The sequence below is a fragment of the Candidatus Margulisiibacteriota bacterium genome (genome assembly GCA_041658645.1).
Lineage (GTDB): Bacteria > Margulisbacteria > WOR-1 > O2-12-FULL-45-9 > XYB2-FULL-48-7 > JBAZZV01.
The window spans coordinates 56706-150515 of the sequence record JBAZZV010000006.1; the positions used below are offsets into that span (position 1 = coordinate 56706).

General features: G+C 51.9%; 78 protein-coding genes and 2 tRNA genes (1 of these 80 cut by a window edge). 23 read left to right on the plus strand and 57 right to left on the minus strand.

All coding sequences use genetic code 11. The annotated features are described in order from the left end of the window. The 4 genes from WC903_06105 to WC903_06120 all read right to left on the minus strand — a co-directional run. Positions 1-665, minus strand: partial view of a hypothetical protein gene (locus WC903_06105; protein MFA5893507.1) — the 5' portion only. It extends 826 nt beyond the left edge of the window; 665 of the gene's 1491 nt are visible here — the first part of the coding sequence; the start codon lies at positions 663-665; its stop codon lies beyond the left edge, outside the window. A 125-nt stretch (positions 666-790) separates the two neighbouring features. Continuing rightward, positions 791-1414 (minus strand): hypothetical protein, encoded by a 624-nt coding sequence (locus tag WC903_06110; GenBank protein ID MFA5893508.1) that lies wholly within the window; start codon positions 1412-1414, stop codon positions 791-793. 37 nt (positions 1415-1451) lie between these two features. Beyond that, positions 1452-3077 carry a 2,3-bisphosphoglycerate-independent phosphoglycerate mutase gene (gene gpmI, locus WC903_06115; protein ID MFA5893509.1) on the minus strand — a complete coding sequence of 542 codons (1626 nt, stop codon included), beginning with the start codon at positions 3075-3077 and terminating at the stop codon, positions 1452-1454. A gap of 64 nt (positions 3078-3141) precedes the next feature. Then, positions 3142-3348, minus strand: coding sequence for a Com family DNA-binding transcriptional regulator (locus WC903_06120; GenBank protein MFA5893510.1), 207 nt, complete (start codon positions 3346-3348; stop codon positions 3142-3144). A 159-nt stretch (positions 3349-3507) separates the two neighbouring features. Here WC903_06120 and WC903_06125 point away from each other — a divergent pair, with 159 nt between their 5' ends. The 3 genes from WC903_06125 to eno all read left to right on the plus strand — a co-directional run bounded on the left by WC903_06125 (position 3508) and on the right by eno (position 6975). Beyond that, entirely contained in the window at positions 3508-5502 is a 1995-nt protein-coding gene (locus tag WC903_06125; protein ID MFA5893511.1) for a M13 family metallopeptidase, read from the plus strand. A gap of 41 nt (positions 5503-5543) precedes the next feature. Further along, a tRNA-Gly gene (locus WC903_06130) sits at positions 5544-5616 on the plus strand. A gap of 24 nt (positions 5617-5640) precedes the next feature. After that, positions 5641-6975, plus strand: coding sequence for a phosphopyruvate hydratase (gene eno, locus WC903_06135; protein ID MFA5893512.1), 1335 nt, complete (start codon positions 5641-5643; stop codon positions 6973-6975). A 164-nt stretch (positions 6976-7139) separates the two neighbouring features. On the opposite strand, the gene WC903_06140 is transcribed toward eno, so the two are convergent. The 11 genes from WC903_06140 to metG form a co-directional block, all read right to left on the minus strand. Beyond that, positions 7140-7859, minus strand: a complete 720-nt coding sequence (locus WC903_06140; GenBank protein ID MFA5893513.1) for an ATP-binding cassette domain-containing protein — start codon at positions 7857-7859, stop codon at positions 7140-7142. Positions 7860-7967: 108 nt separating this feature from the next. After that, a complete protein-coding gene (locus WC903_06145; GenBank protein MFA5893514.1) occupies positions 7968-8759 on the minus strand; it encodes an ABC transporter ATP-binding protein in 792 nt (263 codons plus the stop codon). Next, positions 8746-9561: an ABC transporter permease gene (locus WC903_06150; GenBank protein ID MFA5893515.1), complete on the minus strand. Its 816-nt coding sequence runs from the start codon at positions 9559-9561 to the stop codon at positions 8746-8748. The genes WC903_06145 and WC903_06150 overlap by 14 nt, the downstream gene beginning before the upstream one ends. Further along, complete coding sequence (locus tag WC903_06155) at positions 9554-10459, minus strand: ABC transporter permease (protein ID MFA5893516.1); 906 nt, start codon at positions 10457-10459, stop codon at positions 9554-9556. Before WC903_06155 ends, WC903_06150 begins: the two co-directional genes overlap by 8 nt. 53 nt (positions 10460-10512) lie before the next feature. Beyond that, positions 10513-11028: a hypothetical protein gene (locus tag WC903_06160; GenBank protein ID MFA5893517.1), complete on the minus strand. Its 516-nt coding sequence runs from the start codon at positions 11026-11028 to the stop codon at positions 10513-10515. 158 nt (positions 11029-11186) lie between these two features. Beyond that, a complete protein-coding gene (locus WC903_06165) occupies positions 11187-13223 on the minus strand; it encodes a hypothetical protein (GenBank protein ID MFA5893518.1) in 2037 nt (678 codons plus the stop codon). A 211-nt stretch (positions 13224-13434) separates the two neighbouring features. After that, complete coding sequence (locus WC903_06170) at positions 13435-14973, minus strand: peptide-binding protein (GenBank protein MFA5893519.1); 1539 nt, start codon at positions 14971-14973, stop codon at positions 13435-13437. Further along, positions 14936-15343, minus strand: coding sequence for a prepilin-type N-terminal cleavage/methylation domain-containing protein (locus tag WC903_06175; GenBank protein MFA5893520.1), 408 nt, complete (start codon positions 15341-15343; stop codon positions 14936-14938). The genes WC903_06170 and WC903_06175 overlap by 38 nt, the downstream gene beginning before the upstream one ends. 42 nt (positions 15344-15385) lie before the next feature. Then, positions 15386-16396 (minus strand): type II secretion system F family protein, encoded by a 1011-nt coding sequence (locus tag WC903_06180; GenBank protein MFA5893521.1) that lies wholly within the window; start codon positions 16394-16396, stop codon positions 15386-15388. Between the two features lie 5 nt (positions 16397-16401). Beyond that, positions 16402-16785 carry a GxxExxY protein gene (locus WC903_06185; GenBank protein MFA5893522.1) on the minus strand — a complete coding sequence of 128 codons (384 nt, stop codon included), beginning with the start codon at positions 16783-16785 and terminating at the stop codon, positions 16402-16404. 159 nt (positions 16786-16944) lie between these two features. Further along, complete coding sequence (metG, locus tag WC903_06190; protein MFA5893523.1) at positions 16945-18507, minus strand: methionine--tRNA ligase; 1563 nt, start codon at positions 18505-18507, stop codon at positions 16945-16947. Here metG and WC903_06195 point away from each other — a divergent pair. Then, positions 18482-20299, plus strand: coding sequence for a hypothetical protein (locus tag WC903_06195; GenBank protein MFA5893524.1), 1818 nt, complete (start codon positions 18482-18484; stop codon positions 20297-20299). The genes metG and WC903_06195 overlap by 26 nt on opposite strands. A 31-nt stretch (positions 20300-20330) precedes the next feature. On the opposite strand, the gene WC903_06200 is transcribed toward WC903_06195, so the two are convergent. The 9 genes from WC903_06200 to argF all read right to left on the minus strand — a co-directional run bounded on the left by WC903_06200 (position 20331) and on the right by argF (position 29216). Then, on the minus strand, positions 20331-21443 hold the full coding sequence (locus WC903_06200) for a hypothetical protein (protein MFA5893525.1): 1113 nt from the start codon (positions 21441-21443) through the stop codon (positions 20331-20333). A gap of 119 nt (positions 21444-21562) precedes the next feature. Continuing rightward, positions 21563-23050, minus strand: a complete 1488-nt coding sequence (locus WC903_06205) for a leucyl aminopeptidase (protein MFA5893526.1) — start codon at positions 23048-23050, stop codon at positions 21563-21565. Beyond that, entirely contained in the window at positions 23050-23607 is a 558-nt protein-coding gene (locus WC903_06210; protein MFA5893527.1) for a LemA family protein, read from the minus strand. Before WC903_06210 ends, WC903_06205 begins: the two co-directional genes overlap by 1 nt. Positions 23608-23706: 99 nt before the next feature. Then, positions 23707-24516 carry a TPM domain-containing protein gene (locus WC903_06215; GenBank protein MFA5893528.1) on the minus strand — a complete coding sequence of 270 codons (810 nt, stop codon included), beginning with the start codon at positions 24514-24516 and terminating at the stop codon, positions 23707-23709. Then, positions 24513-25235: a TPM domain-containing protein gene (locus WC903_06220; GenBank protein MFA5893529.1), complete on the minus strand. Its 723-nt coding sequence runs from the start codon at positions 25233-25235 to the stop codon at positions 24513-24515. The genes WC903_06215 and WC903_06220 overlap by 4 nt, the downstream gene beginning before the upstream one ends. Continuing rightward, positions 25235-25654 carry a nucleoside-diphosphate kinase gene (locus WC903_06225; protein MFA5893530.1) on the minus strand — a complete coding sequence of 140 codons (420 nt, stop codon included), beginning with the start codon at positions 25652-25654 and terminating at the stop codon, positions 25235-25237. The genes WC903_06220 and WC903_06225 overlap by 1 nt, the downstream gene beginning before the upstream one ends. Further along, positions 25620-27014, minus strand: coding sequence for an argininosuccinate lyase (argH, locus tag WC903_06230; GenBank protein MFA5893531.1), 1395 nt, complete (start codon positions 27012-27014; stop codon positions 25620-25622). Before argH ends, WC903_06225 begins: the two co-directional genes overlap by 35 nt. A gap of 71 nt (positions 27015-27085) precedes the next feature. After that, positions 27086-28285, minus strand: a complete 1200-nt coding sequence (locus WC903_06235) for an argininosuccinate synthase (protein ID MFA5893532.1) — start codon at positions 28283-28285, stop codon at positions 27086-27088. Then, complete coding sequence (argF, locus tag WC903_06240; protein ID MFA5893533.1) at positions 28275-29216, minus strand: ornithine carbamoyltransferase; 942 nt, start codon at positions 29214-29216, stop codon at positions 28275-28277. Before argF ends, WC903_06235 begins: the two co-directional genes overlap by 11 nt. 92 nt (positions 29217-29308) lie before the next feature. Between argF and WC903_06245 the strand changes: the two genes are divergently transcribed. Beyond that, positions 29309-30448, plus strand: coding sequence for a hypothetical protein (locus tag WC903_06245; protein MFA5893534.1), 1140 nt, complete (start codon positions 29309-29311; stop codon positions 30446-30448). Between the two features lie 29 nt (positions 30449-30477). Here the strand turns inward: WC903_06245 and WC903_06250 are convergent, their stop codons facing one another. The 6 genes from WC903_06250 to WC903_06275 all read right to left on the minus strand — a co-directional run bounded on the left by WC903_06250 (position 30478) and on the right by WC903_06275 (position 38752). After that, positions 30478-31305: a hypothetical protein gene (locus WC903_06250; GenBank protein MFA5893535.1), complete on the minus strand. Its 828-nt coding sequence runs from the start codon at positions 31303-31305 to the stop codon at positions 30478-30480. A 136-nt stretch (positions 31306-31441) separates the two neighbouring features. Then, positions 31442-33163, minus strand: coding sequence for a serine/threonine-protein kinase (locus WC903_06255; GenBank protein ID MFA5893536.1), 1722 nt, complete (start codon positions 33161-33163; stop codon positions 31442-31444). Positions 33164-33725: 562 nt separating this feature from the next. Further along, on the minus strand, positions 33726-34643 hold the full coding sequence (locus WC903_06260; GenBank protein ID MFA5893537.1) for a hypothetical protein: 918 nt from the start codon (positions 34641-34643) through the stop codon (positions 33726-33728). A gap of 19 nt (positions 34644-34662) precedes the next feature. Further along, positions 34663-37092, minus strand: a complete 2430-nt coding sequence (gene lon / locus WC903_06265; protein MFA5893538.1) for an endopeptidase La — start codon at positions 37090-37092, stop codon at positions 34663-34665. Further along, the gene (gene clpP, locus WC903_06270) at positions 37092-37712 is read right to left on the minus strand and encodes an ATP-dependent Clp endopeptidase proteolytic subunit ClpP (GenBank protein ID MFA5893539.1); all 621 of its coding nucleotides are present in this window, start codon (positions 37710-37712) and stop codon (positions 37092-37094) included. The genes lon and clpP overlap by 1 nt, the downstream gene beginning before the upstream one ends. Then, positions 37709-38752, minus strand: coding sequence for a trigger factor (locus WC903_06275; protein ID MFA5893540.1), 1044 nt, complete (start codon positions 38750-38752; stop codon positions 37709-37711). Before WC903_06275 ends, clpP begins: the two co-directional genes overlap by 4 nt. Before the next feature lie 58 nt (positions 38753-38810). Here WC903_06275 and WC903_06280 point away from each other — a divergent pair, with 58 nt between their 5' ends. Continuing rightward, a complete protein-coding gene (locus WC903_06280; GenBank protein ID MFA5893541.1) occupies positions 38811-40592 on the plus strand; it encodes a phosphoenolpyruvate carboxykinase (GTP) in 1782 nt (593 codons plus the stop codon). Here WC903_06280 and WC903_06285 read toward each other — a convergent pair. The 5 genes from WC903_06285 to WC903_06305 form a co-directional block, all read right to left on the minus strand. Next, positions 40581-41369: a class I SAM-dependent methyltransferase gene (locus WC903_06285; protein MFA5893542.1), complete on the minus strand. Its 789-nt coding sequence runs from the start codon at positions 41367-41369 to the stop codon at positions 40581-40583. The two genes, WC903_06280 and WC903_06285, sit on opposite strands and share 12 nt — an antisense overlap. Before the next feature lie 134 nt (positions 41370-41503). After that, positions 41504-42085 (minus strand): hypothetical protein, encoded by a 582-nt coding sequence (locus WC903_06290; GenBank protein MFA5893543.1) that lies wholly within the window; start codon positions 42083-42085, stop codon positions 41504-41506. Positions 42086-42109: 24 nt separating this feature from the next. Beyond that, entirely contained in the window at positions 42110-42496 is a 387-nt protein-coding gene (locus tag WC903_06295) for a hypothetical protein (protein MFA5893544.1), read from the minus strand. A gap of 57 nt (positions 42497-42553) precedes the next feature. Beyond that, positions 42554-43114, minus strand: a complete 561-nt coding sequence (locus tag WC903_06300; GenBank protein MFA5893545.1) for a hypothetical protein — start codon at positions 43112-43114, stop codon at positions 42554-42556. A 119-nt stretch (positions 43115-43233) separates the two neighbouring features. Continuing rightward, entirely contained in the window at positions 43234-43656 is a 423-nt protein-coding gene (locus WC903_06305) for a group I intron-associated PD-(D/E)XK endonuclease (GenBank protein MFA5893546.1), read from the minus strand. Positions 43657-44018: 362 nt separating this feature from the next. Between WC903_06305 and rpoN the strand changes: the two genes are divergently transcribed. The 4 genes from rpoN to WC903_06325 all read left to right on the plus strand — a co-directional run bounded on the left by rpoN (position 44019) and on the right by WC903_06325 (position 48402). Beyond that, positions 44019-45365, plus strand: coding sequence for an RNA polymerase factor sigma-54 (gene rpoN / locus WC903_06310; protein ID MFA5893547.1), 1347 nt, complete (start codon positions 44019-44021; stop codon positions 45363-45365). Then, the gene (locus tag WC903_06315; protein ID MFA5893548.1) at positions 45362-46720 is read left to right on the plus strand and encodes a sigma-54 dependent transcriptional regulator; all 1359 of its coding nucleotides are present in this window, start codon (positions 45362-45364) and stop codon (positions 46718-46720) included. The genes rpoN and WC903_06315 overlap by 4 nt, the downstream gene beginning before the upstream one ends. A gap of 124 nt (positions 46721-46844) precedes the next feature. Further along, positions 46845-47180, plus strand: coding sequence for a hypothetical protein (locus tag WC903_06320; GenBank protein ID MFA5893549.1), 336 nt, complete (start codon positions 46845-46847; stop codon positions 47178-47180). After that, on the plus strand, positions 47173-48402 hold the full coding sequence (locus tag WC903_06325; GenBank protein MFA5893550.1) for a sigma-54 dependent transcriptional regulator: 1230 nt from the start codon (positions 47173-47175) through the stop codon (positions 48400-48402). The genes WC903_06320 and WC903_06325 overlap by 8 nt, the downstream gene beginning before the upstream one ends. A gap of 60 nt (positions 48403-48462) precedes the next feature. On the opposite strand, the gene WC903_06330 is transcribed toward WC903_06325, so the two are convergent. From WC903_06330 to WC903_06350, 5 genes are all read right to left on the minus strand, one after another. Beyond that, a tRNA-Leu gene (locus WC903_06330) sits at positions 48463-48547 on the minus strand. Positions 48548-48617: 70 nt separating this feature from the next. After that, positions 48618-48860, minus strand: a complete 243-nt coding sequence (locus WC903_06335) for a GIY-YIG nuclease family protein (GenBank protein MFA5893551.1) — start codon at positions 48858-48860, stop codon at positions 48618-48620. A gap of 130 nt (positions 48861-48990) precedes the next feature. Further along, the gene (locus WC903_06340; protein MFA5893552.1) at positions 48991-49404 is read right to left on the minus strand and encodes a S1 RNA-binding domain-containing protein; all 414 of its coding nucleotides are present in this window, start codon (positions 49402-49404) and stop codon (positions 48991-48993) included. A gap of 116 nt (positions 49405-49520) precedes the next feature. After that, positions 49521-49781, minus strand: coding sequence for a septum formation initiator family protein (locus WC903_06345; protein ID MFA5893553.1), 261 nt, complete (start codon positions 49779-49781; stop codon positions 49521-49523). Then, on the minus strand, positions 49778-50542 hold the full coding sequence (locus WC903_06350; GenBank protein ID MFA5893554.1) for a prepilin peptidase: 765 nt from the start codon (positions 50540-50542) through the stop codon (positions 49778-49780). The genes WC903_06345 and WC903_06350 overlap by 4 nt, the downstream gene beginning before the upstream one ends. A 72-nt stretch (positions 50543-50614) precedes the next feature. Between WC903_06350 and WC903_06355 the strand changes: the two genes are divergently transcribed. The 5 genes from WC903_06355 to rsmA are packed head-to-tail and all read left to right on the plus strand — an operon-like array spanning position 50615 to position 55528. Beyond that, the gene (locus tag WC903_06355) at positions 50615-51673 is read left to right on the plus strand and encodes a PilT/PilU family type 4a pilus ATPase (GenBank protein MFA5893555.1); all 1059 of its coding nucleotides are present in this window, start codon (positions 50615-50617) and stop codon (positions 51671-51673) included. A gap of 5 nt (positions 51674-51678) precedes the next feature. Next, positions 51679-52548, plus strand: a complete 870-nt coding sequence (gene lipA / locus WC903_06360; protein MFA5893556.1) for a lipoyl synthase — start codon at positions 51679-51681, stop codon at positions 52546-52548. Beyond that, entirely contained in the window at positions 52526-53710 is a 1185-nt protein-coding gene (locus WC903_06365; protein ID MFA5893557.1) for an LL-diaminopimelate aminotransferase, read from the plus strand. The genes lipA and WC903_06365 overlap by 23 nt, the downstream gene beginning before the upstream one ends. Continuing rightward, positions 53703-54725, plus strand: a complete 1023-nt coding sequence (pdxA, locus tag WC903_06370) for a 4-hydroxythreonine-4-phosphate dehydrogenase PdxA (GenBank protein MFA5893558.1) — start codon at positions 53703-53705, stop codon at positions 54723-54725. Before WC903_06365 ends, pdxA begins: the two co-directional genes overlap by 8 nt. Further along, a complete protein-coding gene (rsmA, locus tag WC903_06375; protein ID MFA5893559.1) occupies positions 54722-55528 on the plus strand; it encodes a 16S rRNA (adenine(1518)-N(6)/adenine(1519)-N(6))-dimethyltransferase RsmA in 807 nt (268 codons plus the stop codon). Before pdxA ends, rsmA begins: the two co-directional genes overlap by 4 nt. On the opposite strand, the gene WC903_06380 is transcribed toward rsmA, so the two are convergent. Beyond that, positions 55525-57192, minus strand: coding sequence for a metallophosphoesterase (locus WC903_06380; GenBank protein MFA5893560.1), 1668 nt, complete (start codon positions 57190-57192; stop codon positions 55525-55527). The two genes, rsmA and WC903_06380, sit on opposite strands and share 4 nt — an antisense overlap. A 53-nt stretch (positions 57193-57245) precedes the next feature. Between WC903_06380 and mdh the strand changes: the two genes are divergently transcribed. The 6 genes from mdh to WC903_06410 all read left to right on the plus strand — a co-directional run bounded on the left by mdh (position 57246) and on the right by WC903_06410 (position 61298). Further along, a complete protein-coding gene (mdh, locus tag WC903_06385) occupies positions 57246-58175 on the plus strand; it encodes a malate dehydrogenase (GenBank protein ID MFA5893561.1) in 930 nt (309 codons plus the stop codon). A 2-nt stretch (positions 58176-58177) separates the two neighbouring features. Then, positions 58178-59020: a fumarate hydratase gene (locus tag WC903_06390; protein ID MFA5893562.1), complete on the plus strand. Its 843-nt coding sequence runs from the start codon at positions 58178-58180 to the stop codon at positions 59018-59020. Further along, on the plus strand, positions 59017-59598 hold the full coding sequence (locus tag WC903_06395) for a FumA C-terminus/TtdB family hydratase beta subunit (protein MFA5893563.1): 582 nt from the start codon (positions 59017-59019) through the stop codon (positions 59596-59598). The genes WC903_06390 and WC903_06395 overlap by 4 nt, the downstream gene beginning before the upstream one ends. After that, positions 59585-60340: an ABC transporter substrate-binding protein gene (locus tag WC903_06400; GenBank protein ID MFA5893564.1), complete on the plus strand. Its 756-nt coding sequence runs from the start codon at positions 59585-59587 to the stop codon at positions 60338-60340. The genes WC903_06395 and WC903_06400 overlap by 14 nt, the downstream gene beginning before the upstream one ends. A 137-nt stretch (positions 60341-60477) precedes the next feature. Beyond that, entirely contained in the window at positions 60478-60774 is a 297-nt protein-coding gene (locus WC903_06405; GenBank protein ID MFA5893565.1) for a hypothetical protein, read from the plus strand. Then, the gene (locus tag WC903_06410) at positions 60771-61298 is read left to right on the plus strand and encodes a YqeG family HAD IIIA-type phosphatase (GenBank protein ID MFA5893566.1); all 528 of its coding nucleotides are present in this window, start codon (positions 60771-60773) and stop codon (positions 61296-61298) included. Before WC903_06405 ends, WC903_06410 begins: the two co-directional genes overlap by 4 nt. On the opposite strand, the gene ruvA is transcribed toward WC903_06410, so the two are convergent. From ruvA to WC903_06440, 6 genes are all read right to left on the minus strand, one after another. Beyond that, entirely contained in the window at positions 61290-61886 is a 597-nt protein-coding gene (ruvA, locus tag WC903_06415) for a Holliday junction branch migration protein RuvA (protein MFA5893567.1), read from the minus strand. The genes WC903_06410 and ruvA overlap by 9 nt on opposite strands. After that, positions 61883-62380 (minus strand): crossover junction endodeoxyribonuclease RuvC, encoded by a 498-nt coding sequence (gene ruvC, locus WC903_06420; GenBank protein MFA5893568.1) that lies wholly within the window; start codon positions 62378-62380, stop codon positions 61883-61885. The genes ruvA and ruvC overlap by 4 nt, the downstream gene beginning before the upstream one ends. Positions 62381-62394: 14 nt before the next feature. Continuing rightward, on the minus strand, positions 62395-65415 hold the full coding sequence (locus WC903_06425) for a hypothetical protein (protein ID MFA5893569.1): 3021 nt from the start codon (positions 65413-65415) through the stop codon (positions 62395-62397). Beyond that, positions 65415-66359 (minus strand): PorV/PorQ family protein, encoded by a 945-nt coding sequence (locus WC903_06430; protein MFA5893570.1) that lies wholly within the window; start codon positions 66357-66359, stop codon positions 65415-65417. Before WC903_06430 ends, WC903_06425 begins: the two co-directional genes overlap by 1 nt. A gap of 68 nt (positions 66360-66427) precedes the next feature. Next, entirely contained in the window at positions 66428-66853 is a 426-nt protein-coding gene (locus WC903_06435; GenBank protein MFA5893571.1) for a four helix bundle protein, read from the minus strand. After that, the gene (locus tag WC903_06440) at positions 66850-80811 is read right to left on the minus strand and encodes a FlgD immunoglobulin-like domain containing protein (protein MFA5893572.1); all 13962 of its coding nucleotides are present in this window, start codon (positions 80809-80811) and stop codon (positions 66850-66852) included. Before WC903_06440 ends, WC903_06435 begins: the two co-directional genes overlap by 4 nt. Between WC903_06440 and WC903_06445 the strand changes: the two genes are divergently transcribed. Further along, a complete protein-coding gene (locus tag WC903_06445) occupies positions 80783-81010 on the plus strand; it encodes a hypothetical protein (GenBank protein ID MFA5893573.1) in 228 nt (75 codons plus the stop codon). The genes WC903_06440 and WC903_06445 overlap by 29 nt on opposite strands. Before the next feature lie 1625 nt (positions 81011-82635). Here WC903_06445 and WC903_06450 read toward each other — a convergent pair. Further along, positions 82636-83214 carry a hypothetical protein gene (locus WC903_06450; GenBank protein MFA5893574.1) on the minus strand — a complete coding sequence of 193 codons (579 nt, stop codon included), beginning with the start codon at positions 83212-83214 and terminating at the stop codon, positions 82636-82638. Between the two features lie 29 nt (positions 83215-83243). Next, positions 83244-83783 (minus strand): hypothetical protein, encoded by a 540-nt coding sequence (locus tag WC903_06455; GenBank protein ID MFA5893575.1) that lies wholly within the window; start codon positions 83781-83783, stop codon positions 83244-83246. Positions 83784-84012: 229 nt separating this feature from the next. Here WC903_06455 and WC903_06460 point away from each other — a divergent pair, with 229 nt between their 5' ends. Continuing rightward, positions 84013-84588 (plus strand): hypothetical protein, encoded by a 576-nt coding sequence (locus WC903_06460; protein ID MFA5893576.1) that lies wholly within the window; start codon positions 84013-84015, stop codon positions 84586-84588. Here the strand turns inward: WC903_06460 and WC903_06465 are convergent. The 8 genes from WC903_06465 to WC903_06500 form a co-directional block, all read right to left on the minus strand. Beyond that, positions 84585-86597 (minus strand): CsgG/HfaB family protein, encoded by a 2013-nt coding sequence (locus WC903_06465; protein MFA5893577.1) that lies wholly within the window; start codon positions 86595-86597, stop codon positions 84585-84587. The genes WC903_06460 and WC903_06465 overlap by 4 nt on opposite strands. A 54-nt stretch (positions 86598-86651) precedes the next feature. After that, entirely contained in the window at positions 86652-87611 is a 960-nt protein-coding gene (locus WC903_06470; GenBank protein MFA5893578.1) for a PEGA domain-containing protein, read from the minus strand. Positions 87612-87616: 5 nt separating this feature from the next. Then, positions 87617-89221 (minus strand): fibronectin type III domain-containing protein, encoded by a 1605-nt coding sequence (locus WC903_06475; protein MFA5893579.1) that lies wholly within the window; start codon positions 89219-89221, stop codon positions 87617-87619. Between the two features lie 46 nt (positions 89222-89267). Further along, positions 89268-89870 (minus strand): hypothetical protein, encoded by a 603-nt coding sequence (locus WC903_06480; protein MFA5893580.1) that lies wholly within the window; start codon positions 89868-89870, stop codon positions 89268-89270. A gap of 14 nt (positions 89871-89884) precedes the next feature. Continuing rightward, complete coding sequence (locus WC903_06485) at positions 89885-90817, minus strand: hypothetical protein (GenBank protein MFA5893581.1); 933 nt, start codon at positions 90815-90817, stop codon at positions 89885-89887. 30 nt (positions 90818-90847) lie between these two features. Continuing rightward, positions 90848-92431, minus strand: coding sequence for a VWA domain-containing protein (locus tag WC903_06490; protein ID MFA5893582.1), 1584 nt, complete (start codon positions 92429-92431; stop codon positions 90848-90850). Next, on the minus strand, positions 92428-92841 hold the full coding sequence (locus tag WC903_06495; GenBank protein ID MFA5893583.1) for a fibronectin type III domain-containing protein: 414 nt from the start codon (positions 92839-92841) through the stop codon (positions 92428-92430). Before WC903_06495 ends, WC903_06490 begins: the two co-directional genes overlap by 4 nt. 409 nt (positions 92842-93250) lie before the next feature. Further along, positions 93251-93601, minus strand: a complete 351-nt coding sequence (locus WC903_06500; GenBank protein MFA5893584.1) for a hypothetical protein — start codon at positions 93599-93601, stop codon at positions 93251-93253. Positions 93602-93810: the final 209 nt, after the last annotated feature.

A 93810-nucleotide genomic window follows, 5' to 3' on the forward strand; every position in this document is an offset into this window, starting at 1 on the left:
TCACATGAGTCATCAAAGATCGTTCCAATCAGTCTCGATCCTTCGGTATATGTATAGGGGACTGTTCGTAATTGTGGGAATTTACCGTAACCATGCCCCTTAACCTCTTCGCCGGCAGAGCCTAAATAATAAAGCCCGGGACTGGCTATCAGATCCTTTTGACCATGTTGATTAATAACTAAATCAATAAACGGCTGAGCGTGACCAACCACTACCGAATCCGCCAATTTTGAGACCAAAGCGGTTTCAACCGAATCGCGGTAACCCTCAAGTTTCTCTCTTTTAAAATGCGGCCCTCCCGCTACTATTCTTGCTTGCGGAAATTCTTGCCGTATCAATTCAGCTAAAGCTGTAAATTTAAAATACTCTTCCGAAGTGGTCGACAGGCCGAAAACCGCGTCGTTTTCACCCGCCACCGTTCTTTTCAGCTCTTCGATGATTACTGCCCTATCGCGCCAGAGATCCAGACCAACGGCAGGGTCCCCAGGAAAATGAAGCACATTATTGAATCCTGCCTGTCTTAACGAATCCTCAATCGTTTTTAATCCTAGACGCTTTTCTGGGTTAAAATGATGATTGAGCCAATGTGCCCCGATGCGGTAGTAACCAGCGCTTGTTAAAATGACTTTCATAATAGTTTTATCCTGTTTTTCATTGCCTGACATATATCGATATCATTAAAAATATATTTCATTCATTTATAAATCTTTATATAAAGATAAGGCGGAGATCCTACCCCAAAGGCCTGCAGGTAGCGGTCGAAGCGGGCGTAAAGCGGGCGCTGTCTATCTTATAAACACTGTTTTCTTTCGGGTAATTCCAGGATTGGTGATTGAAACACCGCTTCCAGCATTCTAAAACCTCCACTTGATCTATATTGTTCAAAAAATCTTATGATCGAGGGGCTTTCTAAATAATTTCTAATCATGAGACTTTGCGGATGAAGCGCCGTAATGAATATTAATTTGCGTTGGGCCTCTGACAATCTTGAAACGGCCTCCCAAAAATCCATTAACACCTCACCATCGCTCCGATCGTCGCCGTATCCCGCTAATAAGTTCTGATCAAGCAAGCCAATCAGCCCCGGCAAAAAAGAATGGATCTCATCAAGCACATAAATATCAGCGACTGGCGCCCGGCTTAAGTCCGCATCAATCATACATCCGTGATGTGAATTATGATGGTAACAACACAATTCGTTTTTTTTCAAATAGCTCTGCCATGCCGGGTTTTTAAACAGGCTTGTTTTGCCGATCTGTGTATTAGCGTTAAAATTGCTTTGATTTGTCCCGGTAACAACAAGCCGCGGAGAACAACCAACTAAGCGGATCAATGTTTCAATTCTATTGCCATCGGTTTTGGTCGGATAATATTTAGTTATTATTAGTGGACCAACCGGAGCTACTCTTGTCATGCAAGATTGTCATTTAAAACCAGACAAAATTTCAGGGTTATTTAAGCAGGCTTTTCGCCGTCATCGCTTTGGGGATCGGCAGGCCCATCAAATCGAGCACGGTCACACCGACATCAGGGATGATGCCGGACTCATTCAATTTAACCTCTTTGCCGAGGACCCAGAACGGGACCGGATTGAGAGAATGCTGGGTGCTGGCGACTTCCTGGCCCTTATTTTCCAGCTTCATCTCGTCGGCATTCCCATGGTCGGCGGTGATGATAAAGACCCCGCCCTTGGCCGTCCAGGCGGGGACTAATTTTTCTAAACAGGCGGAGATGTCGCCGATCGCTTCGGTCGCGGCCGCCAGGTTGCCGGTATGGCCGACCATATCGCCATTCTGGAAATTATGGACGACCAGCGAATACTCGCCCCGGTCGATCGCCCCCAGCGCGTAGTCGGTCTCCAGAAAGGCGGTCATCTCCGGCACCCAGTCGTAATGCTTCCCCTCTTCGGTCCGCTCCTTCAAGGTCATATCCTGGGCCAGATGGCGGTCTTCTCCCGGGAAAGGGTCCGCCCTCCGGCCGGAGAACCAGCCGGTGACATGAGCGAACTTCTCCGGACCGGCCAGACGCAATTGTTTTAAGCCGGCTTCGGATACGATCTGGCCAACCGTATCCGGGACCTCCTTCTCGGGGAAGGCGGTCAGGGCGTTCAAGCCGTGATAATACTCGGTCATCGCCACGAACAGGAGCCCGGCAACCTTGGCCCGCAACCCCTGAATCTCGTTGTAGCTATTGTCGTCGATCGGCTTCGTCCCTTTTTTGTAATTAAAATATTTCTTGTCCGTTTCGCAGAAGGCGGCCGTCAGCTGGATCGTCCGGTCCTGCCGGTAGTTCCAGTAAATGACCGAATCGTTCGGCCTCATCCCCTGATAATCACCGATAACCGTCGGCCTGATAAATTCATCAGTTTGCCCGCGAGCATAAGAATTATCGATCGCTTCACGGGCAGTGGCGGCTTTAAATTCCCCCGTCCCTAGTACCAAGCACCTCATGCCTATTAGCGTCTTATCCCAGGACGTATCCCGATCCATCGCGATCTCCCGCCCCATCACTGTTGCGACCCTGGTCCCTGGTCCCTGGTCCCTGATCGCTTCTTCCAGCATCGGCAAATATATTTCTCCCGCCGCCTTCGGATTAGTGTCACGGCCGTCAGTAAAGAGATGAATAGCGATGTCGGTCAAACCGTTCTTTTTAGCCAACTCGAGCAAGGCGAAAAGATGGCGAATGCTGGCGTGGACAGTTCCGCCATGTCCTTGCAGGAGCCCCATGAGATGGAGGGTTGAATTATTCTGTTGACAACGGGTGACCGCCGCCGTCAGGGCATCGTTGCGGAAGAAACTCCCGTCATCGATCGCCACATTGATCCGTTCGATCGACTGGTAGACGATCCGCCCCGCTCCCATGTTCAGGTGGTTGACCTCGGAGTTCCCCATCGTCCCGGCCGGCAAGCCGACCGCCAGGCCGGAACATTCCAGTTTGGCGTAAGGGTGATTTTTGAACAAGTCGGCAATGAACGGCGCCTTTCCCTGGTCGATCGCGTCGTAAATGGCGTTCTTCGGCCCCTGCTCTCCGACCGCGAAGCCATCCAGAATGCAAAGATAAACCGGTGTTGTTTTCACTGGTCTATTATACAAAAAAAAGCCCGGCAGTTAAAGCCGGGCTTTTCAGTTTATCGGAAACTACTTAATTCTGCAGGAAATCGTACTTAATGACGCCGCGTTCCAAGATCTTTTTGGTGACGTTGTTCTCGGGCACTTCATAGACAATGACCGTCTCGTCATCATAGAGGTTCATCGTCTTGCACTTGGGACACTTGATCTCGACTTTCGACCCCTCCTCCACCTTGGCCAGCAGCCGGTGGCAGAATTTACAGCGGAATTCTTTCATCATAATATTGTCGTCCTCCTTTATCGTCTTCCTGTTACCATTTGTTTATCGGGCCGACATATGAATAATTTCACTGTTTTTTTAAATTTTCCGCCAAAGGCGGATCCGCCTTCGGCGGACACCTAATTTATGCCGCGCCCGCCGCGTGCTATAATCCCTGGGATGAGACAAGCGCTGATCTGTGCCACCGTGGTCCTGACCGTAGCCTTGCTCAGCGGATGCTCCAACATGAGCCAGAAAAAAGATAACCTGACCGACCTCGATACTACCGTCCGCCCGGGGGACGATTTCTACCGCTATGCCGTTGGCCATTGGCAGAAAAACAATCCAATCCCGGCGGAATACAGCAGTTGGGGGAGTTTCGTCATCCTCGGCGAGGAAAACCTCAAGGTCCTGCGGGAAATAATGGAGCGGGCGGCTAAACGGCCGCGTGATAGCCGCGAAAAAATGGTCGGCGACTTCTATGCCGGCGGGATGGATGAACAGAAGATCGAAGCGGCCGGGCTGCAACCGCTTCAACCCGAACTGGCCAGGATCGAAGCGATCAGAGATCTGACCGGGTTAGCTTTGGAACTCGCCCATATGCAGCAAACAACTTCCGACCCCCTCTTCTCTTTCGGCGTCGCCCCCGATCTCGCTCGGAGCGATCGGCAGATCGTTCACCTAGACCAGGGGGGCTTGAACCTGCCGGACCGTGATTATTACCTGAAAAACGACCTTTACTCCAGGGAGATCCGGACCAAATACCAACTTTTTGTCGCCAGGATATTCAAGCTGATGGGGGAAGACGAGCGAACCTCCGCCGCGTCAGCCCGGACGGTCCTCAAGATCGAGACAGCCCTCGCTAAAATATCGAGGACCAAGGTCGCCTTGCGCGATCCCCGGCAGAACTATCATCCGCAATCCCTGGCCGCGCTGGCCAAACTTGCCCCCAACTTCGCCTGGCCGCTCTATTTCCGGGCGATCGGGCTGACCAAACCGGGGAAAATCAACGTCGGCCAGCCGGAGTTCTTGGCCGGGCTAAATAAACTGCTGGTCAAGATCCCCCTGGCGGAATGGAAAGTTTATCTGGCCTTCACCTTGGTCAATGATAATGCCGAGTATTTAAGCTCGGCTTTTGTCAATGAAGAATTCGCTTTTTACGCCAAGACGATGAACGGCAACCAGGTCCTCCGCCCCCGCTGGAAACGGGTCGTCGGTACGGTCAACGCTTATCTTGACCATCCGGTCGGCCGTCTCTTCGTCCAAAAGCGCTTCTCTCCCCACTCCAAAAAACGCGCCAGCCAGATGATCGAGAGCATCCGCCGAACGTTTGCCCGGCGGATCAAGGGGCTTGATTGGATGAGCCCGCGGACAAAACAGGCCGCCCAGCAGAAGCTGGCAGCGATGACCTTTAAGATCGGCTATCCGGACAAATGGCGCGACTATTCGAAGTTGAAGATAGAACGCAACTCGTATCTGGCCAATATCTTTCGCGGCAATTATTTTGACTTCCACTATGAACTGAATAAGGTTGGTAAACCGGTCGACCGGCAGGAGTGGCAGATGCCGGCCCAGATCGTCAACGCCGGCTATATGCCGCAACGCAACGAAATGATCTTCCCGGCCGGGATCCTCCAACCCCCGTTCTTCGATGCGGCGGCCGATGACGCCATCAATTATGGTTCGATCGGCACCATCATGGCCCACGAGATGACCCATGGTTTCGACGACCAGGGAAGGAAATTTGACGCCAAAGGAAACCTCAAGGATTGGTGGAGTAAAAAAGATGAAGCCAACTTTAAAGCCAAAACCAAAGGAGTGGTCGCCCAGTTTGGCGCCTACACCCCCTTTCCCGGCCTGCCGCTTAACGGCAAACTGACCCTCGGGGAAAATCTTGCCGACCTTGGCGGCTTAAGCCTCGCCTATGAAGCACTCGGCTCTCTCCCGGCCGGGAAAAAGCCTCAACCCCGTTTCTTTCTTTCTTACGCCAGGGTCTGGCGGAACAACACCCGCCCGGAACGGGCCAAGCTCCTGATCAAGGTTGACCCCCACTCCCCCGCTCAATATCGGGTCAACGGCCCGCTTAGCAACCTGCCGGAGTTTTATCAGGCGTTCAACCTCATCTCTGGTGAGGCCATGTATAAACCAGCCGCCCAGCGTGTTAAGGTCTGGTAAATTTTGAATTTTTCTCCCCCCTATGTTAAAATAATTACTATGCGGGAGTAGCTCAGTTGGTAGAGCACGACCTTGCCAAGGTCGGGGTCGCGAGTTCGAACCTCGTCTCCCGCTTTTTTCTTTGAAAGGGGTAATAACATGGTTAGATTGTCTGAGGAATATTTTTTTGTCGGTGAGAGGGCCAAGACCGGAGCGCGGATCGAGCAAGTCCACGCCCGGCAGATCATCGACTCCCGGGGGAACCCGACGGTTGAGGTTGACGTCACCCTGAAAGACGGGACCGTGGGCCGCGCCGCTGTCCCCTCCGGCGCTTCGACCGGCGAACACGAAGCCCTGGAACTGCGCGACAAAGATGACAAGCGCTATGGCGGCAAGGGTGTTTACACCGCGGTCAAGAACGTCAATGAGATCATCGCCCCAAAAGTCGTCGGCCTGCCCGCTCATCAGCAGTTAAAGATCGACAACCTGATGCTCGACCTTGACGGGACAGAGTTCAAGAGCAACCTCGGCGCTAACGCCCTGCTCGGCGTCTCCCTGGCGGTCGCCCGGGCGGCTTCGATCTCCTACGGCCTCTCCTTATTCAAATATATCGGCGGCGAAAAAGCGGTTACCCTCCCCGTCCCCAACATGAACGTGATGAACGGCGGCGCCCACGCCGGCTGGAACTACGAACTCCAGGAATTCATGATCTCCCCAGCCGGGGTCCCCTCCTTCTCCGAAGCATTGCGCGTCGGAGCGGAAGTCTATCAGACCTTGAAAAAAGTCCTTAAAGATAAAGGATATTCCACGGCAGTCGGCGATGAAGGCGGTTTCGCGCCCAAACTGACCAAAAATGAAGAGGCGATCGAGATCATCATGGAAGCGATCACTAAAGCCGGCTATACTCCGGGCAAGGAAGTTTTCCTGGCACTCGACCCTGCCGCCAGCGAGTTCTTCAAAGACGGCAAGTACCAGCTCAAGAGTGAAGGGAAAGCGCTCTCTCCCGAAGAAATGGTCGCCATGTACGAGGAATGGGTCAAAAAATACCCGCTCATTTCCATCGAAGACGGTTTATCGGAAAAGGATTGGGACGGCTGGAAGATATTGACCGAGCGCTTAGGGAAGAAGATCCAACTGGTCGGCGACGACCTCTTCGTCACCAACCCGGACTTCCTGAAAAAAGGGATCAAACAAAAGTGCGGCAACTCGATCCTGATCAAGCTTAACCAGATCGGGACGCTGTCGGAAACTCTCTACACCATGGAAGTCGCTAAGGCGGCCGGTTATACATATATGACCTCACACCGCTCCGGCGAGACCGAGGACTCAACGATCGCCGACCTAGCGGTCGCCACCAACTCTGGCCAGATCAAGACCGGGGCTCCCGCCCGCTCGGAGAGAGTCTGTAAATACAACCAGTTGCTCCGGATCGAAGAGGAATTAGGTAATAAGGCAAAATATATCGGGCTGGCGGGATTTAATCCGAAGAAGTAGAGCTCCCCTCACCCTAGCTTCGTTCAAGCTTAGACCCCTCTCCCTCAGGGAGAGGGGTCTTTGTTTTGGTAAAGCTGAGGTGAGGAAAACCCTTCTCCCACAGGGAGAAGGTCACAAGCCTCAACTAAGTTAGATGAGGGGAACGCCATTAGGTGAGGGCTGCCTCAAACCTTCAAGGTCGAAGCTAAAAGTTTCTGCGTGTAAGGGTCTTGTGGACTGCCTAGTACCTGGTCCCTGGTACCCAGTTCCACCAGTTTTCCTTCTTTCATGACCGCTATCCTGTCGCTCATGTAGCCGATAACATTAAGGTCGTGAGCGATAAAGAGATAAGTCAGGTTCAGCCGAGTTTTAACCTCTTTTAAAAGCTTCAGAATATCAACCTGGATCGAGACATCCAGCGCCGAGACCGGCTCATCGAGGACCAGGAATTTCGGGGCGGAAGCAAGCGCCCGGGCGATCCCCACCCTCTGCCTCTCCCCGCCGGAAAGTTCATGCGGCCAGCGCCTGGCATAGGCGGCCGGCAACCTCACTAATTCGAGCAGTTCAGCCACTCGCCCGTTAATCTTGGCCTTGGGGAGAAGCTGATGGATCAAGATCGGCTCACCGATCGCTTCCCCTATCCTGATCCGGGGATTGAGCGAGGTCTGCGGGTCCTGGAAGACGATCTGGCAATCGCGGCGGACATTCTCAATTCCGTAGTAATTGACCTCGCCGGAACTCGGTTCGATCAGACGGAGCAGTAAACGAGCCAGGGTTGATTTCCCCGATCCGGATTCTCCGACCAAGCCCAAAGTTTCGCTGTACTCGATAGTAAAAGTAACGCCGCCAACCGCCCGGACCGAACCGAAGGCCCTGGTTAGATTGTTCGCTTTGATCAACGCCATCAGCTTAGATCCGGAAAATGATGATGACCAGCAAGATCGTGATCGCCGCTAAAAGAACTAGAGCAAGGCCATTGATCCAGTTCGGCAAACGTTCCGTTAATTTCATTATTATTCACCCCTTCCGTTCAAGACTTTCAAGGCGCCTAACAGCCTGGCAGTATAAGCGGACCGGGGCGCCGCCAGAAGATCGGCCACGCTCCCCGCCTCCACCACCTCCCCCTGATAAACCACTAACGCTTTCTGACAAACCGCTTTAATGATCCCAAAATTATGAGTTATGTAAATTATGGATAGGTTCAAGCTTTTTTGCAACTCTTTTAACAGCTTCAGTATCTCCGCCTGGATGGTAACGTCGAGCGCGGTAGTTGGTTCATCCGCGATCAGCAGTTCCGGCTGGCAAGCCAGCGCCAGCGCGATCATTACGCGCTGCTTCATCCCGCCCGAAAACTGATGGGGATAGTCCCTCGCCCTGGCCGCCGGATCGTTGATCTTCACCAGATCAAGTAAGGCAATCGTCTTGGCCCAGGCTTCTTTCCTTTTTAACCCTTGATGCAATTCGATGGTTTCCGCGATCTGATCACCGACCGTGAAGAGCGGATTAAGCGAAGTGAAGGGATCCTGGAAGATCATCGATATCCCGGCCCCGCGGATCTTGATCATCTCTTTTTCCGGCAGGGTCAAGAGCGCCTGGCCGGCAAAGGTGATCTCCCCGGCGTCGATCCTGGCCGCCGGCGGCAGGAGGCGCATGATCGCCAGCGCGATCGTTGACTTCCCGGAGCCTGATTCGCCGACGATCCCCAGCGCTTCACCCTTGGTGACGGTAAAGCTCATCTCTTTGACCGCTCGAACCGGCTGGTCATTGACCAGATAGCTGACCGACAGCCCTTTAACCTCTAACATTTAACTTCTCCCGCAACCCTTCGCCAACAAAATAAAGTGCTAGGACTGATATTAAAATTAAGACCCCCGGAATGATCGCCATCCACGGAGCATCGCGCATGTACGCCTGCGAATCCATCAACATATTTCCCCAGGAAGACATCGGCGGTTGGACGCCGAGGCCAAGAAAAGAGAGGGCCGATTCGGTCAGGACAGCGCCGGCCATCCCCAGCGTTGCGGCGACGATGATCGGGCTGGAGGCGTTCGGCAAGATATGGCGGAAGATGATCCGGAAGTCAGAACAGCCGATAGCGCGAGCGGCTTCCACATACTGCAACTCCCTGATCCGGAGGAATTCACCCCGCACCAGCCGCGCCACCCCCATCCAGGAAGTCAGCCCGATAACGATCATCACATTATAGATATTGGGAGTCAACATCGCCTGGATCGCCAGGATAAGAAAGATCGAGGGGAACGCCAGCATCACATCCACCCCGCGCATAATGACACTATCCAGCCAACTGCCGTAATAGCCGGAGAGTGCCCCAAGCAAAGTCCCGATCAACACGGAAATTATGACGGCAACCGCGCCAACGGTCAGCGAGATCCGCGCGCCGTAGAGCGCCCGGCTTAACAGATCACGCCCCAGATCATCAGTCCCGAACAGATGCCGGAGTGACGGCCCCTGGATCTCCGATTCAGTGATCTCGGACGGATCAAACGGAGCCAGTGCCGGAGCAAATATCGCGGCAGTTATCATGATTAAGATAATAATAATACCAACATTCGTCATTCGAAATTGGTTATTCGTCATTTTATTCATAACGAATCCTCGGGTCGACCAACGCGTAACATATATCCGCCAACAGATTTCCCAAAACGATCAGCACGGCGGAGAACATGACGATCCCCATAATGACCGGATAATTGCGCTGGAAGATGCACTGGACCCCCAACCGACCCATCCCCGGCCAGGCGAAGATCGTCTCTATAATGAAAGCTCCGCCAAAGAGGTCGGGGAGTGATAAACCAAATATAGTCACGATCGGCAGAAGAGCGTTACGCAAAGCGTGTTTATAGATGACGATCCATTCCGGCAAACCTTTAGCCCGCGCCGTCCGGATAAAATCCTGGTTGAGGACCTCGAGCATCGCCGACCGCTGGTAGCGGGTCAAGCCGGCCAGGCTCCCGATCGTCATCGTGATGAGCGGCAAGACGATATTGCCGACCGCCGGCAGCCAGTGGAGCTGGACCGAGAAGAGGAGCATCAGCATCAGGCCGAGCCAGAAGGTCGGTATCGCCATCCCGGTAAAAGAGAGGAAGGTGACCGTATTATCGAACCAGGAGTTTTTCCTGACCGCCGACATTACCCCGAGCGGGATGCAGATCAGGAAGGTCAGGATATATGAGGGGATCATCAGCATCAGGGTCAGCGGCAGCCGCTCGGCGATCTCGCTGATGACCGGCTGGCCGGTCGTATAGCTCCGGCCAAAGTCGAGGAGAACGGCATTCTTCAGCCAGAGAAAATATTGGATATAGACTGGCTGGTCCAGCCCCCAGTTGGCGCGCACACGCATTAGTTCTTCGGGTTTGACGTTGGGATCGATAAAAAGAGCGGTCGGGTCACCGGGAGCCAGGTGCATGACGAAAAAGGAAATCAGGGAGATGCCGATCAGGAGCGGGATCAGCTGCAGCAGTCTTTTTACAATGTATGCGCGCATCTAGCGTTATTTTAAACTAACGCCGACAAATGCGCAAATATCAGGGCGGCTTACTATTTCAAATAATCGGGCAATTGGTCGGCCAGGATCAGCAGAAAGCTTGCTCCGCCGAAACGATAGACATCTTTGGCTGGAACGGTATAAACAAAAAACCTTTCTGTGGTTTCTGCCCCTCTTGCCGCAGTCAACATGCCGTTCAATTTATCTTCAGCCATTTTTGCGCCCCGGGGAAAATCGAGCGCGGCCAGATCAGGGTTTGAAAACAACCTGGCCAGTTCGGGCTCGCTAAACCGGGCGGCCAGCGCTTCATTAACCGCTACCCTTTGCCCCGTTAAATGATCGATATTCTTGACGCCGGCATCCCCGCCGCTGATTACAATCTGCGAGCTGGCTACTCCGAGTTTTTTAGGATCGATCTCGATCGTTTGCAAATAATGCGTTTGCAAATAATGATATTTTATCGCCTGCCGGTCCTCGACACCTTCGCGTTTGGCCTTTTGTGATAAAGAAAAGAAAAACCGCCGGCGAGCGATCTGAACTGCATTATTTGAAATTGGTTTACCATCCATGGTCAATACCTCCTGAAAAGATTGGGGCCAATTCTTTATCCGCCTGGCCAAGCCAAAATTTCATTGTTTTTTAAAAGGGTTAAAATCCTGGTTATTTCTGTTTGATAAAAATCTTTTCGCGGTGGCGCAGCAGTCAAAATACATTAATGAAAAAGTTTCTACAACCCTTTACTTTTTCTTAGCGCCGCCGCTGGGTCAGCTGGATTATTAACCGCAAAGCGCCAGGCATCAGACGGGGTAACTCCCTGATCTTGGTATTTAGCTGCCAGGTCTGCCGCCACTTTGAGTGCTTTCTTCAGCGCCGCTTCGGTATCTTTATACCCACCCGCAAAGTGCCAGGCATCGGACGGGGTAACTCCCTGATCTTGGTATTTATTCGCCAGGTCTGCCGCAACCTTTAGCGCTTTCTTTAGCGCGGCTTCGGCATCTTTATACTCAACCGCAAAGTACCAGGCATCGGACAGGGTAACTCCCTGATCTTGGAATTTATTCGCCAGGTCCGCCGCAACCTTTAGCGCTTTGGTTAGTGCTGTCTCTGGCTTGTCTGGATTATAAACCGCAAAGTACCAGACATCAGACTTGGTAACTCCCTCAGATTCGTACTTTTTCGCTAGTTCAGTCGCTACCTTGAGCGCTTTCTTTAGCCCTCTTTCTGGATCGGTTGGATTTCTAACCGCAAAGCGCCAGGCATCGAACGGGGTAACTCCCTCAGATTCGTACTTTTTCGCTAGTTCAGTCGCTACCTTGAGTGCTTTCTTCAGCGCCGCTTCGGCATCTTTATACCCAACCGCAAAGTGCCAGGCATCGGACGGGGTAACTCCCTGATCTTGGTATTTATTCGCCAGGTCTGCCGCAACCTTTAGCGCTTTGGTTAATGCTATCTCTGGCTTGTCTGAATTTCCAACTGCAAAGCGCCAGACATCAGCCTGGGTAACTCCCTGATCTTGGTATTTATTCGCCAGGTCTGCCGCAACCTTTAGCGCCTTGGTTAGTGCTGTCTCTGGCTTGTCTGGATTATAAACCGCAAAGTACCTGGCATCGGATGGGGTAACTCCCTGATCTTGGTATTTATTCGCCAGGTCTGCCGCAACCTTTAGCGCTTTGGTTAGTGCTGTCTCTGGCTTGTTTGGATTATAAACCGCAAAGTACCTGGCATCGGATGGGGTAACTCCCTGATCTTGGTATTTATTCGCTAGTTCAGTCGCTACCTTGAGCGCTTTCTTCAGTGCCGCTTCTGGATCGGCTGGATTACTAACCGCAAAGCGCCAGGCATCAGACCGGGGAACCCCCTCAGCCTGATATTTATTCACCAAGTCAGTCGCTGCTTTGAGCGCTTTCTTCAGTGCCGCTTCTGGATCGGCTGGATTACTAACCGCAAAGCGCCAGGCATCAGACCGGGGAACCCCTTGAGCTTGATATTTATTGAAGAGATAATCAATATAACCAGCTGGCATTAGTCTTTTTACCATTGTTGGAATTTGTTTAGGGGAAAATTTAGCAGTTAGATATTCTTCCACGGTTTTCATCAGCATAAGGGTTAGCCTTTCCGCGCCAACTTCCCTGGAACGGATTAAGAGCTGGTCGGCATCACTGGGTAAAAGCATCCCCCAGGCAACCAGGCGGCTTAATTTGGCCTCGTTACTCCTGACCAATGCTTCAGCCGCCAAGGGAATAGTAGTTCCTGATTCGATATCAGGCAGAGAAAAACCGCTGAAATGCCAATGCCTCGTTATCTCCCCGGATAAATATTCAAAATAATTTATTTCTATTTGAGACAATGAACCGCATCTGCCTCGAGGAAGTTCCGTTGGCTGAAAAGAATAATCAGGAGTAGTAAAAGGATATTCTGTCGGCTGAAGCGGCCCCTCTTTTTGAATGATCGGTTGCGAGTATGCCGGCGCCACCTTAGTAATAGGAGAAGCGTCAACGATCTCCAATCCTTTCACTTGAGCAACTACATTTTGCTGGCCGTTGAATTCGCTTATGATCATCTCCCTGATCGGTTTGTGTGGCGAATTCGCGGCAATAAGAAACTCAAGGTTTCTTCCCCCAACCTGGCCGATAGCCAAGACAACAACTGTCGGAGTTTTTTTCAAGCAGTCAATCGCCATTGCGGTTATTGTTCCATTGGTGTTCAAGCCGTTGAAATGATGGCCTGGAAAAGTGAATTGACGGTAAGCCTGGAGCAAGCTCACGGTTTTCGCAGAAACCTTCCCGGCGCATGGGAATACACCTATTTTATTGATCGCAACCATTACTAATATATATCGCCTAAAAAAGAGAGAAATTTCAAAATTTGTGGAAATAGAGCCGATGAAAAAATCGTTTTCTGAAGCCTGAAAATGACATTCTCGGTTCCTCGCCGTTTGGAAACCGCGACGTTTAGTCGCCGGTTTCCAAAATATATCATTTTTTTATAAACACTTTTTCAAGATGGAGGAACATCCCGGCCGGACCGGGCTTGGACAACCCGCCGACCCGGGTGTTAACGCCGGAAACCGACTTCGGATACCAGAGAAAAATATACGGCTGGTCGTCAGCGATCAGTTTCCAGATCCGGGCATAGATCCGCTTCCGCCCACCCCGGTCGATCGTCGTCCTCCCCTCCTCCAAAAGCCGGTCAACCTCGGGGTTCTTATATTTGACGAAGTTAAACCCTTTGGGATACTGGCTCGAATGCCAAATCGAATAAGCGTCGGGATCAAGGCCGAGCGACCACCCCATGATCAGTGCCTCAAAATCTTTCGGGTCTTTCGGCGCGTTAACTATTTTGAGAATAGAGGACCATTCCATCACCCGAACCTTAACTTTGACCCCCACCTTCTTATACTGCTGCTGGAGGATGACGGCCGCCTTTTCCCGCTCTTTGTTCCCCTGGTTGACCAGGATGGTGAATTCGAGGTTCTCCGCTCCCGCCTCTTTCAATAATTGCCGCGCTTTATCTTGGTTGTACGGATATTTAGCTACCTCGCCGGAGTAAGCCCAGGAGATCGGCGCGGAAGGGGCATAAGCTGGTGTCGCTAGACCCCGAAAGATCAGGCCGACGAGTTGTTTCCGGTCTGTAGCGTAAGCCAGCGCCTGCCCGACCCTCCGGTCGGTAAATTTAGGATTGGCCAGGTTCAACCCGAGATAGACATAGAGCAAAACATCGGACTCGTAAACGCCTATCCCTTTGACGCTCTTCATTCTGGTGTAATCTTTTGGCGGGATCCCCGCCTCATCGATCTCCCCCGCCTCCAGGGCGACCAGGGCGGTGTTATCATCCGGGATAATCTTATAAACGATCTGTTTAAGCAAAGGTTTCCCCAGGTAATAATCGGGATTGCGGCGGACGGTAATGTGGTCGCCGGTCTGCCACTCCTGGAAGATAAAGGGTCCGGTCCCGACCGGCCGGCGGTTGAACTTGGCCGTGTTGATATCCTCACCTTGCAGCAGATGTTTAGGGATAACGCTCATCGCCGCGTGGGTCAGGAAAGGGGCGAACGGCTTAGGCAGAACAGCCTGCACGGTATACTTGTTAACCGCCCGGAAAACGATCGGCCGACCGTCAATAATATAATCGCTCCGGCGGACCGAATTCACTTTGGGGTTGAGGATCGAGTTGAAAGTAAAGACCACGTCATCGGCCGTGAACGGGACGCCATCGTGCCAGAGAACATCGCGGCGTAATTTGAAAGTCCAGGTCCGGCCATCGCGGGAAACCTGCCAGCTGGCCGCCAGGTCGGGAACGGGTTCAAGATTCTCGTTGAAGCTGATCAGCCCGGAAAAAATAGCGCTTTCCACCGCGGAGGAGACATTGTCGGTCGAAAGAATCGGATTTAAAAGAGAAACTTCGCCACCTAAACTGAATTTAAGTCCCCCGTCGGGGTCAACCTGCCCGGCCAGGGCGGCCGTCACCAACAGACAACTACATATTAGACAGTTCTTGAAGTTGCGCCATTCCATTCCGTTTGTATCCTGTCAGCGTATATTTGCCGCTCGGATCATCGTAACTGTAAACGATCCGGCCGGCCGTGTCTGAATCGGAGTACTCCTTACCGGTGAACGGGTTTTTCGGAATACCGGCAACATATCCGCCGGCCATCAGATAGTCGCGGCAGAGCGAAGCCAGGGTAATGTTCTTGGCCATGGGATAAACATCATTCTCCATCTGGTAAGCTTCTACCGCCAGCTGGACGGTATGCATGACCCCCCGGACGGCCGCTTCCTTACCCCGGTCGCGCGCTCCCAACAAATTAGGGACCAGGAAAACCGAGAGCAAACCGATTATCCCGATAACGACCAGGACCTCAATTAACGTAAAACCTTTTTTCATACTAACCATCTCCTTATATTATAGGGTTTAGACAATAAAACTTCAATTCAAAGCTGAAATCATGTTCATCAGCGGGAGAAAAATCCCCATGACAACCAAGCCGACAAAGAGGCCGACCGAGAGGGTCATGACCGGCTCGATCAGAGCGGTCAATCTTTTAAGGCTCATCTCCCTCTCCCGCGCCTGGTAATGAGAAACGCTCAAGAACATTTCGGCCAGCCGGCCGGAATTTTCGCCGACCTTAAGCATGTCGGTCATCTCGGGCGGGAAGAATTGGCCGGCCGCCAGAACTGACGATAATTTTTCCCCGTTGATCACCTTATCGCGCGCCGCCAGAATGGTCGAACGGAAAGCTCTCCCGCGGGAGGTCTCGGCCGCCACCTGCAACGCTTTATCGATCGGTGTCCCGGTGTTGAGCAAAGCGCCGATCGTCCCTAACCCCTGGATGATCTCCTCTTGTTTCATAATACTTCCGACGAACGGCAAACGGCTGGCGACATCAGCTTTTCTGCGCCAAACAACCAAGCTCGCCAGCAAACCGCCGATGATCAGGATCGGGAACAATTGCGCGAACAGATCAGCTGAACCAAGAATTATCCGGGTGATCAGAGGCAATTCACCGCCGATATCGGCAAACACGCCGCTCAACCCGGGAAGAACAAAGACGGCCAGGCCGATGAGACAAACGAGGCTTAAACAGAATATAAAAGCGGGATAAACGAGGGCGCTGATCAGTTTTTCTTCGATCTCCGCCCGCTCTTCGTAATATTTGGCGAGCTGGCCGAGGGCATCCTCAAGGCTCCCATTACTCTCTCCCACTTTTATTGAACTGGCGGCCAAAATTGGCAAATAGTTGACGAGCGCTTCACTTAACATCAGCCCGTTGTTTAACTTCTCGATTACCTCCGGCATCATGTTGTAAAACTTTTTTTTACCTGCTTTACTTGCAATTGATAAAGCTGAGAGTAAGGGAACGCCGGAGGAGAGGAGCATCTTAAGTTGCGAACAGAAGTAAGCCGTCTGACGCTTATTAAGCGTCCGCTTAGAAGACATCTTCATCACTTAGGCCTAAATCCCTTTAATATTCGCTTGTAAATTAGTTCTCTTCTAGAGAAATTAACCAATAAGCCTAGCTCAAGGTCAGCTTCTCTCAAATATTTTAATACTTGAATAACATTATTTCGTGAAAACCTTGGCGTGGCTTTTATTTCAAGGACAATCTTGTTGTCTACGAGAAAATCAGCATATTGATTACCAATCAATCCGTTTCTTAATATCTCTATTTTCTGTTGTTCGCGGTAATTAATAGCCTGTCTGGTAAATTCCTTGGCGATCGATCGTTGATAATGCTTTTCAGCTAGGTTAGGCCCAAGTTCATTATGGACCTTAAAAAGAACTCCGATTATCTTATAGCTTAGTTCTGGATAAACAAGATTTGCCACTTGATCAACTCCGCTTGGCTTAGAGCAATCTTATTACCAGGTACAACACGAATGCACTAATGATGGCCCGAATGCTCTAATATTTGCTGTCTTATTAGGATATTAGGACCCATATTCGTGTATTCGGGTTGTATATGTCTATCGACGAAATCTCGCCACCTACTGTTGGATCCGGGGAAAAAGAACGTCACCCTTATTGACCTTGGTTCCGTCGGGGTTAAGCTGAACGATGATCCTGGCAGCGGTCTCGGGCATGAAGGGGGTAATTAACCCGGCCACGGTCTTCAGGACCTCGTAAAGATTGGCCATGACGATGGCCAGCTGTTCCTTCTCCCCTTTCTTCGCCAACGACCAGGGGGCCTGTTTCTCAATATAAACGTTGGCCGCAGTGATCAAAGCCCAGACCACCCCCAGAGCGTCAGAGAAAGCCAATTCATCCATAGCCTGGGTGAAAGCCGCCGGCGTCTTCTTCAGCAGAGCAATTAAATCATCTTCTTGCCCCTGGACCCTAGGGACTATCCCATCAAAGTATTTCTCGATCATAGTCAGGGTCCGGCTTAAAAGGTTCCCCAGATCGTTGGCCAGATCGGTGTTGTAGCGATTAATGAAGAGCTTCTGGGAAAAATCGCCGTCAACCCCGAACGGCACTTCACGTAAGATGAAATAACGGACCACATCAACCCCATACTGTTTAGCTAAAGCTATCGGGTCAACGACATTCCCCTTCGACTTGCTCATCTTCTCCCCCTCGACCGTCCACCAGCCGTGCCCAAAAACCTTCTCCGGCAGGGGGAGCGAAAGAGCCATTAGGATCGCCGGCCAGATGACCGCATGGAAACGGACGATCTCCTTCCCCATCAGGTGGACCTGCGCGGGCCACCATTTGTTGAACTTGGCGTCATCCTGCAAGTAACCGATGGCGGAAATATAGTTGATCAGGGCGTCAAACCAGACATAAACGACATGCTGGGGATCGTCCGGAACACTGACCCCCCAGGGGAAAGCGGTCCGGGTCACCGAAAGGTCTTTCAACCCCTGCTTGATGAACTGGGTGATCTCGTTGCGGCGTGAGGCCGGCTGGATAAAACCGGGGTGGTCCTCAATGTATTTCAGTAAACGGTGCTGGTAGCCCGAGAGCTTAAAGAAATAGGAGTCTTCCTTGAGAAGATCGGTCGGGCGGCCGCAATCGGGGCAAAGCTTGCGCCCTTCCATATCCTCTTTCAATTCCCCTTCAGCCCAATAGGTCTCACAGGTCACGCAATACCACCCCTGGTATTGGCCCTTATAAATATCCCCTTGCTTCCGCAAACGGCTAAAGATCTTCTGGACGCACTCTTCATGCCGCGGTTCGGTGGTGCGGATAAAATCGTCGTATTTGACGTTCAACACTTGCCAGGCGGACTTGAACCGTTCGACGATCTCGTCGACGAAGGCCTGCGGCTGCTTCCCCTGCCCCTCCGCCGCTTTCCAGACCTTCTGCCCGTGCTCGTCTGTCCCGGTCAGGAAGTGGACCTCAAACCCCTTCGATCGCTTATAACGAGCCAAAACATCAGCCGCGATCGTCGTATACGCATGGCCGATGTGAGGGATATCGTTCACGTAGTATAGCGGCGTGGTCAGATAGAACTTTTGCGCCATATGTGAATTATACAGATAATAATTGAAATTTTCAAAAAAGGAGCCCGATAAGCAGTATATGGCCATCGAAAAAGCCGCAACCATAATGGATAGAACACGTAATTTATTGGCGCGTCCGTTAAGTAAAGCGGTCTTAGCCCTCGGCCTTGCCTCTTCAGCCCTGATCCCCTCTCATCAAACAGTCAGGCAAGCCCCGACCGCTAGTTTTTTTGACCCCAGCATAAAATTGCCCGATGCGATCAAAAACATTAAACGGTTAACACAGGAAATTGCTGAAAGCTATCCCAACCAAAACCTGGGACACTTGAGGCCGATTTTTGACAATCTTTCGATTTATGCGGAAAAATATTCGGTTCCCTGGCTGAAACAGCTCTACGATAATAAAAGAGAAATCCTTCGGCTGCTGGATAACGCGAAAAGGATCGCCGATCATGAGCCGGCCGCGCGGCAAGAGCTGAATAAAGAAGAAACAGACGACCTGCGGGCAATTTTATCGGCCAGAACTCTATTTGACCTTTTGGACCATTTTGTCCCCCAGACAAGCAGAACGGTTACGGTTACCCCTCCGGGCAATTTACCTCCGTTCGAAATCCAGCTGACTCCCGACCGGAGCGCCAGGACCATGTATAAAATGATCACCTCATCTCCACGGTTGCAAGCCAACACTCATTCGTCCAGCGGCACCCATGAGGAATTAAACGCAGGCAGCGGAAAAATGGAGCAATGGGTTGCCGGCAAGATCTGCGACAGCTCGCCTGCCTCTTATGACAAAACTTACGCCCAATTTTATATCGATGCGCTCGGAATAAACAGGTCGCTGCCGTTGCCCGAACTGGATCGGCTGATCGCCGAACTGGAAGCAAAATTCAAGGGTCAGGTAGCCAATCCGGCCAGGATCTGGATCAGCGATTTGGAACCGGCAAAAGAAAGCAATACCTGGGCGCTCAACTCCAATTTCGCTTTTAGATATGTTGACTTAAAACTTCATGCCGACGCGTTCCGCCTGATAAAAACACATCAATTCGCCTTCAATGAGGCGGCCCGAAAATTACATGACTCCCATCCAGACATTTCCTCTGAACTATTTAGAAGCTTTTTGATGGCCCATTCACTGATCACGCATACCTGGCTGCGCTGGGACGATGTCTGGCAAGACGCAGGAGCAGCTTCAGCCTTCGGCACGGCGGCACAAGCGTTAAACTTTGGGGGAACATATAGCGCTTATAAAAAACAAGGTTACGCTTTTGGTATCACATTTAAACAAGGGGACACGATGTATGATTGCCCGTGGGGATTGGCTTCTCTAATGAAACTCCCCGTCCCCTTCCAAAGCCTGGGACATAACACCGTCATGGCGGGCGATCTATTGATCGCCGGAGAACGCGACGGCGGCCAGCTCTGGCATAAATATTTTCCCGAGTTCGAAATGACCGAAGAGAACGCAATCAGGATCGCCCTCGATCCGGTCAACTCACTTTACGCCGTGGCTCTTGTCTGCGATGCAAAATTAGATGATTTAAACAAAACCGTTTTCAGCAACCCGAACGTCGGCCTGCCGAGCGACGTTTATCCGTATATAAAAAATCCTGAGGACGCCAGGCGCTATCTGATGATCGAGCTGATGGGCCATTTGCGGGCTTTCCCCGAAGTGGGGATAAACTTTCCGAACGCTTTCCCTTTCAATATAGACTCCTGGAATCTCGGGCTGGGCGCTTCTTATAATTTATTGATCAGCCGAATACTGGGCGAAAACAGCGCCCTGCCCTATTTAAAAGGGAGCTTTGTGGTAGATTCAGGCGAGAAGTTAGACGCTTTTCACCACAGAAAACCAGAAAAATTCCCGGCGATAATGTGGACGTTGACGCGCAATGATTGATCGCGGATTCGGGAAACAGTCAACAGCGAAACTAATCTTTGATCGGGAACAAGATCCTTATCGCCGTGACGTTTGACAGCGCTGTATTCGCCCAGGCGGGAACATCTCCGGTCAGGTCATAGTCGTCAAATTCCTCCGCCGGCATCGGCTGCCAATTATCTTTCCCTTTCAATTTAACCTCGACCAGGAAACGGCCTAACAATTTATTTTCCCAGTCGTCAGCCAGCAGATCGTTCTCACCGTAGACCGGGCGGAGGAAATATTTAAATAATGGGGCTGTTCCTTCGAGCGACGCCCCGCCGACCTCCGCCGGGCCGACGACCAGCCACTGGGTCAGCTCCCGGACCGACTTCATCGTCTGCCCGTGGAGAGAGGGAACGATCTGAAAGCCGCCGATCTTCCCCAGGCGCGAAGTACAAACATCGATCACCCCGGGATGGTTGGCCCGGAGCCGGCCGACCGAGGCGTACTTGGTCCCGTCAAAGCGCCCGACCCCAATGACCGGGCGAAGGACCTCGCCGATCACTTTTTCCCCGCCGGCAAAATAATTCACGGTCACTTTACCGCCGAACTTGTTCTCAAAAATGATCTCTTTGGGTTGATCGGCCGCCCGCTCGACCATAATATAGAGCTTGTCGTTCAGTTGAGGGACATAGCCTACCGGCAGCGGCACGATGGCATAACCGGGACGCGACAACATAACCCGGTTCCCCACGAACGGCGAGTATTCCCCGCCAAAGATCGACTCCCCGGCCGGGATATCGGTATAGAGCGAGGAATCGGAGCTTAAGTAAGAGCGATATCGGGACTGGGTCTTGAGGAATTCCCTGGGGAGGAGGCTGAAGATGACACCAGAACCGGTCGCCGCGCCAAGCGCGGTCTTGATGTGGATAGCATTGACCGCGGTGGCCGCTATCCGCCCATCGCCAACCCAGCGTGAAGCGGCATACCCTTCGGGATTAGTTTTAATTGTCGGATAAACCACTTTACCCAGTTGAACGTAACTTTTCCCGCCGTCGGCGCTGACCTCGACCGTCCCCCCCGCCTGGTTCCAGATCTTAATCCGGTACTGCTCCTTGAAAATAGGGGTATTCTCGTGGTCCAACGGAGAGAGCGCGAAAGCCGGAGCAGTAACATCCAACATCAAACATCCAACCTCAAAACAAATGGCAACGATCAAACAACAAATACCAAAATATTTGGTTATTGGAAATTGATATTTGATATTTGTTTTGAAGTTGGAAGTTGGAAGTTTGAAGTTCTTCAAGACCTTAACAATTCTATGAAGGTCCGCACCGGCACACCGGTCGCCCCTTCCGGTAAGTACCCGCGCCCCTTGTTGAGGAAAGCGGTCCCGGCGATATCGAGATGGGCCCAGGCGGTCTCACCGACAAATTTAGCCAGGAAAGCGGCGCCGCTGGAAGGGGACGCCTTACCGGTCCCGGAAGTGTTCTTCAAGTCGGCGATTTTGCTTTTCAAAGCTTCTTTGTATTCGTCATAGAGCGGCAGCTGCCACATCTTCTGGCCGCAGTTGTTGCCCGCCGCGATCACCCGGTCGATCAGCGCCTGGTCATTGCCGATCACCGCCGTGGCCGCATCCCCCAGGGCGACAATACAGCCGCCGGTCAGGGTCGCCACATCTATTAGTTTGGTCGCGCCCCTTTTTTTGGCGTAAGTGATCGCGTCGGCCAGGATCATCCGCCCTTCGGCGTCGGTGTTGGTCACTTCGATCGTATAGCCCGCCAGGGAGGAGACGACATCGCCCGGCTTGGTCGCGTGGCCGGAAGGCATATTCTCGGTCAGCGGGATAACACCCAGGACGTTCTTCTTCGGCTTCAGGTCGGAGAGCAGGCTCATCACGCCGAGCACGGCGGCCGCCCCGGCCATGTCGGACTTCATCTCGTCCATATTCTTGGATGGCTTAAGCGAAATGCCGCCGGAATCAAAAGTGATCCCCTTGCCGATCAGGGCGATCTTGGCCTTGGAGCGCGGATCGCCGCGGTATTCCAGGGCAACGAGGCGCGGCGGCTGGTTCGAACCCTTGGCCACTGCCCAGAGCGCCTCCATCCCCGCTTTTTTCGGGTCAAGGACGGTGAACTTTAAACCGTTGATCCGGGCGATCTTTCTGGCCAGTTCGGCAAAACGGACCGGGGTCATCCGGTTGGACGGCTCATTGACCAGGTCACGCGCGTGGTTCTCCGCTTCGGCAATGATCAGGCCGAGCTTGGCCCCCCGGCTGATGGCGCCAAGCTTTGTCCGGTCGTGATCGACCAGCACCAGCTCTTTGACCGCGAACTGCGGCTCGTCGTTATCTTTGGCATAGCCGGCGAACTTATACAAGCCAAGGATCGCCCCTTCAACCAGCGCCTTGGCCGCCTCTTCCGGATCAAGGTCGCCGCAGCCGCAACCGTGGACGATCGTCACGACCCGTCCGGCTTTGATCTCTTGGGCTTTTTTGATCAGCGCGGCCGCCGCCCGGCGTCCCGCTTCCAGGTCAAATTTATCCTGCTTACCCAGGCCGAGGACGGCCACCTTGCGTACTTTCAATTTACCCGGGCAATGGATGACGGTGATCTTATCCGCCTTACCGTCGATCTCGCCATCTTTGATCAGGCGGCTGATCATCCCGCCGAGGGCCTGGTCCGCCACCGCGGTCGCGCCAGTCGGCTTCTTGACCCCCGCGAATAAACCGACGACCAACAGGTCGCCGCTGATCCCAGTCAGCGAGCCGCTCTCTACCCTGATCTTCACTAGAACTTCACCTTGGGGGCTTCTTTAGCCTCCTTGGCCGCTTCAAAGAAAGCTTTCTCCCGCTCAAAACCGAACATGCTCACAAAGAAAGCGGTCGGCAAGGTCTTGGCAGTAACATTGTATTCCTGGACGGCGTCGTTATAGCGCATCCGGGCGACCGAGATCCGGTTCTCCGTGCCGGCCAACTCGTCCTGCAGGGCCCGGAAATTCTCGGCAGCCTTTAATTGCGGATAGTTCTCGGCGACCGCCATCAACCGGCCGAGAAAACCTTCCATCTGGTTCGCCGCGGCAACCTTCTCGTTGGTGTTGCTGGCGCCGGCCCAAGCGGTCCGCGCCTTGGCCACGTTCTCAAAAAGTTCTTTTTCATGCGTCGCGTAACCCTTGACCGTTTCGACGAGGTTCGGGACCAGATCGTAGCGCCGCTGGAGCTGCGTTTCGACCTGCGCCCAATTAGTTTTGACGTTCTGGTCCTTACCGACCAAACCGTTATAAAGACCGACCAGCCACATCCCACCCACCAGAACAACGACCAGTATCCCAATTAACCATTTCCACATACTATTTCCTCCTTCGTGATTGGAATCCTGCGACTGAACGTCGCGGCTTCCAATCATATTCAGGAAACCGCGAAGTTTATTCGCCGGTTTCCTGAATGTTTACCAACTTCTCCCCGCACCACCACCACCACTGCCCCCGCCGCCAAACCTCCCCGAACCGCTCGACCAACCACCGCCACCAAAACCGGAAATTCTGGTATATGATAACACAAAACCGAGGCAGGCTCCAACCAACGCCCCAACGCCGCCAAAGAGCATAAAGCCGAAAACCGCCCCCACCCCGGCGCCAAACAGCCCGGCCACGATCCCCGAAGCAAAAGTGGAAAGGATAACTATGATGACAAAAGCAATATTGATCGTGAACTCCGGATCGAACTTACCTGTCCAGGACAAATGGGTAGCCCCTGCGCCGGCTAAGACCTCGCCTTCTTCGCTCGCCCGGCCGGAGATCCGGTCGGCTAAAGCGGTGACCGTGTTCAGCAATCCGGCAGAGTAGTTCCCTTGTTTGAAGTACGGTATGGCATATTCATCGAGGATCCGGCCGGCCCGGGCGTCGGTGATGATCCCTTCCAGGCCATAACCGACTTCTACTTCGACCCGCCGCTCGTCCCGGGCAAAGAGGACCAGCAAGCCGTTATCTTTATTCTTCTTGCCGATCCCCCATTTCTCAAATAACTTGACCGCGTACTCTTTGGAATCGAGCGGCGCGACGGTCGCGACAATGGCCAGGGCGATCTCGGCCGAGGTCTGTTTTTCCAGCTGACGGCAAACCTCTGCTATCTTTTGGCTAGACGACGCGTCCAGCAAGCCGATATAATCGTTGACAAAACCTCGGGAGAGCGGTAGATCGGGCGCCGCGGCCAAGGCGGCGGAGCAAAGCAGGCACCAGCAGAGCAAAACTCGTTTCAATTTGTCCTCTTGCTAAAATTCAGGAAAAAACCAAGGGCCGCCGCCAGGGCCATCCCCGGCACTCCCAGAAACATGTAACCAAATAGCCCGCCGACCGCGATACTGAAGCCCATCAGAAATCCGCCGCCGGTCACCAGGGTCAGAGCGATCGCGACCAACACCAGAAGAAAAAGAGGGAAAGAGGCTTTTTCCCAATTCAGCCCGCCAAACCAAGCCCCCTTGGTCGGCCAGTGAGCCAGGATCTGCTGAATGATAAGCCCGGAGCCGACCTCAACCCCCTGGGAAAACTTACCTTCGGCGAGTTCCGCCATCACGCTCCACTCCATCTGCTCTTTTTCTTCCTGGGTAAAAAGCTTGTCGACCTGCCGGCCCAGAATGATCTTGACCTGGCGGTCGACGATCGAGACCAGCAGCAGGACGCCATGCTCCAGGCCGTCTTTGGCCTGGCCAACATCCCAGCGGTCATACAATTGCTGGCCGTAAGCCTGGGCATCGATCACTTCCATCATCTCCACCGAACGAATGACGACCACCCGGTATTTGACCGAAGTGATCCGCTTCAGTTCGCCGGCCAACTTCTCAACTTTATCCCTGGTATAAGCGTCAACGACCTCGGCGTAATCCGACACGACCCCCTGCTCCTTGATCAGTTCGACTTTCTGGGCGGAAGATATGGAGAGGAGGAGAAGGCAGGTCAAACCGGCCAAGAACAGCCTCATTAGAAGAAGATCGCCAGTTCCCGGGCCGCCGACTCCGGGCTGTCAGAGCCGTGGACCAGATTTTTGATAATGCCCTGCTCATTGATCACTTCGGCTTCACGCAGGTCGCCGCGGATCGTGCCGCGGGCCGCCGCCAGCGGGTCGGTCTCGCCCATCAATTCGCGCAGGCGGGCGATCGCCCCTTCGCCCGCTACCGTGCAGGCAACGACCGGGCCGGAAGTGATGAACTTGACCAGTCCGGGATAGAATTTTTTTCCCAGATGCGGCCGGTAAAGGTCAGCCGCTTCCGCCGGGGTTAATTGGAGAATACGGCTCGTCTCGATCTTCAGGCCGGCCTGGTCAACCCGGGCAAAGATCTCTTTTTCGAGGCCGCGGGCAACACCGTCAGGCTTGATCATGAAGTAGCTCTTTTCGAGCACGCTTGATCGCCTCCTTGACCCGGTGCGGAGCTGTCCCGCCGGTGATATCGCGATTGGCCAGGCTGCTTTCGACCGACAACACGCGGGTCGCGTCGTAGCCGAAAGCGTCCGAAAATTCCTTCAGCTGTTTCAGCGAAAGGTATTCCAGCTCCATGTTCGATTCTTCACAGAAAGCGACGATCTTACCAACGATCGCATGAGCGTCGCGGAATGGCACGTCATGGCCGACCAGATAATAAGCCAGGTCGGTCGCGGTCAGGAAACCTTTTTTCGCCGCCGCTTTCATTACGTCGGCATTGACCTTCATCGTGGCCAGCATCTCGACATAGATCGAGAGGACCGCCTTGACGGTATCGACCGAATCAAAGAGCGCTTCCTTGTCTTCCTGCATATCACGGTTATAAGCGAGCGGCAGCCCTTTCAAGGTTGTCAGCAGGCCAAGCAGGTTGCCAAAAACGCGGCCGGTCTTCCCCCGGCTTAATTCGGCGATGTCCGGGTTTTTTTTCTGGGGCATGATCGACGAGCCAGTAGTGTATTTGTCAGAGAGCTCGATAAAATCAAATTCGTAGCTCGACCAGATGATCAGTTCTTCGGAGAGGCGGGAGAGATGCATCATCAAAACTGCCGCGGCAGAGTTGAAGTCAATGGCAAAGTCACGATCGGAGACCGCGTCCAGGCTGTTGCGCGAGACCTTGGCAAAACCGAGGTCGCGAGCCAGCGCCTCCCGGTCGAGCCCGAAGGCCGCCCCGGCCAGCGCCCCGGAACCGAGGGGCATGACGTCGGCTTCCAAAGCGACCGCCAAAAAACGCTCCTTGTCCCTCTTCAGCATTTCGTAATAGGCGAGAAAATGGTGCGAGAGGAGGACCGGTTGGGCCCGCTGCAGGTGGGTATAGCCAGGCATGACGACCTTAAGATTATTGTCCGCCAGGTCAAGCAAACACCCCTGGAATTTATTCAGGCCGTCGACAATACTGGCTACTTCCGCTTTAACGTACATCCGGAGGTCGGTCGCCACCTGGTCGTTGCGGCTCCGGCCGGAATGGAGCTTCTTGCCGATCTCGCCCACCTTGTTGATCAGGAAGGTTTCGATGTTCATGTGGATATCTTCCAGTTCCGGGGAGAGGGCCAATTTGCCCGAGGCGATCTCGCGTTTGATCGTTTCCAGGGCCGCAGTGATCTTCTTGGCTTCGGTCGCGGTCAGGACTCCGGCCTTGACCAGGGTCTTGGCGTAAGCGATGCTCTGGACAATATCATGTTCATAAAGTCTGACGTCAAAATGGATCGAGCTGGTGAAGGCCTCGGCCGTTTTGGCCAGGCTATCAAAAAAGCGGCCCGACCACGGTTTGATATGTTTTGCCATATTAACTCCTTTGAAATGTAGCGGAGGTCTTTAGACCTCCATTTTTTGGCGACCTAAAGGTCGCCGCTACTTTATCTTTTCCCGCTCAGAAGTGCTTGGATTTTTATCGGCAGGCCGAACAAGTTAATGAACCCAGTCGCATCAGCCTGATCATAAACCTCTTCTTTTTCAAAGCTCGCCATTTTGGCGTGATAAAGCGAGCGCTTTGCCCGGCGCCCGACCACGGTCACATTACCTTTATGGAGTTTCAGGCGGGCCACGCCGGTCACGTTCTCTTGGGTCCGATCGATAAAGGCGTCCAGCGCTTTTTTCAGCGGCGTGAACCACTGGCCATTATAGACCAGCTCGGCGTAACGTTGGGCGACCAACAGTTTGTAATGCAGGGTATCGCGATCGAGGGTCAAAGATTCGATCGCCTGATGGGCGGCATAGAGAATGGTCCCGCCGGGAGTCTCGTAGACGCCGCGCGATTTCATCCCGACCAGCCGGTTCTCCACGATATCGGTCCGGCCGATGCCGTGCCGGCCGCCGAGCCGGTTCAAAGTTTGGACCAATTTGACCGGAGCCATTGGCCGGCCGTTGACTGCGACCGGCTCCCCTTTTAGGAAATCGATCTCGACATATTGCGGCTTGTTCGGCGCTTTTTCCGGTGAAACGGTCAGCAGGAACATCTCTTCTTTAGGCTCGAACCACGGATCTTCCAGTATCCCCCCCTCGTAGCTGATGTGCCAGAGGTTGCGGTCGGAGGAGTATGGTTTTTTCTTGGAGACCGGGATAGGAATACCATGCGCCCGGGCGTAATCGATCTCCTCTTCCCGCCCCTTCAGCTCCCACTCCCGCCACGGAGCGATGATCTTTAAATTGGGCGCCAGCGCCTTGAAGGTCAGCTCAAACCTGACTTGGTCGTTACCCTTACCGGTCGCGCCGTGGGCCACCGCGTCCGCTTTTTCTTTCTTGGCGATCTCGACCTGCTTCTTGGCGATCAGCGGGCGGGCAACGGAGGTACCCAGGAGATATTGGTTCTCATAGATCGCGCCGGCTTTGAGCATGGGAAAGATAAAGTCGCGGGCGAACTCGGCGCGCAGGTCCTCGATGTAGATCTTGGCCGCCCCGGTCCGGAGCGCCTTCTGCCGTAACCCTGTCAGTTCCTCTTCCTGCCCGACGTCGGCGGCAAAACAGATGACCTCGCAGCCGTAATTATCTTTCAGCCACTTGATCATGATCGAGGTATCGAGACCGCCCGAGTAGGCCAGGACGACTTTATTGGACATTATTTCCTCCCAACAATTTGACCAGGATCGCTTTCTGGACGTGCAGGCGGTTCTCCGCCTGGTCGAAGACGACTGAATTCGGGCTTTCGATCACTTCATCCGTCACTTCTTCGCCGCGGTGGGCCGGCAGGCAATGCATGAAGATATAATCGGGCTTGGCCAGTTTGACCAAACTCTCATTAACTTGAAAACTCCGGAAGATCTTGATCCTTTTCTCTTTTTCTTTCTCCTGCCCCATCGAGGTCCAGACATCGGTGTAAATGACGTCGGCACTCCTAGCGGCCACGACCGGATCGTTCAGAATATCAATCTCTAATCCGGCTTTTTTGGCATCCGCAAAAACTTCCCGGACGATCTCGTTGCTCGGCTCATAACCTTTAGGTGAGGCCACGGTCAGGTTAAGCCCGACCTTGACCGCCGCTTGCATGAGCGAATGACAAACATTGTTGTTCCCATCGCCAATGTAGGCCAGCTTCAACTGTTTAAGTTTACCGGCTCCCTTTTTCTCCCTGATCGTAAAAACGTCGGCCAGCGCCTGGCAGGGGTGGTGCAGGTCCGACAGGGCGTTGATGACCGGGACCGAGGCGTATTTGGCCAGCTCGAGGACTTTCTCGTGGGCAAAGGTCCGGATCAGAATAGCATCGGCAAAACGAGAGAGCGTGCGGGCCACGTCGGGGATCGACTCGCGGGTACCGAGGCCGATCGCTTCCTGGTCGAGGTTGATAGCGAGACCGCCCAGCTGCCACATGCCGATCTCAAACGAAACGCGGGTGCGGGTCGACGGTTTCTCGAAGATCATCGCCATCGATTTGGCCCAGAGGTATTCGTGCTTGATCTTGTTCTTCTGTTTGTCTTTCAGGTCGGCGGCCAGCGCTAAGATCTCTTCCACCTGTGAGGCGGACAGGTCATGAATGGAGATAAAATCCTTCATGTTTAAATTATACTATAAAATGGGGGGGGAATGAAAGCGGGAAAGAGAACAAATTTCCACACCAAAGATTTTGGTGCGGGAATAAAGCAAATTTGCTTGAAATTATCGTAAATTTTAATCGACAATACATAGGAATGAGCGGCATTAAAAACATTTTTCAAGCGGGCAGATGCGTAACTCTGCTTCCCTACTCTTTTACCCGTAGAGAATTGTCAGGCAATCCCATAACCAGAGCAAACCTCGAAGCAGCCAGAGAAAGATATCCGGACATTAATCTGCTGAAGGAAGAATATTATGAAGTGGGGAAACGGCTGGTTCTGGCCACTCCGGCCGCCTTGCATGGCCTTGACATAAACCTACTCTTGCTTCAGAAGTTGCAGATTGGCCTGGCAGACAAAGGAAAACTAGACAAAGAAGCTTTGGAAAGCCGCGGCTTTAGAGTGATAACTTTCGGCCGACAGGGATATTTTGGCCTCCATCTTTTGGACTCCGCGCAACCTTCGGATGCCGCAATCTTTGATGCGGCTTATTGGGGACGCCCCGGCAGTTTGGGTCTGGCCGAAAATCCGCGGCTGGTCGAGCATTTTCTCCGGTCTTTTGACATCATAATCGAAAATGCCCACCTGATTGCCACCCGTGAAGAGGCACACACCCTTCACTCTCTTATTCAATTCAGCCTCGAAGACAAAGACTATGCCTCAACTAGAAGAATAATGATAAGTTCTTATCCTTATAATTGCGTTTTTGAATTTGGGCAAGGAGAATATTTTATTTCCAAACACCTTCTCAATCGAGACTTTAGCCGCGGCGGCTGGCCGAAGCTAATTAAATTCCCTACTGTGGGAGCCGCCATTGTCATCGCAAACCTGCCGACATTGTCCGAGGCTACCGGCATCTTCCGCTACCCCGAACTTTTAAAACGATTACTGCTGGCCACTCCGCGCGCTTTTTTTGCTTTGAGCCGCAGTGAAAAATTGCTGAAACATCTAGCCGAACACCTAAGAAAAACCGATAAAATTGATGCCGATGCCCTTCAGAATTGTTATGTCCGGCAGGAGAGCGGCTATTCACCGCTTCGTTTTCTAACTGATAATAGAATGAACAATCGCTTCGTGGGGCTTTTTTTAAACACGCCTGAAGAATTTAGGGATTATCAATCGGCAGTTGAAGAACTTCGATACAGCCGGGATCCGCAATTCAACCCCCTGCTCTTTGTTTATGGGAAAAAATAAATGCGGCCTGACAGGGGAAGCAAAAGAAGTTACGCCCGTTCTAAAACACTCTGCACAAAGCCAAGTTCCTGATACGTTATCTGCTTAAGGAAAAGCCGACGTTGTTTATCCAGTACTGCCAATCTGGAATTCATCTCCTGAAAACCGGGGACATTCGGTTCGGCATCGGCAGACAGCTCGGTCTGGATACGCTGAAAGTTGCGGGCAAAATTCTGGCAAACCATTTGTGAATAGGCGGCCGCGAAGTAATCAGCGACTTCGACAGGTAATGGGAATTTCGCGCTGGCCGCAAGGCTATTAATAACCGCCCGACCAACCAACCGGCTCATTTCCTTAGTTAGCTCAAAACCATCGCCGGCAAAGAATTCCGTACTTTTATAATATGGATTAATAAATAGAATTTTATCGGCGATATCAATCAGGTCGTCAGCCAGGCCGCCGAAGAAGGAATTGACTTCCTGATTGCCGGCACCGGACATGGCCAGATCAAAACCGAAGGCTTCCGTTCCATTCCGGTCCAGTCGCGGCAGTAATACCAGCCAGGGGGAGAATTTTTTCAGATCGTTCAGGAATCGGTCACCCGCCTGCCGCAAAATGTCCCAGGCACTATCTAATATTTGATCCGCATTTAAAAGCACAGCGCCCGCCTCGTCCTTTGGAGGATGGATGACGCTGCTAATTATTCTAGAGTCGAGTTCAATTATTGAATCGGGGGTGACAGAAACATCTTTCATTGTTTTTAAATTCTGCCAGGAAATATATCTGGGGATATCCGGAGATGAATAATAAACGAGCCGCAGCGGCAGGTTTTTACCTTCAGCCGAAGCCAGATTGTACGACCCAAGTTTCGCCGTCATAACTCCGCGGTCGATGAATAAAGGTCTTAATTTGCCGACAAATACCATGAGATCTCCAATTTTAAGACGATCTTGCCCACGGTAAATTGTCGTCAAAGATCGGCGGATATTTCAGTCTATTTTGGAAATGGCCTGATTAGAAGCGGGTCGGCAATGAGGACATCGGCGGTGTGAAACCGGGGATAAATCTGGTGGTCCCAAGCAGTGGATTGGCCGGGGTCTTGGGCGCCTGGGCCTGAGCCTCTTTATGAGCCTGGGCCTTCCGTTCATTCGGCGTTAACCGGTCCGGGGTTGAATAATTTGGATCGTTCACATCAACCTGCGGGGCGGTCGCGTCGGAACCCAGCATGATCAGCCCGTCAAAGATCGGCACAAAGGTCAGGGTCAAGGCAGTCACCGCTACGGCGCTTTGGAACCCGATGCCATTCTCGTAGGTCTTTCTCATTTGCTCCCTGGCCCTGCCGATATCGCTTTGCTTGGCGGCTTGATCTTCGGGAGAGTAATATTGTTTTACCGCTTCGTTGGCAATAGCAAACCCGGCAAACGGTAATGCGACTGTTCCAGCCGCCGTAAAGGCCACACCGCCGCCAACGCCACCTGCGATATTTACCGGTGTCGAGCGCAGCCATGAATCCGCGCCGGCTCCGGCCGAATCTGCGAACGACTTGATACAATCATTAACAAGAAAAGCGCCGCCCAGACCCAGGACCAAACCCTTCGCCTGTGTACCGATGCCCGGCATTTTCCCCGTGGCAAGATAAGTTAAACCGACACCGGTCCCGTGACCGGTACCAATTGCGGCTACAATCTTAACGCCTTCACTCTCTACTCCGGCCTGGCCCAATAAGTAGTGCGTACCAAAGCCGACTCCCAAGCCCAGGGCCGTGCTGCCAACCCCAATTCCCATGCCTCGCAGGCTGGGGTTAAGACGAAAGCCGGGAGGCTTATTGGCCGGGTTTTGACTTGGCGGAGGAGTGACATCAACCGGCGCTCCCTTGGGGGCACCGCGTTCAACCACAGTGACCTCAAAATCAGGCACTCCTTCTGTTTTGACCGGCTGGCCGGCAACCCGCCCAGTCCCACCCATATCATCAACCGCCCTGGCAGTCGGCTCGTCACGAACAACAGTCCCTGCGGTATTGTCCGGCATAGAATTGCGGACTGAAGTTTCAAAGTCAGGCACCGCGTCGGAGTTGCTTTTATAACGATTAACCGCCGTATCGATCTGGGCGGCATTCGGTCTTCTCTGCCGCGATTGACTTAACATATCTGCCATCAGCGGGCGGAGATCCTGCGGCACGGTCTCAACCTGTAATGCAGGATGATTAATGTGTATATTTTCATTCGCTGTCAGCGACTTGACATTGTCATATCCCTGCTCCTCAAACAAATGCCGGCCGGTCAGTAATCGATAAAAAACCTTGCCTAACGAAAAAATATCTGACTTACCAGAAATACCTTCGCCTCTTATTTGTTCGGGTGAGATAAAAGCTGATTTGCCAACACGAAAGGCATTATCTCCCGGCCCACTGTCGGTCGGGGGAGAGGCAACAAAAGGATCGATCAAAGTGACTTTTCCTACTTTACCATTCGGCCTGAGCTCGACCATTATATTATCCGGCGCAACATCCTGGTGGACCAGCCCGGCCCGATGCATGGATTCAAGCGATCTGGCGGTTTTCCTGACGATTTCGGCCGCCAGGTCCGGCGGCATGCCACGCTTATACTCAGTTCTTTTTAAGATCGTTTTTAGCGAGTCGCCCGGCGCCCGCTCCATAACAACATAACCATCCCCGACATCGAGGACTTTGGCCACACCCGGCATCTCCCGGCCGACTAGCGAGCGCGCAATATCCATTTCCAGTTTAAATTCTGGCGATCCCGGTTGTGAAGTTAATTCTCTGACGATACAATCATTGCCGGGATCACCGATTGAAAATACCCGTGACTGTCCTCCTCGGGCGATGAACGGAGGATCAATTTCGTTAGAGGAAATTTGTGGGGAATCAGAGATACTTGCATAATCCGTATAAGAATTACCGACCGGTACGCGCGGAGTATGCAACTTGGCGTTTCCGCCATTGCCGGGTCGATTGGGGTTATTACCCGCGACCGGAAGGTTTAGCTGACCGGTAAAATTACTAGGCCTTTTTGGAGCCTGATGGATTATTGTTTCTGATTTAATTGGTGGCATTTTAGTACTCTTGGTCCTCTATAATATGTATCGTAAAAGGGAGAGAAATTCTTGCATGAATTTAGTTATATTTTTGGCTATATTACAATAAATTATACGAAATTTTTGGCGGATAATGGGAGCGCGGCTTATATCTCTATTTTTTGGCTATATTACACAAAATATTAGGCCTGATTTACATTATATAAACCAGGCCTAAACAAAAAAGGGCAAAATTTGGCTAAAATTACTTGATCTTAGTCTCCGCCTTGACGGCCGCCGTGAGGTCTATCGTGTAGATGCCGCTCTGTTCGCCGCTTTCAATTTTGCTGTAAGTCACTTTGTCGGCCGGCGGGTTTAACCGCGGCAGGTCACCTTTGCAGCCGGCCAAGATCTCGCTGGTCGCCGGAGTGGCCGCGTCCACGTTAACTTTGCAGTAACTCCCGCCGGCCAGCCCAAAAACTTCGCTGGTGTTGGCCGCGGAGATCTGCGATTTATCGACCGAAGCGGCCGCCGCAAGGTCGAGTCGACCGCTCCCGTCGGCGTAGATCAGCGACAAAAGACCGCCGTGAACATAGGCGATCCGGTCGGCATACTTCCAGCTAACAAAGGAGAGGTCGGCAACAGTCACCACCAGGGTATCGCCGCTCCCGTCACGTTTAATAGTGCGCACTTCACCCGTGGTGCAATAGACCAGCCGCTGGCCGTCAGACGACCAGTCAAAGGACTTGATCCCCGGATTGAAAGCCAGTTCCACCTGGTCGAGCCCGCTATGCGCCCCGCTCGCGATATTACGCACGATGATCCGGTGAAAAAGAGTGCTCCGGAGATCATCCATGTAGGCAACATAATCGCCCACCGGGGCGCAACTCATAGAGTAGGCCGGCGCGCCGGTCACGTCAAAGATAAAATTCTCCCCCACCCCGGTCGCCTCGGCGGTCGAGACAGTCTCGGTGTAGCTTGAGCCAAGCTGGGTCCCAATGGCATCCTTGCGGATACTCTGCAAGCCGGCAATAAAAACAACTCCGCCGCTGCGCAGCCAGCTCGGACTATAGTAGTATTTTGTCGTCTCCTGCCGTTCACCGCAACTGGCCAGGATAAAAGCCAAGGTACAGACACCGGCCGTTAACAGCGCGCCGACCAGGAACTTGCGATTTTTGGACATATTAACCATCCTCCTAAGTTCAGGCGTACATGGGGGGCGTTTCCGTCCCCGGCAGATATTTTATCGGCTTGGACTTCGCCTTCCCACCGATCTTCCCGGCCAGGGCGAGCGCCAATACTTCAGGCATCTCTTTCGCCAGGTGGATCGTCAGATCGGCCGGGATCTCCTTGCGGATCTCCTCCAGATCTTTCTTGTTCTCTTTGGGAATTATAACACTTTTCACGCCGGCCCTCTTGGCCGCCAGCAATTTCTCCTTGAGGCCGCCGATCGGCAAGATCTTGCCGCGCAGGGTGATCTCGCCGGTCATGGCAATATCACGCCTGACCGGGATGCCGGTCAAAGCCGAAGTCAGCGCTGTAGCGATCGTGATACCGGCGGAGGGGCCATCTTTGGGGACCGCTCCTTCCGGGACATGAAGATGGATGTCGAGCTTGCGGTAGAAATTTTCGTCGAGGCCTAGCTCCTTGGCCCGGGAGCGGACAAAGCTCATCGCCGCTTTGGCCGATTCCTGCATGACGTCTCCCAGTTGGCCGGTCAGGGTCAGCGCCCCCCGCCCCGGCATGACGGTCACCTCGATCGGAACGGTATCGCCACCGACTTCGGTCCAGACCAGGCCGGTCGCCGTCCCCACCTGGTCGACCTCTTCGGCCAAACCAAAGCGGTAGTGCGGCGCCCCCAGATAACCATCAAGGTCGGCCGCCCGGATGACGGTCTTCTTTTCCTCTTTTTCCCGGACGGTCCGGGTGGCGATCTTGCGCAAGATCGTGGCGATCTCGCGTTCCAGGTTACGTACCCCGGCTTCCCGGGTATATTCGCGTACCAAGGCCTGCAGCGCCCCTTCTTCGAACTCGATCTTCGCTTTCTTCAAACCGTGTTTCTCGATCTCCCGGGGGAGCAGATAGCCTTTAGCGATGCCGATCTTTTCCTCTTCGGTGTAACCCGACATCTCAATGATCTCCATCCGGTCCTGGAGCGGCCGGGGGATCGGCTCGCGCGTATTGGCGGTAGTAATGAAAAAGACGTCGGAGAGGTCGAACGGCACTTCCAGGTAATGGTCGGAAAATTCTTTGTTCATTTCCGGGTCGAGCACTTCCAGCATGGCCGAAGCCGGGTCGCCGCGAAAATCGGTCCCCATCTTGTCGATCTCATCGAGCAGGAAGACCGGGTTATTGACCCCGACCTTGTGGATCGATTGGATGACGCGGCCGGGGAGAGAACCGACATAGGTCCGCCGGTGCCCGCGGACTTCCGCCTCGTCGCGGATACCGCCAAGCGACACCCGGGTGAACTTGCGCCCCATCGCCGTGGCGATCGAACGGGCGACCGAGGTCTTGCCGACGCCGGGCGGGCCGACCAGGCAAAGGATCGTCCCCCCCATCTTGCCGGTCAGCTGAAGAACGGCAAAATATTCGAGGATCCGCTCCTTGACCTTGTCCAGGCCAAAATGTTCGGCGTTCAAGATCTTCTCGACCTCGGTGATATCCAGTTTGCTTTTGCTCTTCTTTTTCCAGGGGAGTTCGACCAGCCAGTCAAGATAGGTGCGGATGACCGACGCTTCCGAGACCATCGGCGGCATCTGGTTGAGCCGTTCCAGCTCTTTCTCGGCCCGGGCCTTGATCTCCGGCGGCAGTTTGGCCGCTTCGATCTTTTTGCGGTACTCGGCCAGCTCCGGTTGGGCCCCCTCGTCCTCTTCGCCCAGCTCTTCCTGGATGGCCCGCATCTTTTCCTTGAGGTAATATTCTTTCTGGACCTTCTCGATCTGTTTGCGGACCTTCCCCTGCAGGGTCTTCTCGACGTTCAAGACCTCGATCTCTTTGGCCAGGATATCGGACAGTTTTTTCAGCCGTTTCTCGACCGCCAGGGCTTCCAATATCTCCTGTTTCTCGTCGACCTTCAGGGTCAGGTAAGAAGAGATCAGGTCGGCCAGCCGGCCGGGGTGGTCGACATTGATGATCGACATCAGCGTTTCAGAGGGGATGCGGCGGTTCAGCTTGACATATTGCTCGAACTGCTTGACCAGCGAGCGGACCAGCGCTTCGGCCTCGGCCGAGAACTCCTCCGGCTCGGGGACACGCGAGATCGCCACGCGGTAATAAGGAGCTTCCTGGGTGAACTTCTCTATGCGGACCCGGCAGAGCCCTTCGACCAACACCTTGGTCGTCCCGTCGGGGAGCGCCAGCATCTGGACGATCTCGGCCAGTGTGCCGATCGTGCAGAGGTCCTTCGGCCCCGGCTCTTCGACCTCTTCGTTCTTCTGGGAGGAAAAGACGACCAGCTTCTCTTTGGCCAGGGTATCTTCCAGCGCCTTGATCGACTTGCTGCGGCCGATGAACAGCGGGACGATCATCTGGGGAAATACGACCATGTTGCGCAGGGGGATCAGCGGCAGCTCTTCCCGCCATTCGCCAAGCTTACCTTGCTTGTTCTTGTCGGGTTTCTGTTCGGGCATTACTTCTTCTTTTCGCCCGGTTTTTCTTTCAGGGAGGTGATGACCAGGTCGATCAGGCCGTATTTGACCGCTTCCTCGGCGCTCATGTAAAAGTCACGGTCGGTATCCTTTTCCACCTTGGCCAGTGTTTGGCCGGTATGCTTGGCCAGGATCTCATTGAGCAATCTTTTCATCCGCAAGATCTCCTGGGTCTGGATCTCGATATCGGTCGCCTGCCCCTGCGCCCCGCCGAGCGGCTGATGGATCATGATCCGGGCGTTCGGCAAGGCAAACCGTTTCCCCTTATCTCCGGCCGCCAGGAGGAGCGCCCCCATGCTGGCCGCCTGGCCGATACAGATCGTCGAGATCGGCGCTTTGATGTATTGCATGGTATCGTAGATCGCCATGCCGGCGGTCACCACCCCGCCCGGAGAATTGATATAGACATTGATATCCTTGGCCGAATCCTCGGCCACCAGGAAAAGAAGCTGGGCAATGATCAGGTTGGCCACGTCATCGTCGACCGGCCCGCCGACAAAGAGGATCCGCTCTTTGAGCAGCCGGGAATAGATATCGTAAGCCCGCTCGCCGCGGGGCGACTGCTCGACCACCATCGGGATAAGCTGTGTTTTTTCGATCATGCCTTGGCCTCCTCTTGCTTGATGTTCGCCTTCTCAATAATGAAGTTGAGGGCTTTTTGCCTTAAAAGATAATCGGTCATGAAACTGCGCCCTTCCGGGCCGACCCGCGCCATAATCTCTTCGCTCTTTTCACCGCTCGTGTCAGCCATGGCTTTGATCTCCGCCTGGTATTCCTCGTCGGAAATTTGCAGCTGCTCCGTCTCCGCGATCGTTTTCAGGACAACTTTCCCCCTGACCCGCGCTTCCGCCGCCGGTTTCATCTCCTGATGGAGGGCGGTCCCGTCTTTCTTGGCCCCTTTGAGGTAATCTTCCAGGGTCAGGCCGCTCTGGGCCAGGGAAGAGCGGAGTTCATCGAGCATGACTTCGACCTCCCGCTCGATCATCGCCCCGGGAAGGTCAATTTCGGCCGCCCCGCCAACGGCCGTGATCGCCTGGTTCTTGAGATCGGCTTCGGCCGACGCTTTCTTCTCCGCCAGCATCGAATTTTGCAGTTCGGCTTTCAGTTCCGCCAGCGTGCCGAACCGGCTGACCTTTTTGGCGAATTCATCGTCTAAGGGGAACAACTCTTTCTCACCCTCGGCCTTGACCGCGGCAAAGCGCTCTTGCAGGTGACCGAGCATATGGACGACCTCATTTTCGGTCACGGTCGTCGGGTGTTTGGTCAACTTGAGCCCTTTATAATTGCCCAGCTTGGCCATGGGATAGACCTCGACCTTCGCTTTAAAAATAAAAGGCTTACCCTCCGCCTGCTGGACGACTTCTATGTTTGGGTAATCGACCGGATCGATCTTAGCCAGGTCGATCAACTGGGGATAGAGCTCGGCGATCAGGTCCTGGGCCGCCAGATGCGAAACATACTCGCGGTTGAGCGCCCGCTCGATCATTTCCTGGGGGGCCTTCCCCGGCCGGAAACCGGGAAGCTTAACCTCTTTACCGGCCTGGAGGAGCGCTCCGGCAAAGCTTTTTTGGAAAAGGGAATACTCCACCTCGACCTCGAGGGTGACCAGGTTCCCTTCACGTTTTTGGGCGAGGAGCTTCATGGCCTATAGATTATACTAAATTGGCAGAAAAGTTGCAATGTGATATAATCGAGTCGTTATGTCGACCAAACACAAGGAACTGACCCGCTGGGTCAAGGAATGCGCCGAATTATGCAAGCCCGACCGGATCGTCTGGTGCGACGGGTCGGAACCGGAAAAGGTCCGCCTGGAAAAAGAGGCCGTCAAGAGCGGCGAACTGATCCGGCTTAACCAGAAAAAGCTCCCCGGCTGCACCTATCATCGGACCGCCCAAAACGATGTCGCCCGGACCGAACATCTGACCTTCATCTGCACCAGCAGTAAACGGGACGCTGGGCCGACCAATAACTGGCTGTCACCGGCGGACGGTTACAAGCGCGCCGGCGAGATATTCAAGAGCTCAATGCGCGGTCGGACCATGTACGTTATCCCTTTCTCGATGGGGCCGGTCGGTTCCCCCTTCAGCAAGATCGGCGTCGAACTGACCGACAGCATCTACGTCGTCCTCAATATGCAGATCATGACCCGGATGGGGAAAGCGGTCCTCCAGCAACTGGAAAAGACCAACGGCAATTTTACCCGCTGCCTCCACAGCAAAGCAGACCTCGACGTTGACCGGCGGCTGATCCTCCACTTTCCGGAGGATAACACTATCTGGAGCGTCGGCTCCGGTTATGGCGGCAACGTACTCCTCGGTAAGAAATGCCTCTCTTTGCGGATCGGCAGTTACCTGGGACAAAAAGAGGGTTGGCTGGCCGAACATATGCTGATCATGGGAGTTGAAGACCCGTCCGGTTTTGTCTCTTACATCGCCGCTGCTTTTCCCTCCGCCTGCGGCAAGACAAATCTAGCGATGCTCCTGCCGCCGGAAGGGTTGAAACGGAAAGGATACCGGATCTGGACAGTGGGCGATGATATCGCCTGGATGCGGATCGATACCGACGGCAAACTATGGGCGGTCAACCCCGAATATGGCCTGTTCGGCGTCGCCCCGGGGACCAACACCAAGACCAATCCGAACATCATGGCCGCCATCCGGAAGAACACGATCTACACCAACGTCCTGTTAAAGAAAGATAAAACTGTCTGGTGGGAAGGGGGCGATCCGCCGGTCCCGACCGACGGGATCAACTGGCAGGGCCTGCCTTGGAAACCGGGTCAGGTAGACGAAATGCGCGCCCCCGTCCTGGCCGCGCATCCCAACGCCCGCTTCACCGTGCCGATCCAGAACGTCCCGTCAATCACCAACCGGCTGGAACATCATCACGGCGTGCCGATCTCGGCGATAATTTTTGGCGGCCGCCGCGCCCGGCTCGCCCCGCTGGTCTATGAGTCATTTGACTGGCAGCATGGTGTTTTTGTCGGCGCCACGATGGCCTCGGAACGGACCGCCGCCCAATTTGGCAAACAAGGTGAAGTGCGCCGCGATCCGATGGCGATGCTCCCCTTCTGCGGTTACAACATGGGAGATTACTTCAAACATTGGCTGGCCATGGGGGAAAAGATGGCCGCGCCGCCGAAGATCTTCAACGTCAACTGGTTCCGCAAAGATGATGAGGGCCATTTCCTCTGGCCCGGTTTTGGCGAGAACCTCCGCGTCCTGGAATGGATCATCAGCCGCTGTAAGCACGAGGTGGAGGCGGTCAAAACGCCGATCGGCTACCTGCCGCACGAGAACGACATCGACCTGACCGGCCTGCGGATCCCGCGGGAGAACATGAACAAACTGCTGGCGATCAGCAAGCAGGACTGGAAAGAAGAAGCCGCCTCGGTCCAGGAATTCTTTGACAGCTTCGGCAAAGACCTGCCGAAAGAGATGTCCACAGAACTGAAAAGTCTAATACGAAGATTAAGCAAATAGCTTGATCGCGGCCAGAGCCAGGAACAGCGGGATCTCTCCCCTAATTTGGTCTTCCGCTTTTTTCATCGGACCAGGGATGCTTTTACGGTGCGAAACCCACTCTTCCAGCTGATCGACGACCAGCCCATTCTCCGCCAGGGTTTTAAAATATCTGGAAAGCGGTCGATGGAAAGTCCAGGTCTCGATGCTTGGATCGTAACCCGGATGCATCTTGATCGGGACTTTCTGGGCGGACATATAACTATCGATCCGCCGGAACTGCGCCTTTTTCTCTAGATCGACCACCCAACTGCTTTGCTTGGGGACCCGGAAACAGGGGTGGTTCAAGACGAGCAACAGCCGCCCCTCTTTTTTCAACACCCGTCCCATCTCTTTGATCGCGGCCTCGAGCGGGTCGATATTCATGATCGCCATGATACAGCTGACCGCGTCAAAGCTCCCGGCCGGGAAGATTTTCAGATCGGTCGCGTCAGCCGTTAAATATTTGATGTCAGACGAACGCTTTTGGGCGGCCTTAATCAATCCTTTGGCCGTATCAATACCTGTAACGTCTGCCCCTTTTTCCCGCAACCTACGGGCGAACACCCCCTGGCCGCAAGCGACATCGAGGATTTTTTCACCTTTTTGGGGATCGAGCATAGCGAGCGCGCCGGGGATGATCACGTTCTGGTGGTAGTCCGACCCTTTCTCTCCCACCAGCCGGTCATACCAGGACGAAACCTTGTTCCAGCTGGTGTCTTTCTTGGGCTTTGGCTTAAAGTGGTGTTGGCGAGGCATAAACCATTATAAAACTTCCAACCTCAAACTTCAAACATCCAAACAAATCAGAAATCCGAAATACCAAACTTCAAATGCTTAAGTTTTTATATCTAAGATTGGCAAAAGGGAAGAAATCGCAATGTGAGAAGCACCTATTTTTTTCTTCTTTTCTTTGAGGTTGTTAATCTGGATACTATTTTACTTAATTTATCTTCGAGCACAGCTACTTTAGCAGCAAGGCTGGCATTCTCATCGAGAATCAGTTTAAGAATAAAAGCTTGATGGTCGTTCACATGTTCTTCAATTAACCGATTTTTCTTGTCAAATTTCCTCACTTCAACATCCCCATCAAATTCATGACGATGCCTATGCATGAACCTCCTATTAACAAAGCCCCAGGCTTGCATTATTTGCCGTATCAAGCCGATTAGACCAGAGACATATAATATATTTACTAATATTTCAGGACCAGTTTCATGTTCAACAAAAACAAGAACATTGTTGTTATTATCGGAGATAACATGAGCATTCCCCAGGAATTGCCCATTAATTCTCGAAACATTTAACCCCGATTCTCTCGTTACATGATTTATGAAATTATTATATTCGGAGCTGTTCACACAATGTTCCCTTATCTTAAGAGAAACGACGTCTTGGATTGTTCCCCTGCCCAAAACAGATAGTGCGCTATTGTATTTATCTATAAAAGATTTTGTCCTATAGTCTTTAATCATAGTAATTCGCTCCCTTATTGACGGCTACTTGACGAAGAAAACGATATAAACACACACGATAGCAACTATAATAAACAATACCGCAAATATTCTGAGCAGCAAAGATAACACTCCAACATCTGGCGCAACTTTAAGCCCTAAGTTATCCCTAATGTCAAAAACTTCTTGTCGTATACACTTCATAAGATGTGCTCCATAAAAAAAGAAACCTGCAAAGGCAAGGCTCATGAACAAAGGAAGCATCAAAGAGTATTGAATATTTGTAATTTTATGGTTGGCAAAGTAAAAAGAAAAAATCGCCCCTGTGACAGCATAGTAAAAGACATTCAATTCAAGCACAAGCTTCATATAAAATTTAAATAGATCAACATTTTGAGAGTATTGCTTCCAAAGTATTTCTGTTTTATCCATGATGGCCCTCCTCCATTGGCTATGCAATTATGAATTAGAGCGATTCCCAATACAAGTTCATCTCAAACTAACAATATAATCCTTCTTGTCTTCAAGATAAATAGCATGAACCTTGCTTGGGTAGTCATTGCCAACCTTATTCAAGAGCTTTATTATTTCGCCTACCCCAACATTATATAGCTTGTTATTTTTACAGAAATCCGATGACAAAATTACACCGCCTAGCCCTCCCGATTCCTCAAACCATAAGATAAACACATAGCTGTGCATAAACAAATTACATACATTTTTGACTTTATAAGTTTCTCGTACAGCATCATCCAAGTTATACAATTCCTCAATTTTATGCCGGTTATAATATGTTACCCCTTTTCCTTTTGAGCGGTAAGTATAAACAATAATTTTACTGTCTGTTGTTGAATCAGCAATCTTTTTAGATTCAATAAGCTTCCTAATCACAAAAAACGAAAAAAACATCTCTTTTTCAATGTTGGCTAGAGACCTTTCAGAAAACCGTTTTTGTTGCCTTCTTTTCTTTAGATTTTTGGCAATTTTAAGTAGATCGTCTTTCCAATACGAAGATTCATGAATCACACGCCCACCTCCTATCTCTGTCATTAATAGTCGTTAGTTTTCTCCTTTTTATTGTGTTGTTCCTTCAAGCATCTCAAATACTAGTGCTTCTTGATTTTTTAGGCTGGAAATTGGGTTCTGGAAATTGTAGCCTTCAAACTACCCTATACAGACAACAAGTCCCAGCGTTCCCGATATTTGCTAGCTTGAGGTTGGCGTTGTCTTTTTTTCGTCTCGACCAGACTGATCGTACTGCCATAACTGTTGAAAACTGCCGCGGGCATAATATAATATACTTCGCCTTCGTCAACATATAAGATCGCAAAGTCAAAATCGTCAGCGGTGTAACGTTCGCGCCGCATTACTCTCCGGTTCGTTTTAGTCCTGCGCACATCGACCGCAAAATAATCCTTGGCACGAACAGGCCACGCGCTTTTAATTTGGATACGGAGAAGTTTGCCATTCAGGTCAATGGCCACATCATAGGGGAGACGATCTCCAACAGGATGTAATACCCTGAAGCCTCGCCGGAGTAGTTCAGTCACCACCGCGGATTCCGCAATATCTGCTTTTAGTTTTGTATCCATGGAATAAAATAGGTTACAACTCTACAAAAAAATAGCGGGGGCAGGATTTGAACCTGCGACCTTCAGGTTATGCTTATCTCTGCGGTTTTCACCGCTCCCGATATTATTCGGGATTTGTGATCTGGACTATGCCTTATCCCTTTTGGGGATCCCGCCGTCTAGTCTCTACACCTTCTCCGATTTTCATCGGAGCTTGGCTCGGCGTTACCATTCCGTTTTGCAACGGCTTAAGGCTTCACCGAATTTGACGGGTAATCTCATCAGCCGTTCCCAGCTGAAGCGCCCAAATTGAGCCTGACGAGCTACCAGACTGCTCCACCCCGCGTTACGCCACTAGGCGCGATGCGTGATATAATTATAGCATGGTCGAACTTCGGCTACAAGCTGAACTGAAACAAACGCTCGAGCTGCTGCTCGCCCCGCGCTTGATCCAGATGCTGAAGGTCCTTAGCCTCCCCTATTTGGAAGCGGTCGAGGCGGTCTCCCGGGAAGCCGAAGAGAACGTCCTGCTCGACGTTGAACGGCAGGATGAATACGTCGAATTTCTCCGTTTTCTCACCTCCGACCGCAAGATCAAGCAGGAGGCCGACTTCAACGATCTCCCCGGTTTGAAAAACATCGGCCAGACCGAAAAGACCCTGGAAGCCCACCTCCTCGACCAACTGGAGATGGCCGACTTGGAAACCAAACAGAAAGAGATCGCCCGCGAGATGATCGGCAACATCGACGACCACGGCTACCTCCTCGCCTATCCCCGGCTGCGCGACAAGATCATGGCTCAATTCGACGTCTCCCGCCCGACAGTCGACAAGGTCTTGAAGATCGTCCAGGGGTTCGAGCCGGAAGGGGTCGGCGCCCGCGACCTGCAAGAATGCCTCCTCCTCCAGATCGAGGCCTATGATTTTGAGAACGAGGAGCTGGAGAAGATCTTGACGGAGGTCGTGACCCACCACCTGGAGGCGGTCGATTCGCAAGACGCCAAAAAGCTCGCCGCCAGCCTGGGGGTCCCGGAAAGCGGCGCGGCAGAGATCATTAACTACATCAAGAACAACCTCAACCCCTACCCGGGCGCTTCGTTCGGCCAGGCGACCTGCCACGTTATCCCCTCTTTCGCGGTCGAGGCGACAGCTAAAGGATTTGCCGTCGTTAATTTGGAAAAACGCTATGGACCGATCGTGAAACTATCCCCCCACTACCTCAAACTACTGGACGACCCAAAGACGGACGCCAAGACCAGGGAGTACCTCCAGGCCAAGCTGAAAAGGGCCCGGGAGCTGATGGAGGATTTCGCAAAAAGAAGTGAAACTCTGGAAAAGATCGCTCGAAAGATAATTGACTCCCAACCGGAGTTTTTGGCCAAAGGGGCGGCTTGGTTGCGGCCTCTCACCCAAAAGTCTCTGGCGGAAGAGTTCGGTCTCCACCCGTCGACGATCTCGCGGACAGTATCCGGGAAATATGTGCAGACGCCGCAAGGGTTGTTCCCCTTAAGGTTCCTCTGCCCGCGGGGGCCAAAAGGGTTGACGGTCGCCCGGCTCAAGGCACTGCTCAGCGAAGTGATCGCCGGGGAGGACAAGGCGCAGCCGCTGTCGGATGAAGCGGTGACGAAAGTATTACTGACCCGAGGGGCCCGGATCGACCGTCGCACCACGGCTTACTACCGCCAAGAGCTAAAGATACCGAACGCGGCGGAAAGAAGCAAACAAAAATGATGATGAATACCCGGCCGAAGATCTTGGTGGTCGACGACGAAAAGAGCATGCGCGATTCCATGCATATGCTGCTGCGGGACCGCTATGAAGTATTGCTGGCCGAGAACGGGCGCGACGCCATCAAGCTGGTCAAACAACACACTATCGATCTGGTACTCCTCGACATCCGCCTCCCCGAGATCGACGGCCTGGAGGTCCTCCGCCTCATCAAAGGGATCGACGACTCGATCGAAGTGATCATGGTCACCGCGGTCATCACCGTCGGCCGGGCGGTGGAAGCGATCCACGCCGGCGCCTACGACTACCTCACCAAGCCGTTCGACATCGGGGCGCTGACCGAACAGGTCGAGAAGATCATCGAGAAACGCGCTCTCTCCAAGGAAAACGTCTCCCTCAAACGGCTGATCGAGTCCGATTACCAGTTCGAGCGGATCGTCGGCAAAAGCCAGGCCATTCGCGAGGTCTTCCGGGTGATCGGCGACGTCGCTAATAGCAACGCCACCGTCCTGATCACCGGGGAATCGGGGACCGGCAAGGAGCTGGTCGCCCGCGCCATCCACAACCGAAGCCCGCGGCAGGCCAAGCTTTTCGTCGCCCTCAACTGCGCGGCCATCCCGGAAAACCTGCTCGAATCGGAACTGTTCGGCCACGAAAAAGGGTCGTTCACCGGGGCAGTCGAACGCCAGATCGGCAAGTTCGAGATCGCGAGCGGCGGAACGATCTTCCTCGATGAGATCGGCAGTCTCCCCCTTCCCATGCAGGCCAAGATACTCCGCGTCATCCAGGAGAAAGAGCTCGAGCGGCTCGGCGGCAGCCGGCCGATACCGGTCGATGTCCGGATCATCGCCGCTTCCAACGCCAACCTGCGCGAAGAGATAAAGCAGCGCCGGTTCCGTGAAGATCTCTTCTACCGCATCAACGTTATCCCGATCGTCCTGCCGCCGCTGCGCGAACGGCGGGAAGATATCGGCCTGCTGGCCGAACATTTCCTGCGCAAGTATAACCGGGAATTCGCCAGGAAACTGCCAGGTTTCCGTAAGGAGACCCTCGCCCTGCTCGCCGCTTATGACTGGCCGGGGAATGTCCGGGAGTTGGAGAACCTGGTCGAGCGCCTGGTCGTCCTGACTAAGAGCGGCCAGATCGGGAGCGAAAAGCTCCCGCCGGAGATCCGGGGTGAGCTCGCCTGCCTCCCGGGGGCGAATGAGGTCCGGCTTAACTCTGCCCTCAAGAAATTTGAATCAGAATTCATCAAACAGGCGCTCGAAAAGGCCGGTGGCAACAAGGGTGACACGGCTAAACAACTCGGCATCCACCGCAACACCCTGCGCAACCTGGAAAAAAAGCTCAAACTGTAACCCCTCCCCTGAACTGCACTTCCGGTAGTGCAGACTCCGGTTGAATTGCCCTCGCACCTGTGCTAAATTAGCCCTTTAGGGCTGGTAATAAGATTGCTTCATTACCAGCGGAGGTGAGCTAACAATGAAGACAGAGATCAGACCAGAAAAATGGACACCGGGCGGGGATATCTTGCCGCTATTGTTCGGCCGGGAAATGGACGAGGCTCCGGACCAGAAAGAGCTGAAAAAACTGGAGTTATTCGAGAAAGGGCTGGCCCGAGAGATCAAGGCCGGCGACACGATCGAAGCCGCGATCACCAAGATGGTCCGGATGGCCCTGGCCGCCGAGTTCGGCGCCTCGTTGGTTACCGCCAAGGGGGCCCGGCCGATGGTCGAAACGATCACCCGGGCGATCATGAGCGATGCCCAGCTGCGCAAACAGGCGCTGGTCATCATCGGACGATTCGCCAATGAATAAGATCCTGATCGTCGATGACGAGCTGTCAATCCGTGAATCTTTTACCCTGATCCTGGAAGGTAAATATCAGCTGGTCACCGCCGCTTCCGGTGAAGTGGCGCTCAAGCAGGTGGCCGACCAGCAGATCGACCTGGTCTTCCTTGATGTCCGGATGCCGGGGATGGACGGGCTGGAGACCCTCCGCCGGATCAAGGCGCTCGACCCCTCGGTCAGCGTGGTCATGGTCACCGCGGTCAACGAAGTCCAAAAAGCGAGCGAAGCGATCAAAGCCGGCGCCCGCGATTACCTCATCAAGCCATTCGACGTCTCTACCATCCTCAAAATGACCGCCGGGGTCTTGCGGCGCAAGGCCCTGCTGGTCGAAGGGGCGGAGATCCAGGCCGAGAACCACGGACGGAAAGCCACCCTGATCGGCCAGAGCGACAACCTGCAGCGGGTCCGCCAACAGATCAAGGAGTTGAGTCGCAAAGAGCTGCGCGTTTTAGTGCTGGGCGAGCCGGGTACGGAAAAAGAGACAGTCGCCACCCTCCTCCATGAAGGGAGCCCCCGGGCCGACCGGCCCTTCTTCCCCCTCGCCCTCCCCGCCGGGCTCTCACCGGCCGCCGCCAAAGCGAAATTTTTCGGCGAGGGACGCGGGACGACCATCATCGACCTGAAAAAAATGGGCGGCTGGCTCGACGGGACCAGAGGCGGCACGCTCTTCCTGGACCACGTTGAGAACCTGCCGGAAAATATCTTTGCCGGACAAGAGGTCGAAGTGAGACTGATCGGTGGCAGCAGCCGGCCCGCTCTGGCCGAAAGCGGGCGGGAGCTCTACGACTACTTTGGCGAAGGGGTCATCACTTTGCCGCCGTTGCGCGAACGGCTCTCCGACCTCCCTTTACTGATCAATCATTACTTGGCCAAATTCAACGACCGCTACGGCAAGGAGATCGAGAAATTAACGCCGGAAGTCGAAGAGCTCTTTTCCAATTATCCCTGGCCGGGGAACCTGGCCGAGCTGGCAGCGACCCTGGAGAGGCTGGTCCTGACCGTCCAGTCCGGACCGATCACCGCGGAAGAGTTGCCGATCGACTTTTTGCTGTCGGGGAGCGTCCCCTACGGAGCCGATTACCTGGCGCTGTTCGAGAAGGCTTACGTGGAAAAAGTGTTGCGCGATACCCGCCAGGACAAGGAAAAAGCCGCGGCCATCCTCCAGGTCAAACCCGCGCTGCTGCCTTAAATATGCCTGGGGCCGGAATCGAACCCGCCTTCGGCGGGCAAGCCGGCATGGTCTAAAGAATGCCGCGGGCCGGAATCGAACCGGCATGGCTTATTCGGCCGAGGGATTTTAAGTCCCTTGCGTCTACCAATTCCGCCACCGCGGCACTAAGGATGGGCTACCAATTCCGCTTTACCCGCCCACCAGCCTAGAGGCTGTTGGCGGGCACCGCGGCGTTACTTATTTAACAATAATACAATTGTCTCGCGGCCAATCCCAGTTTTAAAGAATTTCTCCCTTTTTCTTGCCTCATCCCGTGTTGGAAACATCTCATGATAAAGCAATTTCAAGGGGGCCCGACTTTTAGTCGATTGCACGCCACCAGCATTATGTTTTTTAATTCTTCCCTCCAAATTGGCTGTCATCCCAATATAAAGGTTATTGTCCTTCAAGCTTTGAAGAATATAAACATAATACATCCCAAATCACCCCCAACCCCAACCGAAAAAAAGCTTATGTCCCTTGCGCCCGCCTTCGGCGGGTAAATCTACCAATTCCGCTTTACCCGCCCGTCGGATTAACCGACAGTGGCGGGCACCCAGGCACCAATTAAGCTCGCGGTTTCTTCTTCTTCTTCCCCGTCTGTTTCACTTCGAGGTTTCGCTTGAAATCGACTAATTTCTCTTCACTCTGCTTCAGGAAATTAGTGATCTTGTCCTCAAAACTTCCCGGCGCCGGTTTATTGGAATCGTCCCGGGCAGTGCGTTTCGGCCGGTACTGCCAGACTGGCTTGCCAACCTGTTTAATGGATAAGTCGAACTTCCCGTCCTTCGTTACTCCGATGATCCGGACCTTGACAACCTGGCCAAGCACGAGATGCTTGGTAATATCTGTGACATAACCTTCGGCGATCTGGGAAATATGGACCAGTCCCACCTTGCTCTCCGGCAGCTCGATAAAAGCGCCGAATTTGGTGATGTTGGTCACCTTCCCTTCGATCTCCTGATTTATTTCTATCGGCAAAAAAAATTCACCCCCTATTCGGAAAATGACTAATGTCTAATGACTAATGGTGGTATTTAATTAAAATCCGGATTAAAAAATCCTTCATTAGTCATTAGTAATTCGTCATTAGTCATTTATTTTACGACCTTGTAGGCTGTTTCACCCTGTTTGATCAAGCCGAGACGGGTCCTGGCCAGTTCTTCGATCAAGTCATCACCCTTGAGCCTGGTCAGCCGGTCGGCCAATTCGCCGGCTTTGGCCTCTTCCGCGCTGACCGCCCGAGCCAGGCGCCCCTCTACCTTTTTCAACTCCAGCTGGTCAATTATATCCTGACGGATGAGAAAAATAAAGTAGGCGACCAGTAAACCGAACAGGAGCCAACCAAGCCTTTTCATAATAAAAAACCGAGATACCAGTTGATGATCGCCGGGCCAAAGAAGAGGGCGACCACCCCCCCGGCAGCTAGCGCCGGGCCAAAAGCGACATACTGGCCCATTTTAACTCGCCGCGCCGCCAGCAGGAGAGTGAGGACGACTGCGGCCATAAAATAACCGAGAAAAATAGCCAGCAAACCGCCAACCCAACCAAGCCCGGCACCCAGGGCGGCCGCCAGTAAGGGGTCCCCTTCTCCCAGCACCTCTTTCCGATAGTACAGCTTGCCCAGCCAACCGATCAAAAAAAGGAGTAAGTAACCACCCCCCAGACCAAGCAACGAGGATAAGAATGGCCAGGGGAAACCGAGCCAGAGATGGTACAACAAGCCGGCGGCCGCCGCGGTCAGGATGGCCGAGTCGGGGATCAATTGCGTTTCCAGGTCGATAAAAAAGATCACGATCATGACCGACAGGAAAACGAATTGGAAAAGCAGTTGCGGATAATTCGGCCCGGTCAGGCTAAAAGCAAAGGCGAAACCGGCCGCGGTCAGCCCCTCGACCAGCGGATAGCGCCGGGAGATCGGCGCCCGGCAATAGCGGCAGTTACCTCCCAACCAGAGATAACTGAACAAGGGGACCAGGTCGAACGGCGCCAGCCGGTTTTGGCAGGCCGGGCAATGCGAGGGGGGAAAAGCAAGCGACTCGCCCTGGGGGAGACGATGGATACACACGTTAAGGAAACTGCCGACGACAGCGCCGCAGACGAACCAGAAATAGATCACTAAAGCGTTAACCTTGACATTGGGGTACGGAAATTATATAGTAGCCGTTGGGTAAAGTCAAAAAGGTGAAAAATGGACATTAAAAACCTTCTGCTCGAACTCAACAAAGCCAAAGCCTCTGATCTGCTGCTGGCCGCGGGCAACCCCGCCTGTCTCCGGATCAATAATGCCCTGGTCAAAATAGAAGACCGGCCGCTGACTCCGGCCGAAGTCGAGGCGCTGATCACCCCGATCATCCGGCCGGAAGAAATGGAAGAATTCAAGCAGGTCAAGGAGCTCGATACCTCTTACGAGGACGAGCAGAGCCGCTACAGGATCAATCTTCACTTTCAGCTCGGCTCGATCGGCGCGACTATCCGCCTCGTCCCGAAAAAGATCCCGACGCTCGAAGAACTGCACCTCCCCAAGGCCGCTAATGATTTTACCGAACTGGGCCGCGGACTGGTCCTGATCACCGGCCCGACCGGCTGCGGTAAATCAACCACCCAGGCGGCCATGATCGATCTGATCAACTCGACCCGCGCCTGCCACATCATCACGATCGAGGACCCGATCGAGTTTGTCCACACCCCGAAGCTCTCGATCATTGAACAACGCGAAGTCGGGTTTGACACCGCTTCGTTCGGCGAAGGGCTCAAGCGCGTCCTCCGCCAGATCCCCGACGTCATCCTGGTCGGCGAAATGCGCGACCTGGAATCTATCCAGATGGCGATCACCGCCGCCGAGACCGGCCACTTGGTCATTTCGACCCTGCACACCCAGGACGCTGTCCAGAGCATCGACCGGATGATCGACGTCTTCCCGCCCCACCAGCAGGGCCAGGTCAGGACCCAGCTCTCGATGACCCTCCAGGGTATCCTTTCCCAGCAGTTGATCCCGCGCCAAGACGGCGGCGGGTTGGTCGGCGCCTTTGAGCTGTTGATCGCCACTTCAGCCATCCGCAATATCATTCGCAAGGGAGCGACCCAGGACATCTACACGATGATCGAATTGGGCGGCAAACTCGGCATGGAAACGATGGACAACTCCATCTTCCAGCTCCTCCAAAAAGGGCTCATTTCCAAAGATATGGCGCTGTCCTACGCGGTCAGCCAGGAACGGCTCTTAAAATTGATCAACGCGAAGAGCTAGGCCTGATGTCTCCCCGCCTGCCCGAGTTCCTCGTTAAGAAGACCCCCAAACAGCGTAACATCAGCGCGCTCCGCGCTCTTTTGGGCGACACTTCCGTCCACACCGTCTGCGAAGAGGCCCGCTGTCCCAATATCGGCGAATGCTTTGCCCGCCAAACCTGCACTTTCCTCATCCTCGGCGATACCTGCACCCGGAGCTGCGCTTTCTGCGGCGTTAAAAAGGGGACCCCACTCCCGCCCGATCCAGAAGAGCCGAAGAAAATAGCGGCGGCGATCAACAAGCTTGGTTTAAATTACGCCGTGATCACTTCCGTGACCCGCGATGACCTCCCCGACGGCGGAGCGGGACAGTTTGCCGCAGTAATCAACGAATCACGAACCACGAACCACGATACACTGGTCGAAGTACTCATTCCTGATTTTCAAGGTGATCCTGCCGCTTTAAGAATCGTTTTGGAAGCGCGGCCTTATGTCCTTAACCACAATGTCGAGACGGTCCCCCGGCTCTACCCGGAAATCCGGCCGCAAGCTTCCTACCAGCGTTCCCTCTCTTTGCTAGCCAATGCCAAACAGATCAACGGCCAGATTTACACCAAGAGCGGTTTTATGGTAGGATTAGGAGAGACAAAGGAAGAGGTTGCGGCGGTCCTTGCCGACTTAAAAAACGCCCGCTGTGATATAGTGACGATTGGCCAATATCTTCCCCCGTCCAGAACACACCGGCCACCGGCCCGATATGTGACCCCGCCCGAATTCGCGGAGTATCAGGCGATCGGACAGGCACTCGGCCTGAACCAGGTGGTAGCCGGACCGTTCGTCCGGAGCTCGTATCAAGCGGAGGCTGCAACAAACCATGTTAAAAGTACAGGAAGCTGACAGGTTACTTAAACTCCCGATCTACGTCTTTGCCCAGCTCGACAAGGTCAAGGCCAACATGGCCGCCAAAGGGATGGACTTGATCGACCTCGGCATGGGAAATCCCGATATCCCGCCCCCGCCCGAGATCATCGATTCGCTGGTTGAATCGCTTAAAAACCCGGAGAACCATCGCTACCCATCGTTCGAAGGAGCGCCCGAATTCAAGCAGGCGGTCGTCAGCTGGTGTAAACGGCAATACGGGATCAACATCGATTCGGAACACGAGGTCGTTACCCTGATCGGCTCGAAAGAAGGGATCGTCCACTTCGCTTTTGCCTATATCAACCCTGGTGATATCACCCTCGTCCCGATGCCCGCCTACCCCGCCCACTTCCGCGGCACGATCCTGGCCGGCGGCGACCCTTACATCCTGCCGACGACCGAACATAAAGGGTATATTCCCGACCTCAAGAACATCGACCCGGCGATCGCCGACAAGGCCAAGATCATGATCATCAGCTACCCGAGCAACCCGACCGGCGCGATAGCCACGCGGGAATTTTACGAAGAGTGCGTCGCTTTCTGTAAAAAGCACAACATCATCCTGGTCCACGACTTTGCCTACGCCGAAATCTATTTCGAGGGTAAGAAACCGCTCTCGATGCTCTCCATCCCGGGAGCCAAGGATGTCTGCATCGAATTCCACACCACCTCCAAGACCTTCGGCATGCCCGGCTGGCGCTGCGGGTTTGCCGTCGGCAACCGGCAGTTGATCGAGTCGCTCCGCAAGATCAAGACAAACCTCGACTACGGCCTCTTCACCGCCGTCCAGAAAGCGGCGATCGCCGCCATGACGCTCGACGAATCGGCCTACATCGCCAAGGTCCGCGCCACCTACCAGCGGCGCCGCGACCTCTTTGTGGACGGGATGAACTCGCTCGGCTGGCAGATCAGCAAACCAAAAGCGAGCATGTACGTTTGGTTCCCGGTGCCGCAAGGCTTTGACTCGACCGAGTTCTGCATGAAGATCGTCGAAAAGACCGGCGTCGTTTTCGCGCCCGGCGTCGCGTTCGGCGAACTCGGCGAAGGCTATTTGCGCGCGGCACTCGTGGCCGGCGAACCACGGCTCACCGAAGCTCTCGACCGAATGAAAAAAGCCGGTTTCCGCTATAATGCCTAATAAGTTCCTCGACTCCGCTCGGAACAAGCCTCTGGTCGCTATTACCATGGGCGATCCGGCCGGGATCGGCCCGGAGATTTGCGCCAAGGCGCTCGCTGGAGGCAGCGCGGCCAAGTTCGCCAACTGCCTGCTGATCGGCGACCGCCGCCAGCTCCGCCACGCCCTGAAGATCGCGGGGATCAACGGGATCGAGATCAACTCCATCAAAAAACCGGCCGAGGCCCGCTTTGTCCCCGGAACGATCGACCTGATCGACCTGGGTAACGCCGACCCGGCCCGGATCAAGGCCGGCCAAGTCTCAAAACTCGCCGGCCGGGCCGCGGTCGAATACATCGAGACCGCGATCAAACTGGCCCTGCGCAAAGAGATCGACGCCATCGCCACCGGGCCGATCAACAAGGAAGCGATCCGCCGAGCCGGTTACAAATTCGACGGGCATACCGAACTCCTCGCCGCCCGGACCAAAACCAAGAATTACGCCATGATGTTCGTGACCGACAAGCTCTGGGTAATGCTGGCGACCACTCACCTGCCGCTGGCCCAGGTCAGCCGGCATCTTGACCGGAAAAAGATCGTCCGCCTGATCAAGCTCGGGAACGAAACCCTCTGGCGGGTGCGCGGCCGCAAGCCGCGGATCGGGGTCGCCGGATTGAACCCGCACGCCGGCGAGTCGGGGATCTTCGGCCATGAAGAACAAAAAATCATCGGGCCGGCGGTCGAGGAAGCGAAAAAACTCGGGATCGATGTTAAAGGGCCGATCTCGCCCGACGCCATCTTTTATCTCGCCAACAGCGGGATGTTCGACCTGGTCATCGCCATGTACCACGACCAGGGGTTGATCCCGTTGAAACTATTGTCTTTTAACAAGTCGGTCAATGTCACCGTCGGCCTGCCGATCGTGCGGACCTCGGTCGACCACGGGACCGGTTTTGACATCGCCGGCAAGGGTTGGGCCAACCCGCAAAGCCTGGTCGAGGCGGTCAAAGTGGCAGCCCATTTCGCCCGGAGCCGATGACTCCCACCCTCGCCCAAGTCACCAAAGGGCTCCTCGCCGCCTATAATCGTTTCCCCCGCAAACACTTGGGACAGCATTTCCTGGTCGATCCGCTGGTGGTCCGCCGGATAATCGACGCCGCGGAACTGGGAAAAGACGACCTGGTCATCGAGATCGGTTCGGGGCTCGGCGTGGTGACGGCGGAACTGGCCCGGGAGGTCTACCAGCTGATCGCCGTCGAGATCGACCGCGAACTGCTCGGCATCAGCCAGGAGGTCCTGAAGGAGCAGAAGAACGTCAGTTTTGTCGGCAACGATATCCTAAAAATAGAGCTGGCGGATCTCGCGCTTGGCCGCAAATACAAAGTGGTGGGGAATCTCCCCTACTACATCACCGCCCCGATCGTGGAGAAGCTCCTGACCGCCGCGGAGAAGCCGGAGAGGGCGGTCATTATGGTGCAAAAAGAGGTCGCGCAGAGGATGGTCGCCGCCCCCGGCTCAAAACAGTACGGCTCTTTCGCGATCTTTTGCCAGTTCCACGCGAAGATCAAACTCGAGTCGCTCGTCTCTAAATCGTCTTTCCTCCCCTGGCCCGAGGTCAGCTCCGCGATCGTCTCCCTCACACCCCACAGCTCACCCCTCTTCCCTGGGTTAGATGAACAGAAGTATTTTAAAATCGTCCACACCGCATTTCAGCAGAGAAGGAAAAAATTGAGCACTTCGCTCGACGAATTTAAACTGGGGGTAACGAGCATCGACTTGAACCGCCGGCCGGAAACGTTGAGCATCGAGGAATTCGCCGCGCTAGCCAAGCGATTGGTTTAAGCCGCCGGTGCCGGTTCGCCTAGTCGCTGCCAGATCGCCTTTCTGATCTCGGTTTCCGGCTGATTGTCATTAGCGGCGCCTGGTTCGGTCAAGACAACATAATCACCGACATAACCCGCGCCGCCGTCCCATGAATCGGTAATGATCAATTTGACCGCACCTCTATATTTCTCTTCAACCGCCAATCTAACCTGTTCGCTCAAGAATGAGATCCCCTCATAATGAAGATGGCCAATAATAAAAACCAGCGGCTGGTCGGCGGACAAATCTAGTTTATCAACCTGCCTGGCCCTATTAACCTCGTCGTCAATCCAGTCCAGGATATTAGTAACCTGCCTTTTCGCAATATAATCACCCGGGAGAAAAAGGCGCGGCAGGAGCAAAAAACGGGACGAAATCTGCGGCCCAAATAGATTGCTAAAAAATTTCGCGGTCGATTCAAATTTATTTGCAGTCGCGCGGTTCAGCCAGCCTAGTGAGCTTTTCAGCCATGACATTTCCATCTTCGTGACCAACCGCGTCGCCCAGCGGCCGAGCCAGGAGCCGGGACGGTTAAACTTGTCAAACTGATGTCCGTGCATGATCCTGATCCGCCGGTCGGCCGAGTTATATTCGTTCCTCACCTTAAAGCGCGGGTTGAACAGGATGCCGCCGCGCTCCACCAATTCCGCGATCTGCTCGTCATGGTTGCCGGCAATGAAAACAACTTCCTTCAGCTTGGTCAGTGCGTTGGTAATGCGGGTATTATGCCTGTAGCAGCTCAAAAAATCGCCGGACCGCCAGACATCAAAGAAGTCGCCGTTGATGATCAGGCGTCCGTTAAGCCGCTTGACCATGTAGATAAATCGGAGCAAGTCATGCGTGTTTTCGTGGTGGTATTCGCGCAGATGAACGTCGGAGATGACAAAATCATATTTCGGGAGTTCTCGCCCGTCTGCCGGCACAATGACGGGTATTTCTTCATCCGTGGTAGCTTGCAGGGCGACTTTTATTTCTTCGATGTCTTTGGTTCTTGCTTCGCTCTCGGCCAGGGAACACAAATGATCGGGCAAGTTTTGCGTGGAACTGATCCTGACCTTCGCGTCGTCCGCCTTATGTTGATAAAGGACTCGACCGGCCGCCATATCGATCGACATCCTGTTAAGCAGGATATCGTATAATCCCCAGGTTGAGATAAAGTGACTGATGCCCTGCAACGGGCTGACTTTGTCTTCCACGACCAGCATTGACATGAGCGATCCATTTAACGCCGGCCACGCAGTTTCAGGGTTGAGCTCGCCAAACCCTTTGATCATTTTCAATTTCTCAAAGAGTTTTTCGGCCACCTCTTTGCGCGAAACTTCTCCCTGTAAGCTGGAATGAGCGCTAAAAATTATTTTCCCGTTCTTGACCTCGGTGACCCAGCCCTCGCTGACCATCTCGGCCAATGCGGCGGCAACTTTTTGGGTTTTGATCAGATTTTCACTGATCTTAAAATCGATCTTTTGTCTGTCAGCCGAAAAATATCTGTCTTTGATCAGGCCGATCGATCGGGCCAACTTAAAAGCCACTTCGTATTGATGGTAATGTTGCCAGCGGTCAGGACTGTTGCACGCCTCTCTATAAGAGCCGCGCGGGCCGGTGGCTTTCAAGACAGCTGAATAGTGGTTTAAATGTTCAAGCATTACCATCCTTTTTCGTAATAAATTGGCCTTAATTTCATGCTATAATAATTTCCATGAGCAAAAAAATCAGCGTGGTCGGCGCCGGGAACGTCGGCGCCCAGTGCGCCTACCGGCTGGCCCAGCGCCAGGTCGGGGATGTCGTCCTCGTTGATGTGGTTGACGGCCTGCCGCAGGGCAAGGCGCTCGACATGTCGCAAGCCGGCGCGATCGACGGGTTTTCTGTCAGCGTTACCGGGACAAACAAATACGAAGATACCCGGGATTCTCAAGTTGTGGTCATTACCGCCGGATTAGCCCGGAAGCCAGGTATGTCGCGCGACGACCTGATCATCAAAAACGCCGCGATCATGAAAAGTGTTGTCGAAAATATCGTCAAACATTCCCCGAACGCCGTCTTGATCGTGGTGACCAATCCGCTGGATGTTATGACACGTTACGCGTTACGCGTTTCGCAATTCCCGAAGAATCGGGTGCTTGGCATGGCGCCGCTCCTCGATGCCGCCCGGCTGCAGCATTTCATCGCTCTCGAGCTCAAGGTCCCGGTCCAGGAGGTCTATGCCGAGGTCCTCGGCAGTCACGGCGACCTGATGGTCCCGGTCCCCCGGCGCTCGACGGTCAAAGGGAAGCCGCTGACCGAGCTCCTGACCACCGAGCGGATCAAAGCACTGGTCGACCGGACCGTTAACGGCGGCGCCGAGATCGTTAATTTACTCAAGACCGGCTCGGCCTATTACGCCCCCGGTTCAGCCGCCGCCCGGATGGCCGAAGCGATCGTCAAAGACCAAAAGGTCATCATCAACTCCTGCTGTCTCCTCTCCGGAGAGTACGGGCTAAACGATGTCTGCCTCGGCGTGCCGGCCAAACTGGGGAAGAGCGGGATCGAAGCGATCATTGAGCTCGACCTGACCACCGCGGAAAAGAGCGCTCTGCAAAAAGCGGGCCAGGCAGTCAAGGCGTTAACAGCGGTAATACCCCACACTTAACTATGAGAGAACTCTCGGTAAAAAATATAACGAACGCCCTCCGGAAACTGGTCATCTCGGCCAACACCGACCTGGCCGAAGATGTCATAACAGCACTGAATAAAGCGCTGAAGAACGAAACCTCCCCGACCGGCCGCGAGATCTTGCGCCAGATCATCCAGAACAGCGAGCTCGCCCGCCAAGAGAAAATGCCCCTCTGCCAGGATACCGGCACAGCCGTCGTCTTCCTCGAGATCGGCCAGGAGGTCCAGCTAACCGAAGGGTCCTTAACCGAAGCGGTCAACGCCGGGGTCGCTCGCGGCTACGCGGAAGGTTTCTGCCGCAAATCTATCGCCGGCGACCCGCTGGGGCGGCAAAATACGGGCGACAATACTCCGGCCGTTATCCATACCGAAATAGTCCCCGGCGAACAGGTCAAGATCGGGCTTCTCACCAAAGGTGGTGGCGCAGAAAATAAAAGCGCCGTCCGGATGTTCCGGCCGACCGCGACTATCGCGGAAATAGAAGCCTTCATCATCGAAACGATCAGCAGTGCCGGGCCGGATGCCTGTCCCCCGCTGATCGTTGGCGTGGGGATCGGCGGTAATTTTGATTCGGTCACCACTCTCGCCAAGAAAGCCCTCCTCCGGCCGGTCGGCCAGCACCACAGCGCGGCCGATATCGCTAAAATGGAAAAAGAACTGTTGATTAAAGCCAACCAGCTCGGTATCGGGCCGATGGGGCTCGGCGGCCGGACGACCGCCCTGGCCGTTAACATCGAACGGCAACCTTGCCATATCTCGTCGCTCCCAGTCGCGGTCAACATAGAATGCCATGCGCATAGGTTTAAGCAAATCGTACTATGAAATCCGAAATCCTAAATTCTAAATCCGAAATAAACTCGAAATCAGAAATCATTAAACTACAAACCCCGTTGGCTGGTCCAGTTATTACTAAGTTAAGGGCCGGAGATCGGGTCCTTATTTCCGGCACCATTTATACTGCGCGGGATGCGGCTCATGCTAAATTTGGAAACAAACCTCCTTTTAGCTTAAACGGGGCAATTATTTATTACGCTTCCCCTACTCCAACCCACCCGGGGAAAGTGATCGGTTCGATCGGCCCGACGACCAGTTCCCGGATGGACACCTTTACTCCTGACCTCCTGAAAAAGGGGTTGAAGGGGATGATCGGCAAGGGTGACCGGGGAAAAGAAGTCATCACCGCGATCAAGAAATATAAAGCGGTCTATTTTGTCGTCCCGGGCGGGGTCGCCGCCCTCCTCTCCCAACAGGTTAAAAAAGCCTCGGTCCTCGCCTACCCCGAGCTCGGCGCCGAAGCAGTCCACCAGCTCGAGGTCGCCAACTTTCCCGCCATCGTCGCTATAGATAGCAAAGGCGGCAACATTTTCGAGGCGGGGCGGAAGAAGTATGCGCTTAAGTAGAATTTTCCTGCCCGCATTCGTCATTGTTATGTTGGTCATTGGTCATTGCTCTTTTGCAACAGCAAAAGAGTTTGATGGCATCTGGTTCCTCGGGTTCAACACCCGGGCCGTCCCCTTTAACCAGCTCGCTGTCCGCCAGGCGGTCGCCCACACCCTTGATCGCCAGGTCATTATCAGCGGCCTGGCCAGCGACGAAGGGGTCCCGGCCAGTTATATCCCTCCCGGGCTGACCGGCTTCGATCCGAACCTCCAACCATATAAACACAATCTAGCCTACGCCAAGGCGCTGATGAAAAAAGCCGGCTTCCCGCCGAACAAACCGGAGCTGAAGAACATCTCCCTCCTCCACACCGACGGGGTCAAGACGATCGAGATCGCCAAACAGGTCCAGAAAGAGTTGAAACAGCTCGGACTGAAGATCGAGCGGCAGCAGATCAGGTACTATGACAACGCACTGTGGGAGAGCGAGCTCCGCTCCGGACGGCACCAGCTCTTCCTGATGGGTTACAAGGAGGAATCCGACCAGAGCGACAGCGTTAAACTCCTCGGCCCGCTCTTCAGCTCGACCGGTGAAGCAAACTTTACCGGCTATAGTCAGGCGGACGTCGACGTGCTCCTCGAGCGACTGGCGCTGATCGACCCCTCCCTGGCCGGCGAGCGGACGGCTAAACTGCTCGAGGTCAACCGCCAGATCTACCGGGACCTCCCCGCGCTCATTCTCTTCTACATTGAGAAAATATGAAAGGCTCTCACTCCCAGCCCTCATCCGATACGCTAAAGTTACGCACCTTCTCCCAGAGGGAGAAGGTGTCATGCAAAGCGACATACCCTCTCCCTTTGGGAGAGGGTGAGAATCTTTGGCGCCATGGGTGAGGGAAAATGAAAGATTCAATTAACCTGTTTTTGCGCGTCAGAAAAGAGGATGTTTACGCTCTCTGTCCTTTCTTCGAATCTTTTGAAGGGATGGCGGCGATCCGCACCCCAAAACCGGCCGCCGGCTCCTTCACGACCCTGAAGCTGATGGTCTCGCCCGATTTTCTGGCCGATTACGAAAAGCTGCTGGCGGGGCTGAAAGGAAAATTTTGGTTTGAACGCCTCACCCCCTTAATCCCCCTCTCCATCTCTGATGGAGAGGGGGAAACCCTGAACGAAGTGAAGGGAGGGGGTGAGGATTGAAAGAATTTTGGGAGAAAATTAAGTCATTGTTCCGTCCCGGCCAGATCGTCCGGGACATCCGGGAGATCGATTTTGCCGCGCTAAAAAAGCGCGGGATCAACGCCCTGATCCTCGATATCGACGACACTCTCATCCCGCGGGAAGTAAATGATGTCCTGCCGGCCCTCTTTGAATGGGTCTATGCCCGCAAACAGGAAGGGTTCCGGCTCTGCCTCACTTCCAACAGCCGCCATCCTTTAAGGGTCAAGTATTTCAGCGAGACGCTCAAGATCCCGTCGATCCATCTAAGCTTTAAACCGCTCCCCTTCGCTTTCTGGAAATCTATGAAGATACTTCAGTCTAAGCCGGCCGAAACCGCCATGCTTGGCGACCAGTTGTTCATGGACATTTTGGGGGCGAACTTACTCGGCATCTACTCGATTTTCATCGACCATCGGAAAGAAGAGACCGTCTTGGTCCGGCAGTGGATGCGGCAGGCGGAGCAGTGGGTGCTGGCCCGCATCTCGGCGGGCAGGCTAGACTAAACCCTTCAGCGCGGTTTTGATGACCTCTTCGACTGTTTTCACCTCGGCCAGGTCGAGCCTCATGATCGCTTCGCGCGCTTCTTTGGGGGAATAACCGAGCGAGATGAGGGCGGAGATCGAATCGGCGACCAGCGCTCCGTCCCCTTTGACCCCCAGGGCCATATCCGACGGCTTGATGGCGTAAGCTTTGCTGATCTTCTCCCGCAATTCGAGGACGAGCCGCTCGGCGGTCTTTTTCCCCACCCCGGAGATCGAGGACAACAACACCGTATCCCCTTGGGCGATCGCCGTCACCAGCTGGTCGAGCGGGAAACCGGAAACGAGCGCCATGGCCAGTTTCGGCCCGACGCCGGAAACCGAAAGCAGGGTGGAAAAAAGGGCCTTTTCTTCCTTGGCCAGAAAACCGTAGAGGGAAATATCGTCCTCGCGCACGACCTGGAGGGTAAAGAGCTTGACCGTCTGGCCGAGCGCCGGTAAACGGGAGAGGACCGCGCGCGGGACGTTCACTTTATAGCCGATCTGGTTGACGTCGATAATGACATGGGTCGGCTCAACATGCTCCAGGGTCCCGCGGAGATGGGCGATCATGCGGCGACCAGCCCCAGCCCTTTCAGTTTGTAGGAATGGAGATGGGTAATGGCGACGGCCAAGGCATCGGCCGCGTCGTCTGGCTTCGGAATATCGGCCAACCGGAGCATGACCCGGACCATCTGCTGGACCTGCTTTTTCTCCGCCTTGCCGTAGCCGGTGATCGCCAGCTTCACTTCCAGCGGGGTGTATTCAGCGATCTTGATCCCGCACTCGGACGCGGCCAGGAGAACTATCCCGCGCGCCTGGCCGACCGCCATGGCGGTTTTGGTGTTCTGGCCGAAAAAGAGCCGCTCCACAGCGACAACATCAGGCGAGTACTTAACGATCAGGGCTTTTAACTGCTTGTAGATAATACCGAGGCGGGCCTGGGGCGCTTCATCTGAAGCCGTGAGGATACAGCCATATGAAAGATGTTCGAGCTGCTTACCCGCCTGTCTGACCAGGCCGTAGCCGGTTGTCGCCGTGCCGGGATCGATCCCCAGGGTGAGCATTGCTTAATATTATATCACAAATTGATCTCTAGGTTACCGCTGATATCGGTCAGCTTGTAATCCGGGGCGCTGCCGATCTCCCGCCTGGCGCGCAAAGTAAAGTTAACGAACTCGCTGACGCTATATTTGGCCCGGAGAGAATAACTGGTCACTTCTGCCGCCACTCCGGCGTAAGACTTGGCGTAGGTGCAGTCAAAGTCGACCCGCAAGATATCCCCGTACCGGTAAATGAAACCATAACCCGGGGTGACCGTGTAACTGACCGGGTCGGCGGCCAGGAGATCGGTCGTTTTGGTAAAAGCGCCGGAGAGGTTGAAGCTCCAGGCGTCGGAGAGGTTCCAGGTCCCCTTGAGCGCTCCGGTATGGCTCGTCGTGTTGGCAAGATTATCCGCCGCTTCTCCCGTCCCCTGCGTGCCGCGCAGGTAAGTGTAGCGCGAATCGATGGCGACCTTTTCCGTCAACGACGTCCGGGCCACGGCGTCAAACTTGCGGGCGAAACTTTGCCCCGGGGTGTAAGCCAGCGGCTCGGCCGTGATCAGTTGGGTAGTGCGGGCGTTATCCAGTCCGTAATTGAACTCGAGAGAGAGGAACTGGAGGGGGGCCAGTTTCACGGTATAAAGATTGGAATCGGTATCGGCGGTGTTGTTCTTGAGCGTGTAATCGGGATAGTCCAGTTTGGAAACATCAAAAGCCCGCCCCAGCTTGTAGAGCCAGCCGACGACCGCCTCTCCCTGCGGGACCAGGTTGACCTCGATCTGCTGCTGCTCGTTATTGTAGGTAACGGCGCTGTTGCGGGCGAGCCGGGTAAAATTCGGCTTGTAAAGGTAGCGGAGCCGGAGCTGTTTGGCCGGCTTAAGGTCGAGCGAGAAAGAGCCGCTGTGTTTTCCGACCGCTTCGGTCGTGGCGTAATCCTCGTTGACCGCCTGGATAGTGTATTTGCCATCGGTCCGGAGGTAGTCGTTCGGCTCGAACTTGTACGAGAGGTCGGTCACGTTCGTGATCCCCTGGGCACTGTCCTCGATATACTGGACCGAGGTTGAGAGAAAAATAGGCTTGGCCGGAGAGAGCGACAGGTTCAGGTTATAAGTTTTCCGGTAAGGAGCAGTCCCATCCGGTTCATTCCGGTCTTCCAGTTCAACATTCGAGGTCAGGGTCGCTTTCTGGAGACCGACGGTCGCCAAGCCGAAGTTGACCCGCCGGTATTCGGTCGCCTCGACCGACGGAGAACTGACCAACCACTCCTCCTTCCCCCCTTTAAGCGCCGCGGAGAGGAAACCCCAGCGCCAGATCGTCTCCGCCGTATTTTTGGTAATGCGCCGGCCGATCGTGCTCCCGCTGACCGGATCGTTGCTCTCGTCGTTCTCGGACAACTGGTATTCCAGCGACGGGAAGCGCTCCGGCGTCAAACTGGCCCGGGTATTTTTGTTACTGTTCTCGTAGACCACTCCGTCCCGGGTGTATTTATCATAGCCATAATCACCGATCAGGCCAAAAAGCGACCCGGGGCGAAAACTCAAGCTTCCGCCATATTCGGTGACAGCCTGCTTCGGGTCAGCCGCGGCGATCGGCCGGAAATTGGTGCCGACCCGTTTGCCCCGGGCGGTCAGGCCGAAGGGGCCGAGCTGGCCGCTCAAGTCGAGTTTAGCCGCCAGGCCGGACTCCTCGCTCCCGGCGGCAAGCAGGTTCAGGTTCCGCCGTGACAGGGCAACCTCGCCATTGGCCGCCAGCGCCTCGGAGACAAAGCTCCCGTCGGCTCCGACGACAGAATGGCCCTGGGGAACGACCGCTTCACCGGTCAAAGTCGCCAGGATGTCGGCCGCTCCGGCCGTCAGGTCAGAATCGTCGAGATAGGTCGCCCCAAATTTCAGGTTTGGCGCCGGCTTATAGAAACCGCGCAACCCTTGCGTGGCGTGCCCGTAGAGGGTTTGCCGGTAATCGTAATTGATCGTCAGGACCGACTTGAGATCGATCGTTTTCCGGATAAAATTGACCGTCCCGGCGTTATAGTCGATATTGTAATCATCGCCCCGCTTCTGGAGGAGAAAATCGACATAGACCCGCTCGCTGTCGATGACGACCGGCGCCGCGTCAAGCCGGTACGGTCCCTGCGTCCCATCGCCATAGAGCCGGACGAACTTCGACTCACCCTTGGGCGACGAATAAAGGGCGGCAAAACCGTAGCGGCCATAATCTCCTTTTAAGCGGACCCCGGAGAGCTGTTTGTCCAGCCGGGTGAATTCTGTTTCGTTCAGGTCGGAGGTGAAATCGCCCAGATAAGCCTCGGTACTCCCCTGCCGCAACCGGACCGACACTTTATCGTCGCGCTGGCCGACCTGGCTCAAACCGGCACTGCTGGTGCTGATCAGGTTGGCTTCGATCTCCGTCTCGCCTTTCTTCCCGGCAATATTGAGGCGGAGCGACTCTTCTCTGGTCTGTCCCGGGACAAACCCTTCCTTGCTCCCCTCGATACTTTGCGACGAGAAAGCAAGGGTCTTTGACCCTTTAATGATGACCGGGAGCGACTCGAGCGAGGCAACCGTCACCGTGACCGCCTCACCCGTGACGATCAACACGGCTTCTTCGGACGTAACATCAAACGGCGCTATAAATTCTTGGCTCGACGGCTGAAGACTGTCGACTGTCGACTGTTTAACCGCCTGATACCAAAGCAGGGAATGGCTCCAGACTGGGTTGAAGCGGGTCCACTGAAAACCGAGCCGGCGGGTCCAGACGGTAAAGAAATGCCAACCCTCCTTGTAATCGTCGGGAATGGTGAATTTCCCCCACCAGTACCCTTCACGATAAGTCAGCGGGATCTCCAGCTCACGGTCGGTATAGAGGGTCACTTTTTTCGCCGGGTAAAAAATGCGGATACGGACCGTCATCTCCCGGCCGATCAGCGGCGGGTAAGCTGGATAGAACTTGAACGAATAGTCGTTGGTCAGGCGGTCGTCTTCCGCCGTGGCCGCCCCGGCGAGGAGTAAAACAAAAAAGAGTCCTATGGTCAGCCATTGCCAACCTCTCCGACTCGCCATCACCAAATACCCGAAAGCGAGATCCGGTGAACATTATCCCGGGACAGGGCCCGCTGGGTAACGTAGGCGTAGTCAACCCGCGTGTGGTTGACCTGGAAACCGGCCCCTGCGGTCAACCCACTATCGGCATAGCCCAAGCGCAGGGACAAACCTCCCAGGCTGTATTCGTACCCGCCTGAAAGCTCGGGCGAATAACCCGGTTTGATCGTTTGGGCGAGATCGAGGGCAAACAAGGAACCTGCGAGTGAACCTCGCGGTTCCTTGTACGCCAAGCCAAGCCGTAGCTTCGGTGGGACTCGTTCGATCGTACCTGTTCCCCACTGTTGTTGGTTGATGAGCTCGTCAACCTTGATCCCCAAGGTTAATGTAGGGACAACCCTTGTGGTTGTCCGATCGGTTCGGACGGGGACAAGCCCCGTCCCTACATCTGTTTTACTAATCGTAATCAGCAACCCGGGGGTAACGCTATATCCGCTACCCTGGCCGCCGGCAATATTGGTCATGTCAGAATTCAAATATTTCGCGGTTAAGCCGAGTGAGACCTTATCGCTTAGTTCTTTGCCATAAGCGATCAAGTAAGCATTTGAAAAGTAACTGAAGATGCTGATATTCTGGACCTCATTGTGGAAATCAACCTCGGCCGAGGTTTGGTTGATATTCCCCAGTCCAACCTGGACCCAGGAGATACCGAGCGTGCCGCCGAGTGCCGGCTGGATATAGCTGACATAGTAATGGTCGGTGTCAGACGATAGTCTCGTCTGCATCGTGGTTATCTCGCTCTTGTTGAGCAGTCCGAGCCCGGCGGGGTTCCAGTAGGGAGCGTCGGCATTATCCGCAATGGCCGTGAAAGCCGAGCCCATTCCCAGCGGACGAGCGCCAACGCCGGCATTTAGAATAGCAAGGTCGAGACCAGCCTGGCCCTGGGCAACTGCCGGTAAGGTCATTGCCCAAAACAAATACAAAACACTAAATCCTAAACAAATTCTAAATTTAAATGACCGAAATCTGAAAATCATTTGCATTTCTCCAAAATCGAACCAAAAATCTTCATCAATTCAGTCGCCTCTTGAAGCAGTCCTTGCCTCTCCGCTTCTTCTTGTTCTGCCGGCTCACTTAGATTCAGCCAATAGCGGCTTTCCTTGGCTTCTTTTCGGCATATCCTGATCCTCATTGCAAAATCTTTTTTCCCGAGAGCTTCATTGGCTTCAATATAATTTGCTCCGACAGAGCCGGCCGAGCGAAACATTTGACCGCCAATTTCAATGTTTGTGATCGATCTGGGCAGTTTCTTTATATAATTCCTGACTCTTTCCGCATATTTCAATGTTCTATCTTCCAGATCGTACCGTTTTGTATTTTGCCCGCCTGCCGGACGGGCAGGAGTTTCGGTAATTGGAATTTGTTTAGGATTTAGGATTTCGAATTTTGTTTCTATCATTTTAGTACCGCTATTTTGCCTCTCCCACTCACCGACCTATCCCCCAGCCTGGCTACAACTTCGTAAGGATAAATCCCATTCATAACCAAGTCCCCTCTCCCATTCCTCCCATCCCACTCTATATCGTTATATTTTGACCAAATGCTCGATGCTTCTCCGTTGGTGGTGCCGTCTTTCTCGATAACTAATGAGCCCGTGATGTCATAAATCCTGATCTTGACCTCATCGGCATCGGCACCTAACTTATAGCGGATCTTCGTCGTTTCCCGGTTCGGGCTGAACGGGTTCGGATAGTTGGTAATGCCGGTTAGGGTCAGGTCGGGCTGGATAGTGAACGACCAGACTTCGGAGGTCGCCGCTTCGCTGGTTGAGAGCGCGGTTACTTTCCAGAAATAGGTATCTTTTTCCAGGCCGGGATCGAACTCGTGGATGGAGTAAGTGTAATAGTAGAGCGTTGAGTCGGTCTTGTCGGGAGAGCCAGAGTTGGCGGACTTATTAAAGGATTGTTTGGCAATCGAGAATGCATCGTTTTTCGCGACATCCAACTGGTAACTGGTTACTGTTAACTGGTTACTCCTTTGATGTTTCCATTCAAAAGTCGGTCTGATAGATTGGACGTTGGCCTTCTTGTCCGCCGGGGCGATGAGGGTTGGGGGTAAGAGGGGGGCGGAGAGGGCAACATTTATTTCCCCGGCAATTACAGACATGGGCCCGACATTTGTCCCGTTTACTGGCGCAAAATTGACTGGGATTTTCTGAAATTGTATAGAGGGGATCGCTAGATAAACGCCACCGCCGGGAGGGGAACCGGACATATAGCCTGCCCATGCAATATACGCATTATTATCATTTTTATCAACACAAATCGCTTTACTTCCCACAAATACGCTACAGCTAGCAATCTTAATCTTTTCAGATGATCCTCGCTTGTAATAAAGCGCGCTTCCCTCATTCCAAACCTCATGAGAAACACCATTGACCGTAACTTTAGCTGGGCCGGTCTTATGAGTAGACACTAAGAGAGGACCAGTTACCGGGGTGCCAGTAAAATTCACTGCGTAATCAGCAGGGATTGCTTTTTCATACTGACGATAATTCCCGCTATATATTATCGGTCCATCTTTGTCCCCATTAACAAATCTTAAATATAATTTCCCATCATAGGCAAGATAAGGATTAACCGTGCCAAAAAGGGGTGCCCCACCATACTGATCATCCCTCAAATAAATCGTCGAGGTTTTAGTGATGGAGTTCCCGGCGTTATCTGTTATCGTAATTTCAAGCGTATAGTCCCCTTCATTCTCATAATCACCGCTATTATTCTTCCCGTCCCAGGTAACAGAGCGGATGTCTCCGGAGCCGTCGATCGTCAAATCTTTGACCGTATTGGAGCCGTATTTTATTCTTGCCGTTCTCGAGGCAAGGTCAGAACTGCCCAAGTCATAATGGTTAAAGCTGACCGTTACGCTCCCGTCAACATAAGGATTGAAAGTCGGCGAAGGGCCGCTAATGCTCAAATACGGCGCCAGATTGTCTATCATATACGTGTAAGCCGTATCCGACGTGTTTCCGGCGATGTCATGAATTCGCAAAACCAGAGGGTGAGTGCCGTTGCTCATATCGGGCCGCCAGGGAGTAGTAATAGTCCCCTGGCTGGCGCCGTCAATTATTCCCTCAACCCGGTCCACATCTGAAGTCGCGTCAGCCGCGGTAAAAGTAATGTAGGCGGAGGTGTCACTGCTCCAGACATTCGGCGACGCCCAGCCATTGTTCGGATTGATCGCGGAAAAATATGGGGCGACCGTATCAATATAATATGTATAAGCCTGGCTATCAAAATAATTCTTCGCGACATCATGAGCCCTTAAGAATACCGTGCGCGTCCCCTGCGGCAGGGTCGGCCGCCAGGGAGTAGTAACGGTCCCCTTACTGACACCGTCAACAAAGCCTTCAACGCTGGCCAATCCTGAAGTCGCGTCAGCCGCGGCAAAAGTGATATAGGCCTGGTCGGTATCCCGCGACCAGCTGCCCGGCGTTGCCCAACCATTGTCAACTTTGATCTGCGTAAAATAGGGCTTTATCGTATCAATCAAATAGGTGAAAGGCCCGGAATCGATGTAAACTCCGGCCTTGTCATAGGTCTTCAAATACATCGTATATGTTCCTTCCGGAAAAGTCGGACGCCAGGGAGAAGTGATCGTTCCCTGGTTCGCCCCGTCGATAAAGCCCGCGGTCCGGTCAACGCCGGATACCTCGTCGGTGGCGGAAAAGATAATATACGCCTGCTGGGTATCGTTTGACCAAGAGCCGGGTGTCGCCCAGCCGTTGTCTGTTTTTATCTGGCTGTAAGACGGCCCTACTGTGTCAACGATGACATCAATATTCCCGGACGCGCTGTTGCCCGCCTGGTCAACCGCTGAAATTTTAAATGTGTATGTCCCATCGGTAAATCCGCCGGCGTTACCCGTTCCAACCGGCCCGGTTTGTCCGTTACCGTTCCATATCCTGGTATAAATTCCATTACTCTGCCAGGCCTCTTCAGTTAAAGCAACGACCGGCAAGCCCGCTTTATTAACTTTGATTTCGATCTTTGCCTGGCTGTTATTATCGGACACTTCATAGGTCAGCGTCGTTAAATTGATAACCGAATTCGTTCCCGGAAGCGGCGAGAAGCTATACGGTACGGCAGAAAGGCTCGGGAGCGTCGGCTTCTCGTTATCCACCGTCACCCACTTATCGCCCAGAGTATTTTCGTAAACCGGCTGGCCGCGGAAATCTTTGATTTCAGCCACCATCCGGTATTTGCCGTCGGGGACTTTGACTCCGGCCTCATCGCTTCCGCCCCAATCCAGCCACTCATTTTTGGCCGAATATGCTTCTTTTGCCGGCGAGGTCCAGACCAAAGTTCCAGCCTCGTTGTAAACTTTTACCCGATAGGTACCCACCTTCTTCATCAAGCTTAAATATTTACTCCAATCAATATCTACCGCCATCGCCTTTAGCCACTGCGCAGGCCAGACCGTGGCCGGCGTTATGCCTAAATTGATGCGGAAGTAAAGCCGCGCGCGCTTCTGAACAGGATTATCGCTATTGCCAAAAGGCGAAATAAATAACGGATCAGGATTGCTCGTCAGCAGTTGGTCCGGCGGAATCAATTTCAAAACATTGTCCTGTATCCAGAACGTGCCGCCATATTTTATCTCCGTGATATTCCCTGCCGCGTCCCTGGCCTTAACGATAAAGGCGTATTTACCCGGCTCGGCATACTGATCGCTCCCAAGATACCCATTCCACATTTTGGTCTGCTCTACCCCGCCCGTCTGCCACCCCATATCAAAGCTAACTATTTTATTCGCGTCATTAAAATCTTCTTTCTTGTAAACGGTCGTATTATCGGTATTGGCAATCCTGTGAATGCTTAAAGTTACTTTAGAATCTTCGGAAACCTTGTAATGCAGGGTGGTTGACCTGGGAATCCCGCCATTTATTTCGTAGATATCATTCGGGTCCGAATTGGTCGCGAAATGAGCGGGAGTAGCTATCATATCGGCGTTGTCTCCCGGATTGACCACTTTCGTCACTTCGGGAGTGACCAAGTCAATGACAAAACTCTCCAGGGCGCTCGCGGTGTCTTCCCCATAGTTGCCGGCCAGGTCATAGCCATACATTAGGAGCGTCGCCGGACCGTTATCGTCGGTCGGCAAAATTGTATATTCGTAAGTATAGTAATTGCCGGCTTGATCGATCGGCGCGGCGAAGTTCGAATTAATCTTGACTTGCGGAGCGGGATTCGCCCTTAACGTCTCCGACGCCTCAAAACTGATAACTATCGTTGCTCCGGCTTTGGCCTGTTTCTGATAATCATTATTGCTCGAAACTATTGAAGAGACCTGGCCAAATGTCGGATCTTTCGTGTCGACTTCAAAAGTCCGGGAAGCAGAACTATAATTCAATGCTTTGTCGGTCGTTTTAACCACAATAGAGGCTGTGCCATCATAACTGCTGTCGGCAGGAATAGTATAGGTCGTTCGATATGTGCCGCCGGAAATTAGTGAAGCAAGATATTTGAAAGTAGTGTAATTATTTTGCGTCACTTCAATGGTTGGATTGTTAATCAAACCGCCGGGGCTGTCGGTAACCGAGAAAGTAATATCGACGGAACCCTCGTTCGCCGGATCGCGTGAAACAGCAATAGCTTCAATCGTCGGCGACCCTTTGTCGACCATTAGGGTCAAGGGGCAAGGTGCAAGGGTCAAGTTGCCGGCCAAATCTGTTACCTCGATTGAAACCGGTGTTGTGCCGTCGGCGTCGGAAGAGGCAATCGTGTAGGAATATGAATAGTCGACGCGGCTGGATGAATAAATGGTCTTGCTCTCCTGGACAGGGATAAACCCTGTCCCTACATGGACAACGGGATCAGCCAGTAGCGGCTCGGAAACGCTGAAGTCAACTTTAACCTTGCTCCCTAGTTTGGCATAGGTGGTTGGGCTGGAACCTCTGGGATTGCCTTCGACATCCAGATCAATATTACTAACGGTTGTCTGGATCGTATCGATCGTTAAGAGGTTGTTAGCTTGATGGGTGGTTAGGTTGTTGGCAAGATCGGTCGCCGCAATAGTAATCGCTGCCGCCCCCTGCTGGTCGGATGAGGTGACGTTGTATATGTACTCATAATTCAAATCGGTTGAAGCGGGAAACCGGCGACTAAACGTCGCGGTTTCCGTATTTATCTTGACGATCGGATCGGATTCAAGTGTTTCTGAAACTGTGAAGGTTAAGGTGAGTGTCCCGGCTTTGGCCGGATTGGGAGAAACAGATAGGCTGGAAATAATCGGCGCGTCGGTTTCATAGATAACTGCCTGACTGGTGGAAGCTGCCGACGTGTTTCCCGCCGCGTCGGTGGCATCGAGTTTGAGAGTGTTGACACCCACGACTAAAGTCGTGGGAATGGAGAAATTCCCCTCGACAGAAGCCGTTCCAGAGCTGACTAAATTATCATTAATATATACTTTAACCTGTGAGTTCGACTCTGCGGTACCGGCAACAATCGACATCGTCTCATTCGTATTGGCAGGCAAAAGGCCAACAACCGGGACTGCCGGTACAGTGTTATCAACCCCAACTTCCTGACTGACCAGATGCGAATTGCCCGCCGGATCAAGCGCCGAGATCTCAATCGAGTAGTTTCCGTCAGCCACAAAGCTGTTGGTTTCATCTTTCCCATCCCAGGTCAGCGTCGGAATTGCAAAAGTCCTGATATTCTTGGAAACCTGCGACTGAACGTCGCGGTTTCCAAATGCCAAATATGCTTCCGTCCATTGATTGTTCCGCAAAGTTCTGACCACCGTATCGCCCTGCTTTACCTTTATGGTTATGTAAGCCGACTTGGCCAGCGTATAACTGATGACCGTCTGGTCCTTAACGCCATTCACATAAGGCGAGAAAGGATTCGGACTAATCGGCTGGATTGAAACTATCGGTTTGGCATAATCAACCTGCAAATTTACCGTCTTGGGTATCGCCGTCGTCCCCAGCGCGTCTTCACCCGAGATTTTGACATAATAATTGCCGGCAGGCAGGCCCGCCCCATCATATTCGTATACATAACTTCCGGCGGTGTGATTGAATGTCTTGCTCCAGACCGCTTCACCGGTTGAATTGAGAACTTCAAGTTTAACTAACGCTTCGCCGGTGATATAGAAGGTCGGATAGTTGATCGAATAATTAAATGTGACTTTGTCCTTCGAGTTATCGCCGTTGGGCGAGAAGATTGGCAGGCTGGTCGACAGGTCGACCGTGGGACGGGTGGAAACGACGAGGATCGTGGATCGTGATTCGTGGATCGTGTTTAGTTTATCCTTCGCGGTTATAACACACTCATAATTGCCGTCTGCTGTTAATTGCCCACCGTCGGTTTTGCCGTCCCAGTAGAACGACCATGTCCCCGCGGATTGGCTTTCATTCTCAACCAGCCGCTTAACCGTCGCTCCCACCCCATTCACGATATTGATCGAAACAGTGTACGGCCCCACTCCGCCGGAAATGTTGTATGAGACGCGCGTTTGGTCGTTGAGAGAATCGCCGTTCGGCGTGAACGTCGCGGGAATTACCTGACTTGTTACCCCGAACTGGTTGGGCGCGACGGAAAATGTCTCCGAGGTCCTCTCCGCTTCATTGCGCGCCCGATCCCGAGCGACGATCTTAAAGTAACGGAATGGGGCCTGGGCCAGAGGGTCAAGAGCATAGGCCAGAGAATAATCGCCCGGTGTTTTGGCTTCACCGGTTACCAGCCTCTCAATTAAATTCCCCTCCGCGTCATAGACGCCGGCTTCGACGCTGGCGTTTTCGGGCAGATTATAGTTTAACTTTGCCGTCTTCTTCGCGTAATCAACCTCCACCGGCTTGATGGAAATATAGGGCGGAATATTGTCGACCAGCACCGTGTTGGTGACATCGGCCGGCTGGCCGCCGTCGGGATCAGCCGCATAGACTCTAAATTCATAGGAGCCGTCCCCTACCCGGTATTTATTAGCCGAAGCGGTCGAACCGGCATAATCACCGTCAAAGTCGCCGTACCAGCGCGCCGTATGCTCCCCCTTGCCCTGGACCTCATTATTAACCAGGGTTTTGATCGCCTTATTTTCGCCGCCCAGCACGGAGACGGAAAGCTTTAGGTTATCCCGCGCTAAATAATACTTGATCTCCGTATAGCTGTTGTTCGGACTGACCGGCGCGAACGGATCGGGTTCGGCAAAAGCATAGGGGATCAAGGTTGGCACACGGTCAACAACGACCGCTTTAATTTCAGAAGTTGTCGAATTCCCGACCCAGTCCTCGGCATAGACTTCCCAGCTATAGGTGCCGCCCAGGAGTTCGTTACGCGAGCCCCTACCATCCCACTCCCACTGACCGGAAGACGGAACCTGCGACTGAAGTCGCGGTTCCTTATTTGTGGTTGGATAAGAAAAGTTTTCTGTTGCCCCTTCGTGGTTTCTAAATTGTTTGCCATCGTCACGATAAATATTTAAAGTTGTATAGGCCGGCTCGGAGAATTTGTACCAAAACTTCGTCGTATCTTTTACACCATCGTCGTTGGGGGTGAAGGGATTGGGATCGGCGTTGAGACCTAAGACGGCAGGAGGAGTGGTGTCGACAATGGTCTGGCTGATGACGTTATTCGCAATGTTCCCGGCTTCGTCGATCGCGTAAACTGTCGTGTTGTACTCACCATCGGCCAGCCGCTCGCTGATCGGGATTTCAGAAAACAAAATCCACTGGCCGGTCATGTTGTCCCGTCGGTAAATTAGGAACGACTCCTTTGTCCAGGTCAGCTTAACCTCTTTGTTGGCTTCCGCCGATATTTCTTGATTCAACAATGTACGCGTTACGCCATTCGCGTTACTCATTACGGAGAGGTAAATTTTCCCGTTTTCGTTTGTTTTCAGCGCATAGTCCACGCTATCGTACTTCCCATCCCCGTTCGGCGAGAAAGCATAGAGGTTCTGCGACGCTTCGACGGAAGGCGGGACGGTGTCTTTAACAACCGTCACATCGCTGAAAGTGCGGACGTTCTTGTCGCTTTCCTGATGGGAAGTGACGTAGATATAATTATTCCCTTCTTGCGGGAGCGAAACATTTTCAAACCTGAAATTGCCGGTCCCCTTCTCGGCCGTCATCCTCGCCTGATAAGACTCACCTTTTTCCGCATCCGGCACAATGTTTTCTGTTTTCACATACAGGGTAACAATTGATTCCGGCTCGGCGGTGCCGTAAACGGTGACCGTATCTTTGTTGGTTATGTATCTGTCGGCAAAGATCATCGGGGCGGAGAGGGAAAACTTGCCGTTGAGCAGAGCATAGGTTGAAAAGTGATCGAGTGCCGCCCAAAAGACATATTGTTTTTCACCGTTGTTTTCCTGAATTTCCTGGTAATTATCAGAAACTATCTGCAGATCACCCGCCGCGGTAACCTGATGGATATTCCAGGGAAGCATCAAATCTTTTTGCACTTTACCCGTGCCTGTCGCGATCTTTGAGACATCAACACCCAGTTCAACCAGGTCATCGAATGTATACACAAATTTTAGGGATGGCCGCCGATCAATTCCCTCCAGCGTACTGACCGCGAACTTCCAGGGAGACGGCTTGATCTCCACGATCGGCCCATGGGTTAGAAGTATCGGCCGGTTACGTATTTTCAGCTCGGTCATCGTCACCGGCGTAATGGTTACCAGTTGATCCTGAACAAGCTTAGAGCCGTTAACGAAAGCGCCTGATGGGAAATGGAGCTCGGCGCGCTTATACGCGCTCCAGGCTGACTTCGTTTCATCTTTCCTGACCAGAGTGCCAATATTTATGTCGGTTGTCGCCACCAGACCGCCAGACTTCAATAACACGGTGTATTTGCCGTTTAGCCTGGAGACGTTCCACCAGGCCAGGCGGCCGGATACCGGCTTGTTATCAAGTGATTCCTGTATCCTGGCCCAGCTTTTACCGTCAAAATACATCAGCTCGTATGCGCCAGGGGCCGCTCCTGTTATCTCGATATAGCGCGCTTCCGCAGCGTTAAGCTTAAGCTTTAAAGCAAAGGTGTCATCCAGGCGCCGACTATTGGAAGTGATCTGTTTGACTGTGATATCCTGATTATTGGTGTTTGCTCTGTCTTTGACGCTAACCTGCCAGTTGGAGATCACTAGATTAGGGTTATCAACCGGGCTAATGCCGTCATCGATATAAGGATTTCTTTTTAGAAAAGTGTATTTAAGCGCGGCGGCAGACCTATAATCGTTTTGATTGATCGCGTAATGATCAGCGATCTTATGAGTGCGGGTCCCTAGAAATTCTTTGTCGTTGAAAGCCAGTAAACTGCTGCGGACCAGGCCATCCTGCCCGATCAGATTGAGGTCGTCGCCGGTCGTCCAGGCGAGTCCCTGCTTGTCATTGTCTTCCGCTTCAACTGCCCCCAAAGGGGAATCCGCCGTTAGCCGGACGGATATCCCGGAGGTATTACCAATTATTGAGTATTTCGGGTTCAGGACAGTGAAATCACCGGGGAGACTTAACAACTGTCCGGCGTTACTTGTCCCGGATTTCCAAACGCTGGCTCGCTCTCCCTGGTCATATCTAACCTGTGCCGCCAGGGTCTTGGTATTAACGTTATTGAGGCTTAATCTTCTCTGCGCGAGTTCAGCCGGGTCCAGCTCCCACCAAGTGCCGTCCGCGGATGTCCCAGTGTATTTTTGCGGATCACCACCCTGTTCCTTATCCAATATTTTTCTTCGGTTTGTTTGTTCAGTGTTGAAAGTTGATATTTCAGACTCGCTTAACGGCCAGCTGAAAGCAAAGGGAGAGGGATGATCGCTCGTATTAGCGGCGTAGATCAACTCTGTTTTCGCCATAAAGGGATATGAACTCTGCTGGGTCAAGGATAAAACCCCCGAGACCGCATTACCGTTATACTCATATTGGCCATTAAGCGGCGCTGTAATCGGTATAAACTCAAGATATTCATCGGAAAGGTAAGAAGTGTAATCCGTCGCGTTTCCGCTCATTTTCGAATTAGCTTTATTATTGATCTCGGCAACTTTTGGCTCACTAATATCCATTCCGTCTACTTTACCCGTTACGGAAGCAAGCGCCCCCGTGTTCCCGGGGAACAGAGTCGTGTCATAACTCCCCAGGTGCGGGGCGGTTTTAGTCACAGCAGTCGGCCCGACAAAATAATCCCTGCCGGGGAAGCCTAATTTATCAAGTTTATCCAGATAGCCGCTAAAGTTTACGGGCTCATTCGCAGGGTGTAACTTATCAACAAAGCCAATCCAGGGGACGAAGCGGTTGGTGAGGCGGGAATAAGCGATAGGTGCTTCCAGCTGAAGCGTCAGATTTACGCGATAAGCGCCGTAAGACTTGGGGAGTTCATTATACAAATGGGATGTCGAATAAGGAGTTCCAACATTCTCCGCCTTAAATACACCTTTAATTGTCCTTGCCACGCCCGTATTCGGCAAAAGATCGCTAAAAGTATTATCCAAAACAAACGAACCATCTTTTGCGTATACCTCAATATATGTATCAATTGCATCAATACCGGAGCCGGGATTGGGTTTGCTCCAATTATAATCATCCCAATTCCACGGCCACCAGGCATTGGTATCAAATTCGAATTGATAGCCCTTTGCTTCATCTCCTTGTTTGAAAACAACCCCCTTGCCGCCGACAACAGGCAGATTGTCCTTTTCCAGCCAAACTGTTTCAACCCGTTCCTCACGTTCCCTTCTCCACTTGAACGGGTTCCACCAGGTTCCAACTTTGTAACCAAACATTACTACATCATCTTCAGCACCCAAATAATGATTCCAGGCATGAATTTTAAATGTAACTTTAACTTTCGTATCCACTGCCCTAAAGCCCCGATGCATCAAAGCGGCGAACGGGACATATGGATAGGTGGTAATCTTTTGCCCCCCCGTTGCGGTCAGCGTATAGTTAAAATCCTTAGGTGGAAAATAACGCCCGATCCCTTTGATATCAACATAATAAGGCGATTCCCCTTCGGCTAACCTGATCTTTTGGCTCGTGACCCCGTTGTTAAAATCGACTTCCTCACCAAGCGGCGCTAAACTAGCCTTAGTCAGATCAGAAGTAAACGAAGTGATTTTAAGATTATTAACCTCATATTGTTTACTGTCACTCCCATCTTTGGCTATGACATTCAGTATCAGCTTATAATCCCCTGGCCCGGCCATTAAACCGCTCTCCGGATCAGGATAATTACCACGCCAGCTAAGAGCATGGGGGTTATTAGGTTGAACACCTAACACTTCTTCGCCGTTGGCCAAAGTCGCCAGAAGTTCGCCGTTCGATTTCTGGACGAGCGCGTTAACGATCGAGTCCTTGGAAACACTATATTGGATCGTCACCCTATCGGGGAGACCGATCGTAGTAAATTCGCGGTTATTGGGCGTGATCTCTTTGACGGCAAATTCATAAGGGGTTTTAACCTGGATGATCGCCTCATCGGTCGCTACCCCAAGCCCATCAGTCCCCTCCGCCCGGAGGCGGATAATATATGTCCCGTTATCGACATAGCCGCCGGTGTCGAACTTGCCGTCCCAGAGAACCGTTTGCGTTGCCCGCTCAAGGTTAGCCGGTTTAGCTTCAGCCGGTTGTCCTCCCAGGTTGGTCATATCGACCAATCGCTGTCCGGCCACATCGATCATTATCGGGAGATAGGTCTGGGCGTATTTTGATATACCGAGAAAGACGTTATCAGCATAGATCGAAGGGTTAGCCGGATCATCGTCAGTTTTGGCCGTGATCATTAACTGCCCTGATCCGATCTTGAAATCTATGCCGCCCTCCCCGCCGGAAATCGAGGTATCCCAGCTTATAAGCGGCGATTGAACTTTTATCCCGCCGCCATATTGTTTTATATCTGTATAGCTCCCTGAACCGACAAGAACAATACTGCCGGTAAACTTATGATTGTTTCCGTCAGCCGACCAGCGGAGATGATAACCGTCATCATCGCTCCAGATAAAATAGCCAAGGTCTGTTCCGGCTTTATAATCGGGTTTGCCGATGAAAGGAGCGCCGAGAATATTAGGATAATATTTGAAGAAGGCAACGCTAGAGCCCTCACCCACCGTCGCCGTAGGCGACGGTCCCCCCTCTCCCAAAGGGAGAGGGTTCAATGCTTTTATGATTTCAACATAAACATTAGCCGGTTTGACACTATTGATAAAGCCGATGGGGAGCTTGACGGAATCATCCGACTTGAAAGCAACATCGGAAGGGAATGATTTTAGTTTGGCATAGGGCATTTTGAGAGAAGCAAGGGTCATTTCATCGTTGTTGATCTTTATTGCCCGAGTTACAGCTAACGACTCCCCACCCTCCTCGTCCACCACAACCATAACCGTATATTCCTGACCGTTTTCCAGCAGGGCGGTATTAAGGTAAGCGAGAGTAGCCTCGTTCTGCAAAGGGCGCAGAGAAACATTATTGGCCGTTGAGCTGTTCCCCCGATTTATGAGCGGGACTTCGATCGCGGATGTTTCCCAGCCCTCACCCGCTAAGGCCGAGGCTGACATACCATCTCCCACAGGGAGAGGGGTATTACCCTTACGATAGTAAACGCTATACTTTTTAAATGGTCTATCGTTCGTCCAATCCGGATCGATGGCAGTGCCGCGGAGCGAGATCATTCCCGATACTTCCGACCCGTCTTCTGCCGGGTTGGAAATGACCGGAGCGATCCCATCTTTGACACAGGAGGCATAGGCTAGGCCGATATTGCCGACATCATCTTCGGCGATCAACTGAAAACGATAAGCACCTTTAGGGTAAATGCTTTGATCGGCGGCGTTAAAGACGAGACTTCTTTCGGTCGTCAACTCCCACGGGGAACCAACCTGTTGGCCGGAGTTAGAGTTATACAGTTTCACCTTGACCCTTGGCCCTATCCCCTTACCCCTGTTATCAGCCACATCATTATCTTCTGACAGATTAAATGATATGGTGCTTTTATAAGCATTCGCTCCGCTATTGGCCAAGACATAGGGACTGGCCAGCTGGCCATAGATGACCGGCGGAGTCCGATCGATCCTGATCGCTTCGAGGGTCCGGGGGACGCTTTCGTTCCCAGCGTCGTCTCTGGCCACAACCTCTACCCGGTAAAGACCATCTTCCGGCCCGGCCATGAATCCGCCAAAGGCGGAATCGTATTTCCAAGTGTAGGAAGCTAGATAGTTCGGAGTTGAGAGTTCGGAGTTGGGAGTGGCTTGGGCCAGGTAGGCAGTCGTGGTGTTTTTGGAGGTATTGACTAGTTTAATGATAACCTGTGCCTTTTCGCTGGTTCGCGCGGTCAGGCCCATTTCCGTCGTCTTTGAGGTCATCGGATTGGGAGTAACATCAACTCCGGCAACAATTGGCGGGGTCGAATCAATTGTGATAGGCGTTTTGGCTACGGCTTGGTTCCCGGCCAGGTCGGAGGCAGTGATCTTTATTAGATAATCGCCGTCAGGCACCTTGTTAGGATTTAGGATTTCGGATTTCGGATTTATACCACCATCCCAGCTGAAGAAATTATCGCCTTTGGAGAGCGCGTCGGAAGTAGCGATCGTAGTGACGAGGTTATTGTTCAGATCGAACAGTTCGCAGCGGATGGAAGCGAGGTTAGGAGAAGCTTCATCTGATGAGGTGAATTTGATCGTGGCTGGCGCGCGGGGGGAATATGGCTGTATGGGGACCATGGCAATAGTTGGGGCCCGCGTATCGATAGTGATGTCCATGACCGCCTGGGAGACCCCGACATTACTGTTCGCAACGACCATTAAAGAGTACTGGCCATCTGGAAGCGTCTCGGTCGGGGTATATTCAAACAACATATGCTTGTCGTAGGTCCCGCCGCCGACCGTGGTTTTGACCTGCCCGGTAACATCTACCTCTTCAGTCCCGACCATTAATTTGGCAGTTGTTAAACTGACATTTTCCAGCGGATCTTCACTATAGGATGATTTGGCAAATTTCCCTTTAAAGGTCGGCTGATTGTTCTTGGTAAAAGTCCCAGGCAAGGGAGAGAGTTCGGAGGGGACCATGGGGATGGTGTTAAGGATGATCTTCAGCAATTGGCTGGACTTGATACCGACGGCATTTTCGGCGCGAATGGCAATGACATTTTGCCCTTCGGCAAAAGGCATATTTTCCAAAACAAATTCCCCTGTTTCGGGATTGACCCCTTCGATCGACTTCCAGGCGGCGAAATTAAAAGAATATTCAAATTTCTTCATCAATTTCGGGACCAGATAGTTCAGCTTTCCGGCGATCCGCGAAGGCGGCTTGGTCAGGGTCATGGATGTGATATATTTTCTTTCCCCTTCCCCTGAAGCAGACAGCACTTTAAGCGTCATCGGGACAGGCAGATTGACAGTGCCGCTGGCGGCCCTGTTTTCGGTCACGCTTTTGACTTTGACCGATTCAAAACCAGGGGGAACCGAAGAGGCGGAAAAATGCAAGCTTGAAGTTTCAAGCGAAGCCCCAGATTCTGATGTTGCAGCCGGTTCCCAAGTCGCCTGTAAACTCAATATAGTAGTAATAGCAGGGCTGTCCAGCAAAGCTTGCGATAAAAGCGTATTTTCTTTTAAAATATTTCCATGAGCACCAACAGAATAATTAATTTCATTTTTATAAAAATTTACTTTATCAATAAGGCTGAGGGCTGGAATAAATCTCATCCACCAAAAACTCTGCCATGCAACCGGGTAAGGGACTCCTCCTAATGCGACAACGGCAGCCGCAGCGGCAATGGCTGCTTCAGTGACTGCTACTTCCGCGACAAACTGCTCATTTAAATATTTCTCAAATCCTTCAGATTTAAAGATTTTATTATATCTTGGGGCATCCTTTAAAAAAGATAACCCTTCCCCCTTTTGGCTTGCAGCATCAATTACCATATCTCCATCGTTAGTGTAAAATCCCCCCATAAATCTTGCGAATTGCAAACTTAAAAATTTAGATTGAGACGTCGACAGCCCGTAAAATGAAGGGTGAAATATTGTCATTTTCTGATAATTCAAATCCATAAATTTACCAAATAGATCTTTTTCTAAACGGTTTCTAATGTCGTATGAGTCGCTACCGATCATAAGACTTTCCCACCCATCTCCGTGGGTGGCATTATATGTGTCACTATCTTTGTCATACTTCAAGTTTGAAAATAGTTGCCCTATTTCTTTAAATGCTGTGCCATAAGGCTCAAAAACTGGTATTCCGGTACCATAAATAATGCTATACGATGGTTCCAGTGACGGATCAAGGGGAATAACATTCCCCAATATCTTTACGGTATTGCCGGTTGGAATTATATCGGGTAACCCACCCCACGCAGAGCTAGGGGCTCTTAAACCAAACAAGGCATCATATGCTTTAGGCAATAAAATAAATGCGCCAGATAAATCCGCTCCAAGCTGGTATGGGCCAAATATATCCCCACCAAGTAATTGATCCTGGATATATTTCCCGATATTCCCGTTGACTGCCTCTGACGCATTTTCAACCAAATTACTTGGGCTGCCCTTCATAAAATCATTCAATTTATCAGAAACGGAGGAGGCAATGCCATAGCTAGTTAAGACTGAAACATAAGCGCTAGTAGAACCCTTCAAAGCTGCGTCAACAAATACAACCTTATCTACATCATTCTTATAAAATCCAGTGGGATAGAGCTGCTTTAGTTGATCGGAATAAACATATCCTCTGGGAGCAAAATTACCAAATGAATGCGCCACAAGTATGTATTTTTCTGGGACTTCTCCGAGACCCAGTTCTCGGCCATGTAGTTTTTTAAAATTATTTTTATAATCTATTTTCGCTTTTTCTAACCAGCAAAGACCATTCATTTCAGGATCTGGGTTATGATAACTCCTATCGCCCAATTCCCTAGCATTATTTATTGCGGACCCGACCGGAACCGAAAAAGTGTAAGCATAAACGTAACCTTTTAGCCCCAGCCCTCCTTCAGTAACGGGCTTCTCAAGATATTTCTTAAAACCCCCATATCTATTATAATTGTCCACATCATTGATATCGTAGTTTACATCTGTATAATAATTATCGACACCAATCCATCCTCCGGCATTGCCATTTATCCCATGGATTAACACTATTAAATATCCAGGATAGGTGATAGTACCTTGGATTATCGAGGCGGAGGCCCCCACCCTCCAGCCAATCATAAAGAATATTAAAATTAACAGTAAGTTTTTCTTCATCGCACGATCACATTATAACCTTCCCACTCCTAATTTCAAAAGAAGGATAAGTCCGTCTCTCCCAATAATTGGCTGCAACTCAATAAAATAATCCAACACTTTTCCCCAAGAAGTATCTACCCAATATATTGCACCTAAATATCCGGAAATATACAGGTAATCATACTTTGTATGACTAACATATGTGCCCGTAAAACTTCCATAATTTGGGTTTTGCACATTTGCATAGCCCAAGCCAATGCCGCGATAAATATTAAACTTATTATATTCAACTTGATTATTGTAAATTTTGTATGCAACATCTGACGCTATAATATAATCATCCGGAGAATCTCCTTTCCTATAATATATTGATCCATAGTAAATGGATCCGTGAGGTGCCCAATTATCCAATCCAGACCAGTATAATTCAGTCCAGTAGAAACTTAATCCGAACATATTATTCGTTCCCAGAAACGCCCCTATTCGGGCCGCCTTCCCTCTCTCTGAATTCAAAACCTCATTCGAATATTTTTCGGCCCCGTAGGAAGGGAAAATCAACATTAAAATTGAAACAGCAACAAATAATAAAACTATTTTACTTTTTATCATAGATTTCCTTTCTATATTTTTTCATTAAACTAATACTTTTCTTCAAGGTATTTTTCTTCCGCCTTTTCAATTTTTTCTGAATAAGATCTTCCTTGTTTTTCAACTGGAATCTTAATTTTATACCAGAGGTTTCCGATCTTCGGCTTTTCTTCCCAATTCAAGCTATAAGATGAAAAACCGAGCGGAATCCAATGTTCTTTATCATTAACCCCATATATGGAAGCATTATATCCCGCAGGTAAAGTAAATATAGGCTTTGCTTCTGTTGATGGTTCTGAGTAAAGAACACATTCCGTTATTATTGTCATAGTCCCAGATTCGTAAAGTTTATCGTTTTTGTCTGTATTTTTACTATCAACCCATCCTTCCACATAATCATATTTTGACACCCTTTCTCCGAAAACCTTTGACACATAAACAATTGCAACAACAACAACAGCTGTTAATAATATTTCCCCCCAATATGAAGGCCGATCAGATGTGCCAATCCCACCACTCCATGAAGGAACAGCCAACAAGCAGGCAGAAAAAAATACAATTATTAAAGTTATTGATATCAAGTGTCGCATTTTTTCTATATTTTAAACTCTGAATCAGCAAATGAGGGCAAAATAAAAGTTGAAGATAAAAGAAAACCAAAAATGAAAACGTGAATCATTTTTTTATTCATCACAGCCCTCCGATTTTCTGAAAATTCAAGCGACTGATTTCCACTATGATATTATCGTCGGATTTTGATTGGTATTTCATCATTTTTTCTCTCTTTCAAGGCCTTTTATACTTTGCTATAATCTCCTCATGCCCATCCAGGAACCGATCACCGTTCTAACCAATCTCCCCATCCTCATCTTTAGCCTTTATTGCTTCAACTCTCTCCGCCAGAAGCCGTCCCCCGCCTCGCTTTTTGCCGCTTCATTCCTCTTTTTGGCGCTCATGACGCTCTGCGGCACGCTCTACCACATCAACAATTATACCTTCTTTACACTGCAAAAATACGGCACAATGATCTTTGGCGGGCTCTTTAGCGCCTCTTTAGGGCTGGCCGCTCTCTTCGATAACTTTAAACCCAAAACCGCCCGCGTGTTAGCCGGTCTGCCCATCGCCTCTTTCATTTTTTACCTGCTTGCGATCAGGAACAATTCATTTTTACCCTTCATCTTGCTTCAGCTTTTCAATATTCTGATAATCTTTTTCGCCTACTTACAGGGCTGGCCAGGCCGGAAAACCCTTTTTATCTATGGCGCTTGCCTGGCTTTTATTCTGGCCGGGCTCGTCCAGACACAACCCGTTAAATTTCTCGCTTTCAACAACAATGATCTGTTTCATATTGTTGCGCTGGCCTCAATCGCGCTGCTGTATTTGGGACTTCCCTAAAATTTCGCCCCGATCCCAAATTTAACACTCAATTCCTTAAATGCATCTAAAGTCGTCCTTTTTGTTGAGCCTGGGGTTATATCGGGATAAACTAATACCCCAGATTCCTTGAGGAAAGATGCCTCAATAGCCAGATCCGCATAAAATTTATCTTCGGTATAACCCACCCCGGCAGTATAAACAGCCTGTTTAATATCATAGTTCCTGGGGTAATTGGGGTCATCGGCAAAATTTGGCACCCTATCCAGACGATTATAATTCCCAACGCGCAAAGCCAAATTCTGGCTGAGCGAATATTCAACGCCCATACGGGTGTCATACCAGCCATAATTAAAATGGTCGATCACATCCAGATTCAATAATAGCTTGTCCGTTGGCTTATAGGACAAGCCAAGCCCGCCCTCGGAACCCCCGGCAATTGAAAAACTCTTTGTGGTACCATCATCAACTTTTAGTGAGCCGGAATAGCTGGTGGTCAGCGCCAGGATTCCCCCAATACTGATCTGTGGATTGGGCGAATAGAGCACCCCGCTCTTCATCCCCAATCCCAGGCCGCGGAATTTATAGCTGTATTCGGTTCCGCCAACATTTCGAATAACAATGTTCTGCTTATCCATTAAGACCAATCCGGTGCCGGTCATGAAATTTGAAGCAAACGGGGCGCCGCCGAATAGGCCAAGATTGACCGTCGAATCATCCAGGTAAAACCCGGGAGTTGCCGTGCCGTTTATAAAGAGATTGTCAGTGCTGACGTGCAAGCCATAAGTTGCCCCTTGGATTTGCAAAAGCCCGTTAAATTCATTCGGATAGAACATGCTTTCGCGATAGCCGCCGTAGAAAGATTTGACATTACCTAAACTGGTGCCCGCCGAGTTATAGCGATACCGCCAGCCGAGGCTGATCTCCGTATCAGCGATTTGCGCCAGCCCGGCCGGATTATATTTGGCCAGATCCGGGCCTGTCGCCTGCCCGATAAAGGCCTCACCCATGCCGGTCGCGCGGGAATTGAGTTTTGACTTGCGCCGGACGATCTCAGTCAAGCTCATGGTTTCGAGCGGGATCATGCGCGCAATGTATCCCGGTTTCACTTCTTTGAATGTTAGATAGGGGATAATTTTTGCAATGCTGGCATCTTTGGAAACACTGATAATTTCGGCTTCGCCCGCTTTCTCTTCCGGCAATTGCACCATTTCCGAGATCCCCTCCTGGGTAAAGCTCTTGCCCGGCTCAGCCAGTTCAAAAACGTCCCCAACCTTTACGCCGGCCTTATTCCCCGCATCAATGATGGCCAGCGCCTCTTTACCGCCGAGGCTCACGACTTTCGCCTCGATCGGCCTATACTGGATCAACTGCGAATAGAGCCGTGAATTTACCAGATCAATGTTTTCAAGATCGGATTCCAGCAGATCCTCGCTGGCCAATATCTTGGCGGTATCTACGTCAATAACTTTAACGGATACCGACAATTGGGACACAACAGTCGTATACAACTCTTCGCTTTGCGGCAGCATCAACACGGGGGGAAAGATAAAAGCCAGAGGGACAACCATCGAGTTTAGGGTCTTTTTCCTGTAGAGCGAAACCATCCGCTGGCCAGTAAAGACGTTGCCGGTAATGATCGCATCCGCGCTCAAGAGTTTGCCCAGTTTTTTGTAATCGTATTCCCCACCCTTAATAATTTCAGGGAAGTTTTTTTCCTTTAATACTTTCTGGATCTGCGTCCTTTCCAGGACATCGAATCTACCCGTCTTGACCAGGCCGGTAGCTATTCTGTCGGCAATGACACTGCTGTTGAACGAACGCGCGCCAGTATCCCCCGACAGAAAGTCAACGACCGCTAGGCGCATTTTCCTTGTTTTTCCAGCTTCGGGCGCTGCTGCTTCCGGAGCCGCGATTGATATTGCATCCGCTTTCTCATTAACTTTTTCTTTCGTTGCGGCCTGCGCGATCGCCCCAAGAAACAAAGCCGATAACACCAGCACAATCACAGACACGTAAATCTTTTTCATTGTAAGTAAATCCTCCCGTAAATAAGACGTTATGAAATAAAAACAAGACGAATTTTAGTTTTTTCTTACCGCCCCCTTTTTATTTTCAATTGCTTTCAAGTAAGCGTCGTAAGCAATTTCCGCCTCACTCTTATTATTATATACATGCCAGGCATAATATATTAGCGGGATCCCAATAATTGGAGCGTCTATCAGATAGAATATTCCAAGCAATGGTCCAACGACAACGCTCATATTTCTGGCGTTCTTTGCGTCAGCGCTGCTTTCTTTTAAGGTCTCCGAAGCCAATTTTTCTCTCCTATCTTTTCCTTCACTATTAGAATCATCAATGGCTAAAACCTTATCATATTTATTCTCATACTCCGGTTTGAAGAATTTCATCATTAATCCAGCATACATGTAAATCGCCCCATTTCTAATCGACCCCTTATTTGCTTCCGGGTTGCCTGAAAGAGTATTCCCATAATACAAAGATAGCGCACCAAGTCCGATAACCGCATTGACTAAAGAATTATTAATCTCCCTTTGCTTCTCTACATAGGATTTAAGATAAGGTTCAGCAGGTATAATGACCTCATTCTCCGCGGTCGCAATCTGATTAGCGTTCGCTTCGATTGATATTCCAGCAATATGATGGCTCAAATTAACAGCTTCCGATGAACTCATTTTGCTTGAAAATATTGTTTCCATATCACCGCCAAATCCTTGTGACTCATACAATTTGATTTTTTCCGAGGGGCTCTCCGGTTCGATCTTAACAAGAATTCTAGTGACAGAGGCCTTCACTTCAATTTCCTTATCGAATATTGATTTATTGTTAATTAGTACTTCCAGACGATGGGTTCCGACGCCTATTTTTTCTAGTTTTAGCGGCGTCGATCCCACCGCAATATTGTCAAGATAAACGGCGCTTTCGGTGGTTGGAATGGTAAATATCTCGAGGTTGCCATAATCGGCATTGGCCGACAAGACAACAGAGACTGAAAACAAAACAATAAGTAAGAATTTTTTCATTTTAATTACCTTTCAATTGTAATGTCATCTAAATAAAATCCATCTGAATATGTCCAATCTGTAATATATTTAAATCTTAAATAAAGTGTTTTCCCCGAATAAGAGCCGAGTTCAATGTTTTCCTGCGACCAGTAGGGATGTCCACCGGTATAGGATTTTATGCTTATCCAATTATTTCCATCTTCTGATATCTCAACTTTCAAATAATCATGCCCGGTAACAGCACTATACCAAACCCAAAAATGCAAGATATCAGTTCCACTTATTAATATCGGCATCTTAAACTTAAATAAATTATTCAAATTGCTTCCCTCGCCCGAATAAAAACTTTTATCCCCATTATGAGCTTTTGTTCCCGAGACTGAAAATCCCGACACCTCCCAACTGCTTGCTCCATTTTCTGCCCCATCACTAAAAATGGCCTCAGGGGAAGGCGTTTTGACCATAATTTCCGAAGAGTAGCCACTCTCATTATAGGCAGAATCAATTCCTTTCACCTTATAATGATATGTTATACCGGCCTGTAAACCTGTGTCGACACAGGTTGTAGTCTTTCCAACTGAACTTATTTTAGAAAAGTCCTTATTATTTGTAATACTTCGATATACCTGATATCCAAGAATATCTGTTTCATTTACAGCCTCCCAACTTAGAATGACTTCAGTGGAGCTTTTTGCCGTGGCAATTAAGCCTGTTGGGGCTGCTGGAGGATTGGTTGCTAATACGCTGGGCGCATAATCATAAAATCTTTTCTCGCCCGGAGTTTTTTGAAAAACCCAATCAAAAACGATTTTTTCATCATCAAAACTAATTATTTTAAATTTACCATAAAAATTGTTTTCATATTTAAGCAAAAAACAATATACTGAACCAACTTTGAGTTTGGAATCAGCATCACTTATACGTTCATCTCCAAACTTATAATAGAGCCCTGCCCAACTCTCAGGCACTTGATTTAAATCCTTTATGTTTTCGTTGCTTGCCGTTAGGCTGATTAAACCTCCATCAAAAAATGAATCTGAATAATCATAATTACCATTTCTATCACCCCCAAAAGTCAAAAAATTATTATTCCCATAATAATACGCATAATCCATATCTCCATAACACTGGTCTACCACTGTCCCCGAAAAGAAATCAAAACTTTTTCCAAATGACAGAGTGGCTCTTCCATATCGAATGGTACTTGCCGGAAGAGTATCATCCACACGAATTTTTATTTTATTAAAGATATCCTGCCTGCCGTTAGTAACAATGAGATCGATCTCGGCAGTTCCGATATCTCCCGGAGCTTGGATTACAATGTTCTTATTTTGATCCAGGGCAAGGGTCTCTCCGGTTCCTAAGCGATAAAACATTTTATTCCCTTCGGTATCAAAAGCGTCAAGAGAAAGCGAAATAAAGCTATTCGGCGCCACGGCCTCTGGTGAAATTGTTAGAGATTGTATGATCGAAGTTGCCGAATTTGTTACAACCGGCGAGGTGGAACACCCATTTGCAAAAAAAACAATTAAAATCGAAGCCGTTATCAACAAAGGCAAATAACCGCCGTTTTTATGTTTTTTCTGCTGAAGCCATATTTTTGTCTTATTTACTATTGCCTTTTCCATTTCAACTTTTCCACTATCTTCTATGCTCTATTTCCTATGCTCTGTTTCAAAAATTCTTCCACGCCAGCACCGATTCTACCGTCGACGTGCTTGATGTTACCTTCACTATTCCGGCATTATTCCCCAGCCAAATGTTTGAGTTCCCGGCCTCCACCGTCCCATACATGGTAACGGCGGCAATTTTGTAACAATCAAAAGTTCCGGCGGGAACCGTCACATTTTCTTTGGCCGTCACTGACATGGTCGTTGAATATGAGCCGGAAATCGACTCCCATGATTTCCCGACTTCGAGCGGGAAAGCAAGAATTTTGACGCCGGTTGAAGTTGGGTAGCTGGGCGAGCCGTGCGAGTAAACGCCGGAACTATCAATTCTGTAATATGCTTCACTTGTTGATTTTGCATTTGAAGAAGATATATAAAGCGAGGAGAAACATTGAACGGTTGTCGAGCCGATACTGGCCGTTCCTTCAACCGTCATAATTTGAGAACTCCCATCCGAACCGGTTATGCGCCAGGTATTCCCCTGCGCGTGAGGGAAATAGCTTTCCCCTCCGCCGCCACCGCTCGGTTGCAATATTGAACAACCCGAAACAAACAAACCAGCCATCGCCACCAAAACAACCGCTAAACTAAACGCTCTATTCGCCATAACCAGCCCTCCCCTTAAAAATTCTTTGAATCCAATACTATAGTATCATTATTTGCGTTGTCCAGGGTCGACTTCACTAACCCCACTCCATTACCAAACCAATAATTCACTCTGCTTGATTCAACTGTTCCATTATAACTGACATAAGCCACCTTATAACAATCGAAGGATCCAGCGGGAACAGTGATGGTTTCTTGCCCCATTACCGTTATTATCGTTTTATAAATCCCAGAAGAAGAATATGTCCAAGATTTTCCAGTTTCAAGCGGGAATAACAAGAGAGGCGATCCTTCAACAGTAGAATATGAGGGGTATCCATGGAAATAAACCCCCGAATCGTTTACTACATGATAAGATTCGATTGTAGACAAATAAACGTTTCCATTGGAATCCAAATATGTTGATTCATATTTCTGCACATTCAGTGAGCCATTAATGACGGTTGTCCCATTAAACGTACTAATCATTTTTGCGCCAGATTGATTCAAGTTATATTGCCACGAATAGCCGTCAGTATTTGGGAAATAATTTCGTCCTGCCGCCGGCGCCAAAACAATATTCACCGGAGTATTTGTCCCCAAACTCACTGTCACTCCCGCCACTTCACCTGACGCAACTATTGCGCCAGAGCTGGTTTTGGCCGTCGCTGAAATAGTCCGATTCGCCCCAACCTTTACCTCAAGGGTCCCAACCGTTTGCGGATAGGTTACTTCGGCGCTCACCGGCGTCATGTCATCCGCTGAAGCTGCAATGATGATGGTCGAGGCACTGGTCGGGATAGAAGATGCCTTTACTCCTTTCCCAGCCGGCCAGTTGATCAAAACCCGCACACTTCCCATTTCAGCCACGCCAACCACAGGCCCCGGCTTTGATTGGCCGCAGCCGTTCATCAATATCGCAGCCATAACCATCAGAGATAGAATCACCAAAGATAGTTTAATTTTCATGATCGCACACCCCTTATATTTCCCTGCCAGTTAAAGATTCAGCCAAAATTTAGTCGAGCCGGAAAGCGAACCGTAATTAACAACCTGCAAGGTGATCTTATAATGCTTGCCGCTTTCAAAGGTCATGCCCGAAGGCAGAGAATAGTTTAGGACATAATAACTGGCCAAGGCCGAAGAAATGTTGCTATAGACGCCGGCTAATTCCGAATCGCTCGGGACATAATAATATATCCCGCCCGTTCCGGAAGCGATCGCCTTCAGCGCGCTGTCTTCGACTCCGCCTGGCTGCAGGCCCAGTCCGACACAGTAAATCGGAATACTCTTTGCATTGGCATGATTAATAACCTCCGTCGTTGAAGTGTAAATAAGGCTGGAGTTCTCCCCACCATCGGTCATGGCTATGACCGCTTTGCGTTTATTGTTCCCTGCCTCTACAGTTGACACCGAAACACCCATAGAATCATATAAAGCCGTCATGCCTCCGCTTTCAGACTCATTGGTGATCGCCCAACTCAATAGGCCTTTATTCGTGGTCAATACTTGATCGACCATAACATTGCTGGAAAAATTTATTACCGCCCCCTGGTCAGAAGCCCCCATACTATTTACAAACGACAAATTCGCGGTTTCCATTTCAGCCAAAGCTGAAGTAGTCATGCTGCCGCTGCGGTCCAGGGTCAAGGCAAAGGTGAGCGGTTCCCCGGACTGCCCTTGCATATTTTGCATATTACTGATCGAACATTGGGCAGATGCTCCGCCGATAGTCAAAATGTCGATCTGTATGTTTCCGGCGCTCAAGTTCACAAGAGGAGATGCTGCATTAGCGTCTATTACCATGAAGTAGAGGCTGCCGGACGACTGTCCTGCCACAACCGGAGCCCCGCCGACAGAGCCAACTGCAATGGCGCTCACCCAGGCAGGAGGACTGTTTGAAAACGTCGCCAACTTTTCGGCCGAGAAAGCACTCTCATTATCCGTGGTATCAACCGCCGAAATCTTGTAATAATATTGGGTCCCGATTGACACGCCAGAGTCAGCATATTCGGTCGTGGCGACAAGCGTTGAATTTAGTTTAGAGAGCCCGGAACCGGAAGTAGTGCTGCGGTAAACATTATAACCGGCCAGATCCGATTCAGAGTTATTATTCCAAGAAAGATTAATGGCTGTTCCGGAATAAGCCGTCGATAAGCCCGTTGGAGCGGCCGGCGATTCAATATCAGTTAAAACCAGGCTTATTGGATTATTGGCCCCGGCCGTGATTGTTACCGATGACACCTGGCCTCTGGCGACAACTTGCTTTGAGGCATTTTTCGCTTCCGCCGAAACCGTTCTGTTCGCGCCCACTTTAACTTCCAGCGTGGCGGAAGATTGCGGATAAGTGATTGTTGTCGCCAGAGGAGAAAAATCGTCCCCATAGGCGGTCACGGTAATAGAAACAGAACTGGCCGGCACATTTAAAGCCTTGAGGCATTTATCCTTGTTCGGCCAGTTAATGGAGACCGAGAGATTTCCCGTTAAACCATCACTTTGATCAGGCAGTTTTGCTGATTGGCCGCAGCCAAAAGCCAAGACCGCCAACAACAGTATTAGTGAACCAATAATTATTTTTTTCATTTTTGACCGCCAATATTATTGATCGTGATCGGCAAAGAAGCGGAATACGGCGGCAAATAAACCGCATCAGTCCACGGCCCCTCCTGGCTATCGGTGGTCAGCGTCGAAACCGCGTAATAATACCCATCGGTCGAAGTCAAACCCGTGTCTGTGTATGTTAGGGAGATAAACAATGTCGTTCCCGCTTGCGTAAAAGAAGACGCTTCGGTTGTTAGCCCTCGATAAATGCAATACCCCGCAACATCCGAATCTGCGCTCGCTTCCCACGATAAAACCGCCTTATCGCCTGAAATCCTTGAAGCAACCAGATTTGTTGGTGGTTTTATAACCCTGGGGCTTGACGATGATCCACAGCCAATAGTTAAAGCGATCAAAACAATACCCAATAAGAATACAATTAATACTTTCATCCGACACCTCCAGCTAAAATATGTTCTATTCAACCCTGAATTCCCATCCCCAACCCCCTCACTCCAACTACAATCGCGCCTAATTATTTGCAGTATAGGAAACCACTATTCATTCCCCTTTCATTGTTCGCGCTACGCGCCCCATGTTACTCTACCCTTTAGATTAGCAATCTTATTGCCATCTACCCCTATTTTATTTTTTCCTGTTCTTATCATATATTTCATCTTTGTGCCAAAACTCACTGTCGAGTTTTCGACACCATCTGTCCTGTTTTTCGACACTCATTCAACTTCCAGGGCGACATGGCCAATCTCACCTAAATCGATTTCGCCAGAAAATAAAAGGGCCAGGCCCGACCCGAATGAACGGATCGGAACTGGCCCCGTCAATGCTTATTGTCTAACTGATTTAAGTTAAACTAATGCGAGCATCAACCTTAGCCAAAATTCTATTTACTTCCAAAAGCTGGGCTAACGAAAAATATTCGCGCCCATCGATCAAGGCTTTGTTCGCCGCTAACAGTTTTTCTATCTCTTCCAGCCGCCCGGCGAAGGAGAGTTCTTCCAGATAGTCGGGAATTACCACGCCGGCTCTCTTCAGCCAATAAATCGCCCTTAAACAGGCATCGGCAATCCTCCCCTTTTCATTCTTCCTTTTGGCCGAAACAAAATACAGAAGAGCCAACTCAAAAGCGACCGCCACCTGCCTTCTGAAGGCGTAAGCGATCTTCCTATCTTGTATTTTATCGTCTAGTTTCATATTATTCACTCAAAGGCCTTCAAACGATTCCTAATCTTTATCGATACATTCCCAGTGAAATTTCACGGCACTTTTCCATATACTGGGCTATATACCCACATCGTGTGCAGGATTTTGGGGGGCGGGGTTGGGGCTACGCTGATCAAATCCTCAAGAAACTACGTAAAAAGATGAAAATCAAAGAAGTATTAGCCAGGCTGCTGGCAGAA

What these genes read in the sequence shown, in the direction of transcription:
- WC903_06110 (MFA5893508.1), bottom strand. Translation starts at nt 1,414, where the DNA reads ATGACAAGAGTAGCTCCGGTTGGTCCACTAATAATAACTAAATATTAT.
- WC903_06120 (MFA5893510.1), bottom strand. Translation starts at nt 3,348, where the DNA reads ATGATGAAAGAATTCCGCTGTAAATTCTGCCACCGGCTGCTGGCCAAG.
- WC903_06125 (MFA5893511.1), top strand. Translation starts at nt 3,508, where the DNA reads ATGAGACAAGCGCTGATCTGTGCCACCGTGGTCCTGACCGTAGCCTTG.
- eno (MFA5893512.1), top strand. Translation starts at nt 5,641, where the DNA reads ATGGTTAGATTGTCTGAGGAATATTTTTTTGTCGGTGAGAGGGCCAAG.
- WC903_06140 (MFA5893513.1), bottom strand. Translation starts at nt 7,859, where the DNA reads ATGGCGTTGATCAAAGCGAACAATCTAACCAGGGCCTTCGGTTCGGTC.
- WC903_06145 (MFA5893514.1), bottom strand. Translation starts at nt 8,759, where the DNA reads ATGTTAGAGGTTAAAGGGCTGTCGGTCAGCTATCTGGTCAATGACCAG.
- WC903_06150 (MFA5893515.1), bottom strand. Translation starts at nt 9,561, where the DNA reads ATGAATAAAATGACGAATAACCAATTTCGAATGACGAATGTTGGTATT.
- WC903_06155 (MFA5893516.1), bottom strand. Translation starts at nt 10,459, where the DNA reads ATGCGCGCATACATTGTAAAAAGACTGCTGCAGCTGATCCCGCTCCTG.
- WC903_06160 (MFA5893517.1), bottom strand. Translation starts at nt 11,028, where the DNA reads ATGGATGGTAAACCAATTTCAAATAATGCAGTTCAGATCGCTCGCCGG.
- WC903_06170 (MFA5893519.1), bottom strand. Translation starts at nt 14,973, where the DNA reads ATGGAATGGCGCAACTTCAAGAACTGTCTAATATGTAGTTGTCTGTTG.
- WC903_06175 (MFA5893520.1), bottom strand. Translation starts at nt 15,343, where the DNA reads ATGAAAAAAGGTTTTACGTTAATTGAGGTCCTGGTCGTTATCGGGATA.
- WC903_06180 (MFA5893521.1), bottom strand. Translation starts at nt 16,396, where the DNA reads ATGTCTTCTAAGCGGACGCTTAATAAGCGTCAGACGGCTTACTTCTGT.
- WC903_06195 (MFA5893524.1), top strand. Translation starts at nt 18,482, where the DNA reads ATGGCCATCGAAAAAGCCGCAACCATAATGGATAGAACACGTAATTTA.
- metG (MFA5893523.1), bottom strand. Translation starts at nt 18,507, where the DNA reads ATGGTTGCGGCTTTTTCGATGGCCATATACTGCTTATCGGGCTCCTTT.
- WC903_06200 (MFA5893525.1), bottom strand. Translation starts at nt 21,443, where the DNA reads ATGTTGGATGTTACTGCTCCGGCTTTCGCGCTCTCTCCGTTGGACCAC.
- WC903_06210 (MFA5893527.1), bottom strand. Translation starts at nt 23,607, where the DNA reads ATGTGGAAATGGTTAATTGGGATACTGGTCGTTGTTCTGGTGGGTGGG.
- WC903_06220 (MFA5893529.1), bottom strand. Translation starts at nt 25,235, where the DNA reads ATGAGGCTGTTCTTGGCCGGTTTGACCTGCCTTCTCCTCCTCTCCATA.
- argH (MFA5893531.1), bottom strand. Translation starts at nt 27,014, where the DNA reads ATGGCAAAACATATCAAACCGTGGTCGGGCCGCTTTTTTGATAGCCTG.
- WC903_06235 (MFA5893532.1), bottom strand. Translation starts at nt 28,285, where the DNA reads ATGTCCAATAAAGTCGTCCTGGCCTACTCGGGCGGTCTCGATACCTCG.
- argF (MFA5893533.1), bottom strand. Translation starts at nt 29,216, where the DNA reads ATGAAGGATTTTATCTCCATTCATGACCTGTCCGCCTCACAGGTGGAA.
- WC903_06250 (MFA5893535.1), bottom strand. Translation starts at nt 31,305, where the DNA reads ATGACGGCGAAACTTGGGTCGTACAATCTGGCTTCGGCTGAAGGTAAA.
- WC903_06255 (MFA5893536.1), bottom strand. Translation starts at nt 33,163, where the DNA reads ATGGATATTGCGCGCTCGCTAGTCGGCCGGGAGATGCCGGGTGTGGCC.
- WC903_06260 (MFA5893537.1), bottom strand. Translation starts at nt 34,643, where the DNA reads ATGTCCAAAAATCGCAAGTTCCTGGTCGGCGCGCTGTTAACGGCCGGT.
- lon (MFA5893538.1), bottom strand. Translation starts at nt 37,092, where the DNA reads ATGCCCGAACAGAAACCCGACAAGAACAAGCAAGGTAAGCTTGGCGAA.
- clpP (MFA5893539.1), bottom strand. Translation starts at nt 37,712, where the DNA reads ATGATCGAAAAAACACAGCTTATCCCGATGGTGGTCGAGCAGTCGCCC.
- WC903_06275 (MFA5893540.1), bottom strand. Translation starts at nt 38,752, where the DNA reads ATGAAGCTCCTCGCCCAAAAACGTGAAGGGAACCTGGTCACCCTCGAG.
- WC903_06280 (MFA5893541.1), top strand. Translation starts at nt 38,811, where the DNA reads ATGTCGACCAAACACAAGGAACTGACCCGCTGGGTCAAGGAATGCGCC.
- WC903_06285 (MFA5893542.1), bottom strand. Translation starts at nt 41,369, where the DNA reads ATGCCTCGCCAACACCACTTTAAGCCAAAGCCCAAGAAAGACACCAGC.
- WC903_06290 (MFA5893543.1), bottom strand. Translation starts at nt 42,085, where the DNA reads ATGATTAAAGACTATAGGACAAAATCTTTTATAGATAAATACAATAGC.
- WC903_06295 (MFA5893544.1), bottom strand. Translation starts at nt 42,496, where the DNA reads ATGGATAAAACAGAAATACTTTGGAAGCAATACTCTCAAAATGTTGAT.
- WC903_06300 (MFA5893545.1), bottom strand. Translation starts at nt 43,114, where the DNA reads ATGACAGAGATAGGAGGTGGGCGTGTGATTCATGAATCTTCGTATTGG.
- WC903_06305 (MFA5893546.1), bottom strand. Translation starts at nt 43,656, where the DNA reads ATGGATACAAAACTAAAAGCAGATATTGCGGAATCCGCGGTGGTGACT.
- rpoN (MFA5893547.1), top strand. Translation starts at nt 44,019, where the DNA reads ATGGTCGAACTTCGGCTACAAGCTGAACTGAAACAAACGCTCGAGCTG.
- WC903_06315 (MFA5893548.1), top strand. Translation starts at nt 45,362, where the DNA reads ATGATGATGAATACCCGGCCGAAGATCTTGGTGGTCGACGACGAAAAG.
- WC903_06320 (MFA5893549.1), top strand. Translation starts at nt 46,845, where the DNA reads ATGAAGACAGAGATCAGACCAGAAAAATGGACACCGGGCGGGGATATC.
- WC903_06325 (MFA5893550.1), top strand. Translation starts at nt 47,173, where the DNA reads ATGAATAAGATCCTGATCGTCGATGACGAGCTGTCAATCCGTGAATCT.
- WC903_06335 (MFA5893551.1), bottom strand. Translation starts at nt 48,860, where the DNA reads ATGTATTATGTTTATATTCTTCAAAGCTTGAAGGACAATAACCTTTAT.
- WC903_06345 (MFA5893553.1), bottom strand. Translation starts at nt 49,781, where the DNA reads ATGAAAAGGCTTGGTTGGCTCCTGTTCGGTTTACTGGTCGCCTACTTT.
- WC903_06355 (MFA5893555.1), top strand. Translation starts at nt 50,615, where the DNA reads ATGGACATTAAAAACCTTCTGCTCGAACTCAACAAAGCCAAAGCCTCT.
- lipA (MFA5893556.1), top strand. Translation starts at nt 51,679, where the DNA reads ATGTCTCCCCGCCTGCCCGAGTTCCTCGTTAAGAAGACCCCCAAACAG.
- WC903_06365 (MFA5893557.1), top strand. Translation starts at nt 52,526, where the DNA reads ATGTTAAAAGTACAGGAAGCTGACAGGTTACTTAAACTCCCGATCTAC.
- pdxA (MFA5893558.1), top strand. Translation starts at nt 53,703, where the DNA reads ATGCCTAATAAGTTCCTCGACTCCGCTCGGAACAAGCCTCTGGTCGCT.
- rsmA (MFA5893559.1), top strand. Translation starts at nt 54,722, where the DNA reads ATGACTCCCACCCTCGCCCAAGTCACCAAAGGGCTCCTCGCCGCCTAT.
- WC903_06380 (MFA5893560.1), bottom strand. Translation starts at nt 57,192, where the DNA reads ATGCTTGAACATTTAAACCACTATTCAGCTGTCTTGAAAGCCACCGGC.
- mdh (MFA5893561.1), top strand. Translation starts at nt 57,246, where the DNA reads ATGAGCAAAAAAATCAGCGTGGTCGGCGCCGGGAACGTCGGCGCCCAG.
- WC903_06390 (MFA5893562.1), top strand. Translation starts at nt 58,178, where the DNA reads ATGAGAGAACTCTCGGTAAAAAATATAACGAACGCCCTCCGGAAACTG.
- WC903_06395 (MFA5893563.1), top strand. Translation starts at nt 59,017, where the DNA reads ATGAAATCCGAAATCCTAAATTCTAAATCCGAAATAAACTCGAAATCA.
- WC903_06400 (MFA5893564.1), top strand. Translation starts at nt 59,585, where the DNA reads ATGCGCTTAAGTAGAATTTTCCTGCCCGCATTCGTCATTGTTATGTTG.
- WC903_06405 (MFA5893565.1), top strand. Translation starts at nt 60,478, where the DNA reads ATGAAAGATTCAATTAACCTGTTTTTGCGCGTCAGAAAAGAGGATGTT.
- ruvA (MFA5893567.1), bottom strand. Translation starts at nt 61,886, where the DNA reads ATGATCGCCCATCTCCGCGGGACCCTGGAGCATGTTGAGCCGACCCAT.
- ruvC (MFA5893568.1), bottom strand. Translation starts at nt 62,380, where the DNA reads ATGCTCACCCTGGGGATCGATCCCGGCACGGCGACAACCGGCTACGGC.
- WC903_06425 (MFA5893569.1), bottom strand. Translation starts at nt 65,415, where the DNA reads ATGGCGAGTCGGAGAGGTTGGCAATGGCTGACCATAGGACTCTTTTTT.
- WC903_06430 (MFA5893570.1), bottom strand. Translation starts at nt 66,359, where the DNA reads ATGACCTTACCGGCAGTTGCCCAGGGCCAGGCTGGTCTCGACCTTGCT.
- WC903_06435 (MFA5893571.1), bottom strand. Translation starts at nt 66,853, where the DNA reads ATGATAGAAACAAAATTCGAAATCCTAAATCCTAAACAAATTCCAATT.
- WC903_06450 (MFA5893574.1), bottom strand. Translation starts at nt 83,214, where the DNA reads ATGATAAAAAGTAAAATAGTTTTATTATTTGTTGCTGTTTCAATTTTA.
- WC903_06455 (MFA5893575.1), bottom strand. Translation starts at nt 83,783, where the DNA reads ATGCGACACTTGATATCAATAACTTTAATAATTGTATTTTTTTCTGCC.
- WC903_06460 (MFA5893576.1), top strand. Translation starts at nt 84,013, where the DNA reads ATGCCCATCCAGGAACCGATCACCGTTCTAACCAATCTCCCCATCCTC.
- WC903_06465 (MFA5893577.1), bottom strand. Translation starts at nt 86,597, where the DNA reads ATGAAAAAGATTTACGTGTCTGTGATTGTGCTGGTGTTATCGGCTTTG.
- WC903_06470 (MFA5893578.1), bottom strand. Translation starts at nt 87,611, where the DNA reads ATGAAAAAATTCTTACTTATTGTTTTGTTTTCAGTCTCTGTTGTCTTG.
- WC903_06475 (MFA5893579.1), bottom strand. Translation starts at nt 89,221, where the DNA reads ATGGAAAAGGCAATAGTAAATAAGACAAAAATATGGCTTCAGCAGAAA.
- WC903_06480 (MFA5893580.1), bottom strand. Translation starts at nt 89,870, where the DNA reads ATGGCGAATAGAGCGTTTAGTTTAGCGGTTGTTTTGGTGGCGATGGCT.
- WC903_06485 (MFA5893581.1), bottom strand. Translation starts at nt 90,817, where the DNA reads ATGAAAATTAAACTATCTTTGGTGATTCTATCTCTGATGGTTATGGCT.
- WC903_06490 (MFA5893582.1), bottom strand. Translation starts at nt 92,431, where the DNA reads ATGAAAAAAATAATTATTGGTTCACTAATACTGTTGTTGGCGGTCTTG.
- WC903_06495 (MFA5893583.1), bottom strand. Translation starts at nt 92,841, where the DNA reads ATGAAAGTATTAATTGTATTCTTATTGGGTATTGTTTTGATCGCTTTA.
- WC903_06500 (MFA5893584.1), bottom strand. Translation starts at nt 93,601, where the DNA reads ATGAAACTAGACGATAAAATACAAGATAGGAAGATCGCTTACGCCTTC.